We start from the raw sequence: 115,343 nt of genomic DNA, 5'->3' as shown, positions 1-115,343 counted from the left end.
AAAAAACGATCGTATCAACTTTAATAATACTCTGTGGTTGTACAACAGAAAGTAGCCAATCAAACCTATTAAATGACGCTGAATTAAACAAACCGACCTCTATTTCAAAAAATAAAGCACTACAAACACTATCACCATTATCTCAATCGATTATAAATATAGAAAATACGGAGACATCTAAAGTCGAAAAAGATAATGAGATAAAAAAAATAGAATTTATGGCTGAAGATGATCCAGATGCAATGATTTATTTAGCCGCATTATACGAAGAAGGTGAATTAGTCACAAAATCAGAACCGAAAGCACGCGCACTATATAAAAAAGCGGCAGAGAAAGATCACCTCCTTGCCCGTTATTATTATTCATTAATGCTAATCGATGGCAGAGGCGGTAAAACTGACTACGCTAATGCTGAATTAAACCTACGGATTAATGTTAATAATCAACATGCTCCATCATCTTATTCATTAGGCTATCTATATTTCATACAAGAGAAACATCAAGATGTTATTGATGTATTAAGCAAAAACAATGATACTAACAACGAATACTCAAGTTATTTATTGGCTATTTCATATCTAGAACTGAATAAAAACACACAACAAGCAATTAATTTATTACATACTTCAGCACAAAAAAATCATCCTTATTCCCACCTGGTATTAGGCGACATCTATCGCCGAGGGCTGTATGATATCGAAATAGATACAAAGAAAAGCTTTGAACATCTCAATATAGCTGCGAAGCAAAACAATCCAAAAGCATTATTTGATCTAGCCACATTAAGTTTAGAAAATTTATCTCTTATTGAAAATGATATTAATATTGCAATAGAGCAGTTAGAATCGGCTGATGAGAATGGATATCCTTCAGCCAGTTTTGAATTAGCCAAGTTATATGATCAAGGCGACCTCATTAAACAAGATTTTGATAAGGCTATTTATTGGTATAAACGTTCAGCTGCTCAAGGTAATAATAGAGCAATGTATAATTTAGCCAGTATTTATATTAATGGTGATGGTGTCGATGTCTCTATTGATGAAGCTAAGTATTGGCTAATAGAATCAGCAAAGAATGGCAATCCTCATGCTAAGGATATCCTTAAAAACGGAGAATAAATTATTTTGATGTTTTATAATAAAAGCCCAATATTTTTATTGGGCTTTTATATTTTCATATATTATAGCTTTATAAATAAAAAAACTTGCTTGATATAACATCAAGCAAGTATTGCCGTCACAAGTAAACGATAACTAGTTATCAATACGAACACTAAATATGAGTTCTTCTAATTCACCAGGAGCCACACTTCCTATTGTTCCTATAATTGCGCCTGTAGAACCATTTGCAATCGTATTAATTGAACCTTTTGAAATACTCGGCAAAGACCCAATAACATTAAATGTTGTATAAGCGGGAGTAGCATCGGTTAAGGTCACGTTACGTGCCTCTTCAATGGCGATATTCTCTGTTGTTAACCGATACATAATACATTGACCAGGTGCAACAGCAAAATTGGTCGTCACATAAGTACCAGAATCTGATACACCATTACAATCTAAATCAGGTGTTTGTTCTTTCGTGACCTTCATATTTGTATTTGCGACTGTTGTTGTATCGATAATTTGCAAAGTGCCACAGCTAACAGTGGTTTCAACAGTTGTAATGTTATCCGTTCCTTGTGGAGTATTCGCTGGTACAAAGACCTTGATAAATAAGACCTTCTGAGCACCACCAGCAAGAGAAGCCACTGAGGTGATCGCATTATCAGCCCCTGTCAATATATTATCGCTATCAGTATCTTCATAAATAACAGTAGAAAAACCGGTTTCTGAATTCGCAACAGTTAGCACAATATTTAAGAATTCATCATTAGTGTTATTATTTAAAATATGTTTATACACAATGCTTCCGCCAGCAAACGTCACACCATTTGAATTCGGCGGACCAAAGGCCAGACATTGATTATTATTATCAACAGTCACTGCATCATGTTTAATGTCTTCTGCGCCAGTTGTTGGAGAAAAGACTTTAAAATAAACATCTTGAGTAGCAGATTCCGCATCTGCAGGAACAGTCACATCAGCATAAACAACCACCGCATCATCAGGACCTAATACTGGAATATTGGTAATGACTTCATTCTCAGCATTTTTAAACACCACAGTCCAATCTGCAGGCATGGTGTTAACAGCAAAATTTGAACCGCTGTATTGCAACTCATAACTTTCTGCTGCATCTGATTTATTGGTAACATATAAAGTAAACCGTGTTGTTGCGCCAGGTACTGCAGTATTTGTTGTAACAGCCGCAGCTTCAGGACCCGCGCCATAACCACAATTATCGTCAACAGCATCACAGCTATCTTCAACTGTTAGTCCTGTTTCAGCTCTCACATTATTGGTTAAATCAACTGTGCTTGCGACTATTTCACCTAAACGATCAATAACAGTATTTGTTTTTGAAGTATCGTTTGACGATCTTGCACGTTTAACCGTTTGATAGGGCCCACCAATAGCTGAAGCAGGAAGGGTTGCAATCAATATGACTTTATATCCACACACTCCATTACTGTCAGTCACTAAGTATGAAGGACAGGTTTCGCCTGCAGCAGGAATAACGCCGGTATCAGGATTACTGTCATTATCAGTATCTATTAGTGGTGTTACACCATCACTTTTATATAAGAAGAAGCTAGTACCACTTGGAAATGTAGAAGATTCAATAGTGACATTAAAAATATCCTCATCGTTACCCGTATTCCAGATGTAATTGGTAAAACTAACCCGTGCACCTTGCGAAGCAGATGCTACTTCAACAACCTCATGATTAGTGTCATCAAGCGCGTCACAGTTATTGTCGGTACCGACATCACAGCCACCATTGTTAGCAATAACCGCATAATTAGAAGTAATTAAGAAAGGTACTCTATTGGTATTGGTTGAATCTAGCTCACCCGCATCGACAGTACCGTTATTATCTTCATCAAAACCATAAATACCTTGGTTATATAATGTGGTAGCAGAAAGACCTGAATCGATATTAACTTCAAATGTTATTGTTGCTGATTCATCCGCCGCTAAACCATCCATTACAAATTGAATTTCATCATTATCAGGACAAGAGGCATTAGGCGCTATACAAGTTGTAAATGCTAAGTCTTGATCGCCAGTCGTTTCACTACCACCAATTGTTGTACCTGAAGCAGTTATTGTTGTTCCTGATAAACTCCAAAATACCGCACCATTAAATCGCATCCCTTCAGGCAAAACATCATTTAAAATTACACCATTAGTCTGTAACGGATCCATATCTGTAAGACCAACATTCGCATACGTAAATGTTACGGTGTGTGGGCCACTAGGTGATGCACCGACATTAGCACTTAATGCTTTTGAAATTTCAACAATCGGTAGATTAGTTGCTGTGACGGTATCGGTATTGGTTTGTGTTCCCACGCCACCATTTGCAATCGCAATACCGTCAACACTTACCGCTTGGCTCGTTGCTGTTACCGTTAGTGCATCCGACGAATTAATTGTCGCAGCAGCATCAATATCTGCCACAATAACAAATTCAAAACTTTCACCGGCCGCTAATGGACCAATTACAGAACCTGACGCTATTGGTGATGAACCAGGATCAGCAACACCATCGTTATTTTCATCAGGATAAATAGTTGCAGCACTAATAACAGAAGCAGGTATCACAATATCAAGTACAAAAGAATCGGTGTCATTACCGGTATTCGTTAATACATGATTGAATGTCACCGTTCGACCCGGTGCGCCTAACTTAGATTGATCATTAATCAATGTCAGTGCCGCAACAGGCTGAACAAGGGTTTCAACTAAATTAGATGTTGTACTACGTAAAATATTGGCACTATCACGATACGTAGCACCAGCTTGATTTTTAATCACTGTACCAGATTCAGTCAAAGCCATTACAGCGAAGCTGGCACTAGCAACAACGGTTATACCTATTTTGGCGATTCCCTTGAAGACATTCATATGAAGCTCCCCCTTCCCTATTGTGCACTAGAATGACTAGCCACTTCGTTGTATTGCATACTAACCGGGTTAAAATCAGCATCTAAAAGAATCAGCTGCGTACGGCGATTTACTCGATTACTTATTTTATTATTTGAAACAATAAATGGTTCCCTTGATCCTGAACCTAGCGTCACAATACGATGTTCAGCAAGCCCTTTATTTTGTAAATAATCAGCAACAACATCAGCACGTGCTTTTGCTAATTGGTTGTTATATTCCACCTTCCCTGAGTTATCAGCAGAACCAATAACAGCCACATTTAATGTTGGATTAGATTGCAATAATTGTGCCGCTTGATCTAATGCGTGTTGTTGTTGTGCATCTAACGATTTTTTATCAAAGTCAAAATTAACGACGGTTGGCCAATAATGGCCATCGATAACCGTTGTTGTATTACCACAAGCAAGATCACCATAGTCGGCATAAATAGCTTCATTAGAAACACAGCCTGAAATCCCTACACTTAAAAATAATAAAGAAGTTGTTAATAATTTCATGATTACATTCCTCACCGCTATTCGCTTAACCAACCAAATAAGTCTTCATCAAGCTTAAACATCATTTCAAAGTAAAAACCTTGTAAGTTATAACCTTGTGGATCGAGGTCATTATCATCAAAACCTATTACGTTATAACCAATACCAGCACGTAGGTTTTTCATAACAAGATAATTTAAACCAGCACCGAAAGAATAACGGCGGCTATCAAACCAATCAGTACCTAACATGCCACCATGGACGTCGATATCCCAACGACGGTTAATATAATAAATTACACGACCATCAATAATTGTTGCTACAGAATCATAGTCTTGCTCATATTCCGTAAAATCTTCCCATTTCAGACCGATACGTCCAGATATTGTCCAATCTGGCGATAGTTGATAATTCTGATGGGTAGATAAAATATGTGCTGTACGCGTGCTGTCATTACGCTCTGTTTTCCACTCATAAGCACCTAACATATGGTAACGATTAGTTAATCTAGGACGATAAGCAAAACCTAAACTGAAATGATTACTCCATGTATTTTGTGCATTTTCTTTATCGATATAACGGTACTCTTCACGTACAAGCCCACTCCAATCTTGACTTAAACGCGTGACCCAAGCACCCAAAATTCCATAATAATCTTCAGTATCACCGTGACGATATTCTATACGGCCCGTGGTTTTATAATTAGGATTACGTACATCAGCTAAACCTAATGACACCGCGACACCAGAGGTTCCTTCGCCTTCAATAACTTCAACATATTCAATCGCAGGATCAACACTGATACCGGGAATTACTTCAAACCGACCACGATAACCATTAGCTAGCTCAAGGCTACGACCATCTGATGCACCACGTTGTCTAAACTCATTAAACGTACTACCACCATGAAGCCAATCAACATCGATACCAGCCGTAAATAAGCTTGTTGAACCACTGCCTAAATTACTAATGCCGTCTAAAGAATCAATATACTCATATTGGGTATATATGCTGGCTTGCTTATGTACTTTCCAATCCGCTTTTACATTAAAACGACGCTTACTATCATGACCAAAACTCTGCTCATATTCAGTGTCTAACCGACCTGGACGTCCCCACAAACTAAATGTACGACCCAGCCCCACAATTGCGGTGGTATATTCTTCTGAATCTGTTTCGGTTTCATTTTTAATATAACGAGAGCCTAAACGTGTTACCCATTGAGAGCCCAAAATCTTGCTATCTACAGTTGCTCCAATAGACTGTTGCTTTTCTTTATGAGCTAAAGATTCAGAGTGACTGGCTTCAATGTTTAGGTTCATTAACCCAGTTAACTTCTGACGATGGCGAAGACGAAGTTCTTGACGAGCTGGCGTTACACCACCTGTAGTATTAGTAAACCCTTCTTCTGCATAAACATATTCAAGCTCAGTCGCTGCTTGCGCATGCCAATCACGATTAAGTCTAAGTTTATATGCCATACCATTTTTAAGTTTTTCCTGAGTATCAGTAGTTAACGTACTGGCACTTTCATCACCCTTATGGGACATACTCGCAACAGAAGCGGTTATTTGCGTTTTATTATCAAAATCATAGTTAACCCAAAGGCTACCAATGTCATAACCTTCAACATCATTATCATTATATTCGTAGCTCAGACCGGCAAGTAAATAAGGGGTGAATAAATAAGAGAGTCTTGCACCTGCAACGGTATAGGCATCACCATCACCATCCACATCATAAGCGACTCTCACTTTGATAGGATTGAGATTAGGATCGTAACTAGGAATAACACGATTAAACCGCATATCACCAGTGAAATAGTCAATGGTATAGTCAATATAACGGGTTAATAGCTGCTGATTTAGAACAAGACCAGTATTATCTCTATCATACGTAACCAAAGTTACCGTATCAGAATGACGCACAATGCGTGTGTCTCCGATACTATAAAACATTGCAGTACCGTTACCATTAAACTCAATCACTTTATGTAAATCTTCAGGACGCGCACCATATAGTTGTGCGGTAATTTTCCCATCGTTATACATACTATTGAAGCCATTTAGAATCTGACTTGTACGTCCAATATCAGACTCATCAGTTCCATCTGCGGTGCTATAATCGCCCCACATTGCGAAATGACGTTCTTTTTCAAGTTTCACATAGAGCTTACTGGTACTACGAGCATCATAACCTTTAATACTTGCATCACCTGGAATTGGGTAATAGCTATCTGGTGATATTTCGCGATAAAATTCTTCATCAGACTTGTCACTGTCATAACTTAACGTTAAATGCATACCACCTTTAATATTACCTTTAATAAAGGCGGCGGCTCTTTCGTCATGGCTATAGGTTTTATTTTCATAACCATCTAATTGAGCAGGCGGTCTTTCTCCACTAAAACGGCCATAGCGTCCGGTATAATTTACAATACCTGAAACAAATAACGGACGTTTAGCGGCAATTTGATAAAGTTTGATTTTGTCAGAGAAGTCTTCAACTGACGCTTGGATATTAATTTGGCCCGTATTTTCAGTACTGCGTAAATAAACGGTTTTTTCACCATTAATAACACGAACTTGATGACCCGTTTCATTCTCTTGAATATCAGGGTCTAACCAAGTATCACCTTGATCTGTATCTAGCGTTACAAAGTAAGTACCACGTGCCAAATTATTATTTTCATCGTACAACTTAATAATAACAGGAATAACAGAACGACCACCGTCAGCACGTAATACATCACCATCAGCAACAACACTTATGCGTTTTGCAGATTTGGGATGAGAGAACGTTTTTCCTAAAACAAGACGCTCATTACCAAATGGATCCACCGTTTTAATTTCAACAACGTTATCACCATCGTCTAATGGAATACCATACCAACCAACAATTTGAGCATTCTCACGTTTATTAATAATACGTTCGCCTAATTGATCAACATTGATTGCATTACCATTAACATACAATGTTGGTTCAACATCACCTCGAATAACTGCAATGAAACGGCCATCATAGCTATAATCATTGGTTGGCCAATACCATGCCCCTAATTCTGCTTCCGCTCGAGTAATATTTTTTGCTTCATCTTCAGGTAATGGGATAGCATCTTGTAGAAGATTATCAATTCTAAACTTGGCTTCTTTAGGAATATTATTGTATGCCGTTGGTACAATTTCAGTTTTAATTTTATAAAGCGATAATGCCGTTCTCAAATCATTCAGCTTTTCTTGTGAATCACTAAAGCCAAACCGAATAGATGATAATTTATCAGAGCTTGGATAAATATAAGCTTCATCTTGTACGGCTTTTGGATATAACAAAATCATCTTAGCTAGGTCACCTTCATCACCTTTACGTGACTCTAATGCATAACCTTTAAATACAGTTAAAGAGGAAGTAGATGCTGTAGTTTGAGATACATTATCAGCAGCAGTTGACGGCCCACTAATTACACCTGACTGTAACTCATCCGCTTTTAATGCTTTTGGTTTAGCGTCATATTGTAATCCTTTAAAATTCTCTGATGTTTTAAATAACCAATCACCATTTATATTAGTGTTTCTTTCTTTTAATTCTTGATAAACCGCTTCTTGATTCTCTACCGGACATGGTGCAACAAAATCAGCTCTGTGCATTTCACCTCGACGCATGTCAACAAATCGAGAATCTCCTTTTCCTGCATTACGCGTATCTGTCGGTTCCAATTCAATACCTAAAGGCAGGGTTTGTTTGTCAACTTTCATGACATGATTACCCGCCTTAACACCAAACATTGAATACTGACCATTTTCATCGGTGATAACATAATCACCCGTTTCTAAATATATTTTTACGCCGCCAATGGGCCACATCTGATTTTTCATGATGTCGTTGCACTGTGCATCAACAAAAACTTTACCAAAAATAATGCCTCTATCTGACATCACACCAGTTTGCGTTACCTTAACTTGGTATTTATCAATATTAGAAGTAATACGGGAATCAGTCGTACCACCAAAGGTTGCTGCATTAACATAAACAGAGTTGATACCATCTGAATCTATAGCACCTGCTGTTAGTTGCAAAACATAAGTTAATTTATAGCTACCATTTTCAGGCGGCTGTGTACTTCCACTTAATGTTCCAATATCAAAACGATAAGTGTAAGTATCAATTCGAACAGGATCTTTATAAGGTTGGTCATTTAATCGAGTACTACCTTCCATATATTTAAAGCCATACGGCATTGAATCAAAAACTTGCGCATCAAATAACTGGCTGTCTGGTAGATTATTTTTAATGGTTACTGAATATTTCACAAAGCTACCAATTTCAGCGTTATCTTTATCTGCATCTTTTTGAATCGTTAATCTACGATCTAAGTTTTTAGGATCCAAAGGTATATCAAACGTTTCAACACGCTCTCTAACCGTAATTGGGAATAGACCTGAATTTTCAATATCATCATTACCATATGGGCCATATGACATCGGGGTAACGTTGTGAATATTAAAATTTGCTAACGTTGTATAAGCAGATGGCCACACATGCGTTTGTGGTGGCTCAACCGAAATATAATATTGATTACCATCAATTGGTGCTAATTTAGGAAATAACACTCGGCCATCAGCATCAGATATCACTTCAGCAACAGGAGTGAGACCATCAGTATTTGGTACCCGTATTTTCGCTGTTGGCGCTACATTATTTTCTGTCTGATAAAACTTCACTATCGCATTTTCAACACCATTAAAATTGGTTGCATCAAATACTACAAATTGAGGGCTTATGTACGCTAAATCAGTCAAAATGATTCGATTATTATTTTTAGGATCAAAGACTTCAATCACTAATTCATCATTTGGATTTGACTGAATTTCACAGTCTGCTGCAGTTGAACCATTAAGACCAAAACCAGTAAAGTTGATTGTACCATCAATATTCGATAACAATTCTGTACGAGTAATTTCACCTGTACGCCATGGAATAGCGATATCTTCTAAACAGTGGTTACCCCCAGAGCGAATATAATTATCTTTTGGTGATACAGCATGAACAGGAATAACACTTCTGAAAATACCAGTATTAGGCCCTGTTTCCGCAAAAATCCAATAAAAAGAATCACCTTCCGTTGAACGTAATTTCACGGGGTAATTAGAAGATTCAGGGCCAACAATATCAATCGTTGACGCATGTTCATTACCTTGAGGAAGGATAATTTGGGCATGAATACCATCAAATTTTGAATCAAATCCAGTTGAGCTTGAATGATAATAAAAGTTTGTTGGGGTAAAGTGCTCATGCTCACTGTATAAAATAGTAAAGTCACTATTTGGGTCTAATACATTATCGTCAATAAGTTCGAAATCAATTAAATTATTTTCTTCTTTACCCACTAACGTATTACATACTTCACCACTTCTAGAGATATTTTCAGCTGTTGACGATAAATTAACTTCTGCTTCACTGTATATTTTAAATGGTACGGTTCCACGCACATCATTAACTTGTGCATAATAAGTAAAATGTCCTGATGTATTTGGCTTCATATAATCAGGTTTAACTAAAAAACCGATCTTTTCTACATTACCTTGCCCATCCCAAGAGCTATATTCGTACCAATCTAAATTATTATCATCTTGTTCAAATAGAAAACTATTATTAATCCCAACTAATACCACACCACCATCAAAATTATATTCAGGAGAAACAAGTGTTATTGGTGAATGGTCTTTAGCTGGCTGCCCATTAACAACTTTATCTTGTAACAAAGAAATATTAGCAGGAAGCTTTACTGAAATTAACACCCCAGTATGGCTAACTTTCACTTGTGAACCTGCTGTTTCTGATTGAACGAAAATATTATACGGCAGTGCTGCCGATTCAGGCTTGGTGCGACCAACACTGGTATAATTGACTCTAAAGTCAATTTCAGAAAGTGATGTCACTTGTTGCTGACAAATAGGTGAATTTTCAATCGTTAGATTAACGATTGGTCCATTAATAACGGTAAGTTTAGTCGAACTAGTTTTTTCAACTGAAGGTTCATTAATTGATGTAACAACAGTATCAATATCATAGAAGTCATTGTTTTTATCTGTTGTTGGAATCTCAACAGTATAAACAATATTAATAGATTCACCCGGCTTTAGCTGGCCAGAAATATATTCTCCATCACTATTTTTATTAAGCTCTGGCTCGCCAGGATCATGAATACCATTGCCATTAGTGTCAAAATATATTTTTATATTATCTGCATTTGGTGATGTAAGATCCCCATTATCATCAGTTAGATTATTAACATTAATAATATAGCTATCTTTAATATTACCAGTATTAGTTACTGTGTGAGGAATACTAACAATAGAACCAGGTGGCACATTTTTTTCTGTCTTATTATCGCCAGATGTATTAGGCGATAATGAAACATCATATACTTTTTCAACTTTAATATGGGATATATTCGAAAGCACTCGAATATTCTCACCCGTCGTTGAGTCGAAATAAGTCATGATGGCCTGATTCATTATTTTTGTGCCAGCATTAGTTAACCCAAAAACTGTTGAACTCACACTTAATAATATAAAAACAATGAGGTACTTCATTTTAGTTATTACATCTAAGAGGGCCATAAGCACTCTCCAAAGGCTAGTAATTCAAAGATATGGATATAGGCTTATTGAACTTACTTGATTTAATTATTTTCAAATATATTTAAAATAAGCTCAATAAGCCCCCCTACAAGGTAGGGAGGGCTAGGTTATATTTACGATTAATCAATCTTCACTACAAAGTTACCAACAGCTTTATCACCAGGAACAAGTGTTCCTACAGTAAAGGTAACAGTGTCACCGCTTATCGCACCAGTAACGTCAGTACCAGTAGTACCATCAGGGTTACACAAAGGACCTAAATCATCAGTCTCTAAAGGATATGTTGCATCAGCAAGTGCTACAACAGTGCCTGAATCTGTCGTGTTACGACAACTTACTAAGCTACCACCCGCATGAAATTGAGAGTACTCAGTTAATTGGTCTGTAATAACAGTATTTAGCGCATTAGATGTACCTTCATTAACAGCAATCAGTTTCCAAACAACACACTGTCCAGGTTCAACATTTGTTGTTTGCTCTTTTAAGAAGGTCTTATCTGTATCAGCCACACCATCACAATCAGTATCTAAATCAGCATACTTATAAAGACGGACCTGACCTTTTACAACCTCAGAGTTATCTTGACCTTGAGCTGTCACTGTTGGATCTATTGTTGATACAGCAGTAATTGTTGTTAGGTTATTTGTACCAGATGTTGCATCTGTTGGTGCAAATACAGTGACTTCCATTGGAATAGTTTCACCAGGCTCTAACGTTAGTGTTGGAACTGTATCTGAACCATCTGTTGCATCACACGTTACTTCTACACTTGCAGTAGAACCATCCGCTTGTTGCACAATAATTGGTGTCGTTACAGGAGCATCACACAAATTACCAACTTCAGTATCAGGCGTACCATCACCATCAGTATCAACAGTAATTGTATTATTAAATCCAGTCATATTATTACCTGAACTTAAATCAACAGTTTCAGTTGTATTACCATTGTTACCTAACGTGTGGTCATAAGTAACACTACCACCTGGTTCGATTTGGTTGCTTAATGATGCAGGCGTAATATCAATACTTGCATCAGTTGCGACATCAAATGCTTCAACCTTACGGTTAGATGCATTAGATGCGTCTGATGTAGCAACAAGTGAAATGATATAATCCATATCACCATCACTATTAGCATCAATCGCTGCCGTTTGATCGCTATCAGCTAAAGCTTGAGTTGGATCTGATGGAATAGTAATTTCAGCATTTACCCATAATACAGCGCCAGCAGGAATGGTTGGTGTCGATGTAATAACATTGCCTGTTGCAGCAATATCTACCGTACCATCTGCATCAGTATCAATACCATTATGTTTGAATACTACAGTCCAGCCCGTTGGTAATGCTGTTTCCCAACTTGTACCGTTATAACTACCTTCAGCACTTAATAGGAATGAATCTGAACTACCGCCTTCATTAGCAATATAGATAGGCGCAATAACAGTTGAACCTAAAGGCTCATCATTAAAGACCGTTGCTACATCTGCACTCGTAAGCACACCACCGGCGAGAAGCACAGGGTCGACATCTACAGCAGGATCAATAGTAGTAATTGCGATGTTTGCAATATCAACAGTAGGACCTGTAATATTATCTAAACGCTCAGTTTTACTATCAGTCTTAGTTGCATCATTGAAAGAAGTTGCCGTTGTTGTTGCTTCAAATGGTGTTGGAGAATCAGCAGCATCTGATGGCAGATTGGCAACGACACGGAACAATGTCTCATTACAATTGACAGTAATACCATCAATAGTTACAGCGGCATCGATACATGTTGAAGGATCAACAGGACCACTATCAGGTGTTACATTACCGTTAGTATCAACAAGTTGTGCTGTACCATCCGCATTCCAGTATTCAAATGTTGTTCCAGTAGGGAAGCTCACATTTGCAGTCGAAAGATCAAAGCTATCGGTAGTATTACCGTTATTAATGATCTTGTTATAGAAGAATACTTCACTACCAGCAGCAGCTGAATCTACTGTCTGAATATTATCATCAGTACCATCAGAGTCACCACCACCTGATGTTCCTGTTTCAGTACCAGTATCGGTAATACCTACACCAGTAGTCGTCGTTGTAGTTGTTGTGGTTGGGTTTGATGGATCGGGACCTGCAGTTGTAGGATCTGGATCATTACACTCACCAGCATCATCGTAGTCACCATCACCATTAAGATCTGAACATGAATAAGCAACGTTACCTATTTCGGTATCACCCATCATTGTCTCAGGAGAATATGCAACATAAAAAGTCATGGAGATAGTTGTATTTGACGCTAATTGATCATCAACAGCATATACACCAGGTACTGCAGTATCTGTAGTAGTGCCATTACTGTTAAGATCTAATCCACCATCAATTTGATTTTCAGCGGTATCATTAGTGCCATCTTGGTCTAAATCAACTCCATGTGTAGATTCATCAACTAAATTAGCTGCAAAACCAATGGGTGTATCACCATTAACAGTTAACAAACCACTGCTTGATGCATCATATAGCCCACCAGTACTACTCGCGACATATACTGTTCCTTCGGGAATACCATCAAAGATAACCACATCTTTAGCGTCTGTATTACCTGTATTAGAAACGGTTACTGTGTAACGAATTAAACTTAACTCTCGGTTTGTACCACCATCACCATCTAAATCAATACCTAAAGCGGTTTCCGTACCAACATTCTCTAAGTGCGTCGCTGATTTGGTAATATTAACCACGGCATCATTAGTCACTGTAATTAATGATGCGTTAGTATCAGGTAATACATCATTGTTATCACCAATATCAGTGACAGAGCCATCAATAGGAGCAAGTGTACCATCATGAGCTTCTGCTTCTAATGTCACACCAAGTGTATCGCCAGGAACGGCTGTTGTAGGTACTGCAGCTGCAAGCATTAAGTTCATTTGCTCACCAGCATTTAGGGTAACAGTATCACCAGAAGTAAATTCGGTTTCACCCGCATCTGGTTGACCATTATTATTTCCATCATTGAAGAGCTTCAATGTGGTAGCATCAATCGTATCCGTTCCCCGCGTATCAGTTCCTGGAAGATTTTGCGCAAATGTTAATGTATAAGTATCAGCACCATTACCTGTATTAGTTAATACATGAGGTAAATATACAGTTTGACCAGGAGAGCCAGTAGTATTGAGATCCTGCTCAATCGTTGCACTATAAATCTGAGCTACAGTTACAACCGCTTCATTAGATGTCGCGGTGTAACTATTTCCAGATTCATCTTCATAAGTTACTGTTGCTAAGTTTTTAATATCAGTTCCGGCGGCAGTAGCTGCAAGGGCTTGGCTAGATAGTAAACCTGCACCTACCGTTATGAGTCCCGCCGCAACCCATACACTTATAGGTTTTAAATGCGTATTCATAAAGTGGTTACCTTTTAAGGTCATTAATTTAATTACGATGTGTATAAATACCCTTGCAAAAACGCAGGGCGGTACATTTACTTAACGTTTATTTAACTTCGATGCGATAAGCAAAAACTTGTTTTTCCTTAGCATTAATAGGTGTTAATGGTATCCAACGAACTGCGGTATATTTTTCAGGTGGAATAATAATCTCAACTTTTTTTCCATCTTTCATTATTTCGCGTTTCACTGGCTCTTCTTCAAATGTTTTACCTCCATCAATACTAACTAAAAAATTCGATTTAATTTTTGTGTTACTTGTATTGGCAATATAAAAAGTATTTTCAGGAATAGGTCCTGTAATAATTAAGCCATTCAAAGGCTTTTCGCTATTATTTGTGTAAGTTAACTTATATTCAATTTTATCTTTTGGTACGGCTTTCTCTGCTTTTACTAATTTCTCCTCTCCTTTATCATTTACTTCAACTATATATGCATCCATTTTACTTACTAGTAAGTTATCATCTTTCGCATAAACAGAAAAAGACATCATCAAACAGCCAATCACTATCAATAATAAATTTTTCATATTACACCTCATCCTTTATGAACCATGAAATATATATAATGCGATAAGCATGCCAATAATAAATATTTTTACATCGTTAAAAAACAATAAGTTAATCACGTACGCTTATTTAAAAAGCAAAACAAAAAAATTAATTATAATTTTGCGAATCATTATTTAAATGCGAAATGAAAAGTCAAAATCAAAAATATAAAGTTATAACTATTGAACCATAAGATAATGTTTTTAAAAGTAGAACATTTTACATAGCGTGTATTATGAAAATAACAACTTAACTTAAAATAAATCCAATACCAACTTCTGATGTGAAAACGATTATTAAATATCAATTTATTTGATAACTTTATTGATTAATTTCTTAATTAAACAACAACTGTTTTATATTTAACACATACTACATTTATCAATGTAAAAAAGAACCATGTCGATATTTTATCGTATGGTTCTTTCCTAAAATATTAGTCAATGATGATGTTATTTTATTTTTATTAAATAAACAGCGGTTCCTTGATCTCCTGGAGCTAAAGCGCCCATCATATTCCAGCGCACCTCCCCCTCATAATCTACAATATTTGCCCCATTAGTAGTAACAGGTATACAAGTGAGTGACGTTGGCACATTACCCGAGGTACAATCTATTGCTTGAGAGAGCCCCGTATAACTTGGCGTACTATCAAAAATACTTAATTCAGTTAGATCACCATCTCCAACGTTAGTAAAGGTTATAACGTATTCCAATATATCCCCAGGGCGGCCATTATTACTCACTCCAACAGCCGTTCCTTGAGTAATATTTCGTACCGTTTTCTCAAGCTTTAACTCGCCGGCACCACGGAACGTCGCTCTAATGGTGTCTTTATCTAACACTTGACGCGCAATACCGTGTCCCATTCCCGCACTATCACTAAAAATCATATCTGCTGCTATATCGTAATGATATTGAGCATTAAGTGGCGCATTCGCTGGCACAAACACTTTACTTAGTAAACATACTGCTGTATTACCATTTACTACTGTCGGATTAATAACTTGAGCATCCGCACCATCTATTATTCCATTACAATTATTATCTAAATAAAGAATGGTACTCCAACCGTCATTTGCTGGAGCGACCTCTTGATTTATAATGGAAAAGTTCACACTCCCCGAGGTTGCAGCTGTAAACTTATGTGGGAATAATACTGCCTTTCCGGGTTCAACTTCACTAAAATTATCGGGTTCCATTCTTGGCTCACGTACCTTACCAAAATCAAGACCACTGATATCATCCCCCGCACTGGCGTTAACAGCCATCTGACTATCAATCACACTGGTACTGGTCACTTGTGGGATCGCAGTGACATTAGCTTCACTAATATCAATCCAATCCGCTTGTTTAATCACATCTAGTAGTAAGTTTTTACCTGAAAAATCAACTCCCAGAATAAATTTATAGCTACCATCCCCCGACGTAATGTCCGTGGCTATCACATCACCCGTCGTCATTCCCGTAACACCAGCATCATTAAAAGTTACGGTAACAGTAAAGTTACCTAAACCCATTTCAGTGCCGTCTTGAATACCATCGTGCGCTGCTATTGCACCACCAACACCATTATCTTCAAACACCACGCCACTTAAAACAATCCTATTGAGCAATTCAAATAAATGATCTTCGACTTCACCATCAACGGCTGCACCATCAAAGGTATTACAGCTGTTAGCACTAGAGCACAGACGCACTCGCATCACAGTATTGCCATTAAACCCTTCGGCACTGGCAGCATCTAACGTTATTGCTATATTATTATTTCCTGCTGTAACAGCTTGATCATTAATTAATAATTCATTGCTATCTGCAAAATCACCATCATTATTTAAATCGACCCAAATACTCACAAACCCATTACCCACTACTTGAATCGGTAATGTGGTGCTGGTTTCTACAATGATTTGAGCGGGTATCACTAAATCTTCATCATCCTGCCCATGGGTATCATCCCCTGTTGCATCAGCACTGATCCATTGTGTAAATTCAGGATCCCAACGAGAGCCAAGCGCTAAATCTGCCACACCATCTAATGCCGCATCTAAATAAGCATGGCTGGCTTGGCCATATGTTGCAGCTGCATCACCATAATCAGTCGAATCATAACAACCAGCACCATCATTACCTTGCAAACTACCTTCATTTGATGCTGTCAAATATTCAACTTCTTGGGTCATCACGTTAATACGATAAACGACGGCACGCTCATTTAAGTCGATGGTACCATCTTGGTTTGCATCATGATTACCACCATTCGTCATCGCATAAAGACTAATTGCGTTATCAATAACTAAGGCTCCCGCTTGTAGTTTGCCATTGGTATCTAAGGTTGGCTCTGCACCAAAATAAGTCAGTGGTTGTGCTGTAACAGCCCCCGTAGATAGATTCACGATATAAAGGTTATCGCCATTGAGATCGACCAAATAGCCCAGCCCTGATTGACTGCTTATCGCTAAATCAGCACCTACCTCAATCGCACCACCACCATATGACCCGCCCATAGTTGCAATGTCTAGCGGAACCGTCGTAAATGTCTGTGTATTAAGATCAATCTTAACCAATGAATCCCATACAGTTCGCCATACAATCAGATAATTACCATTAGCTGTTACATCACCTGCGGTCGGGGCGCTCAATACGGTGGAAGTGGAGCTATATCCACTATGGCGTAATGAATCGCCTGTCGCAAAATCAAAACTTTCACCATCTTGTAAACGACGAATAGTCGTTGCTGATTCAGCCCGAATTTCACCTAAATCAATAAAGCTGGTACCCGTTTTATCTGTCACAAATAAATGATGAATTCGATCAGTTTGGGACATATCTGTAAAGGTACCGTAAACCAACCCATTGACCCGATTAAACCCTAATGCATTAATATTATTTACATTAATCTGATTTGTAATAGCAATGGGATTAACAATATCGGTAAACGTGATCGGATCGACCGTCACATTCAAAGAGTTGTAACTATAATCTGTTGCCGCAACAGGTAAGCGTGTTTGTACAATAAGATCACACTGATTATTGCCCACAAGATCTGATATCAATACGCGATAATCTTCGACTTCACCATCGTTAGCTAAGCCGACGGGACTATCACAACCGACATCACTACATAAGCGAACCCGTAAATAACTGTAACCAACAATAGCACTCGCTGGTATCAGTACACTAAAACTGTTATTACCTATTGATGCTGAAACTTCGGTAATGATTTGTTCGCCTGCATCATCCCAATCCCCATCAAGATTAAAATCAAGCCATGCATATAAACGTTGTCCTGTACTGGTGCGTGCCGCATCTTCAGCAACATTTACAGTAATATCAAGGTTTTCACCTTTCGTCGCTGATAAAACAACCGTCACGCCATCTTCATCATCAAAGTTATCATCATCATCAGCAATCGCACCAATATTTTGCAGATCACCTAAATCAGCATCCCACAAATTACCCATACGTAAATCGATAAAGCCATTATCATCACTGTCAACCTGTACATGTGCCGCACCATCATTTTCATAAGTCGTGGTGTAGTTATTTATTCCAGTGCCAACAGTGGTATCAGGTGCGTCACCTAAATCACTCCCTAATACATTAGGCGCTTTAGTAAAACACCCTTTTTGAAGGTTATAACCATCTCCAGTGCTGCCCGTAAAACCAAACCGCACCATGTTATTACCAATATCATTACGAATATCACGAGTAAACTGACCAACCATGATGCCATCGAGATAATAAGTAAACTGATTGGTCGAAGGATCCCATTCAAACTGTGCAATATGATAGCGACCATCTTCCAGCTCTCCTCCCGCAACTGAGGTTGCGGAAATAAGCGTATTAGCAGCATCTGGAGTATAGACATCGCCATTAAGATAAACGCCTGTATGGTCTATATATTGCCCACCCACAGCATCATCTGTCGCTCCTATAAAAGTATTATCAAAGGTATCAAATTCAAACACGACCGATGGTGAAACAGGCGTTGCACCAAAAATATCACCAACTCCTAACCCACCACCAAAAGCACCAAAGGCATTCAGATCTCGTGAATCCGCAGATAGCACAAACGTCATACCATCAGCACCACTCTCAATGCCATTGGGACAACCGGTATTACAAGATCTATCACCTAGATACACAGCCAGTTCGGCATACATAGGTTGATTTAAATCAATATACTCATAACTCCACAAATACCCTTGTTGATTAGTCATATTAGGCGTTACAACATATTCACCATTTGCGGCCAAATAAGCATCGCCGCCTTCAAATACAACGGGGGCTTCACAAATATTAGGTTGTACTGTATTAGAAATAATAGGGGTTACTATGTCGGTATCATCTTCACCATTACCAAAACCGTTATTAGGGATTGAATCATTATCGTTGATACTGGTTGCTATGATTTCGGCATTGATTGCAGGTGCCGTAAGTGACTGAGGAGCTAAACGAATAACGGCATAATCATCAAAACCTAACCCTATGGCACCGAGATCTAGTTCTCCCGTTAATGAATCATACGTGGTTATTTCTGTAACACCATCACCAGCATAAGCTTTAACAAAGCTGTACCCTGCCGGAATAGGAAGCGTTACTTTGGTATTAAGTGCTACCGTTGACCCCATGTTTTCAACACTAACCACCACATTAAATGGAATACCTAAGGTTACATTCACACTAGGATCCATCGCTAACGTTAATGCCAAATCCCCCGGTGGTTTTAATGAAATCATATGATCTTCAACTTCACCATCACCTGAACTTCCAGTTGGACTATCACACGTTTCCGAGCTCGAACAAATCCGTAAACGTACATAGCTATCCATAATTTGTACATCAGCAGGGACGGTGAAATTAAGTAATGCATTACCTGAAGCTATAACGTTAGCCGTTTGTTTTTCATCAGCATCAAAAGTACCACTGGTATCAAAATCAACCCAACCATATAAATTATCATTGCCTGAAGTCACCACTGGCACAGTTAACGACACAGTATCGCCACTGACGAGAATCGTATTGATTGTTGGTTGAATAAATCCATCTTCGTCATCGGGTGTTATTCCATTAGTATCATCACCATCAGCTGCCATTGTTGGCTGACCATCATTTTCATTATCAGGCATGTTAGCTCCTAAATATGGCAAACCAACCTCAGTTTGATGTCGAGGTCCATCTTCTGTCAATTCAGTGAAATAGCCATCTGAAGTCGGTGCATCAGCCCAATCTAGAGGTACTGGAGCATAACGACAACGCGCACCATCATTACCAGCAGCTGATGCATTCGTTTGAGAAAAAAGAGTAGCGGTATAACTGCCCGCAGGCTTTGATCCATTCAATACATCAACACGATAGATTCGGCCGGGATTGGGATTTTCTGAAATATAGAAATACCCTTGATCATCAAAATACATCGCACCATATGGTCCATTAGCGATTCCAGGTAATACGCCCAATGAAGTACGAGCACCTGTCGTAGGATCAAATCGATATAGTGTTCGTGAATTATTGCTTGGAACAGAATAAATAAAACCATCAACCGGATTAAACGCAATATCAGCATAATTTAAATTTGTCGTTGGTAAAATGCCAACTTGAGTTAAATAGGTTTCACTGTTTGGATTGGTATCAAATAAATAGAAATTACCGCTCTTATGCGCATATAAAATCCCATTATCATCAATATCACCATTATTAGCAGCACTTGGCATTGTTGAATTAGAGATAGGTAATGAATGACTGTTATAGGCATTATCAAATAGATTTAAAGTATTCGTTCCTTGTATTCCAGCCAGTGTATTTGTCACCATTGAATATCCGACACCAGAACCAGCAGTTACGGGTGACGTCAATAAATTAACCGATCCTGTCGCTAAATTAATGGCATTTAATTGGCTAACACCACCGCTACTTTGAGTCAAATAAGCGGAAGATGAACAAATATCAAAGGAGTTAATCACAAAATCAGCAAAGTTTATATCAGTTAAAGCGCCACCTATTGCTGTAACCGTCTTAACATTGGCACTGCTCGATTGATACGTGGCAGGATCCCCTATAGTACCGCCAGCATAACTACCTGTATTGGTATCTAATATAGGCGCCGTTGGTGGACAAGTTGGAGACGCAATATTGGTTTCATTAATAGTTTCATAGACTTTATAAGTGCCCGTAGCCCCAACAGTTAGAGTATATGCTCCCGTTGTTGCATCTGCCGTCGTTGCATAACATAGGCCTGTCGAGGGATTGTAGGCAACGATCGGGACTCCAATACCTAACCCAGTTTCAGTTCCATCTTTAATACCATTTGTTGGCGTACCACCACCATCTCCATCATCATCAAATACAAAGCCTGAGATTTGTTGTGCAACAGCGGTAATGAGATAATCTTCTACCTCACCATCACCTGCAAGCCCTATAGATGAATTACAATCAGCATCAGAACAAACTCGAACACGTAAATAAGTATTGCCAAGTATTGCATTTATCGGAACAGCTATCGTATAACTTTGAGTAGAACTCGTCGCTGCTATATCGGAAATAACCTGTTCATCACTATCAAGCCAATCACCGTCTTGATTCCAATCAGCCCATGCATATAATCGTAAGCCGGTTAACGTTGATTCAGGATCTTTTGTTATTGTTATTGAAAGAACACTATTACCACCACGAACAAAGCTATTAACCCAACTAACACCATCTTCATCATCACTGTCTAATATATCATCTGCATTTGCCGCGATATTTTGTAATGTCCCGTCATCACTATCCCATAACGTACCTAATACAATATCATTTTGATTATCTGTATCAGTATCATTAAAAGCATGGCCTGCACCACCATCATCATATAATGTTTGATAATCACCCGTAGTGGTTCCAGTAGATGTATCTGGCGCATCACCTAAATCATACTCATCCGCTTGAAATATCGCGCCACCTAATGTACTAAATAACAAACGAACAGAATGAACAGAAGCATCATTAATAACACCAAGCCCCCATTGCACTCCAATACCATTATCGGTGCCAGGATTAGTATTTAAAGTGTTATCGAGTAAAAATGGTGCCGCATTTAAATTAGATCCAATCATGGTGGAATATGGACCAGAAAAATAACGATCCCAAGACTTATCTAATTCCATATATCCCATAAATTGATCAGTCGCAGTATAGTTTTTGGTTACACCGACTAATGAATATGGTCCTGTATCTGGTTGATAATTTGCTGAATTATATGGAATCGCAAATGCAGCGCCTGCATCACCACCGTTTAAATAGGTATCAAACCCTTGTGATAAACCAATACTAGAATTATTTGAACCATCTGCTGAGTCAATACAATATTGTTGATCGAAAAATTCATCGCCATTGATGTAAGTAATTTTCGTCACAATACGAATATCACTATTATCAAACAAGTTATTACCATTACGATCCCAATAACGTGAAGACCATATAATATAAGGATCTGCCGTTGCTCCACTACCCGTTACATTACTAATTAGATAGTCTTTATAATTACAATATTCTCCGCTACTACCGTCATTGACATGCATAAAAGGAAATGTCCCACCACATGAATAAGACGTGTATTGATATGATTGACGACCATCATTGTATCCAACCCCATTACCACCTGATGCAATATGATCAATTCGAAGCGGCGTACCATTGATAGTGATAAATTCTGTAGCCGTTTTGGGTGTTGCTCCCGCTAAGCCTGAAACATCACAACTGGCAACAACATCACGAAATTCGACATCACCATAACCTGTGACATCATTATCTGAATCGAGGAAATTATCAGTTTGAGTATTATCAAAACTTCCGTTTACATCAATGTAATCATCACCATTATCATAGTTATTATCTAAGCCATTATCGCCAACAATTCCAGAAAGTGTTAACCCCGCTTCAGTAGTATCGTCACCACCTTGATTATCAGAATTCAAGTCTAAATAATCTGGATTGTCAGTAGTATCTGTATTGACGGGTGTTAACCCACTTGTTGGAGTATAAGCTGTATTTAAACCATTATTTGCTGCGTAATTTGCAGGGTTATCATTATTAGAAGAAATATAACTCGTGGTTGTCTGCGCTTCGATATTATCAGGAATACCATCTCCATCAGAATCTAAGTCTAAATGATTAGGGATGCCATCATTATCGGAATCGATCATCGATGTTGGTGTACAATACGTTTGCCCAGAAGCACCGCCAAGATTAATGGTTAATCCCTGATTCCCTCCGGCATATTCATTAATATATAAACGTAATTTATCCCCCTCGTCGAATTGAATATTCGTTACCCCAGGAGAAGGTTGTGTCCATGCAGCAGTACAAAATAAAACAGTTTCCGTACCATCAGCAGCTATTTTTATACCCATTTTACTATCGTGAGTCGTCCCTGATGGTAGAAGATCATAAACCCCGGTTTCACCAGCATTAAAGGTGTGCTCATGACGAACAATCCAATGCGTTCCTGTTGGATTAGAGCCAGTTACATTACCGCCATTATTATTTAATGTTGATAATAACGTAGATGCTCCAGCATTATACCAATCAACTCTTAATTCCCCAGGGAACTCATCCATCGTGCCCGATGCAATCTCTGTTACTGACGCAATCCCAAGTTGGTCACCACAGCTTGGCCCACTACCACCTTGATAAACTTTTATATCCCAAGCACTTTCAAAAATAGGAGTATTAGAACAAGAATATCCCTCTACTGTATCTAATATTCCATCATTATCATCATCAATATCAACAGCATCCATAACACCATCAAGATCGGTATCGACCGTTAATGGATCATAAGTTGCCGGATCATAAAGAATGCCTGAATAATTTTCATAAATAGTCGGAAGAGAGGATAAGTATTTAGATTTTTCATGTGTAATATATTCTAAATTCCAATCACCACCTTTAATTTTATTCCCTGTCGAATTAATTGAAGCTGCAACAGATGCCCCTGTATATTCAGCAATTTTATCAATTAATGCTTTACCATCCTCATTTTTTGCTACATCACAACCCAAAATATTAATATGGCCAGAAGCAGATAATTTCTCACCAATAAAATTTAATTGGCTTTTATAATCATCAATATTCTCAAGTGTTAAAATCTCTTTATTTAATATGATTTGGCCATTTTCACCATGAGAAACAAGATCAATCACATCGTATTTATTATCTTTTAATTTGTCATTAATCAATTTAAGACTATCTATTTCGAAATATTTCATACCAGATAAAGTAAAATATTTCTTATTTTCAACGTTAAGATCAACTAAAACAATTCTTTCTATTTCATTTTTATGAAAAATATTTTTATAAATAAACAATACTGAAGTTATAAATAGAACACTAATCAACAATCTATTTAGACTTATTTTTTTTAAGTTCTTATAAAACATGCTATATCCTTACTTCATGTATGCTATTTAAAAATAACTATAAATACCGACTTACCATATGTACTTCCTATGTAACTCATACCTGTAAACAAAAAATTAAACTGTTATATTCATCTCATCTAATAACTAAGCATCATCCATGCCAAAAAAAAACCATTTTAAAACAAGCAATATATTATGCTTATTTCAAAATGGTTTTTATTTTTAGAGGATGCATTGCATAACAAGAATATCAAATTGGAGCCGTACTTTAATTTTAATAAGAGCGGTCATACTTTTAAATATTCTGATTCCTACGATAAAATAAAAATAACGATAATAAAAGATTAAAACTCCCACCTGCATTTATTAATATTTTGCTATCAGGCTAACTAGTATCGATAATTAAAGGAAGGAATATGATGAGATTAATCACCATAGCATTCTTATATAAATCTATTTACTATTGAATAAAAATAATAACTAATACTTGTAATTAGCGACATTAGTACAGTTTCACTATTTTATAGTAACTTGATAAATAACGGTTCCAGTTTCACCTGGATTTAATGCTCCAGTCATTTTCCATCGTACTTCACCTTCATACCCCACTGCATTTGTTCCATTTACAGTCACAGGCGCACAAGTGAGCGAGGCTGGTACACTACCCGAGGTACAATCTATAGCTTGGGATAATTCTGTATAACTTGGTGTACTATCAAAAATACTCACTTCCGTTAAATCTCCATCTCCTACGTTAGTAAAGGTTATAACGTATTCTAATATATCCCCAGGACGACCATTATTACTTATCCCTACCGCCGTACCTTGAGTAATATTACGTACTGTTTTCTCTAACTTTAACTCTCCAGCACCACGGAATGTTGCTCTGACGGTGTCTTTATCTAGCACTTGTCGCGTAATACCATGTCCAGTACCTGTACTGTCCGCAAAAATCATATCAGCAGCAATATCATAATGATATTGGCCATTTAATGGCGCATCCGCAGGCACAAACACTTTACTGAGTAAACAAACCGCCGTATTGCCATTCACTGCAACTGGATTAATTATTTGAGCATCAGCACCATCGATTTCACCATTACAGTCATTATCTAAATAAAGAACACTATTCCAGCTATCGTTAGCTGGAGCCGCTTCTGGATTAATAATGGAAAAGTTCACACTCCCCGCAGTCGCTGCTGTAAATTTATGGGGAAATAACACTGATTTACCAGGCTCAACTTCACTGAAATTATCCGGCTCCATTCTTGGCTCACGTACCTTACCAAAATCAAGACCACTGATATCATCCCCCGCACTGGCGTTAATGGTCATCTGACTATCAATCACACTGTTACTCGTCACTTGTGGAATAGCGGTAACATTAGCCTCGCTAATATCTATCCAATCAGCTTGTTTAATTACATCAAGTAATAAATTTTTACCTGAAAAATCAACACCCAGAATAAATTTATAGCTCCCCCCCCCCGACGTAAAATCTGTGGCTATCACATCCCCCGTTGTTACCCCTGTTACACCCGTGTCATTAAAGGTAACGGTGACGGTAAAGTTACCTAACCCAATTTCAGTGCCGTCTTGAATACCATCATGCGCTGCTATTGCACCACCAACACCATTATCTTCAAACACCACACCACTTAAAACAATCCGATTGAGCAATTCAAATAAATGATCTTCGACTTCACCGTCAGCGGCGGCACCATCAAATGTATTACAACTGTTGGCCGCTGAGCATAAACGCACTCGCATTACTGTGTTACCGTTAAACCCTTCAGCGCTGGCGGCATCTAAGGTTATTGCTATATTATTATTTCCTGCTGTAACAGCTTGATCGTTAATTAATAATTCATTGCTATCAGCAAAATCACCGTCATTATTTAAATCAACCCAAATGCTCACAAACCCATTACCCACCACTTGAATCGGTAATGTAGTGCTGGTCTCTACAATAATTTGGGCGGGAATATTCAAATCTTCATCATTCTGACCATGAGTATCATCTCCTGATGCATCAGCACTTACCCATTGCGCAAATTCAGGATCCCAGCGAGAACCAAGGGCTAAATCTGCCGCTCCATCTAATGCAACATCTAAATAAGCATGACTGGCTTGACCATAACTGACAGCAGCATCACCATAGTCAGTTGAATCATAACAACCAGCACCATCATTACCTTGCAAACTGCCCTCATTTGATGCTGTCAAATATTCAACTTCTTGGGTCATCACGTTAATACGATAAACGACAGCACGCTCATTTAAATCAATGGTGCCGTCTTGGTTGGCATCATGATTACCACCATTCGTCATCGCATAGAGACTAATCGCATTATCAATCACCAACGCACCCGCTTGTAATTTACCATTGGTATCTGCCGTTGGCTCTGCACCAAAGTAGGTTAATGGTTGCGCTGTCACTGCCCCTGTCGACACATTAATGCCATAGAGCATATCGCCATTTAAATCGACCGCATACCCCAGTCCTGATTGACTGCTTATCGCTAAATCAGCACCTACCTCAATCGCACCACCACCATATGACCCGCCCATGGTGGCAATATCGAGTGGAACAGTTGTAAATGTCTGTGTATTAAGATCAATATTAACCAAGGAATCCCATGAGGTGCGCCATACAATCAGATAATTACCATCAGCAGTGACATCACCAGCAGTCGGAGCACTCAATACAGTAGAAGTAGAACTATAGCCGCTATGACGCAGTGAATCACCAGCCGCAAAATCAAAACTTTCGCCATCTTGTAAACGACGAATAGTGGTAGCAGATTCTGCTCGAATTTCACCTAAATCAATAAAGCTGGTACCCGTTTTATCTGTCACAAATAAATGATGAATTCGATCAGCTTGTGACATATCGGTAAAAGTGCCGTAAACCAACCCATTGACTCGGTTAAACCCTAGTGCATTAATATTATTTACATTGATCTGATTTGTAATAGCAATGGGATTAACAATATCGGTAAACGTGATCGGATCGGCCGTCACATTCAAAGAGTTGTAACTATAATCTGTTGCCGCAACAGGTAAGCGTGTTTGTACAATAAGATCACACTGATTATTTCCAACTAGATCTGATACCAACACACGATAATCTTCGACCTCACCGTCATTAGCTAAACCAATAGGGCTATCACAGCCAACATCACTGCACAGACGTACTCTTAGATAGCTGTAACCAACAATAGCACTCGCTGGTATCGGTACACTAAAACTGTTATTACCTATTGATGCTGAAACTTCAGTAATGATTTGTTCGCCTGCATCATCCCAATCCCCATCAAGATTAAAATCAAGCCATGCATATAACTGTTGTCCGCTACTTGTTCGCGTTGCGTCTTCGACGACATTTATCGTAATATCAAAATTTTCACCTTTCGTGGCAGCTAACACTATTGACACACCATCTTCATCGTCAAAGTTATCATCATCATCAGCAATAGCACCAATATTTTGCAGATTACCTAAATCAGCATCCCACAGGTTACCCATACGTAGGTCGATCAATCCGTTGTCATCACTATCTGCCTGCACATGCGCTGCACCATCATTTTCATAAGTGGTAGTGTAGTTACGGGTTCCAGTACCAACAGTGGTATCAGGAGCATCACCGAGGTCACTGCCTAAAACATTAGGCGCTTTAGTGAAACACCCTTTTTGTAGGTTATAACCAGCACCAGTACTTCCTGTAAAGCCAAACCGCACCATGTTATTACCAATATCATTACGAATATCACGAGTAAACTGACCAACCATGATGCCATCGAGATAATAAGTAAACTGATTGGTCGAAGGATCCCATTCAAACTGTGCAATATGATAGCGACCATCTTCCAGCTCTCCTCCCGCAACTGAGGTTGCGGAAATAAGCGTATTAGCAGCATCTGGAGTATAGACATCGCCGTTAAGATAAACGCCTGTATGGTCTATATATTGCCCACCCACAGCATCATCTGTCGCCCCTATAAAAGTATTATCAAAGGTATCAAATTCAAACACGACCGATGGTGAAACAGGCGTTGCACCAAAAATATCACCAACTCCTAAACCACCACCAAAAGCACCAAAGGCATTCAGATCTCGTGAATCCGCAGATAGCACAAACGTCATTCCATCAGCACCACTTTCAATACCAGTAGGACAACCGATATTACAAGTTCTATCTCCGAGATAAACAGCAAGCTCAGCATACATAGGTTGGTTTAAATCAATATACTCATAACTCCATAAATACCCTTGCTGATTGGTGGCATTAGGAGTCACAACATATTCACCATTTGCAGCTAAATAAGCATCGCCGCCTTCAAATACAACGGGGGCTTCACAAATATTTGGTTGTACTGTATTAGAAATAATAGGGGTTACTATGTCGGTATCATCTTCACCATTACCAAAACCATTGTTTGGCGTAGAGTCAATGTCACTAATACCCGTTTCAATAATTTCCGCATTAATGGCAGGAGCAGAGAGATCTTGTGGTGCTAAACGGATCACTGCATAATCATTGAACCCAAGACCAATAGCCCCTAAATCAAGCTCTCCTGTAATGAGATCATAGGTGGTAATTTCCGTAACCCCATCACCGGCATACGCCTTAACAAAACTGTATCCTGTTGGGATAGGTAACGTCACTTTGGTGTTATAAGCAATGGTTGCACCTTTATTTTCAACACTTACCACCACATTAAATGGGATACCCAGTGTTACATTAACTCCAGGGTCCATTACTAAAGAAAGTTCAAGATCTCCTACTGGTTTTAATGATATAAGATGATCTTCTACCTCACCATCTGCCGCACTCCCCGTTGGTGCATTACAAGTTTCCGTACTTGAACAAATACGTAAGCGAACAAAAGTATCCACCAACTGCACGTCCGTTGGCACATTAAAATCTAATTGCGTATTACCCGACACGGTAACGTTAACGGTCTGTTTTTCATCAGTATCAAAAATACCGTTAGCATCAAAATCTATCCAACCATAAAGATTATCATTACCAGATGTCACGACTGGTACCGTTAGCGATACAGTATCGCCGCTGACAATAATCGAATTTATTGTTGGTTGAGTAAATCCATCTTCATCATCAGGTGTTATTCCATTAGTATCATCACCATCAGCTAATGTTGTTGGTTGACCATCATTTTCATTATCAGGTAAATTCGCCCCTAAATATGGCAAACCAACATCAGTTTGGTGTCGAGGTCCATCATTTACTAATTCAGTAAAATAGCCATCCGCTGTTGGTGCATCCGCCCAATCTAGAGGTACAGGAGCATAACGACAACGTGCACCATCATTTCCTGCAGCTGAAGAGTTCGTTTGAGAAAAGAGTGTTGCAGTATAATTACCTGATGCCTTTGAGCCATCTAAAACATCAATACGATAGATTCGTCCAGGAGATGGATTTTCTGAAATATAAAAATAACCTTGATCATCAAAATAAGCCGCACCAAATGGCCCATTAGAGATACCCGAAAGTGGACCTAAAGATGTCCGTGTACCTGTTATTGGATTAAATCGATACAATCTATTGCTTGATGTTGAAATGGCATAAATCTGGCCATCAATAGGGTTAAAAGCAATATCAGCATAATTTAAATTTGTTGTAGGTAAGGTTCCAACTTGGGTTAAATAATTTTCACTATTGGGATTAGTATCGAATAAATAGAAATTACCACCATTGTGCGCATATAAAATACCATTATCGTCAATATCGCCATTATTAGCATTACTCGGCATAGTTGAATTAGTTAGGGGTAATAAATAAGTATTATAAGCACCATCTAAAATGGTTAATGTATTCGTACCTTGTATCGCGGCGAGTGTATTTGAGTGCATAGAATAGCCAAGAGTCGTACCCACATTAACCGATGGTGCCAACTGGTTAATGTCACCAGTAGCTAAATTAACAGAGTTAAGCTCGCCAGCCTGATACAGATAAGCCGGAGTTGCACAAGTATCAAAAGAACTTACGTTAAAATCGCCAAAATCAACAGTAAGTTGCGCCCCTGCAGTTGCGTTAACTTCAACAACGTTCGCAGAACTTGACATATAAGTTGCAGGGTCAGCTATGGTTGCATTGATATAAGTACCGGTTACAGGGTCTAACGTACCAACTGTTGGAGGACAAGTTGGAGTGACTAAATCTGATTCATTTGCGGCTTCATAAACTTTATAAGTACCTACTGACGGTAAATCAATAAAGTATGCACCTGTTGTAGGATCTGATGTTGTTACGTAGCACGATGTTGTTGCAGTATTATAGGCAATGATCGGAACAGCGACTCCTAAGCCCGTTTCCGTCCCATCACGTATACCATTAGTAATAGTACCACCACCACTTCCATCATCGTTAAAAACGAAACCAGAAATAAATGGATTAATCGTTATAGGGTGGTCTTCTACTTCACCATTAGATACCGAATCATAAGCTCGATCATCACTGCCTACATTGTCGGCATCAGTCAACGTACTATCGGTAATTCTCAGACGAATATAACTGTTACCAGAAACTCGCTGTAAACCAGTCCAGCTAAGTGATGCCGTACCATTTACTGTCGCTGATGTATCATTACAACCGCTTGAGGTATATTCAGAAACTTCAAAATCACCGTTATTATTCGCATCTACCCAGGCGTGAACCGTTGCGCCCAAATCACCACTACCACCACTGAAATCATTACAGGCAATATTAAAACTAAGATCATTACTCGACAAACTCAAAGTTCCGGTAATCGCATCTTCATCATCAGGCGTTGCACCTTCAGAATCATCATCACTACCATTACCGTTATCATCAACACCATCAAAAAAACCATCAGAATCTTTATCAGGAGCATTAGATCCTAAGTAAATCGTGCCATCAATAGTATGAGCTGGCCCCCCTGTTGCTGAACGCGTTTCATAATTACCGATAGAAGTACCCGCCACACTATCAGGAGCGTCACCATAATCACAATTACCACTATCACTTACGACAAAATTTGTGCCACCAAATACATAATTTTGAGATGCAGGATCATTAAAATGTGTCGTATGAGCAAAATAAATACCATTATTAGGGTTTACAGTTAATACCCCAGTCTGAACAGGCGAGATTTCAATAATTGCGCCATTGTCTTGCATAGTCGTTAATTGAATTGTGGTTGTATTATCACTTTGTACGTACATTTTTATTCGATAACGCTTAAATGATGTGGTCATCATTCCTGCTGTATTTGACATTGGATTTACAGGTGTATTGGTATAATTAATGGTTTGATTAGTGCCATTCCATGTTGCATGAGCACCAACCCAAAGCGCATTATCCCCAATCAATACACCATTCATGTTTGAGTGATCGGTAAGCCAAAACATGGGATCTGAGTCACCACCACCCGAATTTCTCAGTCTAAATTCGATTTCAATACCAATTGGATAACTAAAGGCTTGCCCAGGTTCTAAAATTTCAAGTTCAAATCGCTTTAAAGGACTACCAGCTGAATTAGCTGCATTTGAATACAACTCATCACCTACGATACTCATACCAGAGAAACCATCCGCAGGATCGGCATTGTAATTAGATAAGGTAGTAATTTCTGCGCCAGTACTTGCTTGCTCAGAAACAGCACATAATAGCCTTGGCAGTGAAGGATCTATGGTCACCGTTAATTGATGATCTTCTATTTCACCCACACCACCATCCCCTAAAGAACGCTGATCCTCATTAGCCCCAGTAGATACATCCGCTAGAACTTGATCACTAATACGTACTCGCATAATAAAAGTGTCATTGAGAAGCAATGAGGGTAAGGAAGTCCACATCAAGGTTGTTGATGTTGTCCCATTAGGGATCATTAAAGTATCTCCACTCCCTGTTCCACCTTCAACAAACTCATCTCGATCAAATCGACCGTTTTCATTCCAATCGACCCATGCATATACATAGGCATCGGAACCGCTCGCATTATTAACTAGCTGATTTTGTGTAAAGCCTGTACTTGTCGCATAAAGAGCCACACTAGCGGGAGAGTCTTCATCATTAATATTATCGTTATCATCAGCAGTTGCTGAACTATCTTGTAAAACGCCGGTATCATTATCAGCACTGGTCATTCCTAAATAGATCTGTGAAGAGACTTCATGCCATGGTCCAGAATCTGTTTCTAATGTTCGATAATTACCAGTCGCAACACCAGCCCCCGTATCGGGAGCATCACCATAATCTTTTGCAATGAGATCATCACGCCAATCAACATCTCCACCAGCATTTACATCGCCATCATTATCAGGGAAATTATCAGCTTGGGTATTATCAAAGCTACCATTTACATCGGCAAAATCATCACCATTATCATAATTATTATCTAAACCATTTGTACCCACAGTACCTAACAATGTTAATCCAGCTTCAGCTGTATCATCACCACCTTGATTATCTGAATCGAGGTCTAAATAATCAGGTTCATCCGTAGTATCTGTATTAACAGGCGTTAACCCATTTGTTGAAGTATAAGCAGAATTTAAACCGTTATTTGCAGTATATGTTGCTGCATCATCAGTATTTGGTGGAATGTATCCAAGGGTTGTTTGCGCTTCAATATTATCTGGAATCCCATCTCCATCGGAATCGAGATCAAGATGATTCGAAATGCCATCACCATCAGGGTCAAGAGAACATCCTGTTAAACCTAAATTAACACCAATACCCAATAAATCATGTGATGAGTTGGTTATTGGCATATAAAAACGAACATAATAAGTCGTATTAGGTTGAAGAACATAGTTGTCGCCATAAGATAACGGTATTCTACGCCAGCTGCTTTCATAAGATGGCCCACCTGTTGTGAGGTAAATATTGGCTGTTGTATAAGTCGTACCATCACTTAATATATCAGGACTGCCAAATGTAGGATCATCATCAATATAAACTGCAAAAGATCCAACACTGATGGTGTAATACAATGAACTGGTCACATACAGTGGGTCGGAGCCAACAGTAAACGAACCTTGTTGATAAGCGCCAGATGATACCGCATCAGAGATATTACTCACGGTACTTGTTGCATTAAAATTCCATGCACCTCCCGCTGAACTGATATTACCACCGGGACCAGCTGTAACTAATTGCTCTCCCTTGGTGATTTTTGAAAGAACTGAAGCTATCGTTCTCTCAACCTCTATATCCCAATTAATAGATACTTCGGTCGGATCTTTACAGCTTTCAAGTTCAACAATGTCTAAAATACCATCATTATCATCATCGATATCAATGTCATCAGTAACACCATCATTATCGGTATCAATAGCAGGTGGCGGAGGCGTTGCAATGACAGAAATAACATGATCTTCAACTTCACCACTGCCTCCTATATTAAACGAACGCGGATCTTCCAAATCACCGCTTGCCCCGCCTAATACAAGTTCAGTCTCTGATATACGAATACGAAGATAATGCTGATCACCAACACTTAATCCACTAATACCAGACCAATTTAAAGATGATGAAGTAGCAGCATCTGCAATATCGATTTGTCCATCAGTACCCGTTCCATTTGAAACAAATTCATCGACATCAAAAGTACCACTATCATCCCAATCAATCCATGCATACAAATAAGCCATTGAACCTGTTGAATTAACAACATCAATAGTTTCAGTAAAAGTTGTTGCGGTATCTTCTATGGTTAAACTCGATACACTATCTTCATCGTTTGTCGCATTATTATTATCGCCATCAGCTGTTGTCACTCCAGTACCCAAAGCATCTGATTCTTCGTCTGTAGCATTTGTACCAATAAGCAGTGATGTGGAACTTATATGTGAAGGGCCATTGTCAGCAAAAAGAGTTCGGTAATTACCGACACTCACACCAACACCGGAATCAGGAGCATCACCATAATCAGCCGAAGTAGAAATGACCGCTTGAGTCGCAGAAAATTCCGAGGTCTGACCTGCATAAAAAGCCCCCGCACTATTACTGTCTGATAATGCAATAGCACCTATTTGAGCACCAGAAGAAACCCCTGATACAGTTATTGTTCCACTGAAAGTCCCATTAGTTTGATTGGTTAAGCGACCAAGATAAGCAGTACCCTCACCATAAGTTAGACCGGTTATTTCGTTACCAATGCTGGGCATAAAACTCCAACCACCGACAGGACTTGGCGTATTTGATGATGTACTAGTATCTCCAACTCCTGATGTAATAACGTAAAATTGTAATTCATAGCTATTTTCTTGAATTGCAGTACCATTACACATAGTTCCTGTAACAGTTAATGTATTACCATCAATGGTTGCCGTGGTAATAATAGGAATGCTCGGCCCTGTTACTGTAGGGGTTCCGTGATAGGTAGCTAAATAACACCCAGTGTTATCACCTTGGTGAGAAGTGGTATCAATACCATTATTTTCACCCACATCAATCGCAACACCACCATTTCCTCCAAACTGATTTTGACTGACTTTTATTGCTCGACTAGCACCAGCAGCTAAATCAATACCATTTACACCTGTTGCGCCATTAATCACCTTATTATATTCAGCATTAATATGAGCACCATAACCTAACGAAATACCCGATTTAGGGTACCACTCTGAATTACGTGAATTATCATAGTTATTATCACTTTTAATATAAAATCCACGGGTATTGGTGACAGTATTTTGTGAAATATCTAAATATGCATTTCCTGCCGCATTATCAATACCTGCAAAACCTGCATTATCAACATAATTTCCTTGTACGGTTAAAGCATTCATACCTCGGTCAAAAACCATTCCAGAGCCATCAACGTTAATAATATAATTATCACTAATAACAAATTTAGTTCTAGAATCAGTTGGACCCGTTAAATACCAAATAATAATGGCGGCATCCCATGTATTATTAAAATAATTATTATCTATTTGCCCGAATGTATCGTAATCTTGTTCAGCCCCCCAATTAATACCATTATTAATAATCACACCACGATAGATTTGGTTATTTGCATCGAAGCCAGTTGGTAAAACACCAATAACATTATTGGTAAAATCAAAATTTTGAATACCATCAGGAGCAAAAAAAGCAGGCCCAGCAACTGTAGCATCACTATCATCGGCATAAATAGCAATATCACGAATAATTACATTATGTACATTTGCTGCTAATTCAATACCTGCACACCCTGTCCATGTTGAACTTTCATCAGCAGGCTCTTGATAAAAACTCCGCTCACAATTATCAGCAATATGATTAATAGCAAAATCAGGCGCATCCACTCGACTAATTGAACGGCTATTCCAATCAGCACCAACTGTAGTAGCTGACCCAAGGAGGGTTGAATCTAAATCACGTAGTAATGTCGCATCAGAAAAATCGTGAGCAGTACCATCTATGGTGATGTTACCTTCTGTAATAGTTGGAAAAACAACCATTACAAAGTCGAAGTCTTGGTTTTCGACTTCCCACCACGATGCGCGATTAGGAGGGACCACAGGCACAAAACGCATTGTATTTGTACCACTATAAGCATTAGCGTTTAATAAAAATTGCTGATAAGAACCAGCACCATCAAATTCTGTGTTTACAACAACATTGAAGCTAAAGCCAAAACTTAAATTACCCAGATTATAGTTAAGATATAATCCCGTAATATGCTCACGAGTGCCTGCATCCGTTGCAACATCAGTCCCCGTTGCTGTTTTACCGCCATAACAAACATCAAAACTGTGTGTGGCATTCGTAGTTAAAGCACTGCCGCCAGCACCATCTGCACAATATGATTGAATAGCAAAAGGCGTCGGAATTGTGCTTAGGGCTTCCATACCAATGGTTTGTTCCGCAACCAAGCCCCCACTACCATTACTTGCCGTTGTTGGGGCATCTGAAGCAACCCAATAAACAGCATTAGCTAATCCAGTAAAAGAATAATTACCATTGGTATCAGTAAGATCGGTTGCAACAACAGTATCTCCACTATCGGGTAAATTATCACCATCATCTAGATAGATCGTTACAGTAACACCAGGTAAACCTCGTTGATCCCCAGAATTATCATTTAAAGTAACATCACCATCAGTTAATCCATCACCAGTGATGTCCTCAAAGACGGTTCCTGTAACAGAGGCTGCTAATGCACTATTACTAATAAAAACAAGTAATAAAACAAAAACATTTATTATATTCCATCCTTTGAACATAAACACCTCAAAGTATTAATAAAGAAAACATACCTATAATTATTTCAACCCTTACAACCCAACAATCTTATGTCATTTATATGGATATAATGGAACAAAGAACAACTAATAAATCCGAGCATTATTCATGCCAAAATAAAAACCATTTAAAACAAGAAATATATTATATTCATTTCAAAATGGTTTTTATTTTTAGAGTATTTATTGCATAATAAGAAAGAATAAACAAATTAACAGTAATAAATGCTTCTAATTAGTAAGGAAATGTGGAGGCTTGATATTCTCCCTAGCAATATAAGTAGTAAAAAACATAATTTTTCGCACATCACATTTAATAATTATTCAATTTCAACAAAATAAACAACTTCCCCACTCATCCCTGGTAATAATCCATCTGATATAAACCAATAAAAATCACCTTTAAAACCTGCCAAATTACTACCATTATTGGTTATAACAGAACAAGATAGCCCATTAGGAACATTACCATCAGCACATATTATTGTTTGACTTAATAAGGTATGTTCTGGAATGGAGTCCGTTATCTTTATATCATTGATTATTCCTGTAGTAATATTTTCGAATGTAATTTTATATTCAAGAATATCACCAGGCTGTGCTTCATTACTCACACCAGCACTCGTATTCTGTGTTATATTTGTTACTGTTTTCGTTAGTTTTAATTCACCAGCACCAGAAAAAGAGACACGAACAGTATCGGAATCTAAAATAGAACGAGTAACACCATGCCCAATTCCAGCTAAATCAGCAAAACTCATATTGGCTTCAAGATCATAACTATATTGAGCTTTATTTGGTGCATCAACACCTGCAAAAACTTTACTCAGTAAACAAATTTCTTGTTGGTAAGAAACTGAAATAGTGGTTGTTAATTGGTTTTCTGATGCATCAATTTCCCCATTACAATTACTATCTAAATAAAGAATTTCACTCCAACTGCTAATATTTGGGTTCTCATTTAAATTAATAACTGAGAAATTAACACTACCTTGGCTATAAGAAATAAATTTATGTTTTAAAATAATCCCTTTACCCGGCTCAATATAGCTAAAATTATCAGGTTCCATCACAGGCACACGAACTTTGCCAAAATTTAGTCCAACAATATCATCACCCGCGGCAGCATTAATTAACATTTGGCTATCGAGAAAACTAATATTTGTCACTTGAGGAATGAGTGTGGTATCAACTTCACTAATATCAATCCAGCTTGCTTGTTTTACTACCTCTAAAATAAGATTTACACCAGCAAGTTCAACAGGAATAGTAATGGTATAGCTGCCATCACCAGAGGTTGTGGTACTAGTTATAATGTCACCAGTAACATAATCACCTATACCTGAGCCATCATATATAACTCGAACCGTTTTATTACCAAGACCTGACTCACTATTATCAAAAATACCATCATGAGCAGTAGCAGTACCTACCCCATTATCTTCAAAGACAAAACCGCTTAATCTAAATAATAATTCTACTTTAATATAATGATCTTCTATTTCGCCATTACTAATCACACCATTAAAATCATTGCTTGTTAAATTTTGATTGGTGATTCGAACCCGAGTATAAATATTGGTATTTATTGAGGCTGGATTTTGGACGCCAGAAAATATGATCATTGTATTGCCGTCACTAAGATTATCAATATCATCACACCCAGCTTTTGCGAATTCGCCATTATCCGCAAAATCACCATCACTATTAAAATCCATCCAAGCATAAACAACACCACCAAGATCAGCGGTGCCATTATGATCATTACACATCACATTTAAGGTCACTTTAGCATTAGTTACATTAAGATAAGCTGGGCCATTAACACCATCTTCGTCAGCAATATTGGTTGATTCATCATCAGTTGCATTGCCGTTATTATCAATACCATCCCCAAAACCATCAAACTCTACATCCGGTGCTATATTACCAAGATAAATAGGATCACTGGTTACGGTATGTCTTGGCCCATTACTACTATATAACGTGTTATACCCTAGAGATTCAGGAGCATCTCCCCAATCTTTATTATTAATTTCAATTTCAACGTTAGCACTAAACTCTGAACTATCTTGCAATAGGCCAAGACCACCCGTTGTGGTTCGTTGAGCTAAAGCAGTAATAAAATCACCTTCAGTAAGTCCAGTAACGGTTAAGGTTCGATCAAAATCAGCACCACTCACGGCAGTAACACTATTAAGATATAAAACCCCTTCACCAGCATTTAAACCATCAGAGCCTAATTCACCGTTTCCACTACTTGCGCTATAAACTTCAAAAGTAAAATCGCCCGTTGCACAATAATCACCAAATAATCGTAAAATAGCACCATCAAGAAAAGCTCGATTAATTTGTGGCCGAGCTAAGTTATTATTTGCCCCAGTTCCTGTGTCGTTATTACATAAAGTTGAATTGAGAGAAACCCCCTCTCCTGTTGCGCCATTATGTAAGTCCACAGCATTACTTTCATTATTCTCAAAACTATTTTTAGTAATCAAATAACCATCGACATTGGTATTACCGTCAATGGATACACCAGAGTTGCCATTATTATGAATAAGATTACATTCGATCTGTGAACTGTTACCACTTTGAACATGAATACCATTACTCGCTGCCGTTTGAATATCATTATTGAAAACTTGCTGGAATAAGGCCACATTTGAAGTATTACGTTGATATATCGCATCTCCCGTTGCACTACGTAATATATTGCCCGTAACTTGCAAATAACGAGGCACACCATAACGAATAGATAGATTATTATAAGCAGTAGTAGAAGAGGATACAGAGCCTAATAAATGATTATGTATAATTTGCCAATATAGACTTGTATTCTGACCATTTAAATTATTGAGAGTAATATTATTATGAGCAGTTTTAATTATATTGTTGCGAATAATACCTGTATCACCATTTAAAGAACCGTTACTTGGATGAGCAATCGCAATTCCTGCACACCCCATTGATGCACCACAGGTATCAACACCAATTAAATCATCATTACCAGCCGGATCGATACCTAATATATTATTTTCTATTAACGTATCAGTGATACCTGCTGAATAAATATTTATCCCCAGCGATCCTCCAGTAAAAGAAATATTTCGAACTGTCGTATTATCAGCATTTATAATTAATAGTTCGGCAGTATAAGGACTGGCAGTTACTGGCATATCTATTTGTAATTCAGGTTTTGCAATCGCTGGTATTGATTCAGCCGTACAGCCATTGCTACTGCCCACAGTTTGCGCTGTCATTATATTGCCAGCATTCGTATCTCTAACTGTAATACCATCACTAAAGCTATACGCGGTGCCATCTATAGTTGTTGAAGCACCATTGGTACCAGTTATCGTTACTAATGTTGTAGCTGGAGAAACAACCCACCAATCACTATTAGGATCACTATCATTCGCTACCACACTAGGCACGAATCGCATATTATTTGCGCCACTAATGCCATTAGCATTAGTGATAAATTGCGATAAAGATCCTTGACCATTATTATTAGTGTTCGTTACTACATTATAAGAAAATGCAAAATCTACAGCTGTAACAGAAGAAGAATCCGCTGAAAATTCAATGCGAGAAATATGCTCCCTTAACGCTAAATTAGCATTACTATTATTTGTTGGTTGATCGCCACCCCAGCCACCAAAACAACTCCCAGTAACTGCGGTAGGATTAAGATCTGCCACTCCATCACCATTAGCATCACAAAAACCAGCAACATAAGTATTATTAACCGTATCATTGAGCGTTCGAGTATAGGTTTGTTCTGAAAGTATCGATCCCGATGAAGGCGCATTAGGGGAGACAAAATAAGTCACTCCTGGAATTTGAAGAAAATAATAGTAACCATTAGCATCGGTTGTCGTGGTATATGTTGGCGTACCATCTGCAGCATTAGGAATCCCATCGCCATCATCAGTATAAAGATAAACAGGAATACCGCTGAGACCGACACTATCGGTTAATACACTGTCGCCGTTTACATCTTCATATATATGCCCCAAAACATCTACACAACCCACACAAATTTGGTAATCTTCAACTTCACCAGCAACATTAATAGCCCCTATAGAGCGACCATCTTCGTTACTACCTATTGCTGTCGTTGTTAATAAAGAAGAACTGATACGAATACGAGAAAAATAATAACCGTTAGCCGTTAAATCTGCTAATGAAGACCAAAATAATGGTTGTGAACTATTTGATAAACCAGAATTAATAACAATGGCACCTCCCGTTCCAGTCCCATTGGTTACCATCTCATCAACATCAAAAGTTCCGCTATTATCGAAATCAATCCACGCATATAAATAAGCATTAGAACCAGAGGTATTTGTGACATTTGCAGTCGCAGTATAATCAGGATCAGAAAACTTCATACTGGGAAGAATTACACCATTTTCATCATCGGCGGCAATGCCGTAAAAACTGCTCCCCGCATTCAGATCATCGGCAGTAGCAGTGGCATTTTGTAAGCCATTACCATCATCATCAGGTATTGAATCGCCAAGATATACATTAAAATTAGTTCGTATTGCACGGTGAGAGGGTCCATTATTGCTACGTCTCGTTCGATAATTATTTAATCCAGTACCATTTGAGGGATCCGGCGCATCACCAAAATCTTCGAAAAAGGGAACATAATAAATATCCATTGTTCCCCATGCTTCCCCCATACCACTCACTAAAATTCGTGCACTTATAGTAAACTGATTCGGTACCGCTCCTATATTGGTATTGGGATAACTGTACGTTGTACGGCCTAATTCACAAGGTCTTGCACCGGTTCCTCCTGCGACTTGAAATTGACGTCCATTAAACCAAAAATCAGCATGATCATCTGCCGCTAACTCTCTCACAATAGCATAAGCAACCTGCACATCGCCTAAATTATAGGTTGATGAAGCATCGTGGATAGCACAAGTACCACCTATATAATTATCACCGTAACGCCCAGCAAAAACACGAAAGCAAGCATATTGTCCTTGCGGAGCACAAGTTTGAAATTGACCTTGAGAGAACCCTGAATTACTAACAACATAGGGTTGCTCAGCCACGACAGGAAAAGAAAAAAATAACAGAGCTAGAAACCATTTAAAACAAGGTAAGCGACATCGAGTTCTGTTCATAAATAGCCCTTTTCTCATATCGGCTGTGGCAGAAAGAACCTGCCACAGCATCTCTATGTAAGTCTATTGAGGTATAAAATTAAAAGATTATCAATGCTAAGAATTACTTACCATCTTACTCTTTTATTTGATCTCCACTTTATATACCACAGTACCGCTTTCTCCTGGATTAAGTGAACCTGTCATTTCCCAGCGTACTTCACCTTCATAACCCGCAGCATTTACACCATTTGGTGTTAGTTCATTACAGGTTAAACCAGCAGGTAGAACACCGGATGTACAATCAATCGCCAAATTTAAATCCGTATAAGTAGGCGTAGTATCAAATATTGTAACTTCTGTTATTGGCCCACTACCCACATTGGTAAACTCAATAGAATATTCTAAAATATCACCCGGTTTACCGTCGTTACTGGTACTTACACCAGTTGCTTGAGTCAGATTTTCCACTGTTTTATTAAGCTTCAACTCACCAGCACCCGCGAAAGTAGCACGAACAGTATCAGTATCTATCACTTGTCGAGTGATTCCATGACCTGTTGCAACACTATCTTCAAACGTCATATCTGCTTGAATATCATAATGATAAAGCGCATTTAATGGCGCATCAGCAGGTACAAAGACTTTACTGATTAAACAAACACTACTATCACCACTTACAGCGACAGGGTTAGCTATCTGGCTATCCGCGCCATCAATTGAACCATTACAGTCATTATCTTGATACAGTATTGCACTCCAACCGTCATTTGCTGGCTCAGTAGAAATATTCATAACAGTAAAGTTAACACTACCTGCGGTTTCAGCTGTAAATTTATGGCTAAAGAGCACTCCTTTACCTGGCTCAGTTTCAGTGAAGTTATCTGGCTCCATGCGAGGCTCTTTAACCTTACCAAAGTTCAAGCCTGTTAAGTAATCACCTGCGGCAGCATTAATTAACATCTGACTATCAATAACACTGGTATTGGTGACTTGAGTAAACGCTGACACATCAGCTTCACTAATATCAATCCAATCAGCTTGTTTAACAACCTCAAGTACAAGATTTTCATTAGCAAGTGATACTGGAACGACTAATAGATAACCACCATCACCTGATGTCACTGTTGTCGCAACGATGTCTCCAGTAGTAAATCCACCAGCACCTGTGCCGTTATAAATCACACGAACAACTGTATTACCAATGCCAACTTCACCACCATCAAAAATACCATCATGAGCCGCAGTAGCCCCAGTGACACCATTATCTTCAAACACAAAACCACTAAGAACAATCTGATTAATTAACTCAAATTGATAATCTTCTACTTCACCATCAGCAGCTTCACCTGTTGGTGAATTACACGTTGCAGCGGTGCTACATAAACGGAAACGAACAAATGTGTCACCGTTATAACCTGCGGTCAGTCCTGCATCTAAATTGAAATCAAGATTCGTTGTGGCTGCTGTAATCAATTGGTCTTCAATAATCAACTCACCCACATCAGCAAAATCACCATCGCCATTGAGATCAATAAAGACATTCAAGAAGCCCGCTGCTTGCGGAACAGAAACGGTAACAGGTGTTGACGTTGCAACCGTGATGCTTTCTGGTAGCGTCACGCCATCTTCATCATCAGAAGCTTGAATATCATCGCCTGTTGCATCTGCGGAGAACTGGCTAACAAACTCACTATCCCAATTAGCACCTAACGTGAGGTCTTGGTCACCATCTAGGGCTGGATCACCATCATTACCGGTATCAGAATAATTATGGAATGCATCACCGTAAGAGACAGGAGCATCACCATAATCACGAGCGTAATAACAACCAGCAGCATCATTACCTTGAACCGAGACATCAATACCTTCAGTTACAAACATCAACTCACCAGTAATCACATTCAATTGATAAACTGCCGTCTTATCAATCAGATCATGAGCATTATCACCGTCAGTATCATGATCGCCACCATTAGCAAAGGCGTAAAGCATAATACCATCATCCATAATGGTTCCTCCCGCCCCAGCACTACCAGTATTCGTCACAGGAAGTAACCCGTTAAAGTTCACAGGATTTATTGTCACCGCTCCTGTAGTTGGATTGATTTGAATATAGTTACCACCAGGTAGATCAACGCCATATAACATACCGTCATTTGAGCTGAAGGAGAAATCGCCCCCCATAGTTGGTATTGAAGACAATGTAATGGTAGTAAAGGTCTGGGTATTTAAATCAATTCGAACTAGAGAATCCCAGTTCCCATTCATAATGTAGAGATACTGTCCATCAGGTGACACGTCACCTCGAACAGGATAGCCAAGATTTGCACTCCCCCCTAATCGAGATAACACCTGGTTATCAGAGAAACTGATTGAGCCATTTGTCGAATGAATAATATTTTGTACTCCGTTAGCTCGTATCGTACCAAGAGAAACAAATTCAGTACCATCACGATCCGTTACAAATAAAATTACATCGTCATTAGTAGAGCTTCCATCAATAAAAGTACCGTAAAACAAACCACTTAGGCGATTAAAACCAATAGCATTAATATTTTCAGCATTTGGATAACCATTAATAACAATAGGACTCACAATATTATTTAATTGGGCAGGATTAGTGGTTGGATCAAATTCCGCAAAATCATAACCACTGGTATTATCGCCTTTGGTTTCAACAATAATATCACAAGTATTATCACCATTAAGACTTGACACTAATACTCGATAATCTTCGATCTCACCATCAGATGCTGGCCCAATAGGGTCTGGGAAAGCATTACCATCAGCATCTAGTGGCGTATTTGTTGTCGTATTAAAATCAGAACTAATACGTAAACGATAACCCACCACACTGTTACTGATATTTGCCCCAGAAGTTCCCACATTATTCCATGTTAATGTTGCTGATGTGGCACCACTTGGAATAATAATCCATGCACTTTCATCATCATCAAATGAACCACTATTATCAAAGTCGATCCAACCAGATAAATAGGCATCACTGCCTGTTGTATTGACTACTGGTACTGTTTGCGTCACGGTAGGACTTGATACATCAGCGGTAATTAATGCACTTAATACATCTTCATCATCAGGAGTAGTACCGTTATTATCATCACCTGCATAATCAGCATCTGGCTGACCATCATTTTCATTATCTGCCGCTACCGAACCAATATATAACCCTATTTCTTCAGTTAAATGACGAGGGCCATTATTAGCCAATGTTGTAGGATAACCAGTGGTTTCAGGCGCATCACCAAAATCTAACGGCAGTGGAGCGAAACGACAACGCGCACCATCATTTTGGCTGGTTGCAGCATTCATCTGAGTGAAGTTGACTGCACTATAACCACCAGATGGAAGACTTGGATTCGAAATATCAATTCGAACAATACGGCCAGGATTTGGATTTTGAGATGCGTAGAAGAAGCCTTGATCATCAAAGTATACCGCGCCCCATCCAGTGCCAGTTTCGCCATTAACACCAACGTAACCCAAATTAGTTCGCGCCCCTGTTATAGGATCAAACTTCACTAAATTTCCCGTAGGCGTTAAGGTATAAAGCATATTATCGATAGGATTAATTGCCATATCAGCCATCACTGGAGCAGAGACTGTAATCTCACCGATTTGCTGCAAATAAGTACTACTATTTGGATTAACATCAATACGATACATACTGGTACCACTATTATTCATCAGCAATAGCACCCCGTTATCATCGATATCACCACTGTTATAGTTATTGATTGCCATCGTACTTCCTGTAATTGGTAACACGAAGGCAGATCCTGCACCATCAACCATTAAAACAGTGTCTTTATTTTTAATGTTATCGCCGATAAGTGTATTGGTAATAAAGTTATACCCCGTACCACCAAAGACACCAGTACCTACTGGCAAAACATCATCATATAACGGTGTTACTGTACCCATAGCCAAATTAATACTAGTAATATCGGTTGGGCTATTACGCAACAAATAACCATCACTGCTACAAGTTGGGAACGTCACAATGGTGAAATCAGCAAAGTTAACATCACTCACATCCGTTGTTAACGCAACTGATTGAATGTTAGGTGAGCTAGAATGAACATTGATTGGATCACCAATTGTCGCACCAGCATAACCACCAGCATTTGGATCTAGCGTTCCAATGGTTGGTGGACAGGTTGGATTAACTAAATCAGTTTCAAGTGCTGCTTCATAAACTTCATAGTTTCCACCAGGAATGGTCATTGAGTAAGCACCCGTTGTTGCATCTGCTGTGGCAACAAAACACTCACTGGTTGTGGTGTTATAAGCAATCACCGGAACAGCAATACCCAGACCCGCTTCTGCTACATCTTTAATGCCATTAACTGATGGTACAGTGCTGCTGTCATCAAACACAAATCCCGATAAAACAAAGCTACAAACAGCAGGTGTTGTCGGCAATGTCGCAGTATTGATCACTTGACCATTACCACCGTCATCGCCACACAATAACTGTCCAGAACACGTTGCAGTACCTGCACTAACATTAGCTATAGCACCAGAGCTATTAAAGATAGCAGCACCACCACCACCACCACCAGAACGTCCATGGCCACCAGATGAACTGGCGCCATTACCACCGACTGCATTGACAGTGAGTGTTGATAGAGATGCACCATCAGTGTTGTATAGCAATACTGAACCGCCAGCACCACCACCACCAGGGCTATCACCGCCAGCATTTGCTGAGGTATTACCATTAGCATTAATAGTACCGGTTCCTGTCACTGTATTCGCTGTGATATATACGATACCACCACCATCAGCGCCATCTCGACCAACAGCATTATTTTCTTGACCAGCGCCACCACCGCCACCAAGAGTCAAGCGCGTTGGATCAGCTAGCCCAATACCTGTTCCTGGTTCTCCCGGATAAAAACTGGTTGAATTTACATAATTACCGCCACGGCCACCAGGACCAACGTTACCACCACCACCACCACCAGAATTAAAGTTACCACCACCACCAGCATTTGCGGGCGCACCAGTACTATTGTCACCATTGCTATAACCTAAACCACCTAGACTTATTGGTGTTCCAGCAATACCTTCGCCCTTACCACCGTCAATATTGGTTGATGACAATACATAATTAAGCCCAGTAGCAATACCGTTGGCGGTATTTTTTGTACCACCACGGAAGCCTTTACCATTAACGTCAATAGTATTGCCATTAAAATCTAGCGTCCCATTGACATAAAGCGACACAATACCACCACTTGAGCCATTCCAATCTGTTGAGGAAACAGTGCCCGTTAAGCGCGCATCCTCGTACATTGGAATACGCACAACTTGGAAAGAGCTATTTCCATCAGCGGTAAAGTTATTCGTTAAATTTTCACTTAATACTAAAGTCGGATCAGTAAAGCTAGCAACGGTCGCAAACTCATATTGACCCGTTGTACCATAATCAATCCATCCACTGGCGTACCCACCCACGACACCATTACCGTAACTATCAGTATTAGAGGTATCAATTGAAGCATTTTGCATCTGAATAATCATTACTCGATCACCCGGATTTAAGGCCTCGGTCGTATTACCAGTTGCCGTACCAAGTGTAATACTATTCGTGCCAGTTAATGCATTTGCTATTGCTGGGTAATAAGTATTAACTACCCCTGTAATATCAACAGGAGTACCTGAAACACCTTCAATATTGCCAGAGTTTAAACATTGCGCTATCACAACAGCAGGCGTTACTGGTTGAATTGGTCCTTTTAAAATTGGAATTTGATGATCTTCAACTTCACCATTAATCGCCGTACCGTTGTAATCATCAACAGTTAATGTTTCAGATGTAATACGAAGACGCATGTAGGTTTCAGTTGCAACCGTCGTAGTATTTATTGAAGGGAAACTTAATGACGCACTACCATCAGTAACCGCATCTGCATCAGTACAAGCAGCTAGAGCAAATTCACCACTATCAGCAAAATCACCATCAGCATTAAAGTCAACCCATGCATAAACATTAGCACCCATATCTGCGGTACCATTATGGTCATTACAAATCACATCTTGAGTAAAGCTCGTAGCTCCTTGTGATAAGAAACCAACCGTCGATATGCCATCCTCATCATCAATATTTAACGAATCATCATCGGTTGCATCACCATTATTATCAGTACCATCACCAAACCCGTCACTATCACCGTCACCAATAACAGAGCCCAAGCTTAACGTCGTATTGCCAATACGATGTCGCGCACCATTACTGGTAAATAAGGTGTTATATCCTAAAGTTTCAGGCGCATCACCATAATCATAAGCAACATCAAGAATGATACGATGATCTTCAACTTCACCATCGTTAGCTACATCATGAGGCGTTGAACATACTGTTGTGGTTGAACAAATACGAACACGAACATAACTACCGCCATCAAGCACATCATTCGGCGCAGTAAAGCTCAATGTAACGTCAGTATTATCATTCGTTGCATTAATACTCACAGGCGTTGCCGCTTCAGTCGCCACATCAAATACACCATCACGGTCAAAGTCTAACCATGCATAAACAGTAGCATCAACATCAGTATGTACCCTTACCGTTAAGGTTTCTGTACTACTTGGCTCTGCCGACATTACTGCCGGAATAGTTACACCATCCTCATCATTAACACCCGCTAAGTCATCATCTTGAGCAAGACCATTATCATCGATACCATCCACAAAACCGTTAGCTTCAGCATCCGTAGCATTAGTACCAAGGAAAATGGTTGCACTTGGAATATGCATTGGACCTATACCCTCACCACTGGCATTAGTACGATCGGTTCCATAGGTATCTGGCGCATCACCTAAATCAAATGTGCCCATGACAATAAGATGATCTTCAACTTCACCATTAGTGGCTATTCCACCGATAGACGATGTTGTTAGTACATCATTAGTAAGACGAATACGTGAATAGGTAACTCCTGCCGTTAATCCTGTTAGCCCCGTCCAATTAAAGACATATTGCGCTTCAGAAGAGGCATCAGGTATAACTTGAATTTGCCCTTCACCAGCTTCAAAGGTGCCACTTTGGTCAAAGTCAATCCAAACAGCGAGGTAAGCAACTGATCCTGAATTATTTGACGCTTCAACGGTAAGACTATAATCACTCGCATTAATGTTAATCGGTGAAATGACATTAACGCCATCCTCATCATCCGGAGAGGCATTGGTATCATCACCATCTGCCGTTGCTGTTGGTATACCATCAGGCTCACCATCACTGGCTTGATCGCCAAGGAATAACGACGTATCACCATAATGGAATGGACCACCGCTTCCCGCTAAGGTTAAATACGTATCTGGCGCATCACCAAAATCAACATTGTCTGACACCGAAATCGCATACCCTTCAACTTCACCATTGGTTGCCTCACCAATAGCGGTACTACAGTCGGTAGTGGTATTACAAATTCTCACACGAACATAAACAGTATCACCGTTGGTGATCGCGGTGGTAATTGGCCATGTCAGCACTTTTACGGTATCAGTTTCGCCATCAGCAACAGCGATAGTCTGCATTTCAGATGCTTCTAGATCACCATTTTTATTCCAGTCAGCCCACGCATATACATTACCATCGGTACCCGTAGTATTAGTGGTAGTAACACGCACAGAATATTGAGTTGCTGTACTCGATAACGGTAATATCTCGACACCATCATCAGTATCACCATTAGCTGCAACCGTTGCATACGCATCAGTTTCACCATCTGGCGCTGTACCTATAAAGATATTGGCACCAAGTTGGTGACGAGGGCCGTCAAATTGGAAAGCTGTTACATAATCTCCTGTCGCAGTGCCTGCCCCTGAATCAGGTAAATCATCAAAATCAAGCTCTGTATTTGAACAATTTCCATTAACATTAGCGTCATCAGCTAACCAGCTATTACGCGCTAAAAACGCACTCTGATCTTCGTAATAGTCATATACAAAATCCATTAAGTCTTGGTAAGGAGTCAAATTCCCAGAAAGATAATTAGCTGTAAAATAGAATACACGTTCACCAGAACCAACCCATGGGCCAATATGCGTTCGAGGATATTCATAACCACCCGTTGTGGTTGGATCATAAGGAATCAACCACGCCATCGCATCAACGTTGTTACAAGAGCCTGTTACCGTTGGTAGTGTGTAAATAACACTACGATGATCAATACCCGTAATGGTTGATAATGTTCCTGTTGTTGAAACAGTTGCTTGCGTAGATAATGCACCTGGACCATCAGATGGATGGAATCGTGGTAAAGTACTTGGTCCACTGTAACCTGCAAAACCCGTTGCACTTGTTCCAGGGAACCCTACTTGTTGACCCATATATGCATTAATACGGGTTGTGGTTGCATCGGCAAATCGGTCACCTTCAACGAGAGAAAGTAATACACCCCCTTGATTACGATAATCTAATAACGCATCAATTTCAGCTGTTGTATCAGGGCTTACGCCGCCCGCTAAGTCTGATTGATAAAGAATGAATTGATAATCACGTAAAGTAAAATCAGTGGTAATGTTATCTGTCGGAACCAGAAGATCGTAAGTTACATAACCAACCCCATAATTATTTTCCATGAGCGCGACAGTATTATTTGCCGTATTTGGTAATGTATATTCAATCGCACCTGAATCTTGCTGGATTAACATATGGAAGGTGACTTTATGATAATGATCTTCTATCTCACCATCGGTCGCTGCGCCTTGTGAGCGTTCATCAATGGCTGTTGCGCCATCATCAACTAATGTATCAGTTGTTAAACGTAAACGAACATAACTATCACCAACATTACCACCTTCAGCATTTGATAAATTAGTCCAAGCGACACTAATTGGAAGATCCGTTGCACCATCAGCAACCGCAACGCTGGTATACTCATCAAGTTGGAATTCGCCATCTAAATCATGATCAACCCATGCATGTAATGTTGCTGCACTACCAGTGTTATTTGTTACCGTGGTATCAAATGACCATGTTGTCATTGACGGAGAAAGTACAGGGAAAGTAGGGGCCGTTTCATCCGCCGTAGCATTATTATCATCACCATCAGCTGCCACACTTGGTTGGCCATCAACATCAGCATCAGCCGCCGTCGTACCTATATAAAGGTTTGTTGAAAGCGCATGATTGGCACCATTATTTGTTGCTAAAGTATGATAAGCATCAGGTGCATCACCCCAATCTTGAGCGGTTAACACTGAGATTCTAAAGTCTTCAACCTCACCCGATGTCGCGATGCCACCAGCATCAGTCGCGGTTAAACCATCACTATTGGGCGCTAAACGTGCTCGTCCAAAATAATAGCCCGCCGTCACAGGTGTTAAACTGTTCCAACTAGGGTTATAAACAGTATTGGTTCCGTTTGAAGTAGCACTGATAACTTGCCCTTCAGCAGCATCAAATACGCCATTTTGATTCCAATCAATCCATACAATAAGATCGGCATTTGCACCTGTATTATTAAGTACATTTGCATCCAATGTATAACTGGTTGCGCTTAAGGCTAATGTCGGTAATGAAATACCATCTTCATCAGCAGTGGCTGTAATATCATCAAGTAACGCATCACTACTTCCATCAGCATCTTCACCATCAGTAGTTGCTGTACCTAAACGTAGCGTAGTACTAATAGGATGAATTGGACCACCGTCAGCAAAACGAACGAGGTATGAATCAGGGGCATCACCACCGTCATATCGAACGCTATCACTTAATAAATAATGATCTTCTATTTCACCATTTGATACGCCACCATAAGAACGAGGATCTTCATTAACGCTAGTTGCACTATCGGCTAATAATTCAGAGGTAATACGCACACGCATATAGCGGTTTTGACCCGCGGCTAATCCTGTTGTTGCCGTCCAATCTAACTCAATAGAACTATTTGTTAAGCCTGTTGCGGTGACAATTGCGCCACCAGTACCTGTACCATTATCAACAAATTCATCACGATCAAACCGACCATTACCATCGAAATCAATCCAAGCATAAATATAAGCATCACTGCCTGTATTATTCGTCACCATAGCATTTGCGCTATAGCTACCTTGGGTTGTGGTTAATGGTGGTAAAATTAAGCCATCTTCATCATCACTAGCTGCAATATCATCGCCTGATGCTTGAAGTGCTATCGTCGGTGTTTGAGCATCATTATCTGCATCTGGCACTGTACCCATAAACAGATTGCTATCAACACCATGGAATGGACCACTATCTGATTGGGTTGTACGGTAATTATTCGCCCCGACATTCGCAGCCTCATCAGGCGCATCACCGTAATCAAACTCACCCACAAAGACCATGTAATCTTCAACTTCACCATCTAATGCTTGGCCTGCCCAATCATTAGCGGTGAGATCTGTCAGGTAGCTAATTCGAATACGCAATGCCATCGAGCCATTTGTTAAGCCTGAAATACCATTCCATGTTAATACTGCGGTTTTAACGCCATTAAAGTATGGAATATTATCAGTGCTAAATGGCGCATCGCCTGTCGTATCATAATTGATGGTTGATACAACTTCAGCAGCACTAAACTCACCATCTTGATTAGTATCAAGCCATGCGACTAAGGTTGCCGGATTACTGGCAAGTTCAGAATTACGTAAAGTAACAGGCACACTATAAGAGGTGGCTGCAATCGCGATATTCGCTAATGGTTGAGATAAACCATTTTCATCATCACTGCCATTATTATCATCACCAGAAGCATCACTGGTTGGTTGACCATCTGTGTCTGCATCAATCGTCGCAGTACCTAAATAAACCGATGCACTATTACTACGTCCGTGGAATGGGCCATCACTAGCACTTAAGGTTTGATAAGTATCCGGTGCATCACCCATATCTTGATCACCGATATAGATTAAATGATCTTCCACCTCACCATCGCTGGCACCAAATAATGACCGAGTATCTTCTGCTGCCCCCGTATTGAGATTAGCCAACCCATCGGTTGTTAAACGGAAGCGAGTTAACGTAAACCCTGAAGTAAGGCCGGTGAAACTATTCCATGTAATATCAATAGATCCACTGGTTCCTGTTGGCACAATGACTTCTGCCACCTCATCTGAACCGAATTGACCATTACGATCCCAATCAATCCAACCATATAATGTCGCATCTTGTCCGGTATTATTGGTGACATTAACCGCAGCAGTATAGCTACTAGGTACAGGTGAATTATCTAATGCACGTAATGTAACGCCATCTTCATCATCACTTCCGGTAGTATCATCTCCATCAGCCTTAATTGGGCCACTACTTGGATTAGCATCTGCTTCGCTATCAGGCACACTATTACCAATGTATATATCTGCATCAATAACATGATATGGGCCATCATCAGCTAAACGAGAGCGATAATCACCCGCTCCTCCCGCGGTTCCGACAGATCCATCTTCTGCATCACCAAAATCTAAATTACCAATATAAATTTGATGGTCTTCTACTTCACCATTAATTGCCTCTCCACCCCAGTCATTAGCGGTTAGAACAGAGTTAGTTAAGCGTAGCCGCATATAGGTGCTACCTGCGGTTAATCCACTTATTCCAGTCCACGTTAATTGGGTTGTTGGCGTTGCACTGGTACTGGTATTGGTTGCATTTACAATCGAGGTTAATTCAGTAAATTCGCCAACATCAGCAAAGTCACCATCTTGGTTAAAATCAATCCAACCATATAAATGAGCATCACTGCCTGTCGCATTATAAAGAGGAACACCAACAGTATAAGTGGTATCCGTGGTAGCTAAAATTGGGAATGGAGTTAGATCATCGGCATTTTCATCATCAATACCGTCGGTATCATCACCGACCGCACCATTAGATGGCTGACCATCTTGATCATGACCATTATCATGGTTATTACTTCTAATATATAAATTAGCGGTATTATGACGATGGTAAGGTCCACCACTGGTGTATAAGGTGTCATAAGTATCAGGAGCATCACCACCATCATAGGTTTCTACTCGAATATAATAATCTTCAACTTCACCGTCACCTGCGCCACCATAAGAACGGGGATCTTCAACTAGGGTGCCTAGTTCAGTATCGGCTAATAAATCGGTAGTAAAACGAATACGAATATAAACATCAGTGCCTGTCGCTATGCCTGGGAATGTATTCCAGCCGAGACTGGTTGTGGTATTAGTATTACCTGTATTAATTTCTCGTGGCGCTGCTGTATTACCACCAAAGAATTCATCACGATCAAATCGACCATTGCGATCAAAATCAATCCAAGCATATAGATACCCTTTACTACCACTATTATTGGTCACCGTCACAGGAATATTATAGGTCGTATTGGTGTTATTTAATGGTGGAATAAACGCACCATCTTCATCATTACTGCCAGTAATATTATCGCCTTGAGCAAAGGCAGTAGTTGGGTCATTGGCATCACTTTCACTATCGAGTAAAGCACCCATCAATATCGTATTATCGATACCATGATAAGCACCATTGTCACTCAAAGTGGTGCGGTAGTTATTAACACCTATGTTAGCCGCACTATCAATGGCATCACCAAAGTCAAATTGACCAACATAAACGACATAATCTTCAACTTCACCTCCTTGGGCAATACCACCCCAATCATTGGCGGTTAAACTGGTATTAGCAACACGAATACGCAGTCCCATTGAACCTTGTGCTAACCCTGAAATACCATTCCACGTCAACGTTACTTTATTGGTTAAATTATTACTGCTGGTCGGTAAATTATCAGAGCTAAATGTTGAATTACTAAACGGCGTTCCGGTCGCAGCAACATTTAAATCATCAACCACTTCGTCAGCACTAAAACTGCCATCTTGGTTTTTATCTAACCAAGCGACTAACGTTGCATTAGAACCAGAGTAATTATAAACAGCAAGATCAATACTGTAGCTAGTAATACTGGTCGCAACGGTAACTAATGGTTCAACTAATCCAGTTTCATCATCAACGCCAGTATTGTCATCACCTAATGCCGCTGCATCTGGGTACGCTTGATCGTCATCATCAATATTATTAGCACCTAAATACAGGTTACTCACATAGTAATGCGCCGGGCCGCCACTAACAGGTAAAGTTAAGTATGAATCAGGTAAATCACCTAAATCTGTGTTTTCAGCTGTGACAAAGAAATCTTCAACTTCACCATCTTGAGCGGCACCTAACGAACGCTCATCAACGGTTGCTGTTGCATCACCATCAGTGAGTAACTCTGTTGTTAATCGTAACCGTACGCCATAAGTTCTTGCATCCACTAATGCAGTGTCTGTCGTAAAAGTAACGGTATAAGTCTCTGTCCCCGTACTCGCAGGAATAGTTATCACACCATTATTAATAGCCTGAGTTGAACCAAGACTATTAATTGATGCTTGTGCAATCTCATCATTTTCGAAATTACCATCACGATCCCAATCAATCCACGCATATAGATATGCCGTAGAAGTTGAGCTATTTGTCACCGTAATATTGGTATCATAATTATCACCGGCATCTAAATCAGGTAAGGCAATATTAGCTAAAGCATTTTCATCATCAACACCCGTAACATTGTCGCCTGTGGCATCTGAACTTTGTGGCGTTGCGCCATCAACATCCGGTGCTACCGTACCTAGGTATAAATTAGGCTCAGCGGCAACATTATGATAAGGCCCACCAAAGGTTAGATTGGTTTGATAATTATTTGCCGCCGTTGCTGAAGAAGTATCGGGTAAATCACCTAAATCTTGACCACCGATTTGAATCATAAAGTCTTCGACTTCACCATCTGACGCACGGCCACCAACATCGGTCGTTGTTAATGGATCGGTCGTTAAACGGAAGCGAATAAAGGTATTACCGACAGAGAGATTTTGCATCTGATTTGAATCAAATGAATAAGTATAAACACCATTCTGAGCCGTAGGAATAATATCAACTCGGCCTTCGATTTCATCAAAAATACCATTACGGTTACTGTCAATCCAACCTGCTAGATAGGCATCATTACCAGTTGTATTACGTACTGTGAGCTCTAAGCTATGGCTTGAACCGTTAATCGGAATTGAAGTTAATGGTTGACTGGTACCATTTTCATCATCACTACCATTATTATCATCACCAAGAGCATCAACAGACGCTAATACAATTTCATCACCATCAATGGTTGAAGTACCTAAATACAAATTGGTGTTATTCGTAATAATATGATGAGGACCACCTAATAAAGGATCAACTAAATAACTCGCAGGCGCATCACCTAAATCTTGTAGACCAAAGAAAATACTATGATCTTCAACTTCACCACCCGCTTCACCACCTAATGATGAAATATCACTGATTTGCCCCACTAAACGATTAGTTAAACGTAAACGCACAAATGAGGTTGTGTTGTTGGTAACAGCAGGAATCGTCGCCCACTCAAGCTCTACTGGCGTATTACTTGATCCCGTTGGCACAACTGCTATTTGTCCTTCACTATCATCAAATTGACCATTTCGATTGAAATCGATCCACACCGCCAAGGTAGCAATATTACCCGTCGTATTTGTAACTGGCACAGTAATCTTGTATGAATCCATACCATTAAATAATGGCGGTAATGTAATTGGTCCTTCATCATCGGTTGCATCAAGATCATCGGCAGTTGCGGTTATATCTTGTAATGTTCCATCATCAATATCAGGCGCCGTATTACCAATATACAAGCCATCAACAAATAAATGATAAGGGCCAAAATAGTTATAGAGTGTTTGATAGTTATTCGCAGCCGTTGCTGAAGAGGTATCTGGCGCATCACCAAAATCGGGATCGCCTACATAAACATAATGATCCTCAACTTCACCATTTTTGGCAATTCCACCCCAATCTGTCGCCGTTAAAATATCAGATGTTAAACGAAGGCGTAACGCCATATCACCTGTTGTTTGCCCACTGATACCAGCCCATGTTAACTGAGTCGTTGGGGCTGTTTGTGCTGAAGTATTAGTTCCATTAACAAGCCCTTCAAGTAAAGCAAACTCGCCAGCATCATCAAAATCACCATCTTGATTTAAATCTAACCAAGCATAAAGATTTGCGTCAGCCCCTGTTGCGTTATAAAGCGGAACCCCTACGGTATAACTGGTATCCGTCAATGTTAAAATAGGAAGTGGAACTAAACTGTCAGCATTTTCATCATCAGTGCCATCGTTATCATCACCATTTGCAGCAGCCGTTGGTTGTCCATCTTCATCATGATTATTATCATGGGTTGCATCTCGAATATATAAATTCGCATTGGTATGATAATGAGCTGGACCGCCGTTACTGTATGATGTTTGATAGCTTTCAGGTAAATCACCACCATCATAAGTATCGACACGTAAATAATAGTCTTCAACTTCACCATCAACCGCACCACCAAATGAACGTGGATCTTCCGTTGTTCCTGTAACCGCATCACTTAATAACTCACTGGTTAAACGAACACGCACATAAACATCGGTGTTATTAGCAATACCAGGGAAACTATTCCAATTAATATTGGTGACAAAATTAGACACGCCTGAATTTACAACTATCGGCGCGCCCGCAGCACCACCAGCAAATTCATCCCGATCAAAACGACCGTTACGATCAAAATCTATCCATGCATAAATATATGCATCACTGCCTGTATTATTGGTTACAACCGAGCGCACCCCATAATCGGTCACTGAATTATGTAATGGCATAATAAAGACGCCATCTTCATCATCACCATTAGCATCATTATCATCTCCCAATGCTAGTATCGCTGGTGAATTTGCGTCATTTTCTGTATCCGGTGCAGCAGCGCCTAAATACAAATTATTATTCAAGCCATGATAAGGGCCACCATCATTTAACGTAGTCCGATAATTATTAGCTGCAACGCCATTTGTAGTATCTGGCGCATCACCGAAATCATAATTACCAATAAAGATTTGATGATCTTCTACTTCACCATTAAGAGCAAAACCACCCCAATCATTTGCAGTTAACGTGTCATTAGTTAAACGAATACGGACATAAGTACTGCCTTGAGTTTGCCCACCGATTCCATTCCAAACTAACTCAGTTGTCGGTGCCGTTTGATTTAAGGTATTGGTGCCATTAATGATATTTTCTAATGAAGTAAACTCACCAGCATCAGCAAAATCACCATCTTGGTTAAAATCAATCCATGCATAAAGATTAGCATTAACGCCAGTTCCATTATAAAGCGGAACCCCTAATGTATAAGTTGTATCTGAAATCCCCAATAATGGAATTTTTGTTAATGAATCAACATCCTCATCATCAACACCATCATTATCATCACCATTAGCGCCTACTGTTGGCAAACCATCGGTATCATGAGCATCATCATGGGTTGCACTACGAATATAAAGATTGGCATTAACATGATAATGGGCAGGGCCATCACTTAGGTATAACGTGTCATATGAATCTGGCGCATCACCACCATCATAGGTGTCAACACGAATATAATAATCTTCAACTTCACCATCTGTTACCCCACCATAAGAGCGAGGATCTTCCGTTGTACCTGTTACAGAGTCAGATAATAAATCAGTAGTAATACGGAATCGTGCATACACATCAGTATTCACCGCAATACCAGGGAAACTATTCCAAACGGCATCAAGTGCAGCGCTTGTTGTGCCTGTTGCTATTGTGATTGGAGAACCAGCCGCGCCCCCTACAAATTCATCACGATCAAACCGACCATTGCGGTCAAAGTCAATCCATGCATAAAGGTAAGCATTAGCACCACTATTATTGGTTGCCGTTACCGGTAGTGTATAAGTCGTTGCAGTATTGTGTAACGGTAAAATAAAGACACCATCTTCATCATCACCATTCGCATCTTGATCATCGCCTAATGCATATATAGCGGGAGTATTGGCATTATTTTCAGTATCTGGCGCAGCTGCGCCTAAATATACATTCGCATCTAAACCGTGATAAGCACCTTGATCATTAAAGTTAGTACGGTAATTATTCGCACTTACTCCGTTTGCAGTATCTGGCGCATCACCAAAATCAAAATCTCCAATAAAGATTTGATGATCTTCAACCTCGCCATTGAGGGCTATTCCCCCCCAATCAGTAGCTGTTAAAGTATCACTGGTTAAACGAAGACGGACAAACGTACTGCCTTGAGTTAACCCTGAAATACCTGTCCAATTAAGCTCTGTTGTTGGCGTTGTTTGATTTAAGGTATTGGTGCCATTACTAATATTTTCTAATGAGGTAAACTCACCAGCATCAGCAAAATCACCATCTTGGTTAAAATCGATCCAAGCATAAAGGTTAACATCACTGCCTGTTCCATTATAAAGTGGCACACCTAAGGTATAGGTTGTATCTAATACGCCTAATAATGGAATACGCGTTAAAGAATCAGCATTTTCATCATCTGTTCCATCGTTATCATCACCATCACCATTTGGCGTTGGTTGGCCGTCGGTATCATGAACATTGTCATGAGTCGCATCGCGAATATAAAGGTTTATATTATTGTGAGAATGCGACGGACCATTGCTGGTATATAACGTATCGTAACTATCTGGCGCATCACCACCATCATAGGTATCAACCCGTAAATAATAATCTTCAACTTCACCATCAGAAGCAATACCAAATGAACGCGGATCTTCGGCTGTGCCTGTTGCTGAATCAGTTAATACATCAGAGGTTAAACGTAAACGAATGTAAACATCAGTATTGACAGCAATACCAGGGAAACTGTTCCATGAAATAGTGACGTTACCATTATTTGTTCCCGTTGGAACTGTTATTGGCACGCCCGATGTACCACCTGCAAATTCATCACGATCAAAACCTGTTGTACGGTCAAAATCAATCCATGCATAAATATAGGCATCACTACCAGTATTATTGGTAACCGTAACTGGTAAATCATATGACGTTGCACTTGAATGAAGTGGAATTAACAGCGCGCCATCTTCATCATCACCATTGGCATCAAGATCATCACCATCAGCACTATTGACAGGATTATTTGCATCTTGTTCAGCATCAATGTTAGCACCAAAGAAAAGTTGATTATTTACACCATGACGAGGGCCGTCATCATTGAGTAAAGTTCGCTGATTATTTGCAGCAACACCTACACCAGTATCAGGAGCATCACCAAAATCGTAGCTACCAACAAGAACATAATGATCTTCGACCTCACCATCAGGTGCAGCACCGCCCCAACCTGTATTGGCCAACCCTGCAGTGGTATAACGTAAACGCAGTGCTGCATTACCATCACTTTGTCCTGAAATACCCGTAAATGTTAAAGTAATAGGTGATGATACCGTTGTGCCCGTTGGCACCGTTACTGCAACATATTCTGCCGCTTCAAACTGGTTATTTTGATTCCAATCTAACCAACCATAAAGGTAAGCATTAACACCCGTATTATTACGAACTGGCACTTGCACCGAATAACTGGTCGATGTTAGCGGCAAAATAGGCGTTGGAGTACTAAAGGCATTTTCATCATCACTACCCGTGAGATCATCACCATCCGCATTGGGTGTTGGTTGTCCATCCCCATCACTATCAATCGTTGTATTACCAATATAGAGATTATTGATATTACTTAAACCATGATAAGGGCCGCCACTAAGTCCTAACGTATCAAAACTATCTGGTAAATCACCAAAATCTTGATCGGCAACTTGCAATGCGTAATCTTCGACTTCACCGCCATCAACATAACCATAAGAGCGTGGATCTTCAACAGCCCCCGTCACAGCATCAGTTAGTGCAACCGGCGATAAACGAGTACGCAGATATACAGTGGTGTTATTTGTCGGTGATGAAATCGCTCCCCAAGATAATGGCATAGTGATTGAATTGGCACCGTTTGCAACAATTATTGCGCCACCTGAGCCCGTACCATTTGAAACAAACTCATCACGATCAAATTCACCATCACGATTGACATCTAACCATGCATATAAATAAGCATCAGCACCAGAAGTATTCGTTACCGTTGTTTGCGTATTATAAGACGTTGCACCACTGGTTAATGGCTGAATTAATAAACTGTCTTCATCATCAATACCGTCTGAGTTATCACCAGATGCAGTAGCATTTTGTAAACCATCAACTTCGGTATCGGTTGTATTTATACCTAAGAATAAATCATCATCAACAGAGTGACGAGGACCATTATCGGCTAATGTTGTTCGATAATTTCCGGTACCAATTCCTACACCAGTATCAGGTGCATCACCAAAATCAATACTGATAATAACTTCGCCATAGTCTTCAACTTCACCGTCAATACTTGAACCATTTGGTGTATTACAGTCACCAGATGAACACAAACGGAAGCGGGCATAGGTATTGCCTAAAATAGCATTCACAGGTGTGGTTATAGTATACGTTGTAGTACCAACGGATGCGGTGGTGTTGCTGATTATCTGTTCATTCACATCATCCCAATCACCGTCTCGGTTCCAGTCAATCCAGCCATAAACATGGAAGCTAGTACCCACATAATCAGGATCTTTACCAATTGTAACCTCAATATCACGGTCACGGTTCAATACATAAATACCATTAGCCGTCACGCCATCTTCATCAGCAAGATCAACTAAATTATCACCATCTGCGATACTAGTAGGTTGTCCATCGATATCTGTATCTAATAATACCCCTAAGAAAAGATCAGGATTACTGTCAGTATCACCATCAATAACAATATGGTTAGCACCACCATTAGCTCTTAATGTTTGATAATCCCCCATCGCGGTTGACATCGACGTATCAGGCGCATCACCCCAGTCTTTATTATCAACATCAACAATAATATTGGCACTAAATTCTGAAGTGTCTTGTAATTCACCACTCCCACCCGTTGTAGTACGTTGAGCAATGACAGTAATTTCATCGCCGACATTTATGCTCGACGTTGCAAATAAACTATCAAACGTTGAACCTGATTGGCCCGTAATACTGCCTAAATAGGTCAAGCCTTCACCTGCATTTAGCGCATCACTGCCCTGTTCACCAGTGCCAACACTGGCTTTATACACCTCAAAAGTAAATTCACCCGTGGCACACATATCACCAATAACACGTAGATTTGCGCCTTCTAAGAAAGCATAAGTAATTTGTGGGCGAGCTAAATTATTATTGGCACCGGTTCCGGTGTCGTTATTACATAAATCAGTATTTAGTGAAACACCTTCACCCGTTGCGAGATTATGAAGATCAATGGCATTATCAGTATTATTATCAAAACTATTTTTAGTAATTAAATACCCTTCAATATTGGTATTACCATCAATAGAAACCCCTGAGTCACCATTATTATGAATAATATTACATTCAATAATAGATAGCTGACCGCTTTGAAAATGCACCCCATTATCGTCTGCATTTTGAATATCATTACTGGAGATGGTTTGGAATAAATCAACATTTGATGTATTACGTTGATATATTGCATCGCTAGTTGCATCACGCATTATATTACCAGCAATATTAAGATAAGCAGGCACACCGTAACGAATATAAACATTATGATATGGTGTTGCTGTAGTAGAGGTAGAACCCAATAATTGATTTTGTATTACTTGCCAATTAACAACATTGGTTTGGCTATTTAAATTATTTAAGGTGATATTATTATGTGCTGTTTTTATAGCATTATTACGAATAATACCACTGTCGCCATTAAGCGAACCATTACCTGCATTTGCAATTGCAATACCCGCACACCCTAATGATGTACCACAGGTTTCTTGGCCAATAACCGCATCATTACCCGCAGGATCAATACCAATTAAGTTTTGCTCAATTAAGGTGTCAGTAATGCCCGCCGAGTAAATATTAATACCTAAAGAACCGCCAGTAAGAGAGACATTACGTACTGTAGTATTATCCGCATTAATAATTAATAATTCAGCGGCATAAGCACTGGCGTTAGTTGGCATATCAATTTGTAATTCAGGTTTAGCTAATGCCGGAATAGTTTCAACACTACATCCGTCAGAACTACCTACCGTTTGTGCCTCTGAATAATTACCTGAATTTGAATCGATGATCGTTGTGCCATCAGTATTACTGTATGCCGTACCATCAATAATAGTATTTGCGCCATTGGTACCGGTTATTGTCGTTAAAGAGGTCGTTGGAGAAACAACCCACCAATCACCAGAGGGATCAGTATCGTTTACAGGAACCGTTGGCACAAAACGCATTTCATTAGCACCAACAATTCTATTGGCATTAATAATAAATTGATTTAAAGAACCTTGCGCTGATGTATTAGTATTAGTAACAACGTTATATGAGAAACCAAAATCAACATTGGTCTGGTTGGTTGAAGTAAATGATAGATCAACTTTAGATATATGTTCGCGCGTAGTTGAGTTGGTGGTGACATCAGCGCGATCGCCATCGATACCACCATAACAAGCGCCAGAAGTGGTTAAAGGTGTATCCCCTGAAGTTGCATCACCATTGCTATCACAAAAAGCATTAGTGTAGGTATTACTAGCCGCATATGTTTGTTCAGAAACCGCAGTGCTATCCGTCGGTGGTGCAGTTGCGACAAAATACGTATCAATCGGTAGTTCAGTAAAAGAATAAGCGCCACTTGAGGTAGTCACTTGCTGTAGATAAGTATCGCCCGCACTTGGCACGCCATCATTATCATCATCTCGATAGAGTCTTACTATTACTTCATTTGGCGTTACGCTATCAGAGGATATATCACTATCGCCATTTTCATCTAAATAAACTGTACCGCTAATATCAAAACAACCAATACAGAATCGATAATCTTCCACTTCACCACTATCAACTGTGGTTGAAATTGTTGATGTCGTTAATGCCGTATTTGATATTCTAAATCGAGAGAAAAAATATCCGGTATTACTTCGATCTGCCGCATCAACAATATAATCTACATTACAAGTAAAGTTCGCCCCTGATGTATTAGTACAATCTGCATTAGAAGAGCCCGCAGCAGGAACTGTTATCGAGACGCCTTCATCGGCTTGAAAGGCATTGTCTTGATCCCAATCAACCCAACCAACAAAAGTTCGCGCTGAACCTGTATTGTTATAAACGCTAGCAGAAACTGAAACGGCCCCTGTGCCAGCATCAATTTCAGACTGAGGAAAGCTAGTTATACCATCATCAAAGGTATCTGAATTTGCTAATGCACTATTACGATTTGCAGTTTCAAAACTAACATTCGTCCCAAAACGCAAATTAGTCCCCGTTAAATCGACATTATGACGAGCGACACCATAACTACTTGGTGCATCAGTCGCTTCAAAATTACACGCATAACCCGAAGTATTTACTCTTATACCACCATCATCACCGGCTCCGCCTGACGAACCACCAGAGGCTGGTGTTTGTGTTCCTTCAATTTGAATGCTGGTTATCGTTGTCATCCAAGAAGGTAATAATATTTGCGAACCATGAGGATAATTATTAAATCCCGTCACGCCAACATTACCACCACCACTCTGCATTGATGCACCGCCCTGGGCAGATAAATTGGCCGTATTTTGACTATCATTTGGCGTGACTAATTGCGCTACTGTTGTCCCATTAACTTTTAATCGAATGGTAATAGATTCAGTGTAGTCCCCGCGCCCTGTCCACTGATTACCATTATTCCACCCCCAGTTAGCACTGATCAGAATTCGTCCTCCTGATCCTGTACCGCCAGTTAAATTAGTATTATAAACCCCAATATTTCTGGTCCCCCAGCCATTACCACCATCACCATCAAAATAATATTGCCCCCCAGAGGTTGTCGGTGAAGCATAGCTTTGAGAACATTGTTGAGCTTGGGCAATCGAGGTGTTGAATAACAACCCATTACCAAGACAAAGAAGCATTAATACTCTACGGATAGTTTTTATCTTTTCCATAACTCAACCAACATTGTTAATCAGGGAGTCAAATAGAATGCAAAAATCACGCCTGTTATTTATTTTTGATCGTGAATGGATATTAATTGGCTAGAAAAATGTAGAGAGGGGCGTTGTGATAATTAAAGATATATCATTAGAAGTAGCAAGTTATTATTCTTTAAACATAAAACTAAGTATTCTAAAAATAAGCAATGACACTATCCTCGTAAATAATATCATTGCTTAATTAGATATTTAATTTGCACGTATTTCTCGCAAATAGCGATAAATAGTATGAATAGAGATATCGAGCCCTTTGGCAGCAATTTGAGCGCTATCTTTCAAGTCAAAGATACCTAGCTCATGTAAGCGCGTCACAATCTCTCTACTTTTCTTTGAAGGAGGGATCGTACTATCATTCATCACCTGCTCACGCACATTTTCAATAGAGCTATGCATCATTTCATCATTATTACGAGCAAACGTTTCTGCGGTAACCCCATGATCATAATAAGTACCAATTGTTGGCATCAAACTATGAATCATTGATTGAAATGGCGCATCTAAATTAAAATTAACGCATAACAAACCAATAGGTTGCTGTTGTTTATTGCGGATCACGGTTGTTAATGAACGTAACATTTTACCATCAGGTGCTTTCGTAATATAAGCATCGGAAACATCTTTACCTTCATTTAATTTTACTAAAGCAATATTGGTAATTGGAGCACCAACTTCTCGTCCTGTAATATAACCATTAGCAATCTTCATAATTGACGGATTCCGCGCATCTAAACAATGCAATAAGACTTCAGTATGCTCCCCCCACATTGCTGCAATGCCATCAACAATATTTTCCATAGCGTGAAGAATATCATAATCACTTTCTGTCAATTCATGCATTTGTTCTACCTTTCCTAAGTATCAAACCACTCAATAAGCAGCTCTATCATCTTATCAATATTTAAGAAAACATAATATCAATGATTACAGTATATATTTTTTCATTCAATATATTAATATCTTACCAATATACCTAAGAATGATACCAACATAATAAGTAATAATACTTTAACGGATTATAATGATTTGCATTATGGTAACTAAAATAAAAAAATCCCGACCAAGGCCGGGATTATTTTTTAATTATGGAAAAATAGCCACATTTCAGTAAACATTTAACTCATTAATTAAATTTAAATAAAACGGATTTTAACCGCTTTAAGCTTATTACTTGAATCATCTAATGTAAATTCAACCATACTACCAGATGAAGGTTGTGAACGACTGCATACTTGAGACGCGTCAAAACGAATATCGCCACCAAGGTCGCTAGTAATTAAACCAATTTTTTCAACTGGGTTGAAGCTACGAATAATACCTGTTTGTGAAGTCATAGTTTATATTTCCTTTACGCCCAAATATTGCTTTTCTTATCAGCATCTATATTTGAGGCTATCAATTTGAGTTTAAATAGTTATATACCAAATAGTTAAATTAACCTTGGTATAGAGCTTTACTCATTGACCTACTACTTCTTAACTATAAGATCACCCTTCTTATAGCTTTGCACTGCTACTACGTTTGCAACATAAACGGATAACAATGGTTAGAAATGACATTGTGGTTTTTTTAAAACACATTAGGTCTGAGTAACAGACGGATCGAACATTAACGCCAAATTTTGATGCTGTAAATATTTTTTTAATCAAAAACGATAATAATTTGTGGATAACCACTTAGCAAATAAGTAATCCATTGTTTTAAAACCAAAAAACAAGTAATAAAAAAATAAAGAAAAACGCAAAATATGCTCAAAAAACACACAGAACCACTAATAAAACATATTCCAATTACATTATTCTTTCTATTTAACCTAAAATAAAAAGAAATTATCATTCTTTGTTGAACAATAAATAGTCTGCATTTTTGCAAGGAATAATTACGATATAAAATGACTAGGTTTCTGATATCAGCGCATGTAAAGTATACCTATATACACGATGGTTATAAGGAACCTCGATGAAAGGTATTCTATCAATACAGTCACATGTTGTTTACGGTCACGCTGGTAACAGTTCTGCAGTATTCCCTCTTCAGCGTATGGGATTTGAAGTTTGGCCCTTGCACACTGTACAATTTTCTAACCACACACAATACAAGCAAGGTTGGACAGGTAAAGCTTTCCCAGCCTCTGATTTGATTGAACTCGTTAAAGGCATCAACAACATTGATCAGCTTAAAAACTGTGAAGCAGTCCTTACCGGATATCAAGGTAGTGCTGATCAATGTTTAGCCATTATTGATACAGTTAAAACAGTAAAACAACAAAACCCTAACGCTATCTATATCTGTGATCCGGTTATGGGTGATCCAGAAAAAGGATGCATCGTTGCTGACGGCATATCAGAACACCTTATTAATGATGTAATGCCACTAGCAGATGTTATTGTCCCTAACCAATTTGAACTTAGTCAGTTTGTTGGCATGACAATCAATACATTAGAAGATGCGGTTAAAGCTTGTCAGCACGCGCTAACACTCGGCCCTAAAATGGTGTTAGTAAAACATCTTCATAGTTTATCTACTGATAAATTTTCGATGATGTTAGCAACAAAAGAAGGCTGCTATCTAGCACAACGTCCACACTTAGCATTTGATAACCAACCTGTTGGTGTGGGTGATTTAATTTCAGCATTATTTACCGGTGGTTTATTAAAAGGCTGGTCAGCAGAACAAGCCTTTGAGCATGCTCATAATGCTTGTTATGCCGTATTAAAAGAAACCCACCGACGCGGTGAATGGGAACTACAAACAATTGCCGCTCAAGATGAAATTGTCGCGCCGACTGAAATTTTTCCAATCACAGAAATTAAATAAACGGGGCAGGCTCACCCCATGATAAAAAAGCAGTTTAAAACGCTGCTTTTTTATTTTAAATTACAATACATTACCATAAGCATCAAATGAGTGACGTTTTACAAGTGTCAGTGTTGTCGCAACAGAAAGCACACCGGAAACAAATATCGCAACCATGATCACTAACTGGTATTTAACGGCAACCAATGGCATTGCCCCACCTAAGATTTGTCCTGTCATCATGCCAGGTAAACTCACAATACCTAACGTTGCCATTGAAGCTAATTGAGGCGCTAATGCCGCTTTAAAAGCCGTACGAATAAAAGGCTGTGCCGGATTAGGCGCTCCCATCGTTAAATAATATTGATATTCTTGATGATTCTCTTTCAGTAAACTTCCCCAACGAGATAATGCCAATACATTCGCAGTTAAGCTATTACCTAATAACATGCCAGCTATCGGGATCATATATTGTGCTTGCCACCACGGTGAAACTTGAATAACCCCCGCTAAAACTGCAGGTAATGCCACCGATAATGCGATAATTTGCCCAAAAATAACGGCAGGGATCACGCGAAATACTTTAACATCAGAGCGTTTACAAATAGTATAGCTGGCAAAAAGAGCCATAACGGTTAACCAAACCACGTTAAGGCTCAAACTTTGCCAACCAAATAACGTATGTAAATAAATCCCAACCACAGATAGCTGTAAAGTCATGCGTAATACAGACATGATCAGTATACGACTTAATCCCAATTGCCAGCGCTGAAATAGTATTAATGGAATCAGTAATAACAGGTAAAAACCGGCCATGGCTGACCAATGCAAATCGATAGTTTGATTAATAGTTGAGGTCATTGGTTCATTCCTGATGCAAGATCCATATTGTGAACCTGATCGGCAATCTCAAGCCACACCGGATCATGAGAAACAGAAACACAGATAACACCTAATGTTTTCACTAATGAAATAATCTTATTTCTTGCCACAGGATCTAAAGCAGATGTAGGCTCGTCCATTAACCACACAGGACGTTGCATCAGCACAGCCCGCGCAATAGATAAGCGTTGCTTTTCACCACCCGATAATAATGCGACATCTTTATCTAATTCAACGGTTAACCCGGCATCTGCTAGTGCTTGTAGGCAATGATGTTCTGTTGGTTTTATATGCGAAGATTGAATAGCTTTCATATGCCAAGGCAATAACAAAACGCCGACTACCGTCTCAGACCCCATTACAGGTTGTTGTGGTAAATAGCACAGTTGTTGACGCCAAAATGGCAATGATCCACTGTTAATAAGCCTTTGCTTATAATCAAAAGTTCCTTCTTGTGGTGATTTAAGCCCAGCAATAACCTGTAATAAGCTACTTTTTCCACAACCGGATGCTCCCGATAACGCTAAATGCTGGCCGGGTATTAAATCAACTGTTAATGGGCTTAATTGTTCACTTTCAAAACCGGAACGTAATTGAAAGAAGCGTAAAGCATCACTAGAGATAGCAGTAGATATTGAAGATGGAATTATCATGGCAATTAATACCAATAGCGATTGAGAATAATAAGTGTATAAAAACCAAAAAATTACTCAAATGGTTTAATTCAATACTCGCTATGAATCAGATCAATACAAGACAGTATTAGTAATATAGGTAGGATAATTATATTTGGCGAATAAAATTTGAATAAAAAAATACCGACATAATGTCGGCATTTTACAAACTTTCAACGTAAGTGCGAATTAAGCAGCTTCAACGTTTGCAGCTTGAGGACCTTTCTGGCCTTGTTCAACGTCAAAAGAAACCTTTTGACCTTCAGCTAAAGTTTTGAAACCTTCGCCAGAGATAGCACGGAAGTGAACAAATACGTCAGCGCCGCCATTGTCTTGAGTGATGAAACCGAAACCTTTCTCTTCGTTAAACCACTTAACGATACCAGTTGATTTAGACATGACTGTCTCCAATATTTTATTAAATAATTCGCAAAATTGCGCAATATAGCCAGAAAAAGAATTATTTATAGTTTATGAGTGGAAAGCTTCATGACACTGGTAAAGCGTTACAAAGAAAGTTTTCTAAAACATAATGTTACATATAAATAGGTCTGAATTACAGGCCGATGTCTATACTAATGAAATAAATTTGATTGTATAGCCTTTTTTTTTAATTTTTAACGTTCTACAAACAAAAACTTTGTTAAATCATACTTACTCGAGATATTATTCGACAAAAAATACGTTCGTTATTCACCCTATATAGAATTAACAGTATGATAAAAAAGCATTTAAATTTGCGGCTTATCTTTATATTCTGAAGTAACTCGATTAATAAATATGAACAGAATTTTATTGATTGTCGTTTACTATTAAAAAAGCAAAAAAAAGGCAATACGCCTAAACATATTGCCTATTCCTGACTCTAAATAACGATTATTTCGTCGCTATTCGATCAAGCGTTACTACTGTGTATGGTAGTGGAATGAGTTGGTGACGAGTTTGTCCAACATAGTCGATAAATGCTTGTGCATCAGTATCACAATCGGTATGCGCCGCTTTACAATTAGGTGCTTTACCTTGATAAATAACTTGATATTTATCGCCTTGCTTTTCGATATTTTTAACCTTGTAACCCACTAATTTTCCATCGACATCAATAAGATCGATACGATTAGAATGCTTATTTTGAGCCGTAAATACAGGTGTCCAACCATCATTGCCCGTCGCATTATAATTATTAATCACGACATTGTAGGTCTTATTATTTTGTAACGGTGTCCATATTGGATGTTTTTCAGTGCCCGTCATTACATCAACACCGGTTAAATGACCCGCTTCATGTGCCGTTGTTTCATCAAAAGTGTAACGAATATGACCACCGTATGGGTATTTACCCGCATGTGCACCTTCAGGTAACGTTGCAGTGATCGTATCTTGCAATAATTGCTTAACGGTTGAACCTTTTAATGACAATACTGATAAATAATTAGAGAACGGTAACATCTCTAAACTGACGTTACCTTCACGGTATTCACCTTCATTAATGTTAGTTCGAATGCCCCCTGCACCAATTAATGCAAAATCAACTTTTTTTCCTGTCACTTTTTGGACTTGCGGTAAATTCGCCCAATAGTACTGACTTTCAGCAATTAACGGTGCAACTGCAGAACCATGCTTATCCGCTGCACCACTGTCCCCAGGACGACGTTCATGTTTAATTTCCGCCGGTACTTGAGCAATAATTTTGCCATATGCTTTATCTACCGCTGGTTTATATTTAGTATCGATTTCATGACGAAGATTACTATCCTCACTAATAATTACAATGTTCTTTTGCTTAGCAATAAATTGCTCTACTTTTGCAGTTTGTGCTGCGGTAAACTTATCTTGTGGTTTACGCTCAGCTTTATGATAAAACACATCGTTACTGAGTAATGTATTGTGCCCAGCACAGTTGGTTACTTCACCTTGGCTGTTAAAACTAACATTTACCTTACCTATAGCTTCCGCATATTTGCCAGCTTGTACAATGCAGGTTGACGCTTTGCCATCAGGATTTTTCACCATTTGTGCATAAGGGCCAGAATTACTCCAACCAATATTAGTGAAGTCACCTAATAATGTATGTGAATGTCCACCAACGATTAAATCAATACCATTCACTTTTGCAGCTAAAGCAATATCCGTTGCATTACCAATGTGGGTTAATGCAATAATGTCATCGACCCCTTTTGATTTAAGAAAATCGACAGTTGATTGTGCCGTTTTTACTTCATTGAGAAATTTTACATCTCCCGTATGGGGAGCAATATTTGGCATGTCTTGTAAAGATAAACCAAATACAGCGACTAAATTTTTATTTTTTGGTAAGTTATTGATATCTTTTACAACAGTCTTATGATCACCATCAAAGGCAAAAATTTGATACGGTAAAATGTTTGTCTGCCCATTGAAATTAGTGTCATGACTAACATCAACATTGGTCGCGATAATTGGAAAATCTAAACTGCTAACAAAACGATTTAATTTTTGATTGTTAAGATCAAATTCATGATTACCCAAAGCCATGCCGTCTAACCCCATTTGGTCAAGAAGATCAGCATTCATCGCACCTTGGTTTATTTTAAAATACGCACTCCCTTGGAAAGCATCACCCGCATCTAAAAACAGCAAACTCTGGTTATTCTTTTGTGCTTGTGCTTTATATTGTTTAACCATTGCTTGCAGGCGAGGATAACCACCAAACTCATTAAAGACTTCAACGCCATCAGCAGAAAAACTCGACTTTACCGGATCAAAATGCGAGTGAGTGTCGTTAATATGAGCAACAGTAAGAGTGAAAGGTTGATGCTGAATGGCTGGCGTTGTAACACATCCAGAAAGGGCTAAAGTGATAGATAATGCTATAAGTGGCTTGCTAAACATACGGAAATCCTTACTACGTTGTAATCGTTTGCGCCGCAGCATACTCCACATTAAATTCCTTTTCAGCATTATCGGTCAAAATTATATTCTCTAAATTTGAATTTTAATTTTGACCGATATAAAACGGCTTCTTAATTAAGAAACCGCTTCTGTAGCAAATTTATTGCAATAATTTACCGTTATACTCACCGGTTAACGTTTTAAGGTAAGCCGTTATTTTATCAATCTCATCTGGGTTTAACTTTACACCAACTTGGTACAACGCCATGTCATTCACTGCTTGTTCCAATGTTTTTGCGCTTGCATCATGAAAATATGGGGCTGTTAACGCAATATTACGTAATGTTGGCACTTTAAAGCGGTGCATGTCGTTGTCATCTTTCGTGACGTTAAAACGGCCATTATCAACATCCGTCATATTGCCTCGTTCATCAAAATAGTCATCTTTAAGCCCCATAACCTCAAATGACAAACCACCCATCGCTTGACCACTATGGCATGTTTGGCACTTATTCTTTTTAAACAACGCATAACCTTGTTGTTCTTCCGTTGTTAGTGCGGTTTTGTCCCCTTTTAGAAATTTATCAAACCGACTATTTGGCGTAACTAAGGTTTTTTCAAACTCAGCAATAGCATTAGTAATGCTGTATTCGCTGATCCCTTTCTGAGGGTAAATAGCGTCAAATTGTGCTTTAAGTGCAGAATCTTTATCTAATTTTTTAATAATATTTGCCCAAGATCCAGCTCCCATCTCAATAGGGTTCATCGGTGGACCTCCAGCTTGTGCTTGCAAATCACTTGCACGACCATCCCAGAATTGATGAATATTAAACACAGAGTTAAAAACAGTGGGAGCGTTAATTGGTCCTTTTGAACCATTAATTCCCGTTGACGTTTTTAGGTTATCGACCCCGCCAGTTGTCAAACTATGACAAGTTGAACACGCAACGGTGTTATCCCCTGATAAACGGGTATCATGATAAAGTGCTTCGCCTAATTGTACTTTCGCCTGATCCACTTTAAACGTAGTAGAGATAGGTTGTACGGCATCATTTTGGTACTCACTGATCACCTGCGGATCTGAATAATATTGACGACGTTCTTGTTTAACCCAATCTAATAACGTGTTGGTTTCTTGCTGTGATAAATCTGAGCGCCAATGCATTAATAAGAATTGTTTAGGTGGCATCGCATGATCATTTAACACTGATTCAAGCTTGGCTAATTCAACCTGAGAAACTGGTGTATTATGTTGTACTTGCTCCATAAGCATCGAAATATTGAATTGACGTAAAGCATGATCAATATCGCGTTGCATCAATTGTTTGGCACCAGGAACATCGGCATAAAAAGGCATCTCACTATTTTTTGTATGACAGTACTGACAACCATTTTGATTAAAGATATTAAAAGCTTGCTGTGAAAGAGGATCAACTTTAACCAAATATGTTTGAGATAAGTATTTTTTATGCAGTGTTTCGTCACCTTGATCAACGGCATATACCGTTGCTAAATAACCGACGATACCCGCACTAATCGCACACGCAATATATGATGACTTTTTCATGAAGATTCCCTATGAAGATATTTTGAGAGAAAATAATAGCTTCTAAGGAAGAGTTCAAAACGAAAAAAACGGATGCTTTAATTGAGGAATTCGATTAAACATTATTTTACACTAATATTGATAATATATCCTTTTAATATCATTAATATAGTAATTACCATTAATATTTAAAAAATAAAACGGTTAAATTTAAATTACGGTTTTATTGTTTTAGATCAATTCCAAAAATACTTACAATTTGAGGTTTATTGTTATTTATTATCGAATTTCACGAAAAACATAATATTCATTAATTTAATAATAAATAACAATACATTAAAAAATAAAATAAAAGAGCAATGATAATAATACCTATGCTCTTTTTTAAAAAACAAGATTTAGTTAATAATTTTGATATCTGTTTTAGGGACACAACAGCATGCTAATATCTTGCCCTGTTGTCTCTCTTGCGGTAATAATGCTGGAACATCAGGTTGCTCCACCTGACCCGAAGTTAACGTTACTTTACATGCGCCACAAAAACCAGCACGACAACTATAATCAAGTACTAGCCCTGCCGTTTCTGCTTGTTCTAATAGTGTTTGTTGATTATTTCCACTAAAAATATAACCATTAATATTAAGCGTGAGTGCCTGTTTCTTGACTGATGAGGCACGTAAAGGTCCAAAAGTTTCCTGATGATAGCGCGCAGGAGAGACACCCATTTTTAATAATAATTTTTTAGCCGCATCCATAAAAGCATTTGGACCGCACACAAACACTTGCCGTTGATCTAAATCACTGATCATAGCTAAATGACTCAAACTTAATCGTCCAGATTCACCTTGCCAATCTCGCAGTGGCTGACTAAGCACAATCCGTAAATCAAGAGAAGGATGTTTATTCTCAAGCTGGCGTAATTCTTGTGCCGAAGGAATATCCGCTTCAGTGCTGCATTGATGATAAAACACAACATCACGAATATTATCGTTATCAGATAAATACCGCAGCATAGATAGCATCGGCGTAATACCACTTCCCGCAGACAATAATAATAACTTATCAGTATGAATCCCTAAGTGGAAATCACCACCTGGTTTATCAGCAGCAAGTACATCCCCCACCTGAAAATGCTGATGTAACCAATTAGATACTCGGCCATCATCAATTCGTTTTACTGATATAGCATAGCGTCCGGGACGAGACGGACTCGAAGATAATGTATAGTAACGCGTAATAAACTCACCATTAATCTCCAGTTGTAACGGCAAATGCTGGCCGGGTAAATACTTAGGTAAAGGTGATTTTTGATGAGACTCAAACCAAAACGTTGTAAAGTCAGACGCAATATCTTCACGTTCAACACAAGTAAGTAATAATTTAGTTTCCGTGTTATCAACATAAACTTGTTTGGGTTGCGTTTCTAAAACTTCAATGACATCCCCTGCGCGAATCATACCTTCATTTAAAGCTACTGCATTTTGTCCAAAAAAGACATCTCCTTTCGCATCAGCGCGAAACGTCGCCATGGTTTTTAATGGCTCTTTTAGCGTATTAAACTCGCCAGTTAGTGGATCTACAGTTGTTAAAATACAACGCGCACAAGGTTTAACAATTTCAAACTCAACCTTACCAATGCGAATCCGTTTCCATTCATCTTCCGCAAAGGCATCAGTATTAGACACCACTAGATTAGTTCTAAACTGCGCCATGGTGTGATGGTCACGACTACGTTCATTTAACGCAGCCAATGAGGCCTCACTAATGACTAATAATGGATAGCCATCGGCAAAACTAACATTATGACCAATTTTTGAACGTACTCGATTGGATTGTTGACCACAAAAAAGTAACTGCACCGAATGACCAATAATATCGCTGAACCATTGATTTGCGATCATCGTTGTTGTGTAAGCACTAAAATTATCATTCCACACGGTTGCAGATGCATCAACCATTGCAAAATCAGCATACTGTAAAATTAAATCGGTTTTATTTGGGTATTGCAGTATTAATCCCGTCATTGTCAGAGTAGCAGTGATTTTAATCATTTGTGGATATTTACGAGCAGTGATCATTACACCTTTGTCACTGGCAACCATAAAACGACGATCAAATGCTAACCCTTGCTTTTCTACCCAAGCGTGAGATTGTGTTAATGCTGCTGTCGATTTTACTGGATAAACATGTATCTGTGATAATGTCGGTACGACTAAGGATTGGCTCACGAGAATCTCCATATATAAAAACAATATTAACAAAACCTAGAGTAATTATTTAATATTCACAGACAAATAAACACCCTTATCATTATTAATGAATAATTATTTTTCGTAATGACAGTAATTTATTACGTATACAATTTTACAGCTTATGCTAAATTTATAAAAATTCCGTTTGTATTATTCATACTATCAATATTGTTATTTGGAGACGCTATGCCCCTTTTACGTTCTTTTTGGCGTTATATTACCCACTACTTTCCTAACGTTGGTTTGCGTCATCTACATACTACGCTTGCTGGATTAATTATTCTTCAAATATTAAACAGTAATTTAGTACATATGACGCATGCTGGTGCTGTAAAAGTAGGCATGTCTAATACTATTTTCTTGTGGTTACACATTATTTTAGGCTCATTAACTGTGCTTGCTACCATTGGTATGATTATTTTCATGCTGACTAAACAATCATTTAGACAATTTTTCCCGTATCTTTTCGGTGATAATGCTGTTTTAAAAGATGATATAAAACAGATCATGAAAGGGAAATTACCTGAGCCACGTGAAAAAGGCTTAGGTAATATTATTCAAGGCTTAGGTATTGGTGCACTCATCTTAATTGAAACGGCGGCATTAGTTTGGCTAGTGTTATGGCTAAACCACTCTCCTTATGCCAACGAAGCACGTGAAATACATAAATCATTAACAGGGCTAATTGAAGCTTATTTAATTGGTCATGGCGGTATGGCACTACTGCATTTCTTTGTGGAACGTAAACGTTTTAGTTAATGTTTAGAAGAAAGAAATAAAAAAGCCAATAAAAAACGCAGCGCTTCTAGCTCTGCGTTTTTATTTGAGGCTTATTTGGCTTTTACCGCCCAACCACAAGGCTGAGGATATATTCGTTTAATTATTTTTTTATTCTGTTTTTTAAGCAAAATATGACAAGTTTCGATAATTAAACCAAAGGCCATCGCAAAATACACATATCCTTTGTTCAAGTGAATAGCAAAACCTTCCGCCATTAACATACCGCCAAGCATAACCAAGAACAGCAGTGCTAATGTTTTTAATCCCGGATAGCGCATCACATAATCGTTAATTTTCTCAGCACATAGCACCATAATAACTGCTGACGCTAAAATAGCGGCAACCATCAGTGGAACTTCACTGGTTAAACCCACTGCAGTGATCACAGAGTCCATTGAGAAAACCGCATCAACCGCGACAATCTGCAATAACACTAATGCTATACCGGCTCTAACTGTACTTGCTTGTTGCTGGTGAGCATGACTAAAGCACATCCACAATTCTTTTAAGCTTTTCGCTAATAAGAAAGCACCACCACCAATCATGATTAAATCACGTCCAGAAAAATCATAATTAAGCACATTGACTAATGGTTGGGTTAACGACATTACCCAGCTAATAGAGAACACTAAACCAATACGCGCAGCAACAGCTAATGCAATACCAAGATTACGGGCCATTTTACGTTGATGCACAGGTAAACGTTCACAAAGTACAGAGATGAATACGATATTATCGACACCTAAAACCACTTCAAGTGCAAATAGGGTCGCAAAGATCATTAACGCTTCAGGTTGAAGAAATAACTCTAGCATTGAACAAACTCCATAGAAAAGGAGTTAGGAATTAAAGAACAACTCGAGGGGTCGTCCATATGTGTTTTGATACCTCAATAAAGAATGAAGCTGTATTTGAGCAGTAAATACAGTAAATGAAAACCTCTCAAATGTAACCAAATGTAATGGGTTTTGTTTATAAAACCCACCTTAGTATGTGACACCTATTGACGATAAATTAATATTAAAAATGTTCACTAAGTGTATAAAATTAATAAATATGCTTACCTGTTCACTTTTGCGTTATATGCAAGAGTCTTTTAGCTTAATCGTCATTGCATAATAAATAGCAAAGGTTCATATTACATGCATCTTATTAATTTAATAAAAACATCCACCTAAAAGTAATGTAAAGGATTATTTATGGAAGTTACATTTTTAGGATATATAGCGTCAGCATTCATTATATTATCGTTATTAATGAAGAATATAAAATTACTCAGATATGTAAACTTATTAGGCTGTAGCTTATACGCTATATACGGTTTAATCATACAATCATGGCCTGTATTTGCTATGAACTTCATCTGTGTAGGCATTAATTTATATAGAATATATACATTAAAATATGAGAATAAAAAACTTAATAAGGAGAACTACTTATGATTTTAATTACAGGTGCAACAGGTCATCTTGGCCAATTAGTCATCAAAGAATTGCTAAATAATAAAGCTGAGTTTGTTGCTGGTGTTCGTAATATTAATCAATACAATGGCCATCATTGTAATCTAGAACATCTTGATTATGATAATCTCAGCGTAATGAGAAACGCATTTAAAAATATTGATACTATCATTTTTATTTCAGGTAACGCTGAAACTGAACATAGAATACAACAACATCGAAATTTAATTGATGCGGCTAAACAAGAAAACATTAAACATATTATCTATTTAAGTTTTATTACTGTTACTGACCCTCATCCCAAATTTTCATTTACACGCCAACATATTGATACAGAGAGCTATTTAAAAGCATCAGGTATAAGCCATACTATTGTACGTAGTTGTTGGTATATGGAAAATATTAAAACAGAAATAATCAATGCATTGGACAATCAAGTTTTTATTGATAACTCAAATACAGGTAAAATAAGTTTTATTTCTCGACAAGATGTTGCAAAAGGCTTAGCTAATATTGCTATAAATACAAACCTACAAGGCAGAATCTATAGCTTTACTGGCTCCGCTGCGTATTCTATGCAAAATATAGTAGATTTAATGAATACTAATTGTCATAAACAAATCAAATATACACTTTATTCTGATAACGATTATAAAAAACGCTTAATTGATGCTAAATTACCCGAATTCTTAGCTGAAGCGATCACATTAAACCGTGTTGATATTGATAATGGTGATTATGCCTTTATCTGCCAGGATATTAACTTTGTTAATAAAAAATCACCATTAGATATAAGCGAATATATTTTTTCCATTTGTTGCACACATTAAAAAAGCATCAGTTAAACTAAAAAAGTATTATATCTTTCTTTAGTTTATACACATATAAAATTACCACCTTAACAAATAATTAAAGTGTTTTTTGAAACTTAAGTACAATAATTTATACGTTTAATTATCATAATAACTTATGATATTGTTCTATCGTCATTTATTTGTTAAAGGATTAAGTCATGGAACTCGATAAACTCCTGATTAATATACGTCAATGTGAAATTTGCAAAGGCAAATTGCCTTATCCGCCAAACCCATTATTACAAGTTGGTTATAAAGCTAAGATATTAATATTAGGGCAAGCCCCCGGAGAAAAAGCACATTTTAAAAACACATTATTTGATGATATGAGTGGAGAAAGATTACGCTCATGGTTAGGGGTTAATAATGACGATTTTTATAATAAAAATATCTTTAATATTATTCCTATCGGGTTCTGTTATCCGGGGGTTGTTATCGCGGACGGTAAGCGAAAAGGTGACAAGCCTCCTCGCCCAGAATGCAGAGCAACATGGCATCCAGTTTTATTACCAAAATTAAATAATGTTGAACTGGTTATTTTATTAGGTAAATATGCGATAGATTATTATTTAGGTAAGAAAATGGCAGTTACTACCGAAGTATTCAATCAAGAAAACCGTGATAAGAACATTTTTGTCATTCCTCATCCTAGCCCAAGAAATAATATTTGGCTTTCTAAAAATCCTGCATTTGAATCCACTATCCTGCCTATTTTAAAGCAAAAAATAGCGACAATTATTGATCATCACAAATAAAAATATATCTTTAATATTATAAAATATGAATATAACCATTCTTGCTAGCATTTAAATTCGTATCATAAACAGGCTTTAAAAAAGAGGTATTAAATTATAATACCTCTCGAAAATAACCATTAAAATATCACTTTAAATCAATGTCTTATTTTTCATCGGCAACTTTCTTTTGAAATATTAACTTAACTAAAAATAGTGCTAATGTAATACCCCCTAGACTAAACAAAAGATCGCCAGGCATTCTAGTCCATACTAAATGTTGAACTAATTCACTGTGTATTACCTCAGGGCTACGCGCATACCAATAACCATGATTAATAACAGCAAAGAATTGCACAATACCGACGGGTAACAAAGAAAAGACCAACATCGCGCCTAATCCTAAATTCAGTGTCCAGAATACATATTTTAAAAGTTTTTCACTCCACAGTTTTCGCTTACTACTTATACCACGTAAACAAATAAGCATTAAGCCGATACCAAGCATGCCATATACCCCCATGAAAGAACCATGCGCATGAGCTGCTGTCGTATTAAGACCTTGAATATAATAAAGTGAAATCGGCGGATTAATTAAAAAGCCTAAAATCCCTGCCCCCACTAAATTCCAGAACGCAGTGGCAACAAAAAACATAATTGCCCAATGATAGTTATGTATCCAAGGTGTTGTTTTTAAGTAACGGTAACTCTCAACCGCTTCAAATCCGATCAGAGCTAACGGCACAACCTCTAAAGCAGAGAAGATAGCACCCCATGCAACAATAGATGTTGGTGTACCTGCAAAATAAAGATGGTGCAATGTGCCTAATAAGCCACCCGTTAAGAAAATGATAGTAGTAAAGACCACAGCACTATTTGCAGTTTTCGCTCTAACTAAACCAAGACGTACAAACATAAGTGCAATCACAGATGTAGCAAAGGTCTCAAAGAATCCTTCAACCCATAGGTGAACCACCCACCAACGCCAATACTCAGCCATGGCTAAATTAGTATGCTTACCTTGTAATAGCCCTGCACCATAAAATAAGCCAATTGCCACACAAGATGAATAGAGCACTAAAATAACCGGACGATCATTGCTGTTTTTAACCAGACTAGGATAAATAGCGGCGGTGACTAACGCTAACCAAACTAACAAGCCAATAAATAACAATATCTGCCATACACGGCCAAGATCAATATACTCCATCCCCTGATGACCAATTAAGAAACTGGTATCTAAATTGAAGTATTGTTGAATAGCGAACCATTCTCCAGCCATCGAACCGAAAACGATAAATACCAACACAACCCATAACACGTTCACACCTAATCGCTGATATTTAGGCTCATGTTTTGATAGTGATGTCGCAATATAAAGGCCAGTGCCTAGCCATATTGTTGCGATCCAAAAAACAGCCAATTGTGTATGCCACGTTCGAGTTAAAGAATACGGTAATATTTTAGCTAACGGGATACCATAAAAGTCTTGGCCTTCAACAGAATAATGCGCGGTAACTCCACCTAATACTATCTGTAATAAAAATAATGCAATTGCCGTAATAAAGTATTTGCCAACAGCCTTTTGAGACGGTGTTGGCTTGATATTAATTAATGGATCTTGCGATGGAATAGCAGGAAGTGGCTCATGACGTAGCGCTGCTTGATACCACGCAAGACCGCCAATACCCATTAAAAGCACAACAAGACTTAACACTGACCATACGATATTCTCAGAAGTGGGTACATTGCCTATACTAGGATCATACGGCCAATTATTAGTATAACTGTAGTTTTCATTAGGGCGATTTGTTACCGCTGCCCAAGCTCCCCAGAATAAAAAAGCATTGAGTTCTTCACGATGTTCACGCGATGGAATAGTGTCATTTTTCATTGCATAATCTTGGCGAAGCTTATGTAAACTTTTATCATTACCAAAAAGTTTGATGTTATGAGCAATAACTTCATCAATAGCCAGCCCGCGATCGTTCGATACGGTGATCACTTTTGTTGTTGGATTAAAGCTATTCGTCCTAATCTCGTCTCTTATTTGCTGCTGTAAAAAAGCTTGCTTAGAATTCGCTAACGTCGCATACAATTGTCCAAACTGTTGTTTCGCTAAGAGGTTAAGCCATGCTTGATTCTCACGATGAAGCCAATCTGCAGTCCAATCGGGAGCTACATATGAGCCATGCCCCCAGACAGATCCTAATTCATGCCCCCCCATAGAACGCCATACCAATTCACCCTGCTCTATATCTTTTTTAGTGAAAATAACCTTACCTGAAGTTGTTACGACCTTTACTGGAATAGGAGGCGCTTCTTGATATATTTCGCTTCCTAAACTTAATAAAATAGCAAAAGAGATAAAACAAATAGCGAATAATATAATTACGCTGGCTTTTAATCTGCTCAAAATGGTGCCCTCTAAAATCAAAGTAACCACTTGTAGGCATAAGCTATGCCAAAAATTAACATTATGATTTAAAAGCAATTTATATCAATAAACTGTCATAAAGACCAAGCAGCTCATAGTACTAATGACACTGGCATGGTTATAATGACATTATAAATACATGTTATAAATGAATTAGGAATCGTAACCTAGGTATGTCTAATATTGTTATTAATAATCATACGGTTAATAAAAAAACAAGAGAGTTGATAGGCTTTTCTGCTGCTGCACAAAAGCTAAAACAAGATATAGAAATAGTCTCTCACAGTGAATTAAATGTATTAATTCAAGGCGAAACAGGCGTTGGCAAAGAATTAGTTGCAGAGTCTATCCATCAAAAATCAAATCGCTTTTTATCTAATATGGTATATCTCAATTGTGCAGCCTTACCTGAAAATATCGCAGAAAGTGAACTTTTTGGGCATATTAAAGGGGCATTTACTGGCGCAATAAATAACAGAATTGGAAAGTTTGAACTCGCTAATCAGGGAACTTTATTTTTAGATGAAATAGGTGATTTATCACTAAGATTACAAGCCAAACTATTACGTGTATTACAATATGGCGATATTCAACGCATAGGTGCTGATACCGTCTCCCATGTCGATGTCCGTATTATTGCAGCAACTAATGTTGATTTAATCAAAGCAATTGATAACCATACTTTTAGAGAAGATCTCTATCACCGCCTAAATGTTTACCCAATAATAGTGCCAGCATTACGCGAAAGAATGACTGATATTTTACCGATCGCCGAATATATTTTAGAAAAAATTAAGCATGAATTAGTTCTTTATAAATTATATTTGACGCCTCAGTGCATTCATTTATTAGAAAGCTACAGCTGGCCCGGCAATGTACGAGAATTAGAAAACATCTTATATAGAGCGGCATTAGTGGCTAAGTTTGAACAAAAGAATAAAAATATCTGTATACATACTAAGAATATATTAATAAATAACAAAATAACTCAACCTTTAACCAGCACGCCAATTGAAAAAAAAATTGAAGAAGATAAAACGTATTTATCGCTTCGTGAAGCTACAGAGGGTTTTCAATATCAATACATCAAGAAAACACTGGCACAACAGCAAGGTAATTGGTCAAAATCAGCATCAGCACTACGAGTTGATTGCAGTAATTTACATCGACTTGCTAACAGGTTAGGACTTAAGAATAATTAAGTTATTGACCCGTCTATAAGGCTAGGGTTCAAGATGTAGCTTCGCTCAAATAATGGGGAATATATGCTTACGATCACTCATATCGCAAAACAGTTCGGCGTTTCTCGTACTACTATTTTGTATTACGAAAAAGAAGCGCTTTTGATGCCCGCTTACCGTTCTGAGAATGGCTACCGCTGGTATGGCGACAAAGAAGTTCAACGCTTAAAAACAATTACCTCTTATCGCTCGTATGGTCTGTCTATCGCAAGTATTCGTACATTGTTAAATCGAAACGCAGAATCTCAAACTCAGATATTGAAAGATCATTTCAATGAATTAGAGAAAGAAATTCAAAACCTACGCGCACAACAAAAAGCTGTTGTGATGTTGCTTCAAGAACCGAGTTTATTAGAGGAAAATATTGTGAATAAAGATCGTTGGGTAGAAATAATGGTTGCAGCAGGATTCACTGAAGCCGATATGATTAAATGGCATCAAAAATTTGAAGCACTAGAGCCACTAGAGCACCAGAAGTTCCTAGAGTCACTGGGAATTTCTAGCGATGAAATCATTAAGATTCGCGCGCTATAAAATAAGAACAACCTCAAGGATGAGGTTGTCCACATAAATTATATTCATAAAAAATAATGTTTTGATTATTCTCTTCCAACGCAACAAAAACCACTTTTTGAAGTAACTTTTTCGAAGCCTCATTTTTCATATCTACACCACCAATTAGTTTTTCAGCCCATTGGTTATGACGGCAGCGTTGAAGTAAACCAGTCAGTAATTCGCTACCATAACCTTGATGCCAATGAGGTTCAGCTAATAAATAACCTAAATGGGCGGTAGCAGCATCTGATTTAGAAAGGAAAACAAAGCCAATAATCGAATCACAACCTTTATGTTTAACTGAGCATAAATGACTTTCTGATAACATTCTCATAAGCCAAGTTTCGGCTTCTGATGTAGTATTAATTTCATGAAAATAAGGTGGTAACGATTCGACAACCGAAGCAGAGAGTAAACTAATAATCTCTGATAATAAGGTTGATTTCATTAATTCTGACATCGAATAAAAATCAATATTTACAACCTCAAGTCTAGTTGTTGCAAATGTTAAAGTTTTTAATTTTTGACTATTAATCATAATATTAACCTAAAAGAAGCCTATTATTATATTAAAAATTTACTCAATAATAATCATAAAATTTACATCTTCAATACCGATTTTTACTAATACAACGTGTTAATGGTAGATTCCCTATCACCTTCGTGGGTATTCACTGTAGAAAATGACGGGTATTTCTTACCTCAGATAAAACGTAAATAGTAAGGATAGTGGTATTAGATCGGATAGGTGTCGGCTGAGTTATACCTATTTTTATCTATGCGCTAAATTTTAGTTGTATATGAACTTTTTTTTAGCAATATTATAATGCTGCGTTAATTTTACCGCACTAACTACTGAACTGTAGTTTTAGTATCTACTTAGGTAAAAGGCAAAATATGAACTATCCAAAAACGCTCCCAGAGACTCATAAACAACTTCTAAACAAAATTATTACAGCTTTAAAAAAGGATCCGCGGATACTTGGAATTGGTGCTAGTGGATCATATGCTTCTAACACTATGGATAAATACAGTGATTTAGATTTAGTTATTGCTGTAGACCCAGCAAATTTTGACGATATTATGACTGAACGATTTAATATCATTAACAGTATCGAAGGCAAAATAGCAGCGTTTACTGGCGAGCATGTTGGTGAGCCCCGACTAATTATCGCCCTTTATGCACCACATGCAATACATGTCGACTATAAGTTTGTATCTTTACCTGACGCTGCAACTCGTGTTGATGATACTAAGATTTTATGGGAAAAAGCTCAGCTTCTAACTGATACATTTAAAACAAAAAAACATCAATACCCATCCCCAGAGCCACAATGGGTTGAAGATCGTTTTTGGATTTGGGTTCATTATGCTGCAACTAAAATTGCTAGAGGTGAATATTTTGAAGCTCTAGATTTTTTATCGTTTCTCAGAAATGTCGTCTTATCACCATTAGCATTACAGCAGGCAGGACTTACTCCATCTGGTGTAAGAAAAATTGAAACTCGTTTACCTGAATTTAGTAAAAAATTAGAGCTTACGGTAGCAAAGCCAGAAAAAGAATCATTAATTATTGCTACCAATAAATGTATTGAACTTTATTTAGAGCTTAGAGAATATGAACAAGTAGAACGAAATACACAAGCACAAGAAATGTGCATTGCCTACTTAGAACAAGAAACTCAAGCGTAATCTTTAGGGGATTGAAACATATCCCCCTTTTTCATAGAGCAGACAGCAACTTTGGACAGCCAACTATTTTTTATAAAATAGAGCCCATAAAAAACAAACTATTCCACCGGCAACAAACTCTTTTACTATAAAAATTGCGGCTTATTATTTACATTCTTTATTAAATCAATGCTATTTCCATATTTCAGAATCAACAAAACCCACAATCCGACGGTTATTGCAGTATTTTTATCTGATTATAAGAAACTATATCTATTTAGGGTGCAACTGGTGACTCGCTGATTTCCCTTTGCACCAATGCCCACCTGCATGTTGTTTAAATGCACACATTCGGGACCATTTGCCGCTTACATTGGCATAATGTTCCATAAATTGTTCACTATGCTCAAGCCAAGCATCAGGCGTTATTCCCAATTGTTGCAAAATCTTTAGTTGGCTAGACGCAATAAAACCTTTTTTATCATTACGAATACAGCGACCAGTCCAACCAATAAGTTCGAGATAATCAATAAAAGCAAAATTAATCCCTGCTATTTTTGCTTGATGTTCAGCACCAACAAAGGGTAACAATTGAAAGTGGCCTTTATTTGATGGTGATCGTTTAGCAGAGGCTTTCAGTTGCTTATATTCATGGATTCGCTGCTGAATTGAAGTAAAATCAGACTGTTCAAGTGATGGTGTAACACCTGCTCTAATAGGATTTAAATCAACATACATCATGCAAGATAATAATGATTGTTCATCTAGTAATGCTTGAGATTTAAACCGTCCTTCCCAAAACGCCCCTTTGCATTGATCTTCTTTATTAGCTTTACGGGCTATTTCTTCATTAAGGCAGCGCATAAACCAGCTAATACTGCCTAATCGTTGTTGCCATTCAACTACTAAATTTGATAATGCTTGTTGTTTATCTGCGCCTATTTGCCCTTCTTTTAAAAAATCGACCGCAATAGGATGACCATTAAATAACTGTAACCAACGCGATATTACCGCTTCTTGGGTTAACTTTTGTTGTTGCTCAGTATCTATTTTTAACACCAAATGATAATGGTTACTCATCACCGCATAAGCACAAACATCTATACAAAACACAGCTGCTAATTGTTTGATTTTATTTACTATCCAACCACGACGGTGGTGATAGCTTTTGCCGTTATACGGATCGTCGCCACACAAATATGCACGCCGTACACAACGGTTAATCACATGATAAAAAGGCGTGATTTGAGGCTCTATCAATTTACGTCTCGAAATTGTCATTTGTTTTACCATAAGCAACTTGAAACTTAAGTGTAGTTACTCATGGTTTATGTGCAAGGATATGGCTGTCCTTTGTTTTGTTGTTTTGTTCCGTTTTGGTTTGTTTTGCTCAATAGGGAATGACGGTGGATGGTTCACATTCATTGTAAGCAAGAAATGTTGGAGAAAGTTTTGTCGTCATTGTAGAAAAATGACGGGAAAAGTTAAGCAATGACGAAATAGCAGGCATAAAAAAAGAGGCGCTGATAATCAGCGCCTCTCATTAAATATTATCAAGTAGTGATACTACCGAGTTGTAACCTTATTTTTTAAGGTCAAAACGGTCAGCGTTCATTACTTTAACCCATGCATTGATAAAGTCATTAGTGAACTTATCTTCAGCATCAGCACAAGCATATACTTCAGCGATTGCACGTAGTTGAGAGTTAGAACCAAATACTAAGTCAACACGTGTTGCCATCCACTTCTGCTCGCCAGTCTTACGATCAGTACCTGCGAAGATATCTTGGTCAACAGAGGTTGGTTTCCATACTGTTGCCATATCTAGTAAGTTAATAAAGAAATCATTAGTTAATGTTTCTTTACGGTCAGTGAACACACCGAACTCACTACGTTGGTAGTTGGTATCAAGAACACGCATACCACCGATTAGTACTGTCATTTCAGGCGCAGTTAGAGTTAGTAACTGTGCACGGTCAAGTAGCAATTCTTCCATTGCAACTGTGTATTTTGCTTTTTCAAAGTTACGGAAGCCATCAGCGATAGGCTCAAGAACAGAGAAAGAATCTACATCAGTTTGTGCTTGTGTTGCGTCAGCACGACCAGGTGTAAACGGTACAGATACATCATTACCTGCTTTTCTAGCAGCCATTTCAATACCAACACCACCAGCAAGTACGATTAAGTCAGCTAGAGACACTTCTTTTGCAAAGTTTGCCTTAATGCTTTCAAGTACAGTTAATACTTTATCAAGCTGAGCTGGCTCGTTCACTTCCCAATCTTTTTGAGGCGCTAAACGAACACGTGCACCGTTAGCACCACCACGCATATCAGAACCACGGAATGTAGATGCTGATGCCCATGCTGTAGATACTAACTCGTGTACAGATAAGCCAGATTCTTCGATTTCAGTTTTTAATGCTGCGATGTCTGCATCATTAACAACATCATATTCAACTGCAGGAATCAGATCTTGCCAGATGAACTCTTGTGTTGGAATTTCAGAACCCAAGTAACGAGCACGAGGACCCATATCACGGTGAGTCAGCTTGAACCAAGCGCGAGCAAATGCTGCTGCGAATTGTTCTGGGTGCTCATAGAAACGACGAGAGATTTCAGCATAAACAGGATCAACACGTAGTGAGATATCTGTTGTTAGCATTGTACCTTTGTGCATACCTTCACCGAATGCATCTGGGTACTCATCACGGCCATCTTTAGCGATCCATTGATGTGCGCCTGCTGGGCTCTTCTCTAGTTCCCACTCATGGCTGAATAAGCTATGGAAGAAACCAGTATGGTTCCATTCTGCTGGCGTTGTTGTCCAAGTAACTTCAAGGCCACTTGAGATAGTATCAGCAGCATTACCACTACCGTAGCTTGATGCCCAACCGAAACCTTGTTGCTCGATACCAGCTGCTTCAGGTTCTGCACCAACTTGCGCTGCATCACCAGCACCGTGCGTCTTACCAAATGAGTGACCACCAGCGATCAATGCAACAGTTTCTTCATCATCCATTGCCATACGAGCAAATGTTTGACGAATATCATCAGCTGCAAGTAGTGGATCAGGATTGCCATCTGGACCTTCTGGGTTTACATAGATAAGACCCATTTGAACAGCTGCTAACGGATTTTCTAGTTCACGTACTGCGTCATCTTTATCGTAACGAGTATCATCAGCTAACCATGTTTTCTCTTTACCCCAATAAACGTCTAGCTCAGGTTCCCAGATATCAACACGACCACCGGCAAAACCGATTGTTTCAAAGCCCATTGATTCTAGAGCAACGTTACCCGTTAGGATAATTAAGTCAGCCCAAGAGATTTTATTGCCGTATTTTTGCTTGATAGGCCAAATTAGACGACGAGCTTTATCAAGGTTAACGTTATCAGGCCAGCTGTTTAGTGGCGCAAAACGTTGGTTACCAGTACTTGCACCGCCACGGCCATCAGAAGTACGGTAAGTACCAGCACTGTGCCAAGCCATACGAACAAAGAAAGGACCATAGTGACCAAAGTCAGCAGGCCACCAATCTTGAGAATCAGTCATTAAATCACGAAGATCTTGTTTAACTGCTTCTAGGTTTAATGTTTTAAATGCTGCTGCATAATCGAAATCATCGCCCATTGGGTTTGATTTGACATTATGTTGGTGAAGTAAACCTAATTTAAGTTGATTTGGCCACCAATCGCTTGGAGAGGTACCATTGCCTGGATTAATTGAAGGATTAACCGTTTGTGTATGATTGAATGGGCACTTTGACATTATTATTATCCTAATTTTTCGTATGATTATTGATAATCACTAAACATCATATTGTGTATAAACATAGCCTAATCAAATAATATAGTAACGTTATTTTTGTGGTTAAATTTAAAATCTAATAAATTAAATTTATCACTGATATAAGTGGCTCGCTTATCCGTTAGGGTTAATTTATAGCACTAAAAGAATTAAAGACAATATTAGTTCTCTATCAATTCAATAGACGATAGTTATCAAAAGATACTGATGCTATTAATTTAATACTTTTATCGTAACCATAAAAAATTAACGCCCATCAAAAAAATAGCTTAGGTAAACTAACATCTTATAATTAATGATATTTTTGGTGTGCTTACCACAAAATAGCGTTGATATTTGGAAGGAAGATCTATTATTTATAATAATTAGGGATAATAATGAAAAAGGCTTGGCTTACAATCATTACGTGTTTATTAACCACATCATGTTCAACATCACCTACGCCTGATTGTATTTATAATTGTGCGCCATCAACGAATATTGAAAATAATAATGCTAATAGTAACAACAATAATAATAACATTGGCGCACTCACTGAATCTCAACGCCAAGCATTACTTAGTTACCTTGAAAGCCAAGTTAAAAAACAATGGGGTGACGATGACTATTTACAGGCAGGTAAACACCGCTATGTAAAATACTTTGATGGATATCGCACTCGAGCACATATTGATTTTGATACTGGCAAAATCTATGTATCTACAGTAAGTCAGCATGCACCACAGCACACGCTTAAAAAAGCCATTGAAGAAACATTATTAATGCCAGCGGATCCATCGCAGGTTGATCTTTTTAGCGATAAATCTATTCCACTTAACGGTAAACCTTTTTTATTAGGCCAAGTGAAAGATCACCAAAATCAAAATATTCAATGGCCTTGGCGTGCAGGCCAATATGCTGACTACTTAATAGCAAATAAATTGAAAACAAAAAAAATCAAATATGGTACGGCGTATTATGTTGAAATTGACATGGTAGCGGATCATCTTGAGCAACGAGAATATCAATATGCTGATCTTATTCGTCAAGCCGCTAAACGTTACGATATTGATGAAGATCTTATTTATGCCATTGTGAAGACAGAAAGTAGCTTTAATCCTTATGCCGTTAGTCATGCTGGGGCTTATGGATTAATGCAGGTTATTCCTAAAACAGCAGGAGCTGATGTATTTAATCTGGTAAAAAATAAACCAGGGATTCCAACTAAAGAATACTTATTTGATCCGGCCAATAATATAGATACTGGAACAGCGTATTTTTACATTTTAAAAAATCGTTACTTAAAAGAAGTCCAGCATCCAACGACTAAACACTACACCATGATTTCTGCTTATAACGGTGGTACTGGTGGCGTACTCGCAACCTTTGACACCGATAGAAAACAAGCGATGACAGATCTTAACCAGTTACAACCGAATCAAGTTTACTGGGCTTTAACCAACAAACACCCGAAAGCAGAAGCTCGCCGATACTTAGAAAAAGTACTCAATTTTCAAAAAGAGTTTGAAGCAATGTAATGGAAAGAATATGACATAACGATAACAATAAAGCAGGCGTCTATGTATACTGTGTAGGCACACCTATTGATGTAAATATTCATGGATAAAATATGATCATCCTATTAGTGCTATTTATTATATCGGCATCGACACTGATGATTTCACTGCGTTTATGCCGATTTAACGATAGTCCGAACGAACAATCAGTTAATACTACACCCACATCACCACTGCCGACAACAGAACAAAAACAACAAATATCAGAACAATTGTCATAGTCAAAGTTAAACACACACAATGCTCAGTGTGTGTTTATCACATCTTAAATCGACACTGCATCATGTGTAAACTTAGCTACGTTCAGCAATTGCAGGGCGAATATAGCCTTTATTTTGCTGTAAAAGTGCTGTAGCAGTACCGCTATCAACCCTCGTTAAAATCATCACAATCGCTGTTTTACAGTGACCAGCACATGCATCTAAGGCTGCTTCGGCTTGCTCACGATCACAATCCGTTGCTTGCATCACAATCTGTTTTTGGCGTTCAACCAGTTTGGCATTGGTCGCTTCAACATCCACCATCAAATTGCCATAAATTTTGCCAATACGAATCATAGCGCCTGTTGTCAGCATATTAAGCACTAGCTTTTGCGCAGTACCTGCTTTCATACGCGAAGATCCCGTTACAACCTCCGCCCCTACAACTGGTGTGATCACAATATCAGCTGCTGCCGTCATTGGACTTTGAGGATTACAACTTACACAAGCGACTGTCGCTCCCACAGAACGCGCATACGCCATGGCTCCTAATACATACGGCGTACGTCCACTTGCTGCAATGCCAACGAGTATATCTTGGGCTGAAAAATGGATGGTTTTTAAATCATCAGCGCCCATTTCAACGTTATCTTCCGCGTTTTCAACTGCTTTTAATATTGCAGGGTAACCACCAGCAATTAAACCCACCACTTGCTCTGGCGCACTACCATAAGTAGGTGGACACTCACTTGCATCAAGAATACCTAAGCGGCCAGACGTGCCTGCACCAATATAAATTAACCGTCCACCAAGTGAAAATGCGGTAGCGATAGCATCCACGGCTTGTGCAATCGCAGGTAATGTTTGCTCAACAGCTAAGGCGACTTTTTTATCTTCATTATTGATAACTTTTAGCATCTCTAGCGTCGATAAGGTATCTATCGCTTCACTGGCATTATTGCGGCTTTCCGTGACAAGTGTCGTTAAATCAATTTGCATGGTAACTCTCTAAAATCAATAGCATTAGTGATAGCATAACGTATTCATGTCGCTATTAAATAATAATTTTACGATCAAACAATGGCTAATTTGCCAATCAATGGCCGCAGATAAATACAAAATCATCATACTTTTCTTTACCGCTATCGATTATGCTAACAGCACCACCTCGATACCAATTAAACTTATGACGATTCTTGCTAATATAGCCAACATCAAATCACAATTATCACCTAGCGCTCAAAAGATTGCCGCTTTAATATTGCAGCATCCAAAATCAGTGGTAACTTTGTCATCGCAGCAACTCGCACAGCAAGCTAATGTTGGCCAATCAAGCATCGTTAAATTCACCCAAAAATTAGGCTTTAAAGGGTTCCCTGCTTTCAAAATGGCAATGATCGCAGAATTAGATCGCCAACACGCCATTGGCAGTGATCCGCAGCAATTGCCAAACCAAATTAGCTATAATGATACCTTTATTACGCTCGCGCAAAAATTAGCACACCAAAAAACAGATGCCATCATCGACACAACAAATGCCATCGATGAAGCCTCATTTCAATATATCACGGCACTCTTTACACAAGCGCAGCGTATTCAATTAATCGGTTTAGGTGATGCCGCAGGGATCGCAAAAGATTTTAGTACTAAATTACTGACACTAGGCATGGCGGTAATTACAGAACAAGAGCCCTCACTTCAGATCATCATTACTCGCACACTACAGCCAAGTGATATGCTGTGTATCATTGGTGAAGAGATCCACCAACCAGAGATCATTAAAGCTGCACATCAGGCAACAACGAAAGGTGTACCATTAGTTACCTTAACTTCCCATGATTCCAGCACATTGCGACAGCTAACACAATTTACACTAAATACCTTAGCGGCAGAGACATCAATGTGTAGCCATACTCAAAAATACAATTATTCAATAGCACTTCAGGCTGCACAACAAACCTTAACCGATCTATTATTTATGGCTCTCGCGCAACAATCGCTTAAAAACACGCCACCCAATAATCATTAACTATCGTTAAAATCAGCACCACGCTATTTTTTTATTAAAAACGCGAAAGTTATGCATTTATAACCATGAAAATACGAAAAAAGAATGGAACCACAGACATTGCTAAATGTCACACTGTATAATGGTTTTCATTAATAACGCTCCAGCGATAACAAAAATAAAGTAAAAACCCATTTTTACAAATAATCACAGCTGGATTTATCTTCATGACTACGGATAGAAACTGAATAAGAAATGACTCAAGAAATCCCCAAAACAACCCCAGTTACCCATAAAAAAAAGACCATAAAAAAAGTGGCCTTATGGGCAATGATCGCATTATTAACGCCCATCATCACCGTATCTGGCGTATTAGCCTATGGCGTTAAACTTGACCTTAGCTCACACCGAAATGAAATTAATCAATGGCTAACCAAGACCCTTGATAGAAAAACGAATATCAAAGGAAATATGGCTGTCACGCTGTCATTTAGTCCTGAAATAGAATTAAGTGATGTTACCATTGCTAACCTTAAATCAATGCCATGGCAACCGATGCTAAAATCCGGTGATATTGCCGCTAAAATTTCAGTGCTGCCGTTATTACAAAATACACTCAAAATTGACTACATAAACCTTAAAGATATCTCATTAAACTTACTTCGAGACCAGCAAGGCAATGAAAATTGGTTGTTTAATCAGCCTTCAGCATCACCAAAAACGACTCAATCATCAGCATTTAAACTAATATTAAGTAACAATATTAACGCTGACAAAATTCATATTAACTATGAAGATCAAGTGGAAGGAGCATATTACAGTGGCTACCTTGATCACCTTGCACTAACAAAACCTGACAAATGGTTATTGGTCGCTAAAGGTAATGCTATTGGCAGTGAATATAATCTCTCGTTGACGGGGGATTTACAAAAACTGATTAATAATCAACGCGGACAATTATTTGCAAAAGGCAGTTTTGCTGGCGCTGAAATCGATATCGATGCCAACATAACCCCATTTAGTAGTGGTGATGATTCCACGGCTAATATCAGTTTACAATGGAAAAATACTAACCAGATATCTAACCTCTTAGATCTCGATTTAAAGCATGTTGCTCCGTTATCGATAACCACTGAACTAAGTGCGTCTAATAAAGGTATAGCCTTTGATAATATTAAAGTGCGTAGCCCTATCACTTCAGCAGAGGGTCATGTTGATGTTCGTTTTGCACAAAATGCTCAACAACTAAACATTATTAATGGCAAGTTAGACATTCCCATTATTGATCTTCGTCCATGGTTACAACCGCAACCACAAATGATGCGCGCGACCATGTATGCTGCAGCACCACAACAATCACCACTTCAAAAAGCATTAGATCAATGGTTAGTTAAAACACGTACTCACTTCGGTTTAACTATAGGTAAAATCAAAGGCCTTGGCACGCCAGTTAACGCGATTTCACTTAATATTGATGGTGAAAACGGAAAGCTATCGGCACCAATGGCTGCCAATATTGCGAATGTTGCCTTTAAAGGAAACGCTCGTATAGATGCAACACAATGGATGTCCAAAGTTAACGTTACGTTAGGTGCTAAGGATTCACCATTAGGCGAAATGGCAGGTTGGATTTCAGGATTACCCAATGCAACTGGCCACCTTAAAAATGCCCAGTTGCAACTGACAACGGAAGGGACCAAATTACAACAATGGCTAGATAACAGTCAGTTAGGGCTTACTATCAACCATGCCAATGTTAATTGGGGGGCTAAAGCGTCATTTGCCATTGATAAAGCACAATTATATTCAGGAATGTCACAGCCGTTCAGCTCAAATATTAACGGTAAAATTATGGATATTCCGGTTAAGATAACGGCCAAAGCTGGAACATTAGCCGATATTATCAATCACCGCACTTGGACACCCTCACTGCATTTTTCAAGTCCAGTTTTAGATGTAAAAGCTCAAGGTAAGTTAGTCAACACTAACTGGCAGCAAGGCAGTTGGTTCGATGTTGATGTTCACAGCAATGACGTTGGAAAGCTAAGTCCATGGCTCGGTACTCGTGAGACTATGCACGGTAAACTTAATTTCAAAGGTAAGCTAACCAATAACGGTCAATCGCTTGATCTTAATATTCCTGATATCACGCTACTTAACAGTCAGGGTAAATTAAATTTACAGTGGCAAACACTGCATGATCAGCCCTTTTTAAAATTAAATAGTCACTTTAATACGCTCGATTTTACTCAATTAAGCCAATTTATTAATAAAACTAGCTTACCTAAAGTAGAACAAACGGTACCAACTCAGGGCGTTAATCTTGATGTCCCCATTCTCAGCAATAAAATTGTCATTGCTGATGCTGATGTGAATTTGCACGTTAACAAAATGCTGTGGGCACAACAACAAGTTGATGATATGGCATTTAAAGGGCAAATTCGTAACGGTAAACTAAGCGCCTCACCGTTTAGTGCGCGTTATGCGGGCAGTGTTTATAACGGTGATATTGCTTTTGATATTAATAATCAAACCATTAATTCACAGCTACATTTAGCGGTAAATAAACCCAATATTGGTCGTATTTTACAACAATTTAATGTCGTCAATAATCTTGGAATGAGCTTAGATAGTGCCAAACTTGCAGTGTCATTATCAGGTCGGACGTTGTTAGAATTAATGGAACAGGCAAAGATAGATGCTCAACTCAATGGTGGTAAATTAAAGCTCTCTGATAGCTACACTGGTAAAGCATTTAATATAGCATTAAAACAAGGCCACTTTATTACCGGTCCTAATACGGCGACTCACCTTACCCTTGATGGACAAGCGGCCAATAAACCCGTCGCAATCACGCTTGATTCAGTATCATTAAAGCAAGCCAATGATGGCCGTAAGTCAATTCCAGTCACATTGAATGCCAATGTTGGAGACATCAAATTCAATGCTCACTCGCAGGTTGTATTACCGATTAATCCTAAAAAACTCAATTTAACCTTTGAGGCAACAGCCCCTAACTTAAACCGCTTTGATGACTTTACAGGCATAAAACTCCCCCCTTATGGGCCAGTAAAAGTCGCCGCATCATTATCAATGGATAATATCGGTTACCATCTGCGTGACATGTTTATCAAGGTCGGTAGCAGTACACTTAAAGGCCACGGTGATTTTTTACCTCCACTTAAAGGTGATAGTCGTCATCGCCCTAATATTAAATTAGTGCTTGATGCACCGTTTATTCAGATCAACGATTTCAAGCTCAAAAACTGGCAAGCATGGTTACCAGCAAACAAAAAAACCAATAAACCAACCGCGAAAGATCAGCCTGTGAATATGATTAGCCCGCAAGGGCTAAATTTATTTAATGCTGATTTTAAACTCAGTGTCGGCAATGTACGTTCAGGTAAAGATTGGCTAGGCGCAGGTAAATTAGATTGGACCTTACATAATGGTCTATTAACGTTAAAACCGTTACACATTCAATTACCCGGTGGTGATATCAACATTAATGGTTCCGTGGCACCTAAAGGTGATAAATTTGCCATAAAACTCAATGGACTAGTGAAGAATTTTGATTATGGTATCATCGCCCGTCGGCTTGATCCAACCACAAATATGCACGGTAAAATCAGTGCCAAATTTGATTTAAGCAGTGTTGCTAATACACCAGAAAGCCTAATGAATAATGCTAATGGCTTTATTGGTTTCGCTGCATGGCCCAAGGCTTATCAAGCTAATCTTATTGATCTGTGGGCGGTGAGTTTAGCCGATGCCGTATTACCCACCTTTACCACTAAAGATAACTCAGTGCTTAACTGTGTTGCTGGCGGATTTAATGTCCATAACGGTAATATGAAACAACGTGATTTATTACTTGATACCTCACGCATTCAAGTACATGGCGCATTTGATGCCAGTTATAAGAAACGTGACTTTAACTTGTATTTATCACCACGATCTAAAAGAGCACAGATATTTAGCCTTCAAACCCCTGTAGAAGTGCATGGTACGTTTGAGAAGTTTAATCTTGAAATACCGCTCTCTGCCATCTTTGAAACATCGATACGGTTTACAACCAGCCCTGTCGTGGCGCCATTACAATGGCTGTTTGAAAAACCGATTGCCGCTAATGGCAGTGCGGAATGCCAACGGATTTGGCAAGCCCAATAAACGTCTCACCTTCCCGTAATTTTAAAAGATGGATTTATAATCCATCTTTTTTTTTATTTTGTTGTTTTAAAATAAAGAATCATTATTCTGACCATGATGTAATAAAGACATCATATTTGTTATTATCACATCATCGACGTCGACTAGGTTATTATGAATTCAAAACTTGATAATGTACTGCTTAATATAGCCCTCAACCTCAGTGCAAATCTTGCCAATAAGCAACACTACCAACACCTTATTGATGGCATCGATCAAGTTTTCCCTTGTGATGCCAGCGCCTTATTTATATTGGATAAACAAGGCTTATTAACCCCTGTTGCCGTTAAAGGGTTATCCCCAGCGGTATTAGGACGTCGGTTTTATCCTCAAGCCCACCCGCGTTTAGAAGCCATTATGGCCAGTAAACAACCGGTTCGATTTGATGCCAATTCACCATTACCCGATCCTTTTGATGGTATTTTGCTAAATGAACAGCAAACCATTGATATTCATGATTGTTTAGGTTGTAGCTTATACGTTGAAGGACAATTGGTTGGCGTCTTAACATTAGATTCATTAACCGTTGGCGCATTTGATGACATTGAAACCGTTGCCATTGAAACCTTTGCGGCTTTAGCGGCGGCAACGTTACGTAATATCGCCCAATTTAATGCACTAAAAGATCAAAATAAAAAGCAAAAATCACTCACAAATACATTGATCCAACAAGCACGCTCACAGCAAGGTGAAATGGTTGGCATTAGCCTTGTAATGCAACGGTTACGTACCAATATTGCCACCGTTGCAAAGTCTGATTATGCGGTGTTGATCAGTGGGGAAACAGGCACAGGCAAAGAGTTGGTTGCGCATGAGATTCATGCCCAATCTGCACGCGCAGATACGCCAATGATTTATGTAAACTGTGCCGCGCTACCCGAAGGATTAGCTGAAAGTGAGCTGTTTGGTCATGTAAAAGGGGCATTCACCGGCGCAAATAGCCATCGTGCAGGTAAATTTGAATTAGCTGATGGCGGAACTCTATTTTTAGATGAAATTGGTGAGTTACCACTACTTTTACAAGCAAAATTATTACGCGTGATCCAACAAGGTGAACTGCAACGGGTTGGCAGTGATCAACATTTACACGTTAATGTACGCATTATCGCCGCAACCAACCGTCAATTAGAGACAGAGGTCGAGCTTGGTCACTTTCGTGCTGATTTATATCACCGCCTTAATGTCTTCCCTATTTTTGTGCCTTCCCTGCGTGAGCGCCATGATGATATTCCCGTGCTTGCTGGTTATTTACTTGAAAAAGTGCGTCACCAATTTAATATTCCAAACCTACATATTCACCCCAAAGTCTTGAGCATGCTTGAATCTAAACCATGGCCAGGTAACATTCGTGAATTAGAACATACACTTACACGTGCTGCATTACGTGCGATACAAGATGAACAAAAGACCATAACTAATCAATATTTTGATTTACCACCAACCAATGATGTTAAAAACACAACCCATTTTTTCCCTGAACAATCACAACCAATGCGACAATTAGTTGAAGATTATCAAAAACAGTTAATTGAACACACGCTTGAAAAAACAAACAAAAATTGGTCAAAATCAGCTGAATTTTTACAAATGGATCGCGGTAATCTCTATCGAATGGGAAAAAAATTAGGTATTAAATAGCAGCGCGATCAAACCACTGCTGTCATATATACAACAATGACGATGTATTTATAACATCATCAATAAAAGAGAAATAAAATAAAACCTATTAAAACAACAATATAAAACATGGCACGGTTAATGCTAAATGGCGATTAGATAATATTTATAATTAGATAATCAAACGCTGGAGCTTTTTCATGTTTTGTATTCAATGTGAACAGACAATAGAAACACCAATTAAAAAGGGCTGTTCTTACGCCGCAGGTATGTGTGGCAAAACGGCTGAAATTTCTGATCTACAGGATGTGTTAGTTTATACCTTGCAAGGGGTATCATACTGGGCGGATCTTGCACAACAGTTTGATATTGTTGATGACGAAATTAACCATTGGGCACCACGTGCATTCTTTTCGACCTTAACCAATGTCAACTTTGATCGTGATCGTATTCTTGCGCTAACAAATCTTGCTGCAAGTTATAAGGCACGTTTAACACAAGCTGTAACAGCAGCAATGACACTGACACAACAGCCATTACCGACCCTACCCGCAGTGGCTACATTTGAATTACCCGATAATATTGACGCTATCTTAGCGTTAGCACCACAAGTTGCCGTTAACCGCGGTTATGAAACTATCAATGAAGATGTGATTGGCTTACGTTTATTGTGTTTATATGGCCTAAAAGGCGCAGCGGCTTACATGGAGCATGCGCGTGTATTAGATCAAACTGATAATGCTATTTATGCACAATACCACCACATCATGGGCTGGTTAGGTACAGATCCAATGGATCTAAATGCATTACTTGAGTGTTCAATGGAAATTGGTCTAATGAACTACAAAGTAATGGAAATGCTTGATTTAGGCGAAACTAACACCTTTGGTCACCCAGAGCCTAGCCAAGTAAACGTTAAACCAATTCAAGGTAAATGTATTTTAGTCTCAGGTCATGACTTACACGATCTTGAAAAGATCCTGCAACAAACTGAAGGCAAAAATATTAATGTTTACACCAATGGTGAAATGTTACCTGCTCACAGCTACCCTGAACTGAAGAAATACCCTCACCTAGTGGGTAACTACGGTAGTGCTTGGCAGAACCAACAGATTGAATTTGCCAATTTCCCTGGCGCCATTGTGATGACATCAAACTGCCTAATTAACCCTAATGTAGGTCAATATGCAGATCGTATCTTTACACGTAGTATCGTGGCATGGCCTGGTGTGGCGCATATTGAAGGTGATGATTTCACTCAAGTTATTGATTGTGCTTTAGCACTAGACGGCTTTAAACACACTGAAATCGAACATATGATCACGGTTGGCTTTGGTCGTAATGCGCTAATGGCAGCCGCGCCTGCTGTTATTGATCAAGTTAAACAAGGCAATATTAGCCACTTCTTCCTTGTTGGTGGTTGTGATGGTGATAAAGCAGAACGTAGTTACTTTACTGATTTTGCAGCACAAGTTCCTCAAGATTCACTGATCTTAACTTTAGCTTGTGGTAAATATCGCTTTAATAAAAATAACTTTGGCGACATTAACGGTATTCCACGTTTACTCGATGTAGGCCAATGTAATGATGCTTATTCAGCAATTCAGTTAGCCCTTGCATTAGCGAAAGAGTTCGATTGTGGTATTAACGAATTACCACTGACATTAGTGTTATCTTGGTTTGAGCAAAAAGCGATTGTGATTCTACTGACCTTATTTGCACTCGGTGTTAAAGGTATTTATACCGGTCCTACAGCACCTGCATTTTTAACCGATAACCTACTTGCTATTATTGCTGAAAAATTCGATATGCGTCCGATCTCAACCCCTGAGGCAGATCTTAAAACTATCTTAGGCGCGTAATCTTACACGTATAGTATTGACGTATAACATTATTGCCCCTGTTGTTTATATAACCTGTTGTTTATATAAATTATAGGGGCTTTATTTATTCATTTCGATTTTTTATAGGCATGATAATGTTAGATAAATGGCAAAATCACCAACCAGAAACATTTGTTTGTATTAATAAATGGCAACAAACACCAGACACTGTCACCATCGAATTACAGCCACAGGTTGGTGCTGAATCCATTGATTTTAAACCAGGACAATTTGTAAGTTTAGGCATTCGTATTGGTGAAGAATTACTTTTTCGAGCCTATTCCATTAGTTCAACACCGCAACAATCAACCTTACAGCTCACGATTAAACGAGTAGACGGCGGTAAAGTATCAACTTACCTTGTTAACACACTAACCATTGGTGACAAAGTACAATTATTAAAGCCAACCGGAGAATTTAACTGTGTTGATCACCCGCCAGAAAACCAAAGTGTATTATTGATCAGTGCAGGTTGCGGCATTACCCCTGTCTATTCAATGGCCAAATATTGGCTTGAACATAATGCGAATATTGATATTTGCTTTATTCATGTTGCCAAAAGCGCCCCACAGACACTCTTTTTAGATCAACTGATTCAATTAGACCGTGATTATCATCACTTCAATTTACAGTTACTCTTAAAAGATAAAACAAACACAGAGTTTCACCAAGGTCGATTAGATAAAGCATGGCTAAAACAGCTCACGCCTAACTTACATCAACGAACAATTTATTTATGCGGCCCTGAAGGATTTATGGAAGATGTAAGTCAATACTTACAACAACTTGAATTTAATATGGCGCAATTTTTTCAAGAAAGCTTTACACCTATTGCCGCACCCGTCGCTGAAGTAACCACACTAACAGCAGAAACAGCTACAACCGAATTAACTTTAACTGTCCCTGCTTTTGGCAAAACAGTAACGGTTAATCATGGTGATAACTTAGCAACCGCACTTGAAAATGCAGGACTGCCAATTCTTGTTGCTTGTCGCAGTGGCGTTTGTGGCTCATGTCGTTGTAAAGTTATACCAAACAGCGTTAATTCAAGCAGTGATATGACCTTAACCGCCGCAGATATTGAACAAGGTTATGTTCTTGCTTGTTCATCAACCTTACTTGATAGCACTAACGTGAGTTTTTAGTAATAGCGAGTACCGCTAAATAAAAACCCGCAGATTCGCTCTCTATTTCATTGTAAAAATAGAGAGTAGATGCAGGTTTTTTATTATTGGCTATTTGCAAATAAGATTAGATTTCTTTCATCGCTGAAACGACAGATGGATCATTAATCAAATTAAATAATAGGCTTTTAGCCGCGGTTCTCTGCGCATCAGATAATACTTTCTTAGGATTTTCTCGCGATTGAATCAGAATATTTGTAATGAATTTGCTGTTTGTGCCTGACAACTCATAGACAAAACGTAGCGTATCAAGCAATTCTGCTTGCGGTAAGCTATAAACAGCCATCTCACAGCTAAGACCATCCATCGCAAGAAAGTTATTCACTACCGCTTTACGCTCAGCTTTAAAGATTTCTTTTGCTTTAAACCCATCAATAAGTGCTTGCACTCTTTCAGCGATAGCAACAGGTACTTCCATTGTTTTAGTTTCATAAGTCATTATTGCTTCCCCTGTTTTTGTTCATTTCTCTTGTTAATATACTATTTGTATATCCCATTAGCACGAACGATTATGAATACTCCAAATCATAGTGCCATATTAGGCTTTGTTCTAAAAACTAGCACACAAAATAAATCAATAATTCATACAAACAGCCATTATTTATCTATTTCCCAATGATGTTTTTTAAAAAAAAGGGAAAAAGATGTGTACATCAGCAACACAGCTGCTATTATCCGTCTCGCTCTGTTGTTTAAGAGTTATTAAATGCAACACCAAGTAACAGTTAAACTAAAAGTTACAGTGACGTTCTCGTTTTGTATCTCTGTGTTTCCCTTGTATTGGCAGTAACATTAATAATTTAACCACGTAGCACATCGCATTTTAGCGGTTAATTAATCTCAACTAATAAGGGACATCTCATGTCTAACAAAACAACTGGTCTAGTAAAATGGTTTAACGAAGAGAAAGGTTTTGGTTTCATTACTCAAGACAACGGCGGTGCTGACGTATTCGTTCACTTCCGTGCTATCGCTTCTGAAGGTTTCAAAACTCTTGCTGAAGGCCAAAAAGTGTCTTTTGAAGTAGAGCAAGGCCAAAAAGGTCTTCAAGCTGCAAACGTTGTAGCTCTATAATTTATCTTTTTTGATAAATGAAAAAATGCTGGCTAAGGCCGGCATTTTTTATGCCTGTTATTTGGCATTTATAAAAAGAAAAAGCCGACAATTCTCTCGTCGGCTTCAATATGTATTATTTACAGCACATCATCATTCACATCACAAACTATCGACGCAGGGCATTAAGTTTACTTTGGACTAAGCCAAAGACAGTATTTGATGGATAAAAACCATGTTCAGCTTCTACACCTACAGCATTACCCGTAAATATTTCAATTGCTTGTGAAACATGATTGATCGCCCAAATAGTAAACTCTCCTTTTTCTACCGCTTCGACAATGTCTTTACGTAACATTAAATTATGCACATTTGACTCAGGAATAATCACCCCTTGTCCAGGCGTTCTCCCTTTGATACCACACACATCAAAAAAGCCTTCAATTTTCTGATTCACACCACCGATTGGCTGAGCTTCACCAAATTGATTCATTGAGCCAGTGATCGCTATATCTTGCCGTAATGGTAATCCAGAAAAAGCAGACACAATCGCACACACTTCCGCCATGGATGCACTATCACCATCAACACCACCATAGGATTGCTCAAAGGTCAGATGGGTGGTTAATGGTATCTTCGCGGTTTTACCAAATACGGACGCTAAATACGCCGAGAGAATCATCACCCCTTTTGAGTGGATATTACCGCCTAATTCAGCACTCCGCTCAATATCAAACACTTCACCACTACCGTAAGCCGTTGTCGCAGTAATACGACTTGGGGCGCCAAACTGATAATCAGAGGTCGCAATCACCGATAACGCATTCACTTGCCCTACTGCATGTGAGTGGACATCTAACAAAGTAGTACCTGTTACGAAACTTTGCATCACATGATCTTTTAAACGACTAACACGCAATTCTTGATTGAGCATCGCTTGTTCAACATGGTTGCTACGAATCATAGTGGCATTAGATGCACGGGCAACGTAATTTGTTTCACGTAATAAATTCGCAATATCTGCCGAATGTAGCGATAACTTGTTTTGATCATCGGCTTGGCGTGAACTGTATTCAATGATGCGCGCAATGGCTTTACGATCACAATGCAGCATATCGTTATCATGCACAATGCTGGCAATAAAACGTGCATAATGCTCTTCTGAGGTATCATTACGCGGCATATCATCTTCAAAATCAGCCGTTACACGAAACAGTTCTTTAAACTCAGGATCATAATGTTGTAATAGTTGATAAGTTTGATAATCACCAAACAGAATAATTTTCACATTCAGTGGAATAGATTCTGGCTCTAATGAAATTGTTCCAGATAGCGTCACTTCTCGTTCAAGCGAGCTTAAATTTAGCTTTTGTGCACGTAAAGCACGTTTAAGACCATCCCAAACGTAGGGCCGTTCAAGCACTTTCACCGCATCCATCATTAACACGCCGCCATTGGCGCGGTGAAGACTACCTGCTCGAATTAATGAAAAGTCGGTAAAGACAGTACCTTTATAAGTGGCGTTTTCCACATAGCCAAAAATAGAATGATAACTTGGGCTCTCTTCTACCTCGATTGGAAATTTACGGGTATCAGATTGATGTACCAAGACGTTAACTTGATAACGGCGCGGCATTTTTTTATCTAATGACGCATAAGCGAGTGCCACTTGTTCTTCATTTTCTTCTAAAAAAATATCTATATGCTCTAAAATATCGGCATACATATCAGCTAAATATGCTTTTACATCGGCGACTTTTTTATATTTTAATTGCAGATCTTTAATACAATGACCCACAACTTCTTGAGCAATATTTTCATCCAGCTTCTGCTGCTTATCTGAGTATTGTTCTTCCCATTCTGTTAGTTTTCGTACGATTCCGCGTAGCTCAACTTCCAAATCATTAATGGTATTTTCAAATGCTAGCTGATCATCAGCCGATAATGCCGCAAAGCTGTCTTCGCTATGGGGCTCTTTACCGTTCATCGCCACTAATTGATAATCACCTTGGGTTGTGATTGAAACACTAATACCGCGTTCTTCTGCACTTTTCGTTAATGATTTTAAGGTGGTCTCTTGTTTTGAAGCTAATTCTGATTTTAATTTTTCAGCACGCGAATAATAAAGTTCATTGTCAAACGCTAAAGGAAACGCTTTTACTAACCGCTTCATTAAACTTTCAATGTCTTTTTTAAAACGACACCCTTCTCCTGCGGGTAGTTTTAGTACTTTAGGGCAACGTGTATCCCCAAAGTTAGATACATAACACCAATCATACAGTGCATTACTATTACCATTTGGCTCATGTCGATTTAGATAACGCATCACCATGGTACGTTTACCTAGCCCATTACGGCCAATGGCATAAATATTGTAACCTTTTTCTTTTATCGACATCGCGAACTCAACTGCATGTTGCGCGCGCTCTTGTCCTACTATTTCATCTAATGGTGTAAGGTGTTTGGTTGACTTACACGCATCACTCAATCCATTTAGGGCTGCAACTCGATACAGCTTGTCACTGGTTAGAGGCGCTAAAGGCATAATCGATCCCTCTCATTTATGACACTTACTATTAAGTTTACGCACAAATAACGGACGATTAAGTGATGTAAGGTAGATTTAGTGCTAAGGCTCTCACTATTAACAGTTTTTTGATGAAATTTTAACCACAAAAAAGCCCAACCTGATATTTTTATAAACAAATATCATATTGAGCTTATTTTTATCGCTTTATTAATTACAAAGCACTAAGGTGATGATTAACCTAACGTTACCATTGCACCTTTGCCAACACCTTCATAGGCAAAAACGTCCAAACGATCAGTTGTCGCCAGTTGGGGCTTTATTTTCTCAGCAATGTAGCTAGCAAGTAACTCAACCGTAGTGTCTGTGGCTAAAATTTCCGTTACCGATTTAGCAATCGCTAATTCAAATTCCCCTTGCGGCGCGGTATAACGAAAACCGTAATGGGTATCATCATTAATATTAACAGCACTACTTAGCGTTAATTCACTAACACTGATCACATCTTCTTGTGACCCTAAATAGATATCATGCCAGCGTTGCGCCCATTGCTGTTCTAATTCAGCATTGCGTTGACCATTCACAACCAACTCGACAGGTGAGCGGTGACCGTGAGCAATGCGTTGGCAATTACCATCATGTTTTTTCAAACCATGGCTGTAATGATAAAACGCACCATCGATCTTCTCATGACGTAAAGTAATTTCTAATCCTTGCACATTGCTAGGTAAATGGCCCAACAATAATTGCTGTACATACTCAGTCACACTTTCAATAGTGATTGCATCTGTATCAATAAAGCAAAAAGCTTGCTCAGGACTATGCAGATGAATAGCGTGCTGATCACTGATCAAATCAACCGTCATATAATCTGCTTTCGTTGCTGCGGTCTGAATAGCGACTGAAGCTGAAGGGATCAATAATCGGTGATCAACATATTGATCAACAAGTTGTTTTATTTGTTTTTTTACGCGGCTGAAATCAAGCACCATGCTCATTTCATTTAACTCACCCGACATCACCACATCAAGAATCCAACTTTCACCCACCATTCCCCGTTGTGGACATAAGTAAGATGCGTCAATTACAGTGAGATCTCTAACGAATAGCTTCAAGGTGAAGTCCTTTATTGATAATGGTTGTCGTTTACTAGGGGGATGCATTATACGCGGCTAAACAGGCGAGTAAACCATCAGTTTTCTTGCCTGTTAATAAAATGCGCCAGTATCTCGATAACACACTGATATTATTGAAATAACCACACTAGAGCATAAAAAGCAGATATTAGAAACGGTAATTCAATGATGCATACCCTGTCAGCACACTTTTTATTTGTGATGCGGCTTTATTAGAAGACCATGGTTTAATATCTTCACCTTGAGTCGCGGTATTGCGCATTCCCATTTCAGCTGAAATATGGTTTGAAATTCGCCAAGCCACACCCGCTTGAATACCAATAACCTGCCCAGATTGGCTATGTGAACCATAATTCTGACCTTTAAGATCCGCGGTCATATAGCCTAAATGAGCACCAATAAATGGATTAATCGCTTTACCTGCACGGAAAAGATAGTCTGCATTTAAGAGATGTAAAGTCACGTCCGTATCAATAGCTTTAACGCCATCTAAATCAGACTGAGTGCTCATCTTTTGCCAACTATAATAAATACGGCCAGCACCACCCGCGGTATAGAAACCAAGATCGACACCTATAAACCCTGCAGCATCAGGCGCTGAAAAGCGATTGATCAGCGTTGTGTTGTTACCATTAACAGTACCCGCTGTCATACTAATATCACTACTACCCCCCGTTAAACCCACAAAATAGCGCGTGCTATCATCAAATTTAACTAGCGGTGTCGCGGTATTATTATCAGTAACAGGTTGTAAAACAAAAGGTTCAGCAGCTTGGACTGAGGTTGATAATAATAGCGAGGTAAACGCACTAATAATAAGTGTTTTATTGATCATGGCTTAGCTTTGTCCTCTTATTGTTATAGTAGTGACATTATATCAATGATATTTAATGTAAATTTTCATTTTTATAATACCTGAATAATTGATCAATCCCGAGTAATAACATCACAACTGATGCTTATAAATATTCTCACATTTATATTCTTAACAAAAGACTAGGCATAAAACTGAAAAATAATTATACCAACCAGAGATATTTAAAAGTGATATTCCTCACAAAATAAAGACATTTTTCCCCGTATAACTGAACAATTACCCACTTAACTAATGAATAAAATGAAAAAAATACCCTTTTTAGCATCAGCGATAACCACAGCATTGACCGCTGTTATCGCGTTTCCAGCAAGTGCTTGTACAACCATTCTCGTTGGCAACCAAGCCACAACTGATGGTTCTTACATTATTGCTCGTAATGAAGATTATCAAGCCACTAACGCCAAGCATTTTGTTTTACATCCAGCGGAAAAAATGCAACAAGCTGACTTCCACGGGAATGCGAATAATTTTAGTTACCCAGCTGCTAAAAACGCATTGCAATACACTTCAATGTCAGATTTTGACACTAATAACAAGAGTATGGGCGAGGTTGGCTTTAACTCTGCAGGTGTTGGTCTTTCAGCAACCGAAACGATTTACAATGGCGCTAAAGCACTAAAAGCAGATCCATATGTGACTCAAACAGGGATTGGTGAAGATGCCATTGAAAATGTGATTTTACCCCGTATTCACTCTGCAAAAGAAGGCGTAGAGTTACTTGGTAAAATCATTGAAACTCAAGGCGCAGCGGAAGGTTTTGGCGTTGCATTTGTTGATAACACAGGTATTTGGTATTTAGAAAGTGGCAGTGGTCACCAATGGATGGCTGAAAAAATTCCAGCTAATAAATATTTTGTGTCGGCGAACCAAGGTCGTTTAAGTACCTATTTACCGAATAATCCTAACTACATGGCATCACCAACATTAGTTAGCTTTGCTGAGCAACATGGATTATACAAATCAGAAGCAGGTAAACCGTTCAATTTCCACGCAGCTTACTCGCAAGATACGCCTAATGATGTAACGTATAACTATCCACGCGTGTGGACATTACAGCATATGTATACTCAAGGCTTAACCACCAAGATCGAGCAAGGTACCACTTTCCCTGTTTTTCTAAAACCAACCAAAAAACTCAGTGTTGCCGATGTTGAACAAGGTCTACGTAATCATTACCAAGGAACATCTCACGACCCATACGCAACCCAAAACCCTAAAGAAGCTTACCGTCCAATTTCGGTATTCCGAACTCAAGAGTCACACGTATTACAAGTGCGTCCAAATTTACCCACCGCTATCGGTGATGTGGCATATATCTCATACGGTATGACAGCACTTGGCGTTTACTTACCTTATTATCAAGGTATGACAGAAGTGCCTCATGCATTAACTATTGGTACGAATAAAGCCGATAGTGCTTCTGCTAACTGGGCTTTCCGCAAACTACAAACTCTTGCGATGACGAATTGGAAAGTCTTCTCTCCAATAGTACAAACGGCTTACCATAAATTTGAAGTACAAACGGCATCAAAACAGCGTGAACTTGAAAAAAATTACCTTAAAATTTACAAACGCCAGCCTCAAAAAGCACAAGCGTTAATCAACGATTTTGAGAAAACAACGGTTGCTGACGCATTAGCGTTAACTGAACAACTAACCAATACTTTATTTACCAAAATGACATACACCACCGATATGACTTATCATTTTGAAGGTGCGTAATAAATAATATTGGCTTAATAAGTCGACATTAAGCGCCATTTTAATAACAAGAAGATCATTCGTGATCTTCTTGTTTTTTATTTACAAGCTGCATCGTTAAGCATGATTGTGGTTAATATTCGTTTCATAACATAATAGAGGGTAATCATTGGCAACAATAAAATAGCAATCGCAATACCATAACTCATCCCCGCTGGCACACCAATTCCCCAAGCTAATGTAAACGCAACCCCTCCGACAACATCCTTTATTATGTCAATAAATGAATAGTGACTAAGCAATAAGGGTAGCCATGGTAAAATCAAGATACCAACCCCAATACTCACCATTTGTATTTTAATACTTTGTTTTAACATATACACCTCACATTTGAACACTGTTTTATTGTTAATTAAAAGACACCATTAAGCAACAACATTTCCAATCACATTATTATTTCGAAATAATTAACTGAGTTAGTACTTAATTATTACAATTGAGTAAAAGTTATTTGAGTTTTCATCTGCTTATCATTTACTCAATTTTGGTTATAATTTGTGTCACATAACGGCCTTAAAGTTGCTGTTATTCAATCTATTTTCCTGTGTATTCCTAATTGCTTATCAGCAAATCTTTCCTAATGGAGGGCACAATGAATCAACAACGCGCAGAGAACCTTTATTACTACCTGAGAGAACAAAATACACCACAAAAAGAAATGAATGTGGTGATTAAACAACTCATTGAAAATTATAATATCAACTTATATCCACTCGATCGTCGTTACCGTGCTCGTATCGGTTATTCTCCTAATCGTTATGATATTAATAGCTATGGTACCGCAGGATCTCGCACCATGAATCAAACCCGTGGTATGCAAAAATCACAATAAAGAGCCATAAAAAAACCCTAATAATTGATAATTCAACTATTAGGGTAATTGCTTCACAATCTATTAGTGACTACATCACCCTTTTAGGCGATCAACAATCAGTGGCACTAAAGATGTGTAAGCATACCAAACGGCCGTAGCAATGATCACGGTCCATACAATGCGAGAAACCCATTGTGTTCGTTGCATATGGCGTGAAGGATCGGGTTCACCACAATGAGGACAAAAATGAGCACGACGAGATACTGCCCCCTCACAAGCTGGACAATCAGTTAAACGCTTAGAACGAGGCTTTGTCATAATTTCAGTCGCTATATTATCATCACTTGAGCGTGATGCGGGTTGGCTAAAATCAGGGGTATTCGCCGGTGGCGCTTTATGCCCAGAACGTTTTTCTGCATGTAATGAAAATGATAATTCCGGTTTATTAGTATCATTATCGTCATCAATAGCAGAAAATTCAGTTGTCTTCACAATCATTCACCCTTTGATCAATTTTCGTATATATAAGGCTCAAAATTAGAATAACAATCTCCATTTAAGCTGATATTAGTACACTAATAGTACTACACCGCAAAAACTAATCAGATATCATACTATGAGCAAAAGTCACGATTATGCTAAAGCTTCGATAAATAATCATTTCTAACCTTAGCGTTTAACAAAACTATGCCATGAATTAATTCACACCCATAAGGGTTTTATATTTCGTAATAGCTTGCTGGCAAAAATCACGCTCATCATCATCTTCAATATTATTGGTTAATTCAGCAAAAGCTTCATACCCTACTTTGCCATTTTTTACTTTCCAAACCGCATAAGACGCTTGCTTATCTAACTCGATACGCATTCTTTCACTATCTGACAATTGGGTTAAATTATACATATTATTCTCAGCCTCCTTTTTTATTAATTCTACCCAAGATCAGGATCAAGAAGAACCCTTTTCAAGCGCCATTCTTTTAATGGTGTTATTGCTGTTCAAGAGCTATCTATTAGCACTCCCCGCATGTAATCCATTACATTTCAATCACTGACTAATTTTTAGCTACAATTAACAAAAACCGCCAATCTAAAATAAAACATTTATTTATTAAATAATTAAATATTATTACGCATATTTTTACACTTAATTAGACATAAAAAAGAAAACGATACCCTTCACATTTTCAACAGATTTGGTAATCAATAAGACTAATATAATAAAACAGCCTTAATTTTGTGACTCAGATCTCAAGATTTGAATATTTAATTCCATAAACTACTACCATAAATTGAAGCACAAACGTTGCTTCTGATAATTCATAAACCTAGGAGCTCTTCATGGCTACTCCACATATCAATGCCGAAGTTGGCGATTTTGCAGAAACAATTTTAATGCCTGGTGATCCACTACGCGCACAGTTTATTGCAGAAACTTACCTAGAAGACGTAAAACGTGTATGTGACGTACGTGGCATGTACGGTTTCACTGGTACTTATAAGGGCCAACCTGTATCAGTAATGGGTCACGGTATGGGTATTCCATCATGCTCGATTTACGTACATGAACTGATCAGAGATTTTGGTGTTAAAAACATCATCCGTATTGGTAGTTGTGGCGCTGTTCATGATGACGTTAAGTTAATGGACGTTATCATTGCAATGGGTGCATCAACTGACTCTAAAGTTAACCGCATTCGTTTTGCTAATCACGATTTCGCCGCTATTGCTGACTACCATTTATTGGAAACAGCAGTAAACCAAGCACGTGCACAAAATGTGGCTGTTCGTGTCGGTAACGTATTCTCAGCGGATCTATTCTACAGCCCAGAAGTTGGCCTATTCGACAAGATGGAAAAGCTAGGCATCCTAGGTGTAGACATGGAAGCTGCAGGTATCTATGGTGTTGCGGCAGAGCTTGGTGCTAAAGCACTGACTATTCTAACTGTTTCTGATCACATCAAACGTGGTGAGAAATTAAGTGCAGAAGCTCGCCAACATTCATTTAATGAAATGATGAACGTAGCGCTAGAAACAGCTATTAATCTATAATCTTTTATCGCGGTCATAGGCCGTTTATAATAGATATTCGATCTAAAGTGGAAAACGTATATTTGAATATGTTTTCCATTTTTTTATACCTGCTAATATTTAATTCATCTAATAAATTGATAATGTTAACAATATCTCTATATCATTATTTTACTTAGGTATAATCACGCATTCTTAAATCGTAACCAGGCAATGATCTATGACTTCATCTTCACCATCCACCACTCTAGATCAGTTGCCACCAGCTTGCGATAATATTCAATTCAATTATTGTAAAACCGTCGCCTGCGCTAATTTTAGTCGAACCGATCCTAATTTATATGTTCTACAAAATAATAATCCTCAACGGCCAGTGCTTATCTGTCGTGAATGTGGTGCGTTTCCGCCTGTCATCAATAACCATGATGTGGTCGCAGAAAAACAACGCTTAAAACTAGAACAAAATAGTGGTTTAGCGGCTTGTGCCAATCAACATTGTCCTCATCACGGGCTGCCTGTTCTTACCTATCGTCAGCATTATCATGCTTTTGGATTTAGTGGTGAACGTCAGCGTTATCGCTGTCGAGCCTGCCAACATACTTTTGTCGATCCTTGGTCAAGTAGTAATAATAAACATCAGTTGCAACAAAAATTATTAGCGTATTTATTTACGGGCTATACCGTGCGAGAGATTTGTCGACGTCTGACAATGAATCCAAAAACATTTTATGACCAACTCAATAATATTGCGGCACGTTGCCGTCACCAATTAACCATTTTTGATGCTCGTCTAGGAAAACAATCACAAGCGCGTCAACTTGCGACAGATCTTACGCCTTTACAACCTCACAGTAATAACGGCGTATTATGGATAGCAACAGCAGAGGTTAATTCTGGCTACGTGATGAGCCAACATGTCAATTACCAAACCCAGCCAGCACCCTCCTCGGTCACTCATCATGACGCCTATTATAATGGAACTCGGTTTATTACCCCTCATAACCATCATTACCCTTTAAGTGTGCCGCAATTATCACAAGGGTTATTGGCCCATATTGATACGACTTATCGCCAAATTTTAGCCCGTAAAAACATGGAAAACCCACTCAGTGGTCAAGTCAGTATCAATTATCCAACCAAGGGTTGCCTCATTCGTCCTCAATATACGGTGTATAGTCACTTCTTATACTTACATGAGTTGATTAATCAAAATACGCCGACATTAGCGGTATTTATGCCGCAAGAAACGTTACTACGTTCAGCATGTTTGTCAGTTTTTATTGACCGAATAAATAACCATACCATTGACCCACTTTACGTGGTTGAAGATCCGCAATGGCAACACGGACAACACGCTGAAAAAATTGATATCGTATTAATGGGATGGTGGCGGGATAGGTGGGCGTTTAGTCGTAATAAAAGCGGCAATGGCAATAAAGGCATCTGTCATCTTGGTGGTAATAAAAAAGATCAACAACATTGGTTAACGATTGCCACCCATCGTGCTGCAACAGCTTACCAACAGCGTTTTTATAATCAGTTTAACCATATGGTTAATGAGCCACGACGAAAACTTCGCCCTGCCAGTTTATTACCTTTATTAGATATTTATCGTGCTTGGCATAACCTTTGCCATCAAAATAAAGCTGGAATTACGCCAGCGCAGACACTGGGGTTAATGTCTTCACCAATGACGCTTGAACAACTATTGCAGTAGCATAGCTGTTGTATATTTGAAAGAAACACTAAATAACGTCAAGGCGATGGTAAAAATCGCCTAAAGTAAACTCCATTTTTTCGAAAAAAAGCTCGAACTAAAAATTCGAGCCTTGGTTGTTTTGACTAACAATCTAAATTAAGTCGCGTTAATAAACTTCACACCAATCAGACTTCATGTCAATCAATGTCCAGTCGGCTCTAGAGTTAGCTTCATCTAATGCTTTATCGAGTTTACCAACATGGGATTTACGATCGTATTTCCATTCACGTTCGGCATCAGTATGGTGCACAATCATTGCCATTGAATTGGGGTGGCTTGTTGCCCATTGCATCATAGCTTGATCACCATCTGAATTTCCCACCGCTAAAATAGGCTTCTTACCTATAATATGTTGAATATTAGTGACCTTTCCGGCTTTATCATCAATAGTTAAAATAGACGCATCTTTAGTGACAGTCGGTTTACCATCATTATAGTTGTAGTTATATTTAAGCGCGCTACCAATGATCTGCTCTGAAGGGACGTTGTAGACTTGTGGAGCCCACGCCCTCATAAAATCAACGCCGCCTCCCGACACAATGTAAGTCTTAAAGTCATGCAGCTGAAGATAAGTCAGCATCTCTTTCATTGGTTGATAAGTAAGAGCGGTATACGCTTCATTAAAGCGTTTATCTTTTGCGACCTTCAACCATTGTTTAACTTCTTGTTGATATTGCTCAACCGTCATACCAGAATGGGTCGCCATAATAATTTTTAATAACCCTTCTTCTCCACTACCAAGAACACTCTCAATATTACCTTCAAGTACAAACTTAAATGGTGCTTGAGTTTTCCACTCAGGGTGATCAGGTCCCATCGCTTTTATACGATCTAATGCAAAGGCAAATTGAAAGTAATAAGGCTTTTCCGACCACAGCGTGCCATCGTTATCAAACACAGCGATACGATCCTCAACCGCGACGAAAGTCTTGGATTTGGCTTTAGTGGCTTGCTCCACAAAGTCTACAATAGCGGATTTACTCTCACTATCTTTCCAAGAAGGGAGCAACGCAGGATCACAATCTTTAGCAAAAGATGAAAAAGAAAAGCTTGATAAAATCGCGACTGACAAAAGGGTTATTTTCTTCATAGCATTACCACGCAATTGAATGAATGACCGAATGTAATTCATTTTAGTTCGTTAACGCTGACTTTCCACTTATAAACACTATAACCGATACTTATGTCGCCATTAGAACAGTTCTAAAACAAGGACTGCGCAGTACCAACAATACTGAGCACTTTAAAGACATGAAATCTGTCTCCACACCTCTTGGCACT

At 38.6% G+C, this 115,343-nt stretch carries 51 protein-coding genes (1 of these 51 only partly in view); 20 read left to right on the top strand and 31 right to left on the bottom strand.

All coding sequences use genetic code 11. The features are described 5' to 3' along the window. Positions 1–1,118, top strand: the 3' portion of a protein-coding gene (locus tag VXS03_RS05395) for an SEL1-like repeat protein (RefSeq protein WP_327762415.1). The gene continues 4 nt to the left of window position 1, outside the view; the window shows 1,118 of its 1,122 coding nt (coding positions 5–1,122); the start codon falls outside the window, past its left edge; the stop codon is at positions 1,116–1,118. A gap of 135 nt (positions 1,119–1,253) precedes the next feature. Here the strand turns inward: VXS03_RS05395 and VXS03_RS05390 are convergent, their stop codons facing one another. The 11 genes from VXS03_RS05390 to VXS03_RS05340 all read right to left on the bottom strand — a co-directional run bounded on the left by VXS03_RS05390 (position 1,254) and on the right by VXS03_RS05340 (position 66,223). Beyond that, positions 1,254–4,013, bottom strand: a complete 2,760-nt coding sequence (locus VXS03_RS05390) for a hypothetical protein (protein ID WP_327762413.1) — start codon at positions 4,011–4,013, stop codon at positions 1,254–1,256. Positions 4,014–4,030: 17 nt separating this feature from the next. After that, positions 4,031–4,552, bottom strand: a complete 522-nt coding sequence (locus VXS03_RS05385; RefSeq protein ID WP_327762412.1) for an OmpA family protein — start codon at positions 4,550–4,552, stop codon at positions 4,031–4,033. 17 nt (positions 4,553–4,569) lie between these two features. Beyond that, complete coding sequence (locus VXS03_RS05380) at positions 4,570–11,151, bottom strand: hypothetical protein (RefSeq protein WP_327762410.1); 6,582 nt, start codon at positions 11,149–11,151, stop codon at positions 4,570–4,572. A gap of 140 nt (positions 11,152–11,291) precedes the next feature. Then, complete coding sequence (locus tag VXS03_RS05375) at positions 11,292–14,558, bottom strand: hypothetical protein (protein WP_327762409.1); 3,267 nt, start codon at positions 14,556–14,558, stop codon at positions 11,292–11,294. A gap of 88 nt (positions 14,559–14,646) precedes the next feature. Beyond that, on the bottom strand, positions 14,647–15,129 hold the full coding sequence (locus VXS03_RS05370; protein ID WP_327762408.1) for a hypothetical protein: 483 nt from the start codon (positions 15,127–15,129) through the stop codon (positions 14,647–14,649). A gap of 474 nt (positions 15,130–15,603) precedes the next feature. After that, on the bottom strand, positions 15,604–24,573 hold the full coding sequence (locus tag VXS03_RS05365; RefSeq protein ID WP_327762407.1) for a GEVED domain-containing protein: 8,970 nt from the start codon (positions 24,571–24,573) through the stop codon (positions 15,604–15,606). A gap of 498 nt (positions 24,574–25,071) precedes the next feature. Beyond that, the gene (locus tag VXS03_RS05360) at positions 25,072–36,759 is read right to left on the bottom strand and encodes a GEVED domain-containing protein (RefSeq protein ID WP_327762406.1); all 11,688 of its coding nucleotides are present in this window, start codon (positions 36,757–36,759) and stop codon (positions 25,072–25,074) included. A gap of 338 nt (positions 36,760–37,097) precedes the next feature. Further along, complete coding sequence (locus tag VXS03_RS05355; RefSeq protein WP_327762405.1) at positions 37,098–41,921, bottom strand: GEVED domain-containing protein; 4,824 nt, start codon at positions 41,919–41,921, stop codon at positions 37,098–37,100. A gap of 123 nt (positions 41,922–42,044) precedes the next feature. Next, complete coding sequence (locus tag VXS03_RS05350) at positions 42,045–64,844, bottom strand: GEVED domain-containing protein (RefSeq protein WP_327762404.1); 22,800 nt, start codon at positions 64,842–64,844, stop codon at positions 42,045–42,047. Between the two features lie 237 nt (positions 64,845–65,081). Next, the gene (locus tag VXS03_RS05345; RefSeq protein ID WP_327762403.1) at positions 65,082–65,729 is read right to left on the bottom strand and encodes a helix-turn-helix transcriptional regulator; all 648 of its coding nucleotides are present in this window, start codon (positions 65,727–65,729) and stop codon (positions 65,082–65,084) included. 293 nt (positions 65,730–66,022) lie between these two features. Continuing rightward, positions 66,023–66,223 (bottom strand): hypothetical protein, encoded by a 201-nt coding sequence (locus VXS03_RS05340; protein WP_036792228.1) that lies wholly within the window; start codon positions 66,221–66,223, stop codon positions 66,023–66,025. Positions 66,224–66,848: 625 nt separating this feature from the next. On the opposite strand from VXS03_RS05340, the gene pdxY reads away from it, so the two are divergent. Continuing rightward, positions 66,849–67,706 carry a pyridoxal kinase PdxY gene (pdxY, locus tag VXS03_RS05335; protein WP_045035465.1) on the top strand — a complete coding sequence of 286 codons (858 nt, stop codon included), beginning with the start codon at positions 66,849–66,851 and terminating at the stop codon, positions 67,704–67,706. A gap of 60 nt (positions 67,707–67,766) precedes the next feature. Here pdxY and VXS03_RS05330 read toward each other — a convergent pair whose 3' ends face one another. The 6 genes from VXS03_RS05330 to VXS03_RS05305 all read right to left on the bottom strand — a co-directional run bounded on the left by VXS03_RS05330 (position 67,767) and on the right by VXS03_RS05305 (position 75,895). After that, complete coding sequence (locus VXS03_RS05330) at positions 67,767–68,546, bottom strand: ABC transporter permease (protein ID WP_327762402.1); 780 nt, start codon at positions 68,544–68,546, stop codon at positions 67,767–67,769. Beyond that, on the bottom strand, positions 68,543–69,220 hold the full coding sequence (locus VXS03_RS05325) for an ABC transporter ATP-binding protein (RefSeq protein ID WP_327762401.1): 678 nt from the start codon (positions 69,218–69,220) through the stop codon (positions 68,543–68,545). The genes VXS03_RS05330 and VXS03_RS05325 overlap by 4 nt, the downstream gene beginning before the upstream one ends. A 210-nt stretch (positions 69,221–69,430) precedes the next feature. Beyond that, the gene (gene cspE, locus VXS03_RS05320) at positions 69,431–69,640 is read right to left on the bottom strand and encodes a transcription antiterminator/RNA stability regulator CspE (RefSeq protein ID WP_080156329.1); all 210 of its coding nucleotides are present in this window, start codon (positions 69,638–69,640) and stop codon (positions 69,431–69,433) included. A 477-nt stretch (positions 69,641–70,117) separates the two neighbouring features. Next, complete coding sequence (locus VXS03_RS05315; protein ID WP_327762399.1) at positions 70,118–72,109, bottom strand: bifunctional metallophosphatase/5'-nucleotidase; 1,992 nt, start codon at positions 72,107–72,109, stop codon at positions 70,118–70,120. A gap of 160 nt (positions 72,110–72,269) precedes the next feature. Continuing rightward, positions 72,270–73,676 (bottom strand): cytochrome-c peroxidase, encoded by a 1,407-nt coding sequence (locus VXS03_RS05310; RefSeq protein WP_327762398.1) that lies wholly within the window; start codon positions 73,674–73,676, stop codon positions 72,270–72,272. Positions 73,677–74,053: 377 nt separating this feature from the next. After that, entirely contained in the window at positions 74,054–75,895 is a 1,842-nt protein-coding gene (locus VXS03_RS05305) for a hybrid-cluster NAD(P)-dependent oxidoreductase (protein ID WP_327762397.1), read from the bottom strand. 198 nt (positions 75,896–76,093) lie between these two features. Between VXS03_RS05305 and VXS03_RS05300 the strand changes: the two genes are divergently transcribed. Then, a complete protein-coding gene (locus VXS03_RS05300) occupies positions 76,094–76,666 on the top strand; it encodes a cytochrome b/b6 domain-containing protein (protein ID WP_107276074.1) in 573 nt (190 codons plus the stop codon). A gap of 71 nt (positions 76,667–76,737) precedes the next feature. Here the strand turns inward: VXS03_RS05300 and VXS03_RS05295 are convergent, their stop codons facing one another. Next, on the bottom strand, positions 76,738–77,502 hold the full coding sequence (locus VXS03_RS05295; protein ID WP_045035459.1) for a TerC family protein: 765 nt from the start codon (positions 77,500–77,502) through the stop codon (positions 76,738–76,740). A 623-nt stretch (positions 77,503–78,125) separates the two neighbouring features. Here VXS03_RS05295 and VXS03_RS05290 point away from each other — a divergent pair. Both VXS03_RS05290 and VXS03_RS05285 read left to right on the top strand, forming a co-directional pair. Beyond that, positions 78,126–78,977, top strand: coding sequence for an NAD(P)H-binding protein (locus VXS03_RS05290; protein WP_327762395.1), 852 nt, complete (start codon positions 78,126–78,128; stop codon positions 78,975–78,977). Between the two features lie 182 nt (positions 78,978–79,159). Further along, positions 79,160–79,756, top strand: coding sequence for a uracil-DNA glycosylase family protein (locus VXS03_RS05285; RefSeq protein ID WP_327762394.1), 597 nt, complete (start codon positions 79,160–79,162; stop codon positions 79,754–79,756). Positions 79,757–79,901: 145 nt separating this feature from the next. On the opposite strand, the gene VXS03_RS05280 is transcribed toward VXS03_RS05285, so the two are convergent. Beyond that, complete coding sequence (locus tag VXS03_RS05280; RefSeq protein ID WP_327762393.1) at positions 79,902–82,151, bottom strand: nitric-oxide reductase large subunit; 2,250 nt, start codon at positions 82,149–82,151, stop codon at positions 79,902–79,904. Positions 82,152–82,345: 194 nt separating this feature from the next. On the opposite strand from VXS03_RS05280, the gene VXS03_RS05275 reads away from it, so the two are divergent. Together VXS03_RS05275 and VXS03_RS05270 are read left to right on the top strand one after the other, a co-directional pair. Continuing rightward, positions 82,346–83,374: a sigma 54-interacting transcriptional regulator gene (locus VXS03_RS05275; RefSeq protein ID WP_327762392.1), complete on the top strand. Its 1,029-nt coding sequence runs from the start codon at positions 82,346–82,348 to the stop codon at positions 83,372–83,374. 63 nt (positions 83,375–83,437) lie between these two features. Further along, a complete protein-coding gene (locus VXS03_RS05270) occupies positions 83,438–83,947 on the top strand; it encodes a MerR family transcriptional regulator (protein ID WP_327762391.1) in 510 nt (169 codons plus the stop codon). A 13-nt stretch (positions 83,948–83,960) separates the two neighbouring features. Here the strand turns inward: VXS03_RS05270 and VXS03_RS05265 are convergent, their stop codons facing one another. Then, positions 83,961–84,506: a GNAT family N-acetyltransferase gene (locus VXS03_RS05265; protein ID WP_327762390.1), complete on the bottom strand. Its 546-nt coding sequence runs from the start codon at positions 84,504–84,506 to the stop codon at positions 83,961–83,963. 359 nt (positions 84,507–84,865) lie between these two features. Here VXS03_RS05265 and VXS03_RS05260 point away from each other — a divergent pair, with 359 nt between their 5' ends. Beyond that, positions 84,866–85,660 (top strand): nucleotidyltransferase domain-containing protein, encoded by a 795-nt coding sequence (locus VXS03_RS05260; protein ID WP_327762389.1) that lies wholly within the window; start codon positions 84,866–84,868, stop codon positions 85,658–85,660. A gap of 252 nt (positions 85,661–85,912) precedes the next feature. Here the strand turns inward: VXS03_RS05260 and VXS03_RS05255 are convergent, their stop codons facing one another. Both VXS03_RS05255 and katG read right to left on the bottom strand, forming a co-directional pair. Then, positions 85,913–86,920: a transposase gene (locus VXS03_RS05255; protein WP_327762388.1), complete on the bottom strand. Its 1,008-nt coding sequence runs from the start codon at positions 86,918–86,920 to the stop codon at positions 85,913–85,915. 301 nt (positions 86,921–87,221) lie between these two features. Next, on the bottom strand, positions 87,222–89,408 hold the full coding sequence (gene katG / locus VXS03_RS05250) for a catalase/peroxidase HPI (protein WP_327762387.1): 2,187 nt from the start codon (positions 89,406–89,408) through the stop codon (positions 87,222–87,224). A gap of 416 nt (positions 89,409–89,824) precedes the next feature. Here katG and mltC point away from each other — a divergent pair, with 416 nt between their 5' ends. Both mltC and VXS03_RS05240 read left to right on the top strand, forming a co-directional pair. Then, positions 89,825–90,964 carry a membrane-bound lytic murein transglycosylase MltC gene (gene mltC, locus VXS03_RS05245; protein WP_327762386.1) on the top strand — a complete coding sequence of 380 codons (1,140 nt, stop codon included), beginning with the start codon at positions 89,825–89,827 and terminating at the stop codon, positions 90,962–90,964. Positions 90,965–91,056: 92 nt separating this feature from the next. Continuing rightward, positions 91,057–91,224, top strand: coding sequence for a hypothetical protein (locus tag VXS03_RS05240; protein WP_327762385.1), 168 nt, complete (start codon positions 91,057–91,059; stop codon positions 91,222–91,224). A gap of 72 nt (positions 91,225–91,296) precedes the next feature. On the opposite strand, the gene murQ is transcribed toward VXS03_RS05240, so the two are convergent. Beyond that, positions 91,297–92,202 carry an N-acetylmuramic acid 6-phosphate etherase gene (murQ, locus tag VXS03_RS05235; RefSeq protein ID WP_327762383.1) on the bottom strand — a complete coding sequence of 302 codons (906 nt, stop codon included), beginning with the start codon at positions 92,200–92,202 and terminating at the stop codon, positions 91,297–91,299. Positions 92,203–92,248: 46 nt separating this feature from the next. Here murQ and VXS03_RS05230 point away from each other — a divergent pair, with 46 nt between their 5' ends. From VXS03_RS05230 to VXS03_RS05210, 5 genes are all read left to right on the top strand, one after another. Further along, positions 92,249–93,232: a MurR/RpiR family transcriptional regulator gene (locus tag VXS03_RS05230; RefSeq protein WP_327762381.1), complete on the top strand. Its 984-nt coding sequence runs from the start codon at positions 92,249–92,251 to the stop codon at positions 93,230–93,232. A 234-nt stretch (positions 93,233–93,466) separates the two neighbouring features. After that, positions 93,467–97,381, top strand: a complete 3,915-nt coding sequence (locus VXS03_RS05225; RefSeq protein WP_327762380.1) for an AsmA family protein — start codon at positions 93,467–93,469, stop codon at positions 97,379–97,381. A 153-nt stretch (positions 97,382–97,534) separates the two neighbouring features. Further along, complete coding sequence (gene norR, locus VXS03_RS05220; RefSeq protein ID WP_327762379.1) at positions 97,535–99,058, top strand: nitric oxide reductase transcriptional regulator NorR; 1,524 nt, start codon at positions 97,535–97,537, stop codon at positions 99,056–99,058. A gap of 179 nt (positions 99,059–99,237) precedes the next feature. After that, positions 99,238–100,899 (top strand): hydroxylamine reductase, encoded by a 1,662-nt coding sequence (hcp, locus tag VXS03_RS05215; protein ID WP_327762378.1) that lies wholly within the window; start codon positions 99,238–99,240, stop codon positions 100,897–100,899. Positions 100,900–101,015: 116 nt separating this feature from the next. Beyond that, positions 101,016–102,065: a hybrid-cluster NAD(P)-dependent oxidoreductase gene (locus VXS03_RS05210; protein ID WP_327762377.1), complete on the top strand. Its 1,050-nt coding sequence runs from the start codon at positions 101,016–101,018 to the stop codon at positions 102,063–102,065. A 106-nt stretch (positions 102,066–102,171) separates the two neighbouring features. Here VXS03_RS05210 and VXS03_RS05205 read toward each other — a convergent pair whose 3' ends face one another. Further along, the gene (locus VXS03_RS05205; protein ID WP_080156360.1) at positions 102,172–102,543 is read right to left on the bottom strand and encodes a hypothetical protein; all 372 of its coding nucleotides are present in this window, start codon (positions 102,541–102,543) and stop codon (positions 102,172–102,174) included. 422 nt (positions 102,544–102,965) lie between these two features. Here VXS03_RS05205 and cspE (VXS03_RS05200) point away from each other — a divergent pair, with 422 nt between their 5' ends. Beyond that, a complete protein-coding gene (gene cspE, locus VXS03_RS05200; RefSeq protein WP_005372751.1) occupies positions 102,966–103,178 on the top strand; it encodes a transcription antiterminator/RNA stability regulator CspE in 213 nt (70 codons plus the stop codon). Positions 103,179–103,326: 148 nt separating this feature from the next. Here cspE (VXS03_RS05200) and VXS03_RS05195 read toward each other — a convergent pair whose 3' ends face one another. The 3 genes from VXS03_RS05195 to VXS03_RS05185 all read right to left on the bottom strand — a co-directional run bounded on the left by VXS03_RS05195 (position 103,327) and on the right by VXS03_RS05185 (position 107,655). Continuing rightward, positions 103,327–105,702, bottom strand: a complete 2,376-nt coding sequence (locus tag VXS03_RS05195) for a Lon protease family protein (RefSeq protein WP_327762376.1) — start codon at positions 105,700–105,702, stop codon at positions 103,327–103,329. Between the two features lie 218 nt (positions 105,703–105,920). Beyond that, the gene (locus tag VXS03_RS05190) at positions 105,921–106,799 is read right to left on the bottom strand and encodes a 6-carboxytetrahydropterin synthase (protein WP_327762375.1); all 879 of its coding nucleotides are present in this window, start codon (positions 106,797–106,799) and stop codon (positions 105,921–105,923) included. Positions 106,800–106,968: 169 nt separating this feature from the next. Then, on the bottom strand, positions 106,969–107,655 hold the full coding sequence (locus tag VXS03_RS05185) for a hypothetical protein (RefSeq protein ID WP_327762374.1): 687 nt from the start codon (positions 107,653–107,655) through the stop codon (positions 106,969–106,971). A 282-nt stretch (positions 107,656–107,937) separates the two neighbouring features. Here VXS03_RS05185 and VXS03_RS05180 point away from each other — a divergent pair, with 282 nt between their 5' ends. After that, complete coding sequence (locus VXS03_RS05180; protein ID WP_327762372.1) at positions 107,938–109,419, top strand: C69 family dipeptidase; 1,482 nt, start codon at positions 107,938–107,940, stop codon at positions 109,417–109,419. 77 nt (positions 109,420–109,496) lie between these two features. Here the strand turns inward: VXS03_RS05180 and VXS03_RS05175 are convergent, their stop codons facing one another. Continuing rightward, positions 109,497–109,775 (bottom strand): hypothetical protein, encoded by a 279-nt coding sequence (locus VXS03_RS05175; protein WP_327762370.1) that lies wholly within the window; start codon positions 109,773–109,775, stop codon positions 109,497–109,499. Between the two features lie 275 nt (positions 109,776–110,050). Between VXS03_RS05175 and VXS03_RS05170 the strand changes: the two genes are divergently transcribed. Further along, positions 110,051–110,290, top strand: coding sequence for a hypothetical protein (locus tag VXS03_RS05170; protein ID WP_327762368.1), 240 nt, complete (start codon positions 110,051–110,053; stop codon positions 110,288–110,290). Positions 110,291–110,365: 75 nt separating this feature from the next. Here the strand turns inward: VXS03_RS05170 and VXS03_RS05165 are convergent, their stop codons facing one another. Further along, entirely contained in the window at positions 110,366–110,764 is a 399-nt protein-coding gene (locus tag VXS03_RS05165; protein ID WP_442957418.1) for a hypothetical protein, read from the bottom strand. Between the two features lie 205 nt (positions 110,765–110,969). Further along, positions 110,970–111,176 carry a DUF3283 family protein gene (locus VXS03_RS05160; RefSeq protein ID WP_080156368.1) on the bottom strand — a complete coding sequence of 69 codons (207 nt, stop codon included), beginning with the start codon at positions 111,174–111,176 and terminating at the stop codon, positions 110,970–110,972. Between the two features lie 437 nt (positions 111,177–111,613). Between VXS03_RS05160 and deoD the strand changes: the two genes are divergently transcribed. Together deoD and VXS03_RS05150 are read left to right on the top strand one after the other, a co-directional pair. Further along, positions 111,614–112,324, top strand: coding sequence for a purine-nucleoside phosphorylase (gene deoD / locus VXS03_RS05155; protein ID WP_327762365.1), 711 nt, complete (start codon positions 111,614–111,616; stop codon positions 112,322–112,324). A gap of 199 nt (positions 112,325–112,523) precedes the next feature. Further along, positions 112,524–114,020 carry a lactate dehydrogenase gene (locus VXS03_RS05150; protein WP_327762363.1) on the top strand — a complete coding sequence of 499 codons (1,497 nt, stop codon included), beginning with the start codon at positions 112,524–112,526 and terminating at the stop codon, positions 114,018–114,020. Positions 114,021–114,168: 148 nt separating this feature from the next. Here the strand turns inward: VXS03_RS05150 and VXS03_RS05145 are convergent, their stop codons facing one another. Then, positions 114,169–115,152, bottom strand: coding sequence for an HAD family hydrolase (locus VXS03_RS05145; RefSeq protein ID WP_327762362.1), 984 nt, complete (start codon positions 115,150–115,152; stop codon positions 114,169–114,171). Positions 115,153–115,343: the final 191 nt, after the last annotated feature.

The sequence above is a fragment of the Photobacterium sp. S4TG1 genome (genome assembly GCF_036040035.1).
Classification (GTDB): domain Bacteria; phylum Pseudomonadota; class Gammaproteobacteria; order Enterobacterales; family Vibrionaceae; genus Photobacterium.
The sequence above is the reverse complement of the archived record's forward strand: the minus strand, read 5'-3'. Positions and strand labels throughout refer to the sequence as shown.

What these genes read in the sequence shown, in the direction of transcription:
- VXS03_RS05390 (WP_327762413.1), bottom strand. Translation starts at nt 4,013, where the DNA reads ATGAATGTCTTCAAGGGAATCGCCAAAATAGGTATAACCGTTGTTGCT.
- VXS03_RS05385 (WP_327762412.1), bottom strand. Translation starts at nt 4,552, where the DNA reads ATGAAATTATTAACAACTTCTTTATTATTTTTAAGTGTAGGGATTTCA.
- VXS03_RS05380 (WP_327762410.1), bottom strand. Translation starts at nt 11,151, where the DNA reads ATGGCCCTCTTAGATGTAATAACTAAAATGAAGTACCTCATTGTTTTT.
- VXS03_RS05375 (WP_327762409.1), bottom strand. Translation starts at nt 14,558, where the DNA reads ATGAATACGCATTTAAAACCTATAAGTGTATGGGTTGCGGCGGGACTC.
- VXS03_RS05370 (WP_327762408.1), bottom strand. Translation starts at nt 15,129, where the DNA reads ATGAAAAATTTATTATTGATAGTGATTGGCTGTTTGATGATGTCTTTT.
- VXS03_RS05365 (WP_327762407.1), bottom strand. Translation starts at nt 24,573, where the DNA reads ATGTTTTATAAGAACTTAAAAAAAATAAGTCTAAATAGATTGTTGATT.
- VXS03_RS05360 (WP_327762406.1), bottom strand. Translation starts at nt 36,759, where the DNA reads ATGTTCAAAGGATGGAATATAATAAATGTTTTTGTTTTATTACTTGTT.
- VXS03_RS05355 (WP_327762405.1), bottom strand. Translation starts at nt 41,921, where the DNA reads ATGAACAGAACTCGATGTCGCTTACCTTGTTTTAAATGGTTTCTAGCT.
- VXS03_RS05350 (WP_327762404.1), bottom strand. Translation starts at nt 64,844, where the DNA reads ATGGAAAAGATAAAAACTATCCGTAGAGTATTAATGCTTCTTTGTCTT.
- VXS03_RS05345 (WP_327762403.1), bottom strand. Translation starts at nt 65,729, where the DNA reads ATGCATGAATTGACAGAAAGTGATTATGATATTCTTCACGCTATGGAA.
- VXS03_RS05340 (WP_036792228.1), bottom strand. Translation starts at nt 66,223, where the DNA reads ATGACTTCACAAACAGGTATTATTCGTAGCTTCAACCCAGTTGAAAAA.
- pdxY (WP_045035465.1), top strand. Translation starts at nt 66,849, where the DNA reads ATGAAAGGTATTCTATCAATACAGTCACATGTTGTTTACGGTCACGCT.
- VXS03_RS05330 (WP_327762402.1), bottom strand. Translation starts at nt 68,546, where the DNA reads ATGACCTCAACTATTAATCAAACTATCGATTTGCATTGGTCAGCCATG.
- VXS03_RS05325 (WP_327762401.1), bottom strand. Translation starts at nt 69,220, where the DNA reads ATGATAATTCCATCTTCAATATCTACTGCTATCTCTAGTGATGCTTTA.
- cspE (WP_080156329.1), bottom strand. Translation starts at nt 69,640, where the DNA reads ATGTCTAAATCAACTGGTATCGTTAAGTGGTTTAACGAAGAGAAAGGT.
- VXS03_RS05315 (WP_327762399.1), bottom strand. Translation starts at nt 72,109, where the DNA reads ATGTTTAGCAAGCCACTTATAGCATTATCTATCACTTTAGCCCTTTCT.
- VXS03_RS05310 (WP_327762398.1), bottom strand. Translation starts at nt 73,676, where the DNA reads ATGAAAAAGTCATCATATATTGCGTGTGCGATTAGTGCGGGTATCGTC.
- VXS03_RS05305 (WP_327762397.1), bottom strand. Translation starts at nt 75,895, where the DNA reads ATGGAGATTCTCGTGAGCCAATCCTTAGTCGTACCGACATTATCACAG.
- VXS03_RS05300 (WP_107276074.1), top strand. Translation starts at nt 76,094, where the DNA reads ATGCCCCTTTTACGTTCTTTTTGGCGTTATATTACCCACTACTTTCCT.
- VXS03_RS05295 (WP_045035459.1), bottom strand. Translation starts at nt 77,502, where the DNA reads ATGCTAGAGTTATTTCTTCAACCTGAAGCGTTAATGATCTTTGCGACC.
- VXS03_RS05290 (WP_327762395.1), top strand. Translation starts at nt 78,126, where the DNA reads ATGATTTTAATTACAGGTGCAACAGGTCATCTTGGCCAATTAGTCATC.
- VXS03_RS05285 (WP_327762394.1), top strand. Translation starts at nt 79,160, where the DNA reads ATGGAACTCGATAAACTCCTGATTAATATACGTCAATGTGAAATTTGC.
- VXS03_RS05275 (WP_327762392.1), top strand. Translation starts at nt 82,346, where the DNA reads ATGTCTAATATTGTTATTAATAATCATACGGTTAATAAAAAAACAAGA.
- VXS03_RS05270 (WP_327762391.1), top strand. Translation starts at nt 83,438, where the DNA reads ATGCTTACGATCACTCATATCGCAAAACAGTTCGGCGTTTCTCGTACT.
- VXS03_RS05265 (WP_327762390.1), bottom strand. Translation starts at nt 84,506, where the DNA reads ATGATTAATAGTCAAAAATTAAAAACTTTAACATTTGCAACAACTAGA.
- VXS03_RS05260 (WP_327762389.1), top strand. Translation starts at nt 84,866, where the DNA reads ATGAACTATCCAAAAACGCTCCCAGAGACTCATAAACAACTTCTAAAC.
- VXS03_RS05255 (WP_327762388.1), bottom strand. Translation starts at nt 86,920, where the DNA reads ATGACAATTTCGAGACGTAAATTGATAGAGCCTCAAATCACGCCTTTT.
- katG (WP_327762387.1), bottom strand. Translation starts at nt 89,408, where the DNA reads ATGTCAAAGTGCCCATTCAATCATACACAAACGGTTAATCCTTCAATT.
- mltC (WP_327762386.1), top strand. Translation starts at nt 89,825, where the DNA reads ATGAAAAAGGCTTGGCTTACAATCATTACGTGTTTATTAACCACATCA.
- VXS03_RS05240 (WP_327762385.1), top strand. Translation starts at nt 91,057, where the DNA reads ATGATCATCCTATTAGTGCTATTTATTATATCGGCATCGACACTGATG.
- murQ (WP_327762383.1), bottom strand. Translation starts at nt 92,202, where the DNA reads ATGCAAATTGATTTAACGACACTTGTCACGGAAAGCCGCAATAATGCC.
- VXS03_RS05230 (WP_327762381.1), top strand. Translation starts at nt 92,249, where the DNA reads ATGTCGCTATTAAATAATAATTTTACGATCAAACAATGGCTAATTTGC.
- VXS03_RS05225 (WP_327762380.1), top strand. Translation starts at nt 93,467, where the DNA reads ATGACTCAAGAAATCCCCAAAACAACCCCAGTTACCCATAAAAAAAAG.
- norR (WP_327762379.1), top strand. Translation starts at nt 97,535, where the DNA reads ATGAATTCAAAACTTGATAATGTACTGCTTAATATAGCCCTCAACCTC.
- hcp (WP_327762378.1), top strand. Translation starts at nt 99,238, where the DNA reads ATGTTTTGTATTCAATGTGAACAGACAATAGAAACACCAATTAAAAAG.
- VXS03_RS05210 (WP_327762377.1), top strand. Translation starts at nt 101,016, where the DNA reads ATGTTAGATAAATGGCAAAATCACCAACCAGAAACATTTGTTTGTATT.
- VXS03_RS05205 (WP_080156360.1), bottom strand. Translation starts at nt 102,543, where the DNA reads ATGACTTATGAAACTAAAACAATGGAAGTACCTGTTGCTATCGCTGAA.
- cspE (WP_005372751.1), top strand. Translation starts at nt 102,966, where the DNA reads ATGTCTAACAAAACAACTGGTCTAGTAAAATGGTTTAACGAAGAGAAA.
- VXS03_RS05195 (WP_327762376.1), bottom strand. Translation starts at nt 105,702, where the DNA reads ATGCCTTTAGCGCCTCTAACCAGTGACAAGCTGTATCGAGTTGCAGCC.
- VXS03_RS05185 (WP_327762374.1), bottom strand. Translation starts at nt 107,655, where the DNA reads ATGATCAATAAAACACTTATTATTAGTGCGTTTACCTCGCTATTATTA.
- VXS03_RS05180 (WP_327762372.1), top strand. Translation starts at nt 107,938, where the DNA reads ATGAAAAAAATACCCTTTTTAGCATCAGCGATAACCACAGCATTGACC.
- VXS03_RS05175 (WP_327762370.1), bottom strand. Translation starts at nt 109,775, where the DNA reads ATGTTAAAACAAAGTATTAAAATACAAATGGTGAGTATTGGGGTTGGT.
- VXS03_RS05170 (WP_327762368.1), top strand. Translation starts at nt 110,051, where the DNA reads ATGAATCAACAACGCGCAGAGAACCTTTATTACTACCTGAGAGAACAA.
- VXS03_RS05160 (WP_080156368.1), bottom strand. Translation starts at nt 111,176, where the DNA reads ATGTATAATTTAACCCAATTGTCAGATAGTGAAAGAATGCGTATCGAG.
- deoD (WP_327762365.1), top strand. Translation starts at nt 111,614, where the DNA reads ATGGCTACTCCACATATCAATGCCGAAGTTGGCGATTTTGCAGAAACA.
- VXS03_RS05150 (WP_327762363.1), top strand. Translation starts at nt 112,524, where the DNA reads ATGACTTCATCTTCACCATCCACCACTCTAGATCAGTTGCCACCAGCT.
- VXS03_RS05145 (WP_327762362.1), bottom strand. Translation starts at nt 115,152, where the DNA reads ATGAAGAAAATAACCCTTTTGTCAGTCGCGATTTTATCAAGCTTTTCT.